We start from the raw sequence: 115343 nt of genomic DNA on the forward strand, positions 1-115343 counted from the left end.
GGCTCACCTTGACTAACATAACGTTTTTTTATCAATTCCAATGTTTTAGCCACCTTCTGTCAATTTTAATTTATGTATAAGAAAAGCCCGGCGCATACTCCGAGCTATCCTAGAAGACTAATCTAATCAACGATTACCAGTGGTTGAGAGAGGAACACATTACCTCCAATTATTTACCACTGGCTAAGCGGACAATGAGAATCGAACTCATATAACACTTAGGCTGCCGTTCTACCATTGAACTACATCCGCTTTAACAGGCTGAGAATACACCCATCAGCAGCAGTCTTTAACGACCTTATTCAGTTAGTCGCGTTTCCACCCGGTTCCCCGAGTAACTGCCATGGTCGGTGGACAAGGGTACCACCATTACAATCCATTCATTACTCAGCAACTTTCGATCCATCAAATGGGAGCTACCCACTCAACTGCACTACTTACTACTGAACTGGCTCGCCTTGTGAGCTTGTCAGCACTCCATTACCTATCTCAGGCTGGAGCATTAGACCACTTTCATGAATAGATGGCGAAGACTTTTACTTTTTTGATTTTATAATTAACGGTGTAATAGCCCGTTCCATATAGTAATGGAACTAATCTTTCTTGAAATCCAGTGCTTCGCCAGAAGTTCCGGTACCTTTTGAGTATCAAAATGCTTCACTGGACCGATAGGCTTTGGCTGTCACGCTACTAACCATACTTGAATCACATTAGGGACTAGCGATCATTTCCCCATACGATTCAAATTGGCAACCGCCCTTGTCTGACAAACTCGGACTAATCACCTTACTTGCTAAAATCATTCACTACACCAGCTAGCCGTTATGTCGCTACCCGCATTACGGTTTGAGCACTTGCCGCCGCCGTTTACTGGTTCGTTTCTGATTGAACGCCCTCACAGACGCTTTAATAGCTTGCATTGCATGAATTGCCATTACTGGCGGCTAATCGTCAAGTCAACTAACCTTTGGGCTACATCACTGTAGCTTAATGTGTCATGCCACTAAATTTTATGATGGGCTGTTGAAAAGTGCGCATGCTTCCATGCAAAACTTACCCATCAACACAGACAGCAGGAATCGAACCCACGTTAACGGCTTTGGAGGCCGCTCATCTACCATTGAATTATGTCTGTAAATATCGCCTAGTTTTCCGAGCTAAGCGATAGTAAAGCAATCAGGCTGGTAATTGTTGTTTCAAACTCTTAACGGCTTAAGTGTCTGCAATACCTGTTTGCTTTGAACTAGCAAAGGGTTATACCGCGTTGAGGTTAATGCCACTGCTAGTACGGAGTGAGCTGGACTTGAACCAGCAACTCAACTAGTGAGTAACGGTTTAGTAAACCGCTGCAGTACCAAATTATGCTTACCACTCCAACGTAGCCTGTTGGACTCGAACCAACGACAACCTGATTAACAGTCAGGCGCTCTACCAACTGAGCTAAGGCCACAGATTGATGAACGGGATACCGAGCGGGGTGGCTCATATCCATCAATCAACAATATAATAATAATCCCCATTTCCGAGCTTTTTCCGCACATACCTCGCACGTTTGTCGCAGATTTACCGCGAAAACCTCGCACACTTTTTTAACTCCACTCAATTTCAGGCGTTTTAACTGGTTTGTACTTGTGCACGATCAAATCTTCGACCGCATCCGGGTACACTTCAGCAAACATTAGCAGCGCTTGCCGGTGATACTTATCAAACGTCCGATCAGGTAGGTTATCCAGTAACCGTGCACATTTGACGTTGGTATAATGCTTGATATATTTGAATTCTAGTAACTTTGAATAGACCGCAGTCCCTTCATCCACTTCAATTGCAGCAATCACGTTGGTGACCAAACTCGCCATAAACTCCGCATTCACCTTATTAACGTGTTTCTCCTCAATATGATTGCCGTATGACGGACTTTTAGGCATGCCATCCATAGTTGGGCTTTGCAAGCTAAAACTCACCCTACGCGCTCTTAGCACCCATTTACGATAGTCACCTAGTACCCGCTTAGCGTTCTCAATCGTTCGATCTTCATCCACATTCTTAAATATGCTTTTCAAAGTCGCCACCCCTTATACTTGACTGTGCTATAATTTGATTGCTGAGCAAATCGTGGCACTGCCTTACGAGGTAGCGCTTTTTTTATTCTAGATAGTCGTCATAAATCGTAATACATATAACGTCATCTTCTAAACGTGGCTTGCTAATAATTACTTCCTCGTCTACAGCGCTCATTAAATCAGGCACTCTTGAAAAATCAAAGTTCGTAATAAATGTTCTTCTATGACACTTACCTTTTTCAACTTCTAGCTCGAATCCAGCTTTTTTAAGTGCCTTCCCATAACCAAGCGTCACATCACAAGAGCTCGCTGCATCAATTTGAATTTTCATCTTTCTACCCTTCTACCCCCTCATTCTGGCTTGTATGTCCGAAAACAAAAAACTAATTACCGCATTGGCTAACACTTCGGGGAAGCCTGATCCCATCCATGTCGAAACTTCATATACTCCGACCGCATCACTGTCCACACTCGCATGAATGTCATTGAACTGATCAACAATCACTACCCGATCTGACTCAACTTTAACTTTGCAGTCATAAACTGCTGCTAATTTTTTTAGAACACTGATACCCATTTACTTACCCTCCAATTTGTTAGCATCCTCTTTAAGACTTTTAGCTCTTTTTCTAAGCCAATTCGCTCGCTTGGCCTTGAAGTCTTTAATCTCTTTCTTGGTTGCCACACTCAAAATACCGTAGTCATGAACAATAAAATGTTCATCTTTGTAACTAGCCACGCCTATTTCGCCATCCGCTATGCTTACTCCTGAGTCCGTTACCTCATAAACTCCAATCACATCAGATCTCCCATATCGATCTTCAATGAACCAGTACTTATTTGCTGAAAATAGGTTTTTCTTGATCCGATAAACTGATTTTTCACTAGACAATTTATGATCACTTAGCTTAACTTCTAGCTCGTGCAAATAATCATCATTGCTGTCTAAGCGTTTTGTAACTAGCCGATAGTAAATCAACCCGCTTATTGTTCCAATAACTCCGCCAATTAAGGCGCCGCCCAATAATTGCCACATTACTTTTTCACCTCATCTTTTTTTATGAATCTCTAGTGCCATCTGAATACAACAGATCAAATAGAAAATCGCAATGGCAAATGAAATAAACATTCCAATTGCTGTTAACCAGCTAAAGGTCGTAGAAAACAAGCTCAATCCGCTCATAACCGATATGCCAGCACCAATGAATAGAAGCAACGCGGGAAAATACTCAATCAGCATGCTGGCTCAATCCTTTCAGGAATTTTAACTACGGAATACAACTTAAACTTGCCGTCAACTTTAAACCCATCTTCTTCTTTAACTTCAATATGAAGCCCCGCAAAACTTTTATCCCAACCATTATTGGAAACACTGAAAATTTCATAGAACTGATCTGCCAAAGTTTGATTAACCGCTATCGTGATCTTTTCATCCCTTAGCCTTTTCCAATTCGAACGATAGAAAGTGAACTCATAGGTCATTTGTCGTCCTCCACTTGGTAACCATCCAACCATGCGCGGGCAACCAATTCAAAATGTTTGCATACCCATTCGGAATCAATATCTTTTTTGCTTTGCACCGAAATTCGGAAAAATTCAAAAAGACTAAGATCATAGTTATGCGCTGTCTTGATATAATTTGCGACCATTTTAGGAATCACCGGCAACTCAGTATTATCTCGTTCAAAATCCGCGTTATTAATTGGTCCGTAGATTCCATCAGGCTTTGAAATAAACCAATCACCAATATGAAACTCAAACAATCCATTTTTAGTCACCCATGAATTACTGGACGGTTCTGGGACATTCTTTGGAACCGGGTGAGCATATTTTCTGATCATTTTTTGGCTACCATCAAACTGTTCTGCCTGAATTGTTGCCGTTTTACGATAAGTTTTAATCATGCTACGCCTCCTCACCTAGGATGTCATAGCCCCATTCAAAGTGCTGCATGGCCGTTTCTTTAGCCTCAGCTTCAATTTGGGCATCACTTGCATCGACATCAACCTCAATTACTTTATGCCCACCTTCACCAGCTAGTAACGGGTCCCACCAAACATCTACTTTGATTGTTTTCTTATCCATGCTGCACCTCCTATTCATTTTTAATTCGTTGGTTATGATCTTTTACCCAACTGCGGACTCTGAATTTTTTATATCCATGACTCCTGAAGTCTTCACGAATCGCTTGATACATTTTTCGTTTAGCATCAGGCAACAAACTGTGTAGGTAGGCTTTTTTAAACTGACGTTTCTTCATCGTGCCGCCCCCATATCTTATTTGACGTTTATAAATTCATCAGCACATTTTCTATCTCAGCTGACGTCTTATTTTCCATGCCATCAAGTTCTTTAAATCTGACTGCTCTGATATCAGTCCACGATTCAGGATCAATTTCATATCCACATACATCTGGCTGGTACGCTTTAGTTTTAGCGGCAGATACAGAGTTCGCAAACACAATCGCATTGCCTGCGTCCGGGAAATCGTAAATTGATAGCCTATATGCTTTCATGGCGTGCCTCCTATAAATCAGAAATTTTATTTGAGTTTTCGACCACATATTGGGCAAAATCCAATTTGAATACCGGTACCTTTGCCATCACAATTTATAATCATGTGAACCCCATATGCTATGCGAACCTCTAGCCCTTTCTTATCAAATATAGGAAACTTTTTAAGGCAATACTTGCATCCGGCTCTTTTATCTTTATACAGCATTGGCCCAAACCATTTATATGTGCTAAATGATCCCACAACAATTCCGGGGATAACACTTACTAGGAACAAAAGGTATATATATCCCACGGAGCCACCTCCTCGTATTATATAAAGTAGTACTTTCATTTATCTGCAGATTTATTGCAGGAATTCAGCAGATAACCTGCAGATACTTTTAGTTAGCTCCTACTTAATGTCATTTAGAATTCCTTGAAGATCCCGCTTAACATTAATGATTTGATCATGAATAACCTTAGCGCTGGCTTCTGGCTTATCCTTGGTAAATTCAGCTACATCGGCAATCTCTACAAGTAATAAATCTAATAACGTCCCCAAGTCATTAAGGTTATGGACGCTATCAAGGTCATAATTAGTATCGCCAAAAAAATTGATATGACCGATTAGTTCTAGTACTAGCTGTTCAACTGAATACTTTTTCATTTTGCTGCCTCCAGCAACTTAGTTAATTGTTCTTAAATCCTTGCCAATGTATACCGTTTCCATACCGTCATAGTCATCAATTTTGTAGTCATAGCCGTCTGGCACCTCAACGATCTCAAGTTCAGACACTCGGGTATTAGCAGCATCACCATCCGCCAGAATAGTCGCAATCAAATCCTTGTCAGTCCGGTTTTTATCAGGTTCCCACTTCCAGGGTTTAAATTTTTGTATATATCCATCCCAGTCGGTGGACATGTCTTTCAACACAAATTGATCAACTTGGGGGTCTTTTTGAAATAGTTCCAATTGATCAAATGTTTCTTCGGCGAGGCCGGTGTACTTTATAAACGTTTTAGTCATGTCCATATAATCCGCCCTTGAAAATAGCTTTGAAATATATGGGTAAACCTTGATACCTTTACGCTCAGCAACGTGGATCTGTGAAGCCATCGACAGCCGAAATCCGCCAAATTGCCTATTAATAGCTAGTTTCATTTTTAGTCCTCCCCGAAAAGTTCAAACGCTTGCCGCCGCAATTCATCGGTCGGCTCTTTGACTTCAATCATCACTAACTTCATCTCCTGGCACCTCTTCCAAAGCCTTGTCCCAAGAAATATTAAAGTCGCCATTACTTCGTAATCTATCAACTTCTGATTTCGTGAAAATGTCTTTAACCCCATATGAAGCCGCACTATAATTTTTGACACCATTTTCATCACAAAATATATACCCACTTCGCAGACGTACTAAGCGTTGACGATTCATCCCATTGCTAATAAAGACACGAAAATTTTTCTCGTCTTCACGCTCTTCGGCAGGCGTTTCGTGCAGCGCATAAAGCAACTTGATAGATTCGTAGGGAACTTCGTCTGCTTGATACGTTATCAAGACTTTTTCGGAGTCATCACTCATCCACATAGAATTACGACCGGACTGTCTCAGCACAACGCCATGACCATCACTCATATCGGCTTCAATAAAATCAATTGAGGTGTCCCAACCCCTTACTCGCTTATTCGCTTCACTAAGTTTCATTCCGCATCACCTTATCCATTTCATTAGCAATTCTTTGAGTGTCCTTAATCACAGCTTCACGACCTAGTGTTTCAATGTGGTTATCATCAAATCCGATTACATAAAAATATGGTTGACCATCAACTAATGCTTTGCCTTTGCCATTTAATCCTTTAATGCAGTGCTCATAATCAAAATTTCCTTGCATTTGGTCTTGCATTCTGGGTGAAATCATCACTTGACCACCTTGATACTCGACGTTAGGGAAAACGATTCCTGAATAGGTTGCGCCACACCAGAAATTGAACTGATCATAAAATTTATCAGAATAATCGTGTGGTGCATTATTTGGCACTTCAATATAGCCATTTGTAAATTCACCCATTCCTAATGACGATTCATCGACCGTAAAATAGCGGCGCCCTAATTTAGTTGTCTTGATTTCAAAATTCATTCCGCACCCTCCTCAACTAAGGTTGGATTGACCATAAGGCGATCAGTCGGCTGCCAACAACAATTGGCAAGATCATCTAACGTTTTATAGCAAATTCCAATATCTTCCCCATCTCTTAAATTGATTAGATGATATTCCTTTTCACACTCAAACTCTGTAGTCATGCTAACAACTAATCTAGCCCCATTGGCATCTGTAACGATCACGTTACCAACCTGATAGAGGTCATACTTTTCCTGACCTGTGTTATCTCTTAATTTGACCTTCATAACGCTTCTCCTTGATATCCTCATACCGGCCCATTCAGTGACGGCATGTTTCAGCCGTCACTCCAATCTTTAGTAACCACGTACGGTGCGCTGTGTAAGTTGCTACGACCTTGTTCCGTCTTACTGTGCTCCATCGCGTGTTGACGCATCCGCCGCTTTTTCTTACGCATCGTTGACTTCTTGGTATGTTTCCGCTGCTTAGTCATTCTGACCATCCATTTCTGGTTCAACATAGTGACGATCCTTGACATACTTAAGCAAGACACCTTGAACTTCTTTAGCAATTGGCTTAGATAAATGCGAGCTTAAAAACATGATTGCTTCAAAAGCGGCCTCGTTATGATCATCACCGGTGTCATCAATTTCCATACCCACAGACTCAACAAGCAGTTTAACTGCCTTGATTGGCTTGATATTCATTTCTGACAGTCCGTGTTCACCAATCAGAACTAGCGGCTCAATACTGTTGGCCTTTACGTCATCAACAAAGTTATCCAGCTTTTTATTTAACTTCTCATCATCGGTTAAGCCCTGATCAGCAATTTCCTTTAGTGCTGCTATTAAAATGTCGCTTAAACTTGGTTTACTCATAATTAGTCTCCTGCTTTCTAAATTAAATCGGTCCAACTGTAATTGACGTTACTTGTCACTAACGGTTCTTTTTTGCTCTTAGTCGTGCCTTGAAGCTTAACCTTGAAGTCATATTTGCGTATCACAACCGCTTCAACTGGTATTCCCTCATTCAGTGCAAACAGCTTGAATCGCAACCTAACGGCTCTATCAATGCCGTAATCGCCAAAACTATTTTTAACATCGTAAACATGCATGATATTGCCGTCCTTGTCATATACAATAAAATCTGGTGTATACGCAATGGCCGCAATCTTGGCCGGCCCAATAATAGTCTGGCGAGTGAGCTGATATCGTGGGTGCACATCATAGTCATACCCACAAGACTTTATAAAACGCTCGTAGAAGTCTGCTTCTTTACGACTGTCAAATACATAGCCATCCAAGTGAACCTTTGTCCCGCGTTTATTCATGGCCGTAGGAGAGCCACCGTTTCTAATCACTTTGTCTAACCCCCGTTGCCAACTCACGGCCTGTTGCCGTTAAGCTTAATGCCCGTGGCGTATTTTTCATTCGTTTAATGAATCCAGCTTCCTCTAGTTTTTCCAGACGTATAAAGACTGTGCCCTTTGAGGTCAAGCCAGTTTTTCGACCAATCTCTTCGATACTTGGTGCCCAACCAAAAGCCACCGTATATTGATAAATACAATTCAATATCTGTAGATCCGTCACTTTTCGCCTAATCATGAATCCGTTCCTTCTTTCTAATCCTATAGCCCAAAACGATTCCATTTGTATGAATAACCTGCTTGATCACTGTGACTGGTGCGCCTAAAAGTTGTGCCATGTCATTAGCCGTACAAGTCTGAATCTTACGACCACTCTTATCAATTCTTTCAGCTTCCCAAAGCTCGCGTTTTCGCAGATTATACGTCGAGCTTAAGCGCCTTGCCTGGCTGTAAGTTAACTCTGTCGCATCCGAAATCTGTTTTAACGTTTTATTGCCTGCTCGATAAGCGGCCTTAAACATTTTAATCATGTCTGTTTCAGTAGGCCCCTTGCTCAGGGTCGCGTAATACCCCTCATCATCATTAAATTTGGTTTGGTTACTAACGATTGCAACGGGATACTGCCATTCACCGTTCAACCTTTTTGCGTAAATTTCACGCGAAAGCTCGGCATGAGAGCCCTCAGCCAGAACAGGGTGCCCATGAACTGCTTTAATTGCAATCATCTTCACCCCTCCTGTGCGACCGGCTTATTAGCCAAAAACTTGTTAGCAAAGTATTCTTGGCCCTTACCAGTAATCAACGGCGTATAGCGTGTCTTAACGCCATGATTAGTTGTTACAACGGTTGCGCGAACCTCCATAATGCTTAACTCCATCGCGCGCTGTGTAGGCGAGTTGTAACGGTTGCCCAGTGCAATTAAGTAGCCATGAGTACGTAGCCACTCAAACAGACGGTTTTGGCCGATCTTAACGCCCCTTTGCCTTAAAATCTTAGCGAAGGTACCGACATTAACCGAAGTCTCTGAGCCAGCTACTGCATCACCCAATACAGCAGGTATCTGTAAACGCTCATTTTCAAGCTTTAATTGTTCGTTCTCCTTCATCAGGTACCCATAACCGCGCTTCACAACTTCAAGCGGACTGTTCCATTGATTTTCAACTGCTAAAAAATAGCTTCGGAAACGGCTACCAATCGCATTTCTAGGCATCATTGCTAACTGTTTTGCCATATCCACGGTGATTACATAGTCTTGTATTTCCTGCTTTTTTCCTTCCGGGTGCCTTGAGTTATAGGGGGTACTCTTGGTACTCCCTATAAAATCAACGCCTTCTTCAAACAACGGAAAATTATTAGTCACCCATTTGCTGAATCGTTGTGAAATCTGAAGGCCCTTATAAAGCTCTCTGGCAGAAACCACTTGTTGATCACCTTTTACCGAAATTTTAATTAGCTCATCCATATCTACGCCTCATTTCTTGTCGTGTCTAGATTAGCAACGCGTTCAGCTAACACTTGCCGTTCTGCATCGGTTAACTGTTTTCCTGTGAGACACTTAGAGTCCGCCTGTGACTCGTCATTTTTTGCCCACTTCGGCACAATTTCTTTTCGACCAGAATTCTGTCTATAACCAGGCTTATTACGGTTGGCAGCCCGTTGCTCATGCTCTGCTGCGGCTTTCTTTGCCTGATCTAGCGAACTAATTTTTCTCTTTTTCCAGCCGCCAATAACTGCTCGCATGTAGTTCAATGCCCCCCTGGACTGCACATCATGCTCACCGGCAATCTGAATTGCAAAGTCAATCACCTCTGGCTTAAAATCTGTTAGCCACTCATCAATTTCAGGAATAGCAACTGCATTTGGAAATCCCCAAAGGGCTTGCCATTTTTCGAACACGTTTTCGCGTGTCACCCCGTCATCATATAAGTCAGTATCAGTTAGGTCAGGGTCAGTAATAGTAAGATCTTTATGTCCTACTGGTTGACCTCCACCTTGCCCAACTGGTTGGCCTACTTCATCTAAACCGGTTGGGCTACTTTTATCATTCGTAGTTGGGTTACTGGTTGGGTAACCGGTTGTCCTACTATAAAGATTCGTAATTTTATATTCAGGCGGCTTCACATTTTTCTTGCCTTTAACGTACTTTATTAATCCAAGTTGAACTAGTGAGTTACGTGCTTTATCGAGGCCAGGTTCGGATAGTCCTGTCAGACTAAGCAGAGCCGAATTTTTCATGCGAAACTGAACGTCCAACTTACCTTCATCGTTCGCGTAGTCTAGTAACTCGCGATACAGATTATTTTGGCCGTTAGAGACACTCGCTTCATACATTTTAAAATTGCGGTACGCCCGTCTTTGTTTGAAGTAATCCAAATCCTCACCTCCTAAGCAATAAGATCATCCGCGCTAATCACATTATCAAGGCACTTAGTTGAGCGGCAGTAATCGCAATGCTCGCAACGTGTGGGCTTATCTTCACCAGTGATAACTCGCTGAATGTGTTCTTGCGCTTCTAATACTTGATTCATAGCGTTTGTAAGCCGATACTCTGGCAAGTCGATAACTTGTTTATCTGGTTCAGCTTGTTTGCTAACGGCCACGATATATGGCTTACAATTAATACCGAATTGCTGTTTAATTAATTCTTGGTAAACTGCCATTTGAAGCTGGTAGTTGTACTCATATACAAATGATTTATCATACTTGTGTGTTTCGGCATTGTAATAGCCTTTGTAAATATCGGCAGTCGTCTTTAAATCGGCAAAGTAGCCACGTTCTAAATTCAAACAATCAATTTTGCCTTTCCACAAATAGCCGCCGATCTTGCCAGTAACGATGACTTCTTTGTCACCTTGATAAAATTTTTTGAACATATCGTCGTTATCTAAAGTGTCAATCATGTTTTCAGCAACTTTAAATGCTTTTTTTAATCGTCCTTTAGTAGTGCCTCTACTTGAAATAGCTTCCGGATGTTCGCTTACAAACCTTTCATGTGCTGCTTCACTTTCAAAGAAACTATGCAGCCAATTGCCAACCACTAAAGCGGTAGGATCGTTTTCAGGCTTCCAAGACTGTTTTAATTCGGCTATTGCCTCTGCTTCACACGCTAAAAACTTTTTAAACCATGTCGGTGACATGTATTGCCAATCGGTCTTAATGTCGTAATAATTACTCGGCGTCAACGTCATCAAGGTTCGTGAATAGTTCTGTTTGTCCATCTGCCCCAGCGTCTTCATCATTTAGCGTAGCCTCCTCGTTGTTTGGCTCAATTGGAGCCTCATCCGTAATATCTGGCTCTGCTGCTACTTGGCCCTGCTGCTCGCCAACATCGGCCATCAAAGACCGCTTAGGCGGCGTCACATCTTTAGGATCGTCTTCATACTCGTCATTAGTTGTGTTATTAACGGCTTGCACAAATAAATCATTATCAGAACTGGAATTAATGAAGAACTTAGCTGCACGATTAATAATGGTGCGTTTAGCCATTTCTTCCGGAAATTCATTTTGTACATTCTTAGTTTTTGCATGGCTCCAGCTCATGTCTATATCTTTCTTTGTCATAACCGTATAAGTGCGGTTGCCATCGTTATCTTCAACCCAAGCGAACGCCCCAATGATTGGCTTGTCTAGGTTTTCAAAACTAGGTTCAAACTTTTTAACGACTAACATGCCGTCAACACCACCAATTTCAAATACGTCATCTTTATGAACAATTTGAGCCTGAATGTCTTTCACGTTTGATAGACGCTTCACCACTGAAATAGAACCAAAATAAGAACGTTGCATAACCAATTGAGTACCGTAAGGAATGAAATAACATTGATTTTTAGCCGGTGACAATCCTTGGATAGCCATATTCATCAATGCTTTAATTACAGAACCTTGGTCGCATCTTTCCAACAATGGTTTTCCCTTGGACGTATCACTAAGAATTAAGTAAGCACTATTTAACGCATTCCCTACCGAATAATCAGGAGGCAATGATAGGCCCTCATTTTGCTTCATATCCATAATGTTTTCGTTAACGGTCGTAACTAATTGATTACTCATGGTCTACATCCCCTCCTACTGCAAGCTTGATATCATTCAAATCAAACGAAAATGACTCATTTAATTGGTCAATTTCGTTTTGCGTTACTTGAAAACGTCTGGGGCTCTCAAAAAGAAGGCATTTCATAATATTTCCATCAGCGCCAATAAAAACGTTCGGAAACGACTTTTTCAACGCCAGATAGTATTTCTTTTCTTCATGTCGTTCATCAATTGGAGTGACCGCGTATTCGGCTGCAAGCATGTAAGCTTGGTGACTAAATGGTAATGAATTTGTTAACTCACTAATAAAGATAAATTGGTCAACTTCGCTAACTTTAAGAACTGGTTTGTGTTTGTACCGTACCATTGCTAGACTTTCAACGAAGTCAGTCACTTCGTAATGCTTGCTTAGTGATTCAATCGCTGATTTAAATTCGTTAAATTTCATAAGATATCCGCCTCTTTACCTTCTGCTTTGATTGTTTGCGCAACTATTGGCTTCCATTCTTTGAACTCGTCAAGGACGGCTTCTAGCTTCATACGCTCGTTATTTGATAAGTTGGTTGAATTGAGCCTCGTTTCTAACTCGTTCACCAAGTCAATATACTCAGCGTAGTTGCTAACCTCTGATTTAATTCTTAATTCGTGCATTAGCGTTCCTCCCCAACCGATTGCTCGGTAAACCAGGCGTCAAACTTCACTAGCTCGGCGTTGTAGTCGTCTCTGAGCACGTCATAAGGATTACCGTACTCATCAGCCTGGTAGCCATGGGAACTCAGCCAGCCACTTACAATATCGGGATCATTGGGTATGAAGTCATCGTCACCGTAGTAGCCGGTTAGCTTCCAATATCTAACGTTAGCAACAACCGGTTCACCCTCAATATCAACCATGCCTCCGTTTAAGGGCTCGTCAGGGCCTGCCATTAGCATTGAATCTTCTGCTGCGTTTAATCGGTCTAGCTGGTCAATAAAACTCATGTTGCCGCCTCCTATTCATTTTTAGACGTTGCAATAAGTTTGGTTTGGGCATAAAATAGATACATAAATATTTTTGTAATACATCCAATTGTGTCGTGCGGGTACTACCAATACCTGTGCGACTTTTTTCATACCCATAAACCGCGTTACTTGTTGGCTTCTTCATAAATGTTTTTGGCCTCCTTAGCGATTGCAACGTTCATATCGTGTTTGCTAACCTTGTCGTAACGTTTGTTGCCTAATGTGAATGTGTATGTTTGGTTCATGATATTTCCTCCTAAGCTGTATGCTTACTTTTTAAGTTCTTCATGTAAATCCGCTTAATGCCTTCTGCAAAGGCTGGAATTTTGAACGCTTGATCACTCAATGCGTCAAGGTGATTCATAAATTCCTCATCAGTATGAATGGACCCATCTAAGAACTGGTGATCAACTACTGTGATATGACCCTGTTTCCGTTTTGCCATTTCAATCACTCCTAAACGATTTGATATTTGTGACGTTTTAAGTAAGCCTCACGCTGTAAACAACGTGCCTGAATATCTGCGGTGTCCCAGCCAAGATAGTCACCAATAACGATTTCTAGCATCAATCCGTACTTGATCAGATCAAACATCTGGTTAAAGGCTTCTTCTGGATCATGTAAATCTTTAACCACGCTAACTGGGCTGCCAAACTCATCAAGTGAATCAGTAATTGCTTTGATAGCTTGCTGAGCTTCCTCAATCACCCTGTTATCCATGCTGCTAGCGTTTAAGAAGATATACTTGCTATCAACCGTTGACGGTATCAAACCGCCTGACACTTGATGAAGGATATCAATTAGCAGATACCCGCTTTGTTTCGGTAAAGCCTCAAGCAGCGGCTCAATTTGTTCAAACTGCAGCTTGGCTTTACCGGTTCGCAGTTTTGAAATTAATGGCTGCGAATAATCCATTTTCTTTGCCAACGTGACCGTTGACATTTTGTTTGCCCACATGGCCGTTGGTAATGTTTTGTTGACCATCGCTGTCCGACTCATGATTAAATTGACTGTCATAAACTTTCCCTCTAAACATTTAAAATAACGTGCTCTCTTACACGGTCCTGCATTGAATTGACTACCGTATGAAACTCAGTTCGTAATGATTGATCATCCATGGCCTCGTAAAAGGCTCGCGGTGCATCAGGATTGACTTTCATCAACGAGTCAACCAGCGTCTTACGTGATATACCTGTCATGCTTCTCGCTCCTTTCGTTCCTCCTTATGAGATAATTAGGTAAAGGAGGTGATATGATTGATTCTTTTGGCAGCCAGTACAAATGAATATTGGCTTAATGAAGTAGACTGGAAACTTATTGGGGTCTATGTTGTACCGGTACTGAGTGCCATTGCTAGTTACGTTTTAGGACGACTTTCCAATTCTATCGGTCAAAAACAGAAAGTTAGAGCCGAAAGATATGAGAAAGTCTATTTACCCATAATTCAAATTTTATTAGAACGAAAATACTGGCAGATTCCACCACACAAGGCTCATAGAACAATTGTTACCGATTTTTATCCTATTCTTTCGAAAAATCTTGGGCTTCTTGGTAAAAAATCAGCGTTAAACTTTTCTAATTTTGTAATGCCACTCTTTACCCACAAGATTGACCTTGGCATTAAAGAAGATGAAATGCATCCGAATCCGATTGAAGGGAAATCCAACAGAATTTATCAGATTCCAGAAGAACACCTGAAAGAATACGACAAAACATTTAATGAACTGGTATTATCCCTACTCCGAGAAGGTAGCCGATTATCAAGAAAGCTAAAATATCCAAACATATCAAAAACCATTTTAAGAATGTATTCTGAACAAGAGCATGAATGAATAAACCAGTAAATCCAAATGCCAAGCTAACTAATTGAACCTCTAGAACATTCATTTATTCACCCACATCTTATATTTGCTTTTTTCTAGGCTAATCAAGTATTGACTGATCGCTAACATTTGACCGGATACTTCAGCTAATTCACCTTCGCCACAATCTTTTGAATACTCGCTAAGTAACTGCAATTGCTTAGCGAGTATTTTTTTAATTTTCTTTTCACTCATCCTCTCGCCTCCTTTCATCCTCCTTATGCGATAATCAGGTAAGGAGGTGATTAATATGAAAATTAGTTCTAAAGATTTAAATGGCTCAATTTCAAAATCAGTATCAGATTCCCTGGAAGGCATTGATATTGACGCTGAATTAGAAACATTTAAAAAGTTTTATTGGGAAACAAAGCATACTCATTTGACTTGGGAAAGAGAGATCATTACTGAAATTCTTAACAAGGCTCAACAAGAATCCGTTAAGGCATCACTTACAGCAACTGTTTCTCTTTTAAAAGATTTAGGTTTAATTGATGTTGAGGATTAATCATCAATCCAACCTTTCAAACCAGTAAAAACTTCTGAGCTACCGAGGACTATATTTTCCTTGATGGCTTTTTTTTCAAAAGTTTCATCAATGAATTGCTTAAGCGTGTTCCAATCAGATTTGTTTAATCCATCTAAACTATCAGCAATCAAATGCAACTTTCCTGCTTCCATCCTCTCGCCTCCTTTCATAGTTGATAGCGTTCCATAACCTGCCCAGATAATTTCTAATCAATCTATCCATTCATATGAGATAATTATCGTAAGGAGGTGATTAATTATCATTACTATACTTACGCTTATCTTTGCTGGAATTTCTGCCATAGGTGTAGTCATTCAATTGATAATGGCAATAATCGATAATATCGGGCATATTCAAATTCAAGAATTTCAAGCAAGAAAATCAGTTCAAAACATCGGTCAGTTGAACTTCTATCTTAAAAATGTTGGTAACAAAACTGTTCTACTTACTGATATTTGCTTCCTGTGTAATGGTCAGAAAACACATTTGAAACCAAGGCGCGTTTACAATCAGTTCTTAAATCCCACTAGATTTGATGCAGGTGGTTCTCTCTTGCTAGGATATGAATTTGAGCCTGACTTGAACATTACCGAAATTCTTATCACTTCAACAAGTTCGATAAACGGTTTGAAACGACAAGCATCATTTCCGATAACTCTTAACTTTAATAATTAGTAATACGATATTTCCTAATGCTGAAATTCCCATCAGCACACACAATGCTAAATCCATTTATCATTTCCTCGTTAATATAGATTAAGTGTTAATTTGTAGGATTCTGTGATGGCTGCAACCATTACAGAATTTTCTTTTCCGAATAAATGATTTGCTTGGTCGATTCTTTGCCTAACTCCTCTCCGCCCATCAATCACTTCTTTCATAGCATCCACCGATCCATAACCGCGCTCCGTGTGATAATTAAGTTGTTGGGAATTACGAAACTAGTTTACGTCTTGAATTCGTTTCGATTTTCTCAACGTTTTTGAGAAAAAATTTTTGAAATCAATCTCTATTCCTAATGCTTCTGAAATAATTGGAATTTCTGTTGACTTAAAATTAATCTCACCATTCTCACGTTTGTTATAGCTTGATCTGCCTTCTAGCCCTAGCAGATCAGCCATCTGTTTTTGAGTAAGTCCCTTTTGTATCCGTCTTGACTTAACCAATTTTAAATTAATTTCGTAGTCCATTGCATCACCTTCTTTGTTTCGTTTATCTCAACTTTCATAATTCATTATACGTTTCTAAAATCGAAACGTCAATACTTTTGTTTCTATTTTTTCAACTTTTGGTATCTTTTTTAGCAACACTGCTAGAATATAGTTGTAAAAACAGAAACGATAGGAGGAACAGCATGGCTGATAGTAAACTTGCTAATAAGATTATTAATCTACGTGAACGTAAAGACATGAAGCAATCAGAACTGGCACGTCGCCTAGGTTTGGACAAATCATCAATGAGCAAAATTGAAAACGGCACGCGTAAAGTTTCAAGCGACGAGCTAAACAAGCTCGCTGATATATTCGAAGTGACTGCAGATTATCTATTAGGCAGAAAAGTTGATTTAGGTGACGTTCCGGTCGCCGCCCATATTGATGGCGAATTTGATGGCTTGACCGAAGAAGAACGCCAAGAAATTATGGACTACATTGAGTTCAAGAAAGCTCAATATAAAAAGCGTCACGAAAAGGACTGAGGCTGATTGGATAAATTGGAAAGTCTGATGTCGCAATATCCAAACATTACGTTTGATTTTGAACCAATGCCCATGAAACTTGGCGGGCTTACAGTAGATAAAGAGATTACTATTAATAGTAATAAGACCAAAACTGAGCAGTTTCAGTGGCTCTTAGAAGAACTTGGCCACGTTGAAACATCGGTTGGGGATATTAGCGACTACAACGAGATTACAAGTATGCGGCAAGAACATGCTGCACGAAAATGGGGATTTACACACTACCTATCCGAGAAAGATTTAAAGGATATCGTTAAGGAGCATCCCGAAAATGATTATGAGGTTGCTGAGGACTTGGGGTTACAGATTCCGTACCTACATGAAATTGGATTTACATACGGATTTAATTTTAAGCACGCAACCGACTAACTTAATTTTTTTACCTTGGAGGGTTTTAAATGGAGATTAAGAAGCCTAACAATATGGCAATGATAATGTTAGATATTATCGCTGTTGTATTAATGCTTTTATACTTTGTACCAGCATTATCATATAGAGCGTTCTATATTATTTTAAGTGTAGCAGCCACACTTTTTGCCTATCACAATAGTAAGAACTCAATCAGTTTGATCATAATGATTATTGGAATTCTATTCCTTGTCTATGTACTTTTTACTGGCAGCTACTATTTGTTGTATGCCTGGTAGGTATTAATTGATCAGTAAGATTGGAGAATAAAGATTATGAAATATTGTCAACAGTGTGGTAACAAATTGAATTCTGGTTCTATATTTTGCGATAAATGTGGTACTCAAGTAGCAGATATCGAAAAGGTAGCCACAATGTTTTGCACAAATTGTGGTACTAAAATACCTGCAACTTCAAATTATTGCACAAATTGCGGGTTCAGTACTAATAACTCAAACAATAGCAATCCAGCACCGGCCTTGAAGGACATTGCCTACAATGAATCTAAAGATCCAGATCCAATTACATCTTTTGCTTTAATTTTCCGCGACACATTCAAGGTCTCAAAAAGATTGGGACGAGCTGATTACTGGTGGGCCCGCTTAACTACTCTCGTAATAGGATCGTCACTAAGCATTTGTTGGATTGCTTTGCTTAGTCAATTTAGTGGCTATGATTTACCAAGCAGTAACATTAGATGGCTCGCTTTCCTACTTATTGGCCTAAGCATTCTTTTCGCCGTTTGGGGATTGATTGCCTTAATAACTGCGGGCATTCGAAGACTACATGATTTAGGATATTCTGGCGCGTTAATGCTACTCATCCTATTACCAACCTTGGGCGATTTAATCATACTAATCTTATGCATGTTACCGTCCAAACAAAACGGCAACCGCTACATTAATTAACTTATTAAAATGGGGTATTTTTACTAATTGGAGGGATTTTTGAAATGAAAAAAGTAGTTACGGGGATTATTACAGGATTGGCGTTAATAACGTTGGCTGGGTGTGGCACCAGTAGTAGTACTAAATCTGAATCTGACAACTCTAGTCAAGCTGTGGCAAGTTCAAAAAAGGCAGCCATTGATAACGCCGAGGCCGCAGTCATTAGTTTGTTTAATGACCAAGAGCAAGACCATATCGCAAAAAATCTTAGTTTATCTAAAGTCGCTAAAGTCAAAGCAATTGTTGATAGTTTACCTTCTGGCAAAGCTAAAAATGAGATGTTAAAGAGTATAAAAAATGCAAAATCGCAAGTAATTGCTGCTGCTGAATTTTCTGAAGACAATAAAAAGTCTAATGCATCTGAGTCTAAGCGAGAAGCCAGTAAAGAGAAAGAAGCATCAATTTCCCAATCGCAGTCATTTGCTTCGCACAAAAGTTCAGTAGCCGCCTCAAAGTCTAAAAGCAAGGCTAAAAAGTCATCAACCGCCACTACTTCTGTAAAATCTCGTTACAAGAAGATTTCTCTTGAGGATTTTGCCACTAATCCTGAAAAATACGAAGGAAAAGACATCGAAACGAGTGGGCACGTCACCTACGTTCAGAAAAAGCCTGACGATCCAGACGTTTATTACGTTGCAATCCTTCCAAAAGATAACTATTCATCATCTGGTTACTCTTTTGGATCAGTAACTGAGGTTAACATTGATACCATGCAAGAAACACCTATTCATGTAGGCGATAACATTACTGTTCGTGGTAGCGGATTGACTGGTGGAGTCCAGTTTAGAGGAAAAACATTGCGTGCAGATATCGTTGTAGATGATGTCACGATCAATTAGGTGACTTTCCATCGGAGGCAAACTAATGAAATTCGGTTATCGTACACTAAGTCTTCAAAAAAATCGGTAATCGCTACATCGACTGACTTACTAAAACGGGTATTTTTATAATTTGGAGGAATGACATATTGTTCAAAGAAAAAATATCAAATATATTTATATGTGATGTGAATGAAAAACCTGTAACCACCATCAGCCTTACAAATACGAGTAGTACACGGATTGCTATACGCTTCTCTTTTTTAAACGTTCTACTCGGGAAACCATATACAATTAGTATTGCAATCTTGGATTCTAACAATGATGTTCTATTTACGAATACAGGGCCATTCGTGCACAGTGATTCAAATAATGACCACCCGGATGGCATGATAAACATGCATAATTATTTCACGCCTCTAGTTGAAGATTTAAAAAATGATACTTACTGCCTAAAAGTTTCCTTGATGACTGACAATTATGTTTCTTTAAGCCAAAGCACAACATATTTTTCTGTAAAGCTGGTTACCACTGATGAAAAATAACTCGAATGAAAAAGTCATCAGTATGTCGCCTTCAAATGAACAATATCTTCCCCCTGACAATAAACATGATTTGCCCAATCAATACCATACAACCTATAATGGAAACAAAAATGGTGGAGGTGGCAACATGAATAAAGATTATGTTACTCATGAAGAGTTAAACCATGCTGTAGACAGATTATCAGATAAGATGGATCTCATTGATTCTCATATTGATACTAAATTTGAAAAAGTTAATACCAAGTTTGAAGAAGTCAATACAAAATTTGAAGAAGTTAACACCAAGTTTGAAACAGTTAATGCCAAACTAGCCATGCAGGAAACTTCAATGCACAAATGGATCATCACTGTAGTTAGCGTAGCAGTTGCAGTAATTGGTATATTAATTAAATTTCTTTAAGATAACGGCCCTCTAACGGGCTTTTATTTAAAGCCTAAAAAGAACATACGTTTGTAATTTTAATAATAATTGGAGGAATTAAGCATGACAGAAAATAAGAAATTTACCTGGGACCCAATCAAGATGGCTGAACCGACAGAATTTATGGACTACGAGCAACTCATGGAACGCTTAAAAAAAGATCTGGGTATCAAGGATAAAAGCTTCTGGGTATTCGATATGCAGGTTCCTCATAACGAAGCCGAATATCAAGAAAGCTTAAGAGTCGTGCGTATGATACGAGGTATGGCTACTAAGGCCGTAGATAAACGAAAGGATGATTCAATTGACTAGAAGCGTTGGCATTTATGTACGTGTCTCAACTGAAAATCAGGTTGATGACGGTTACTCAGTCGGTGAGCAAACCGACAAGTTGAAAAAATATTGTGAAATCAAGGACTGGAGCGTCTATAACGTTTATACGGATGGTGGCTGGTCGGGTTCAAACATCAAACGCCCCGGCATGGAAATGCTGGTTAAGGACGTTAAAGCTCATCAAATAGACACCGTTCTGGTGTACAAATTAGACCGCCTATCGCGTTCTCAAAAGGACACCTTATATCTGATCGAAGACGTATTTAACGCGAATGACGTGGCCTTTATAAGCCTCAACGAGAACTTTGACACCTCCACTGCATTCGGTAAAGCCATGATCGGGATTCTTTCTGTGTTTGCTCAATTGGAACGTGAACAGATCACTGAACGCATGCGTATGGGACGTATTGGACGCGCTAAGGCCGGTTACTTTAAGGGTGGCCCTCATTCGCCCTTCGGATATGACTACGTTGATGGCGAGCTAAGGATCAACTTAGTACAGGCTGAAATCGTAAAACAGATTTTCACCGAGTATGATAACGGGCTGTCACTAAACAAGTTAACGCGCAAACTAAACGCTGAGGGACACATTGGCAAAGATATAAACTGGTCTTACCGAACTGTTCGTCAGGTGCTGGATAATGATGACTACATCGGCAAAGTTCACTATTTAGGTGTTTCCTACGAGGGTAACCATCAAGCCATCATTTCAACTGAGCTTTATGAGCACGTCCAAAAAGAATTAAAGCGGCGGCAAACAGCGGCTTACAGCAAATTTAACAATCCGCGGCCATTTGTTGCCAAGTATATGCTTAGCGGACTGCTCCGCTGCGGACGCTGTGGATCAAGCATGAGCGGCCAAGCCAACTCAACACAGAAACAGATCGCGGCAGCAAAGGTCAAACATCAAGCTAGCTACTACATCCGCTATTACTGTGTATCAAGTCGTCCATCAAAGCTGCACGGGGCCATATCCACACGGCGCAAAGACACTTGCGATTTACCAACGTATTCTGCAATCGAGCTAGAAACCAAGGTACTAGCCAAAATTGAGGACATGTCAAAGCACCCCGAAAAGGTTGCCCGGCTATTTCAACGCAAATCAGTCCAGATTAATACCGAGCCTCTAAAGAAACGACTAGTCGACATTGAAAATCAGATTGAGCGTTTTATGGACTTGTATGGATCTGGAACAATCTCAATTGATAAGATCAATGCGCGGATCGTCAAACTCAATGACGAAAAAGAAGCATTGCAAAATAAATTAGACCAGGCTGCTGACAAAGGACCCGAAGTAGCCGCTGCCAAAATGAATGAAGCCTTAGCCAGTGCCTCGGAGATTATTGCAAGTGACGATTACACGGAGCAAACAAGACTTGTGCGGTCACTCATCGATAAAGTCATTCTTAACGGTAACCGGATGACCATCAAATGGAATTTAGATTGGTAGTATTTTGCCGATATTAGGAGAGTACGATTTCTATTAACGTGAAGCCTTTTCGTGGTGCCGAAGTTTTTCGTAAAACACGTTTTAATTTCATCATTTGATAATCTCCCCCATTGATTGATACATCGGTAATAAAATACTCAAATAAGTCCCTACAATAACCACGGCGATCACCATAAACATCAGTGGCTGAATCCAACTAATTAATCGGTTCAAATCACGAACTAAGCGGTTATATTGTAAGGTTGCAAAATAAATCAATTCTTTCCCCAATTGATTGGTTGGACTCTGCTTGCCAACTAAGACCGCCAACTCATTTGGTAGCAAACGATCTGTTCGAATAATGTCTGGAAGTGCTTGGCCCTTCAGCAATGCTTGTTCAACAAACGTACTTTGTTGTTGAATCAACGATTGGCTTTGAAAATGCTGACTGACTTCACAAATCGCTTGTAATCCTAAGCCACCGGATAACAGCATCCCCGCATTTAAGGTTAAATAATAACCACAATACAATCGGACTAGCGAACCCACAATCGGCCACCGGGTTAACTGTCGGTACCGGTCACGCACAGGAAGCCGTTTTAGCTGACCACCAATCAGTAGGACCCCTAATCCTAAAATCGTGGCTAAGCTGCCTAAGATAAGCTGCCAGGAGATTGATTGTGCGGGAGCTGTGGTTGCTTGATCAAAATTTGGCAGAATTGTGGTTTTCACCACCACTAATGTCCCAACTAACAAAGCCAATAACACCAATGGATACTGCAATAATCGGCGAATTTGTTGCTGTTGCGTTGCCTTGGTTCGCATTAGTTGCCCCGCCTGGATTAGCGTTGCAGTTAACTCACCATGCGCCTCAGCAATCAACAACTGATAATACAAATCCACGGCCACAAAAGGCTGTAAGGCTGTGGCCAGCCCATCTCCAGCGGCTAACTTGGTAATGACAGGCTTCAATAGTCGAAATTGTCGACCTTGCACATCAACGACAAAGCGCATCGCCGCTTGCAGCGAAAAACCGTTATTAATCAAATCAGCCAATGTTTCAAACAAAAATGCCTGCTGCTTAATCGTTAATTGCCCTTTTCTAGCCAAGCGTTGCGGCCACTTGCGGACTAATCCGCCCGATGTTTTGCTGTTCTTCAATCAAGGCCCTCCATTCTGACGTCATGAGTTGTGCTGGCTGCGTCATTAAGGTCGTTGGATCAGTCACAATATCGAATAAGGTGGCCTGACGCCCATCTGTTAGTGGCACTAACCGTTGATAACTCACAGCAGCTAAGGCCTGTTGCAAGGTCTGTTGATCAACCCCTAATTGTTGCAATCGCGGGCTCACCCCATAAACCCCACGCGCATGGATAGTACTCAATACCAGATGCCCACTAAGTGCCGCTTGGATGGCAATTTTAGCGGTCTCAGCATCACGAATTTCTCCGATAATAAAGATTTCCGGGTGATGCCGTAACCCCACTTTTAATAAATCCGCATAAGCCATTTGAGCCGATGGATTCACTTGTAACTGTAAAAAATCAGGTTCAAAAATTTCAACCGGATCTTCAATAGTCATCACCACTTTTTGTCCACCAAACGGCCGTACCAAATCGTACATGGTTGTCGTCTTCCCTGATCCCATCGGGCCTGAAAATAAAACCAACCCGCTATGCTGTAAAACTTGCACGAGTTGTTGACGCTGTGTTGGTACTAGGTATTGCAAGTTAGTCTTATCGTTTTGATACAAGAGCCGTAAAACCAATGATTCACGTCCCAAAAAGTCCCCCACCGTTGAAATCCGTAAATTCAAATCGACGCCTTGCACTGTCATGACCATTGCGCCTAATTGCGGCCGTCGATGGTCGCTAATGGCCATGTTACTCCGATATTTAATATGATTAATCAATTGTTGGCCAACCACGGTCGTGACAGTAGCCAGTGTTGTCATTTTTCCGGCACTTTGACTCATGATTTGATATGATGTTTCAGCCGGTAACCAATAAATATCACTAGCCTGCTGATCCATCGCAGTTTGAACCAACTCAGTTAACTGTTGTGAAATTGCCATAGGTGCCCCCCTTTCACTCAGCAACTCCGCAGCTGCAGTTATTTTGAACGAAAAAAAACACCATCTTTAATCATTAAATTAAAGATAGTGCTCACAAATTTTCAATTATTTTACGTCTAAGCGCGTTCTGCTGCTTGAATCTCAGCCTTAGTTGGAATCGATGGTTGGGCACCCAATTGTTGCACAGCTAATGAAGAGGCCCGGTTAGCCAAACGAACCGCTTCAGCTAAATTACTAAAATCAGTCTTCAAAACGGAACTCAATGCCCCGATGAAGGTATCACCAGCCGCAGTCGTATCAACGGCATGTACTTTGTAAGCTGGCACAAAACCATGGTCTTGATCACGCATCCAAAAAGCACCTTTGCTTCCGACAGTGATGATAATCGTTTGAATGCCCTGTGCCTGCAATTTTTCCGCAGCTTTGATCATCGAATGTTCATCGGTAATATGAATCCCAGTCAATGTCTCGGTTTCAGTTTCGTTAGGCACAATCAAATCCGTCAAAGCTAACAAGTCAACCGGCACCGCACTGGTTGCGGGAGCCGGATTCAAGATCGTTCGGCGCTTTGCCGCATGCGCCAGTTCAAACCCTTGAATGGTAGCCGCAATCGGCGTTTCAAACTGCGCAATTAAAAAGTCACTCGCTTCAATAGCTGGTTGCGCAGCTTTAACATCGTCGGTTGTCACTTGTTGATTCGTCCCACCATCAATAAGAATCCGATTCTCACTACTACTATCTAATAGAATGAATGCCGAACCCGTCGCAGCCTCATCACTATGGATGACGTATTGATCATCAACCCCACTATCAGTGAGTTGTTTGACCATAAAGTCGCCTTCTTGGTCTTGACCAACTTTGCCGATAAACGTCGTCTGAGCCCCCGCACGTGCTGCCGCAATCGCTTGATTAGCGCCTTTGCCACCACCAGCAATACTTTTACCAGCTAGCGGTAAAGTTTCGCCTGGTTTGGGGAACCGTTTAAATCGCAAGATCGTATCAACATTTAAACTTCCTAATACGGTTACTTTATTCATTCGTCATCTGTCCTTTCGCGTCTTTGCTGCCCTAATTTTAGCAAACCCCCGCGCCAGACACCAGCTAGAACCCAATTTATTAGCAATAATTAACCTAGAATATAAAAAAACGGTTATTACCATCAAGGCAATAACCGTTTAAGTTGACTGAATTAGTCTGGAAAGTTAGCCGTATCATAAACTTCAGATACATCATCGTTATCTTCAAGTTCATCAATCATGTGTTGTAACTTTTCAGCTTTGTCAGCTGGAACATCAGTTAAGTTTTCAGGGATCATGGTTAATTCAGCGGTTGCCAAAGTATAACCAGCTGCTTGTAAAGCATCCCGAACTTGAGCCAATTGCTTAGGATCAGTATAGATTTCGAAAGCTTCGTCACTAGATTGTAAATCATCGCCACCAGCATCCAAAACATCCATTAACATCGTATCTTCATCCGTGTCTAAATCTTCACGAGAAATAACGATGTAACCTTTCCGATCAAACATGTAACTAACCGCACCAGTAGCGGCTAAGGCACCACCATGATGAGTGAAAGCTGAACGAACTGCTGCAGCAGTCCGGTTCTTGTTGTCAGTTAATGCGTGAACCAGAACAGCGATACCACCAGGGCCGTAGCCTTCGTAAGTAACTTCTTCGTAGTTTTCCGCACCGGAGCCACTACCTTTATCAACCGCCCGTTTAATATTATCTTTAGGCATGTTGGCAGCTCTAGCCTTATCCATGATCAAACGCAATCCAGCGTTAGAATCTGGATCAGGACCCCCGGCTTTTACAGCCATATAAAGTTCGCGAGAGATCTTTTGGAAAATCTTCCCACGTTTAGCATCTTGAGCGTTTTTACGCCCTTGAATGTTATGCCATTTACTATGTCCTGACATTGTGACTCCTTCTTTCTTAATTTATTCGATTTATGATTAAACATACGTAAGGTATCATATCAAATAAAACGGTTTAATTCAAGGTCTAGACCCGATTTGACCGAAGCACAAGTAGCCTTTTGAAAATTTCATATAATGGCGTTTTCTATTCTTTAATGTCACTTAGTCTATTCATTGTTTTTCATATAGTTGCATGGCTCTAACTTCTATTTAAGCATATCCTTTAAAAAGAAATCGGTCTTAACTAAGCTGGCCTTACTAGTTATTTTCAATCCTTTTAAACTAGTCGGTTTCGCTGTACTTATTTGACCAAACGAATGAAATTTATGTCCATTTAGATGAATCTCACCACTATAAGTTCCCCGATAAAGATGTGGAATCTCATACGTATGCTTACCGGTCCGTTAGATAGTTAGCGTGCCATAATCCTTATAATAATTATCTTTAATCTGACGACCATCTAGCCTCATAGTTAGCTCATTACCACTGACTCGCTGACTCATAATTCGATAACTTATTGAAGAGGTACTTCGACCTGCTATCGTAAACATTTGAATCTTTTTATTGCCACGCAGTCGTAGCACAATCCCCCCACTAACATTTTTCGCCATATATTTATTTTTATGGTTCAAAATTTTTTACTAATCTTATACGTCTTAGCACTGGCCGTTGTCGGTGTTGCAGTCATCACTAGTGGTGCCACCGTGACAGCCATTAACGTCATAGCCCCTAATTTTGTTAGTAATTTCATGTCATACTCCTCCATTATTTCTAAAAGTCATTTATCCATATCCCAAACAATCTTGTTTGTCTCACATAGCATCTAATAGGCCAATGGTACAAAATACGTTGTAATTTCATCTTCCCCTTTAGATTTTATTAAAACCGCCATTACACCACTTGTCTAAGCACTCCTATTATAGCAATCGTCAATAAAAAAGCCGTAGCGTTAGTCATCGCCACGAGCTTACTGTCATTATTTCTTGCTCCACCACATTTACCAACTATCCTTTAACCGTTCGTCAGCTTGCATTTCTAAAATTTAACTGCAAACTACAAAAAACGACCGTTAATTGGAGCTAACGGTTGGTAAAAAAAATAACTCGTCTTAAAACCTAATCTAGCGGTTTTTAAACGAGTTATGAGGATTATAAATTAGCTATGTATTGGTACTACAAAAAACGGTCGTTTATTAGACAAGTGGCCTAACTTAGTCCACTAATTATATTATCATAATTAATTAACGATTAGTCAAGGTTAACTTACGCTGACTGAGATGATTTCGCTTAGCGACATTATAGACGGTCGATACTGATACACCGCACACTTTGGCGATATCGTTCACGGGGTAGTCTAAGATGCAATATAACTTACAAATCTTTTGTTCGACATCTGTAGATAATCTTGGTCGCCCCAGCGTTTGCCCGTGCTGTCTTAACTCAGCAAGCGCATCACGGGTCCGTTGTCGAATCGTATTCAGTTCATATTCACTGAATGTCGCTAGAATCTGATACTGTAAGATCCCCGTGGGCGTTGACATATCGAGCTGTTCCCGTAGCGAGACAACTTGCACTTGATGTTGGGTCAAATCATCGATCGTGGTGATCATCTTCACCGTTCGACGTGATAATCGGTCTAGTTTGTAAACCATAAACTTAACCTGCCACCCAGCCGCCGCTTTACGCTTCGCTAATTTTACGGCATGATTGAATTCCGGCCGTTCATCATCACTACCAGATAGCTGATCCGAAAAAATCAATTGGCAATGTTGAGACTCTAACGCACGGATTTGTAACTCCAACCCCAATTCTTGTCGATTTTCGGCCGTTGAAACCCGTGCATAACCTATGCTTAATTGTTGCATTTCTTCACTCCTTATCAGTGAAACCTTCATAGTTGACCACAATTAATTGTGAGTTTTACAAAATTTAATAGTACCCAACTATTCTGACAATTGCATAAAAAAACACCTTCCAGTTTTGGGAGATGCGTCTGTCCTCAAAGATCTTTATTCTTTACCGATAGTCCGCGCACCACTCATCTAATACTAACTGGTAGTCTCAAATACTTAAGCTAGTTGTACCATCCTTTAAATGCCAATAGATATCACATCTCGATTGGCATTACTTCATTTTAATTTTTAAATTAGTTGATATGCATAAATCATTTGAATTAGTTTATTATTCGATGATCATTGTAGCAAAATTAGCTGCTAAATAACATATTTGCTTAGACAAAAAAATCTCGTTGATCGTAACTTATCAACGAGATCAAAATGACAATTAAGTTTTTTACTGACACTAATCACTAAGGCTTCAAATAACTAAACCCTTGTGTTTCCAATTCAACGATTCTTACCACCCCAGCGGGCACAACTTTAGCACCGGCAACTAGATCAGTTGTTGCGATTTGATGACTACGCAAGGCATTTTGACACGCATCAACTTCCACCATCGGATTAGCCTGCAAAAAAGCCGTCCATTTGTCGCCAGTTAACGTGGTCACCGCAGGACCATTGACCACCATCACGATTTCACTAGTCGGCATCGCTGCTAGCAAGTTATGCACGTTGCCTTGAGCCATCGTCACTTTATCGACATCATCGACATGAACCACCACTTTAGCCATTGACTGTGCCTCGACTTTCAATCAGTTTCGTTTCCAAGTTACGTAAATAATGATAGCTCGACAACATATTGGCACAAGTCGCATCGGTTTCATCCGGCACTTCATAAATCATGCTGGCAGTCGGGTTCAATTCACCCAACACTCGTTGCCAGTCAATTAATCCAGTTCCTAATGGCAAACTATCGTGTTGTTGCCCCAATGAATCCACTAAATGGTAATGTTTAATCAATGGTTTTAGCCGTTTCAACGCTAACATCGTTAATTCCATATCACCATGCAACCCAATAAAAACGTGACTAATATCGCAAACTAATGGCAATTGATGATGAATAATCTGTTCATCTAATTGCGGATCGCCATACATAAAACTGGGCGTAATCCCATTTTCAATCATCACATGACCGTTACCTTGACGAACAAGCGTATCTAAGCGTGCAAAGACCGTTTCACGGGCGGCGGTAATTGACTCATATTCTTTAATCAACGTAGCACTATCGCTCCCATAGCCCCCGTGAATCAGGACTCGGATATTTAAATCAGTGGCTAAGTCTAACAAGTCACTCGTTGATTTTTGCAAAAAGTTATAGGCGACCGTTTCGCGTTGTGGATCTAATAACTGATCCAAATGAATCCCTTGATAACTCATTGGATGATGCACCACAATATCAGTCGTCACATTTTTAGCGACAAACGTAATGGCCGTTTTCAAATTTTTAAACGCGTCTGGTTCAAAATCAGCCGCACTCGTGAAAAATTCAAAGGTTTTTGGCCGATATTGCAGCCGATTCATTAGTTGTTTTGGTGTTTGGGCCGCTTTTAGCCCTAACTGAACAAATCCTGGTCGTTTTGGTAATACAAGCATCTGTTAATCATCCTTTCAACGCATTCTGGGCGGGATATTACTATTTTTATTGTCGAAACGTGCTCACTAGCAAACCGGCTTGCCTCACTCTCTACAAAAAAAGCCCAGAACCAAAGTTCTAGACCTAGTATAACGCTATTTAGATTTTTACTGTTACCCATTACTAAACAGTTTGATTAACATTAATAATCAACTTTCCAGCACTATGGCTAGCTTCGCTATAACGATGCGCCGCCTGAACACCAGCCGTGGTAAATGGAAAGACTTGGTCAATAATGATATGCAAGTGTCCTTGAACCGCTAAGTTAGCTAAAATCGCTAATTGTTTCCCATTCGTTTGCAACCACCAGCTAGACACCTCTGGGCCTTGTTGCTGCTGAGCCTCTGTAGGCTGACCATCAATAGTGACCAAACGGCCAGTTGGCTTCAAAATTGCCAAGCCATCATCGATTGCATTGATGGTATCAAAGACGGCATCATAATCATGCAACACTTCTTTAATATCGGTCGTATGATAATCGATTACCTGATCAGCTCCGATTTCAGTTAACAGCTCACGATGATTTTCACTCGCGGTCGTGGCTACTTCGGCACCAAAGTATTTTGCCAATTGAATGGCATTCAATCCAACACCACCCGCACCAGCTTGAATCAACACTTTTTCGCCGGCTTTTACTTGTAACCGATCGTGGATCACTTGATAAGCTGTCAGTCCGGCTAACGGTAATGCCGCAGCTTGCTCAAAAGACAATTCAGCTGGTTTCAGTGCTAGTTTGTCCGCCTTAACCGCCGCATATTGTGCATAGGTCCCTCGACGACCATCAGTATAAATATCTGGCCGGGCAAAGACCTCATCGCCAACTTTGAAATCACGGACATCTTTCCCCGCTTCAACAATCGTCCCAGCAACGTCCCAACCTAATACGACTGGGAACTGCCAATCATACATGCCTTTTAATAGGCCTTGCCGGGCCTTCCAATCAATTGGATTGATACTCGTTGCGCGAACAGCCACCAACACCTCATCACTGGCAATTTCAGGACGGTCGATGTCTTGCATTTGAAGTTCTTCCGGACCACCATATTGATTAATCACAACTGCTTGCATTTAAATAACCTCCAGAAAAAAAATAGATGAGAACAGCTTAGCATTTCTAATCAACCTGACGCAATTAATTAGCTTCCAACTTAAAATCAAAGGACTAAAAAAGACTCCGGAAACCCGGAGTCTTAGGTTATTTAACTTATTCGGCAGATTTAGTCGAAGCACGGCGAACGATCCCATATGGTAAGGTCACAGTCTTTTCGTCTAATTCTTTATCGTTCATTAACTTAGTTAACATCCGCATCGCTACGGCACCAATATCATACAATGGTTGTGTGATCGAGGTGATCGCTGGCCGCGTAATTTGAGTAATGATCGTATCATTACTGGTAATCACTTCTAAGTCATCTGGCACACTAACGCCGGATTCCATGCTGGCATTGATAATTCCAGCAGCCATTTCATCATCACCAACGAAAACAGCGGTCGCACCACTATCAGCGATAACCGGTTGTAACTTCGTCCCAGCATCATATGAGTAACCAGCTTCATAAACCAAGCTATCATCATATGGTAACTTCGCTTTGCTTAAAGCCCGTTTGTAACCCGCCAAGCGGTATTCCGCATTGATTGATTGTGACAAGGGTCCTAAGGCCAAAGCAATCTTAGTGTGGCCACGCTTGATTAATGCTGTAATCGTTTCTTCAACCGCTGCAGTATAATCGATGTTAACACTTGGCGTATCGCCTTCTGGATCAACCGTCCCAGCTAATACAACTGGTGCCTTGGCCCGTTTAAATTCAGCCCGTAATTGATCATCGATGTGATTACCCATGAAGATGACCCCATCAACTTGCTTAGCCATCAACGTGTTTAACACGTTAACTTCTTGTTCGCCAGCATCATCTGAGTTCGTCAAAATGATGTTGTATTTGTACATCATTGCAATATCATCAATCCCACGTGCTAACGCCGCAAAGTAAATATTGGTCACATCGGGAATAATCACCCCAACCGTCGTTGAGCGCTTACTTGCTAAGCCTCGCGCAACGGCATTTGGCCGATAATCTAAGCGTTCGATAACTGCCAAGACCTTCTTACGAGTTGCTGGCTTGACATTGGGATTCCCATTAACGACCCGTGAAACTGTGGCCATTGAAACCGCCGCTTCGCGTGCCACATCATAAATCGTTACTGTTTGTTTTTCCATATAAAATAGCCCTTTCTTACTTGGTATCATTTGTTTTCATTCGTTTTCATGCAACATCAACCAATATAGCAAAATAACGGATGAGTTGCAACTAATGACGGACGTTGAAATCGCTTTCATGAAAATAATACCTTAATTTTTTCAAAAAAACAACTTTTTACACAGCATATTCTGATTTTTTTCAGTAACGAAACACACGAGCATTTCCAACCTAACAGCGCTATACTAAAAGATATAGCTAAATATCTTTTAAGGAGTGTTCTGTAATGGATTACACCAAACTGCAACAAGTCCGTCAATGGACCGTCGATAACCACGTTGATGTCACCTATGTCAGCGACTTTCACACGATTTCTTATCTAACTGGGTTCGGGAGTGACCCGATCGAACGCACTCTAGCCCTCTTTGTATTCGCTGAAGACGAACCATTCTTGTTCGCCCCAGCCCTCGAAGTCGAAGCCATCAAAGGTACTGGCTGGCCATATCGCGTTTACGGTTACTTGGATCATGAAGATCCTTACGCCTTAATCGCGCAACACATTCAAGAACAACTCACTGATCCAAAAGTTTGGGCCTTAGAACAAGGCAATTTAACGTTGGACCGTTTCAATGCGATCAAGACGCAATTTCCTGCCGCCCACTTTGACAAGAACTTATCACCCATGATTCAACAACTGCGTCTCGTTAAAACACCCGACGAATTAGAAAAATTACACGTTGCTGGTAAATGGGCCGACTTTGCCTTTGAAAAAGGCTTTGCCGCCGTTAAAGCTGGTCGGACTGAACAACAAGTTGCTGCTGAACTCCAATATGCCTTAATGCAAAAAGGCGTCATGGAAATGAGTTTTGGTACGTTGATTCAAGCTGGCGCCCACGCTGCTGAACCTCATGGTGCCACCAACCAAACTCAAATCAAGCCAAACGAATTAGTCTTGTTTGATTTAGGAGTGATGTGGGAAGGCTATGCTTCTGATGCCTCACGGACCATTGCTTACGGTCAACCAACCGACAAACAAAAGGAAATCTATGATGTTTGTTTGGAAGCCCAATTGACCGCTCAAGCTGGCGTTAAACCTGGCATGGCCGCTGAGGACGTGGATAAACTTGCCCGCGATGTCATCACCAAAGCTGGTTACGGCGAATACTTTATTCACCGTTTAGGTCATGGCCTCGGTCAAACTGACCATGAATTCCCATCAATTATGGAAGGCAACCACATGCCATTAGTTGAAGGCATGTGCTTCTCCATTGAACCTGGGATTTACATTCCAGGCGTTGCCGGTGTCCGGATTGAAGACTGTGGGGTTGTCACTAAAGATGGCTTTGATCCATTTACCCATACACCAAAAGACTTAAAGATTTTAGACATTTAAATCCGATATTAAAGGCACGTCAGGCCATCAATTATTGATGATCTGGCGTGCCTTTTTGTGTGATTAATAAACGATTTGTTGAACACGCTTGGTAATCTGTTTAACCTTACCAAAACCGGTGTAACCACTGATGCCACCAAAGTTGGCGGGTTGTGGTTGCCAGGTCAAAACGGCTAATAAATAGCGTTGCCCATTTGGTAGCGTCACAATCCCCGCATCATGATGATAGAGTCGATTATAATCGCTCAAAAAACCAACTTTATCTTGAACGGTCGTTCCGGCTTTAGCTTGTTTAACCCCGGCTGGCATCCCGGTCCGATAAACTTGTTGACCCATCAAGCTTAAAATATGTGCGCGGTCTTTTTTATTCGTAAATGCGCCCTTGCCTAGTTCCAAGTCGCGTAACACTTTAACCAAACTATTGGCTGTTGTCACTGAATCATGAGTTGCACTAAATGGTGCGCCATAATAGCCTTGTGTCCCCAACCAATGATTAATCTTAGCTCGACCGTATTTGTGCAAGACACTAACTGGATAGTCATTAGCACTGATCACAATCATCCGCCGCATCCCAGCCGTATTCGCTTTCGTCCAACTGAATTGATGTTGTTGCTTGAGGTGCATCAAATAGGCCGCAATATATAACTTGTAAGTACTGGCCGACACAACCACTTGATGACCACGGGCATTAGTTGCTAGCTTGCCTTGCGTATAAACTTTGGCGTCCTTGGCTTTAGCTGCTTGACTACCCACTTTAGGCGTCAAATTATAGAATGAAACCATACATGACCCATCTTTGGTCACGCCATCAAGATACGTTTGTAGGCGTTGCTTAATTTTCGCTTGTTGTTTAGTCGCATCATAATAAGTCCCCGCTTTTAAGCCGTTATGCCAAACCCAGCCTTTCGTCCCATTCTTACTGGATACGTGCACGTATAAATACTTCACGCCGTGCCGATAATAATAGCGTTGCTGCGTCACTCGATACGTCTGCTTGGCACTTAGTTTTTGGCCTTTAACTAACTGCATCGCCGCCCGAGTGCCTTGTAGCTGATACACCTTACCTGTTCGCGCTTTGATATAATTTTTGGCCGGCCGTTTCACTGGCGCATCCGTTTGATAGTTCCGACCAGGGGTTAGATCAGTCTGTGCAATCCAGCCTTGCACCCCATCCTGGGCATTTTTCACTTGAACATAGCGGGTAGCCACGCCCTTAGCGGTTGTCACTACCGTTTGTCCAGTCACTAGCCACGTTGTTTTCGCGTACGTCTTAAGGGCCTTTTGGGGTGTCACCGTCACCTGATTGAGATCACCAGATAATTCAACTAAGTCACCCGTTTTTCCCGAATAACATGGCTGAGCCGCCTGTGTTACCGTTGCCGTCCGCGTTGTGGTCGTCGCAGCGTGTACCGGTAGACTTAAGCCCCAACTAGCTAAACCGATCAAACTCCCTAATACAACTTTACTTGTCACTTGCATCAAAAAAGACCCCTTTTCATTAAAAACTCCTCCAAATTAATCACTTACGCGGTTAATCATGCTTTTAAGTTTAATAAAGTCAATCTAAAAAGTAAACGGTTACTTTTTAAACGATAAGATTTTCCAACTAAAAAAGCGGCCCGGTTAAAGGTCGCTTCTCATAATTAAACTTATGGCAAATCATTCCCGGCAGCAAAGTAAACATCATACCATTCCTGGCGTGTTAATGTCACATCAGTTCCCGCAATACTTTCATTTAAATGTTCTGGATTCATTGAGCCTAAGATCACTTGCATCTTCGCCGGATGCCGTAAAATCCAAGCAGTCGCAATCGCATTTTTAGTCACGTGATAGCGATCAGCCAATTCTTGTAATTTGGCATTTAACTCTGGGAACTTCGGATTATCAATAAAGGTTCCTTCGAATAATCCGTATTGATATGGTGACCAAGCTTGGATCGTCATGTCGTGTAACCGTGAATATTCAATGATCTCACCATCATGATTAATGCTGGCCGCATCTTGCATATTGGTATGCAAACCAAACTGGATCGGTCCGGTGTGCATTACACCAAATTGTAATTGATTAATGATTAACTTTTGATTCAAGTCTGCTTGCAACATCTCAACTTGCATCGGGTTAAAGTTAGACACCCCAAAGTGGCGAACTTTACCGGTAGCTTGCAAAGTATCAAATGCCGCGGCAACTTCATCAGTTTCCATCAACGCATCTGGACGATGTAATAAGAAAGCATCCAAATAATCTAGTTGCATCCGTTGTAAAATGCCATCGACAGCCTCAATCAAATGCTGTTTAGAAAAGTCATAGCGTTGACCAAAAACTAACTCACCACTACTCTTTTCTGGATCTAAGACGATCCCACCTTTAGATTGGATGAAAAAGTCAGCCCGATTCAAGCTAGATTGTTTCAACGCCTGACCAAAGACTCGTTCAGAATCACCATTACCGTAGATATCAGCTGAATCAATGTAGTTAATCCCATCTTGATGAACTGTTTCAAGCACATTGGTCGCTTGATCAACATCTAAGCGGACCATTCGCATAATGCCCAAAGCTACAGCTGAAACATCTTGCTGGGTAGAACCTAATCTAATTGTTTTCATTATTTAAACTCCTTTAACATCTAATTACCGATCAACGATTTAAAGAATAGTCCTTAGAGCCAACTCTAAGTCAAGCGTTCTAACAAAACTTTTTTATAATTGCTGTGTTTCTTCATATTCACGAACTTGTCTTAATAAGTCACTCGCCGTCCGTTTTGGAATATAATCACAATCAACTTGCGCTTCACTACCGAGTTCACAAGCTCGACGGTAAGAATCAATCTTATGATTAACCTTACGCAAATTAAGTAAAGATTGATGAACCTGATCTAAAACGGCTTCCCGTTGTTTTTCAAACATCGTTAATCGTTCAGGCAAAGTCTCATCACCGCCATCACACCAATGAACAAATTGGCGAATATCTTCTAACGGCATCCCCGTTTGTTTAAGGCATCGGATTAGGCCTAATGACTCTAGCCCGTCATCATCAAAAACACGTTGACCACGATCATCGCGTTTGACAAAGGGCGTTAATCCCGCTTTATCGTAGTAACGTAGCGTATAACTTGAAATGCCAGTCTTCTTGGCTACAGCGCCAATGGAATATAACATGTGTGTACCTCCAGTCATTTTTGGCTAAATAAAAAGCCATGTTAAGAACCCATGACTTTCACATTTAATTCGTTTAAATCGATTTTATTCTGGTTGATCAGTAGCGCTGTCAGCCGCACTCGTCGCTTCACTGTCAGCAGAATCAACGGCTGAATCAGTTTCCGAGGTTGCTTCCGCATCAGCACTTGTCGCCGCTGATTCATCGCCAAAAGCAGTCGCACTATCAATAACGATATCATCGTTAGCGTCTTCATCAGCATCAGCTTCAACTTGTGCTAATTCAGAACGTAAACTATCGGTTGCTTCGTCTAAACTAGAACTGAAGCTAGCGCCACCTTCATTTTTAGCAGCTTGATATTGGTCAGCAAAGTCAGCGACTTTGTCTTTAGCCAAGTCAAATTGCTTACTTGCTTCTTCTTTGAAATCAGCAGCGGCATCATTAGCGTAGAACGCATAATCGATGGCCCGATCTTTAAAGTCAGCCAAGCCTTGTTGCGCTTTGGCCTTTAATTCAGCTTTCTTATCTTCATCCATCTTCATAGCAACCCGTGCAATCGCGGCGCCACCAACGGCTAAACCAAATAGAAATGCTTTTTTCGACATATGCTAGTCCTCCTCGTTATTCTTGTTCCGACGATTCCGATAAACGTCAAATGCGGCCTTACCAACTTTAGAAGCACTCGTAAACCGACTCTTCTTTTCGTTGCCCTTACCGACTTTAGCGGTTAATTCCCGCGTTGCCGCATTCAAATCAGAAACACTTTGCCCTAAATCACCCATCGCTTGAAAGGCTGGGTCAATTGAAGCGACCTTACCATTGACATCCTTCAATAATTCATTGGCATTGGCCATAATCTTTTCAGTTTCATGTGATAAAGCATCGACATCATTCGTGATGGAACTTAAGCTCTTATTGACTTCCCCCATCGTTTTAGTGATCCGAACTAAGAAAATACTAATAAAGACCACTAATAATAACAACGCAATGGCGGCAATAATCCCCGCAAGATGTGCAATCATGTTAAATTCCTCCTTCAACAGCTGGTAACATTAAAATAAGCATAGCATTGTCTAAAAAATACTGCAACGAAAAAAGTGCTTACATCGCATGAGATTACGGTTAGTCCCGTTTGGCTATTGGTTCTCACGACTTATTCTGATAAACTAGTATTCAGCAATTTAAAACGAGGGTGACACGATGTCTTTTCCAATACTATTGGGGGTTACCACCCCGACGAAACAAGTTTCCATTTGGATGAAACTTGCCGCTAAAATCGATTGGCAACAAATACTCATTAATTTTGGCGGTAAGATTTTAGAAATTATCTTTTTTTGCGTCTTATTCTGGATCATTGATCGTTTAGGCAAACGGCTCTTGCATCATATCTTTGTCACTAATGCCAATACCAGTCTAACCGCCTCTAATCGGGTTTCAACAATCTTTACGTTGGCCCTCAATATCTTTCATTATACAGTGATGTTTTTCGGTATTTATGCCGTCTTATCTGTCCTTGGCGTGCCAGTCGGAACCTTAATTGCCAGTGCCGGAATCTTCAGTGTGGCGTTAGGTTTAGGGGCTCAAGGCTTTGTAAGCGACATTGTCACTGGCTTCTTCATCTTACTAGAAGATCAAATTGATGTTGGCGACTATGTCACGATTGATACCGTTGAGGGGACTGTTTCCGCAATTGGCTTACGCACCACCCAAGTCACTAGCCCAGACGGATCATTAAACTTTATTCCTAATCGTAAGATCATGGTCATTAGCAATAAGTCTCGTAACGATATGCGTGTTTTAATCGATTTAGTGATTACCACCAGTACCCCAATCGATCAGTTGACAACGGCGGTCAAACAAGCCAATCGGACGTTAATTCCACAATATCCGGATATTATTGGTGATCCAGATATTCAAGGGGTGACCACCCAACCAGACGGCACACTCGTCTTTCGGGTACAATTCTACGTCAAAAATGGCATGCAGGCCACCATTCAACGTGACTTCTTAGCCGCTTACCTAACCGCAGCTAAACAAGCCGGCATCACCTTACCATCACCAACACTAAATTTCCATAGTCCTAAATAACTAAAAGTTACTTTTTAGCCATAAGCATCGATATGACAAGTATTCATTGATCAAAAGTAGACTTACTTGTCACCTACCGTTCGCCCATATTGAGCCGGAACGCTGTGGGCGGACCGGTTCAGCCAGTGATGGCGCCGGCCGTGCAAACATCATTAGTCTGGACGGTTTTGCCGGACTTTACGATGTGGACGACTTTTAAGACTAACGGATTTGGCCAGGCTCAAAAGCGAGGTGGAAGCCCGCACTTTGGCTGGAGCCGGTTCCACAGCCGGCAGAATTACTGGCTGACGTAGGTGGCTAATTTAACCCTTAAATACGAAAAAGATGACCGCTATTTGCTATTACAGCAAGTAGCGGTCATCTTTTAGTGATGCGTTATTTTTGTAATTCATTTCGATGCGTCAAAAAGCCATTCATGGCATTAACACCAGCCATAATTGCACTGGTATCAGGCACCATGTGTTCTGAATGTAAGGAATAAGGGCTATCCACCCCTAACCAAAACATCGTCCCAGGAATTTGTTGAATCAAATAACCGAAATCTTCACCCGTCATTGCTGGCTGAGTTTCGATGAAGTTTACATCGTCTTTAGCCTGCATATAATCAATGAAGTCGGCGGTAATTGCGTCATTATTTTCAACGGGATAATAGCCGCCTTGATGCAAGGTTAAATCAATATTGCAATCATAGGCCAACGCAATCCCTTCAGTAATAGTCCGTACCCGCCGTTGGATATGCGCGTTCATCTCTTGGGTCAATGCCCGGATCGTCCCATCAATTTGGGCTTCACCCGCAATGACATTACCAATCGTGCCGGCCGTAAAATGACCTAAAGTGACCACACCACTTTGAATCGGATCAACATTACGCGACACAATCGTTTGTAATTGTTGGACCAACGCTGAACCAGCGACAACCATATCATTGGCATTGTGTGGAAAAGCCGCATGACCACTCTTCCCCGTCAAATGCGCATGAATTTCACACGTTCCGGCAAACAACGTCCCTAACCGACAGCCAATGGCGCCAGCCGGTAAGTCCGGATTATCATGAAAGGCAAAAATTTCATCAGGCATCCAATCATCCAGTGCCCCACTCTCATAGAGCCGTTTCCCACCAGACGCATTTTCTTCAGCCGGTTGAAAAAGGAAAATCATATCCGTTTCCGGTTGATTTTCAGCAAAGTAACTGAGAATGCCTAACGCCACTGTCATATGAATATCATGACCACATGCATGCATTTTACCCGGATGCTTAGAAGCAAATGGTAAGTCGGTCGCCTCAGTGACTGGTAAGCCATCAATATCGGTCCGATAACCGATCCGATAATCATGTTTGTGCCCACTGACTTTAACCAAAAGCGCCGTTGGCACAGCTGCCACTTTTTTGACAGTCAAAAAGTCTTGTGGCATTTGACTAATCAGTTGTAGCAAATAGGCTTGGGTTTCATGTTCTTCTAATCCCAATTCAGGAATCTGATGAAGATGTTGATAGATTGGAATCAGCTCTGCTTGTTGTAACGCCATTGATGATTCCTCCCGTCCTAAAGTTGACGCAAGGCGGACATTAATTCAGTCTTGTCTTTCGTCTTGTCATCGATATCTTTGAGTTTCCGAGCAGGGGTCCCACCGACAACAGTATAAGGCGCCACATCATCTAAGACAACCGCACCGGCACCTACAACGGCACCTTTACCAACGTGCACGCCTTCAACAACGACTGCATTGGCACCAACTAACACATCGTCATCAATCCGGACAGGATCAGCCGAAGGTGGTTCTACCACACCAGCTAACACGGCACCGGCACCAATATGACAGTTGTTTCCAACTAACGCCCGGCCACCTAAAACGGCACCCATATCAATCATTGTGCCACTACCAATTTCGGCACCAATATTAATCACGGCACCCATCATGATGACTGCATTGTCACCAATCAAGACTTGGTCACGAATCGTTGCGCCTGGTTCAATCCGTGCATTGTATTGTTTTAAGTCAGTCATTGGCACTGCTGAATTACGAGCGCCATTTTCTAATTCAGTATCTTCAATCTTATCGGCATTTGCCTTTAAGAATGGTTCAACATCATTCCAATCGCCAAATAAAACGCCGGCGTTACCGCTGAAGAACGTTTTAATGCCAGCTGGAACGTCTAATTGGTCAAGTTGACCTTTCACGTAAACTTTCACTGGGGTTTTTTTCTTTGCATTCCCAATGTAATTAATAATTGATTGTGCATCTAATTTTGCCATTAAGACAGCCTCCATATAAGTTATTTAGCTATTGAGCTATTGGAAAAATCCTTCTCAATCATATCATATTGTCTCCCAATTTCGTGCGTTAGGAAGTTAAAACTCTTCATAAACTCGCGCCGCGTAATGATCCCCTCAAACATATTAGCTGAATCGACGACCGGTACAAACGGATTATCCACCATTAAGTGAAGTGTCTCCTCAACATCCCCCACTGATTGCACCGTTCTAATATCAGTATCCATAACCTCACTCACCCGACATTGCATTAAAATATCGGTGTTTAGTTGGTCAAAGCCCAACATTTTTTCGGTAATCAGTGGTAATGAGACTAACCCTTCAAAATGACCGGCGTGATCCAGCACCGGAATCCGCGAATACTTAATCTTCGTCAAAACTAAAAAGGCATGGTACAAGTTATTATCAGTTTGAACGTTGGCCACAATGTCAGCTGGAATTAAATAATGGTCGGCATTGCGCAGCAACATCTCTTCAACTGGTTTAATTAGCATCGTCCAAAATTCCTCCTTGCGTATCACTCATATTAACCATTCTACCTGAAAGCGGTCTCGATGCGTGTTTTAATACTCAAAATGAAATTTTAGCGTGGGTACTGGTTGTTGTTGGCGATCATAATACTGAACATCAATTGCGGTATCGTTCGTTTCAACGATCGCATATGTCCCGCCGATTCGAGCAAACTCTCCCCGTGGATAACTAATACTCCCGGGGTTTAAGCATAGGATGCCATCATGTCGTTCCACACCTAATTGATGCGTATGCCCAAAGAAAGCCAGCTGGGCGTGATGTTGTTGCGCATTAGCTAATAAATGGTCTAATGAAAAGTTAACCCCGACCAAATGTCCATGAGTCATATAAACCGTCGTATCAGCCACGGTTTGGACGACTTCTTCTGGTAGCTGACTGTCAAAGTCCATATTGCCTTGAACAACCGCCATTTGTTTAAAAACGTCATCATCGACCGTTAATTCAGAATCACCACAGTGAAAGAAAGCATCGACTTTGCCTTGATACGCCGCTAAAAGATCACCTAAAATTTGCCGATCACCATGACTGTCACTGACAACTAAACATTTCATTAAGCTTCCCACCATTCTTCAAATTTTGGCATCAATTGACGTAACGCCGCGCCACGATGGCTAATTGAATTCTTCTGGGCATCCGTTAATTGTGCAAGTGACTTTTGAAACTGGTCTGACCAAAATAGCGGATCATAGCCAAAGCCGTTGTCCCCACGTGGGGCAATTAAAATTCGTCCTTTAAGTTCACCATCAACGACTAACTTTTGACCAGTTGGTTTTAACGCCACCAACGTGGTATGAAAAGTGGCCGTTCGCTTAGCTTCTGGGACACCACCTAAATTCGCTAATAACTTAGCGTTATTGGCCGCGTCATTGTGGTCACCAGCATACCGAGCCGACAAAACACCAGGGTCGCCATGTAAGGCATCCACCATTAAGCCAGAATCATCCGCAATGGCGGGTAAGCCCGTGGCATCGACCACGGCCTGCGCCTTAGTTAACGCATTTTCTTCAAAAGTAATCCCATTTTCGACAATTTCTGGAATCTCAGGGAAATCAGCTAACGTTTTAATCGTTAAGCCGTATGGGTGTAACATTTCGGCAAATTCCCGCGCTTTGCCGGGATTATTGGTCGCAATAATTAAAGTTTGTGGTTCAGTCATTACTTTCACCGCCTAAATCAATATGAGTTGCTTGAAAATCAGGTTGATCGAGCCAATCACGCGCAATGGTCGCAAATGCGGTGGCCGATCCAGTTGTTTGAAAACGATCAGGATAGTACTTGGTGGCACTCGTGTTGGCAATATCTAAATAATCTAACATAAAGGAAACCCCGTTCACCGTCTCAGCGCCTGAGTCAATCAAGGTGACATCGGGACCGACTACATTTTGAATCAATGGTCGTAGTAATGGATAATGTGTACAGCCTAAGACCAAGGTATCAATACCGGTTCCCTTCAATGGCCGTAATGATTCTGCGACCACCCGTTTGGCTACGGTTGAACGATACTCGTTTGACTCCACTAATGGCACAAACTTGGGACAAGCTAGCGAAAATACTTTGGCATCGGGATCTTTAGTCATAATCGCCTCGCGATAGGCATTGCTTTTAATCGTGCCTTCCGTCGCAATCACGCCAATCCGATGATTCTTTGAGGCTTTAATCGCCGCCCGCGACCCCGGTGAAATCACACCAATGACTGGAATAGCCAGTTTTCGCCGCAAATCCGGTAATGCCGCCGCCGTAGCCGTATTACAAGCAATGACTAACATCTTAATGTCTTGTCGAAGCAAGTAATTCGCCATCTGCCAACTAAACGTCTTAACTTGTTCACTAGGACGCGGACCATAAGGAAGTCGCGCCTGATCACCAATAAAGGTCACCGTTTCACGTGGCAGTTGCTTGATGGCTTGTTTAACCACCGTTAAGCCGCCAACGCCAGAATCCATAAAACCAATTGCATGTTCATCTGCCATTATTTTACGCTCCGTTCACTTAATTCTGAACCTTAATTATCGCCTTTTTTGAAACTGATTTCAAGCGACGGCTTACTGCCAATATTTCGTTAAATTTTAATTTAAATTGGAAAAAGTTCCGCCCCGACGCTGAAACAAGGTATAATAATGAGTATTAAGCGGCAAAAAACGCTGCGATTTTACATCGGAAAGGATCTATCATGACGAACGCCTTTTATTCTCAATTTGCAGCTAACTCAGTCAAGACTTCCGTTTTAAGCGTTGAAATCTTGCGGGACGCTTTGCTCCCACGCCTCCTCGGTGATGACAGTAGTGGGATTCTTTACTGGGCTGGTAAAGATCTCGCCCGCCAATTCCCGATCGCTAGTAATGACGACCTTTGTACCTTCGTTGAACAAGCTGGCTGGGGCCATCTTGTTGTGACTAGCGAAACAAACAACTTACTCACTTATGAGCTCACCGGCGAACCAGTCGCTCGTCGTAACGCGGCTGTTAAGGAACCTGACTACATGCTAGAAACTGGTTTCTTAGCTGAACAAGCTGCTCAACGGTTTAACTGCGTCAGTGAAGCCAAAATCACGGCCAGCAAACGACTCAAGATTCAAATTGCAGTCACGGTTGATCATAATCAAGCTTTGACGAACCATGACCCCGCGACACCCATTGAGGTCGTGCGGCCTCAAGTTACGGATGATACTGAACAAACCGACTAAAAAAACGACCCCCAAATGGAGGTCGTTTTTTTGAATTAATCAGCTAAATATTGATCTAGCGTCTTTTTAATTTGTTCTTTGGAATGGTAACCAACCAAAGTATCAACCACTTCACCGTCTTTTTTAACTAATAAAGTTGGGATACTCATGATGCCGAAGCTGCTAGCCGTTTCTGGGTTAGCATCCACGTCCATCTTGTTAAAGGTGACTTGGCTACCCATTTCACTGTCTAATTGTTCAACGACTGGTGATTGCATCCGACAAGGACCACACCAAGTTGCCCAAAAATCAGTCAAAGTGACCCCTTTAGCAGTATCGCTTTCAAACGTCTTATCTGTAGTTGCTACGACCATTTCGATCGGCCTCCTCATATTTTGACTATTTACTAATAGTAAGTATATCAGTTTCACTTTAAAGCACAACTTTTTCGCTCGCCTACAATTTAATCTATTTAAATTGGACTTCAGTTGCCCCGTTACCACCATGATTAGGCGCTGCAAAATGGAAGGACTTGACTTGGCGATTACCTTGCAAATATTCGGTAATCCCTTGCCGCAATGCCCCCGTCCCTTTCCCATGCACAATCGTCACGGATGGATAACCGGCTAAGAGGGCTGCATCGATATAGCGATCAACTTGCATCATCGCATCTTCATACCGCACACCTCGTAAATCCAGATTAGGCGAGACGTGGCTGGCATTGGCACTTTGAACCGTTGCTCGTGCGCGCTTTGGTTCCGCTTCGGCTTGAGTGCGTTCCATATCGGCTTCATTGATTTTCATCTTCAAAATACCGAGTTGAACTTCCCAAGCGTGGTTACCCATTTTCTGAACCAAGACACCACGTTGCCCATAAGATTTGACCAACACATCGTCACCTTTGTGGAAGTCTTGCTTAGCTTTGGCACGCCGCAATACCCGATTCTTTTTGAGTTTAGGCTGTTGTTCTAAGGCGTTTAACGCCCCTTTAGCATCGATCAACTCATTTTCCTTGATGTTGGCCCCAGTAGCTAATTGCTTCTTACGTAAGTCACTAATAATGGCATCAGCTTGCGTCTTGCTCTTTTCAACAATGGCATTAGCTTCAACCTTAGCCTCTTCCATTAATTGATCTTTTTGTTGTTGGTAAGCGTTGAATTCACTCTTCAATTGCTTATGCAATTTTTCAGAGTCTTCAACTTCAGCCTTCAGTTGAATTTGGGCATCTTCAACTTGCTTGCGTTTAGTCACTAAGTCCGCGATCATCGCATTCAAATCTTGACTATCCGTATCCGTTAACGACCGCGCTTGATCGACAATGGCTTGAGGAATACCTAACCGTTGTGCAATATCTAGCGCATTACTTCGTCCAGGAATCCCCACTAATAAGCGATACGTTGGTTTTAACGTGGCTTCATCAAATTCCATGCTAGCGTTGATCGTTTCAGGACGATTAAACCCATAAGCCTTCAATTCAGGATAGTGGGTCGTCGCCACGACTTGGGTGCCATGCCCACCAATCGCATCCAAGATGGCAATCGCTAATGCGGCCCCTTCTTGCGGATCGGTCCCGGCACCTAATTCATCGACTAAGACTAAACTATGGTCATCGATTTGCTTCAAGAAACTTTCAATGTTTTCCATATGTGACGAGAACGTACTTAAGTTTTGTTCAATTGATTGTTCATCACCAATATCGGCAAAAATCTCATGATAAATCGCAATCCGACTCCCCATGTCAACTGGAATAAATAAGCCAGATTGACCCATTAATTGAAGAAGTCCAAGGGTTTTTAATGTGATGGTTTTCCCACCAGTATTAGGCCCAGTAATGACAATCGCTTGATAGTCTGTCCCTAACGCAATATCGTTAGCAACGACTTTCTTTTGATCGATTAATGGATGCCGCGCTTGTCGCAATAAGACTTCATTAGTCGTTGACACCGCTGGTTCATTGGCATGCATTGCCCGCGCGTAACGGGCTTTAGCGTTGATAAAATCAAAATGACCTAAGATCGCCGCATTTTCTAGGATCTCATCTTGATAAGGCGCAATCAAATTAGATAATTCTTCTAAAATGCGTTGTTCTTCTTGTTTTTCAGCCACTTGATTTTGACGCAAACGGTCATTTAGTGCCATTACTGCTTGAGGTTCGATGAATAACGTTTGCCCACTAGCACTTTGGTCATGGACAATCCCACCAAAACGACCACGATTCTCGGCTTTTACCGGAATGACATACCGATCATTACGAATGGTAATAATCGGATCACTCAAATACTTAGCTTCTTTACCATGAGTATAACGTTCCATCCGTGACCGAATTTCGCCCTCAGTTTTACTGATATGGCTGCGAATACTTGCTAATTCTGGTGACGCATTATCCGTGATATGCCCGTCACCTTCAATAGCAGTCGCTAAGCGTTTAGTGACTTCTGGTAACGTCACTAACGTTTGAACTTCATCAAATAAATGACGGATATCATTTTCTGGCGCATCGGCTAAAAGTTCTTCAAAGAAGCGGGTAATTGCCCGTGTCGTCTTTAAGACCCGACCGACTTGGCCGAGTTCACTTCCATTCAAGGTCGCGCCGATCGCTAAACGCTTCATGTGTGGCGTAATATCCGCTAATCGGGCGACTGGAATACCACCCTTTAGGCGGTACACCTCAACGCCGTCGTTGGTTTCGTCCAACGCATATTGAACTTCTGCCAGCGTCGTCATTGGCTGCAAGGCACTTAATTCTTTTTGACCAGCCGCTGACACCAAATATGGTGCCAATTGCTGTTTAACTTGTTGATATTCTAATGTTGCTAATACTTTGGGATTCAAGACTAACCCTCCCCGATTGACTGAAACTGTGTGAGCAAAAAAAATGACGCTTAAGCTTCAGCATCATTAGCTTGCATTTTTAACAGTTCCGCTTGTTTATCTACCTGATCTGAAATCGCGTTAAAGGCCAATAAAATGGCGATTTGTTCACTCGTTAAGTCTGGTGATAATTTTTTTAACGTTGCAATTTGTTCATTCATCATGTTCGTCACCGTTTGCATGTGACGATCGGAGGCACTTCCGATAATCGTATAATCGTGCCCGTCAATTTCCGCTTTAAAGCGGCGTTTGCTGGCTGCCATGGTCCGTTCAGCTCCTTTTCAATAACAGTTAATATTTTAGCATGTTGGCAGGGTTTATGCGACTTTTGGGGACTAAATTAGGAGTTAATGCCAAAACAGAAGGTGAAATTTATCAGTTATCAGATAAGTTTCACCTTCCATTTATTTCGCTAATTCCCCATTTGTTGCTTGGGCTAACTGGTTCACCAAAGCAATTCCATGGCTTTCATCGACATTATTATTTGTATAGATTGACATTAAATAGCCTTTTTTAGACGTTTTTTCAACGACTCGACCAACACTGTTAACCGCCCAATGTCCATTATCATCCGCATCCAGCCAGCCATTCTTCAACTGATAACTAGCTGCGCCTTTAGAAACACCCCACGCCTGATCAGACGCCACGTGTCCCATTAAGCCTTGCATATAAGTCTGCGACGCTTTCGACAAGTAATGATTAGGCGTAAAAATAACCTTTAACAGTTTTAACTGATCCACCGCTGTGGTCGTCGTTAAGCCCCAATAAATAGGCGCAGCATGACTATGCGACATCCCTAAGTTCTGATACAAACTCGTTAACGCGGCACTACCACCTAACCGATGAAACAACAAAAAGTCAGCTGCGTCATTATCACTTTGCTCAATCATTTGAGTGGCTTCTGCCTGATCATTGCTCGTCAAGCTTAATGCGCCTTGATCGCGTTGGTGCAAGAGTTGTACCAAAATACCCACTTTAACCGTGCTAGCTGCCACATACGTGGTTTGTGCCGTCCGGTTGGTATATTGATACGTTTGCTTGGTTTTAGGATCATAAACCGCTATCGCAACTTTAGCCTTCGTTCCAGCTGTCGTTGTTGCCCAAGTTTTTGCCAGTCGCGTTTTTAGTGGGACGACTTTGGGCTTGACCACTTTTTTGACGGCTTTAGTCGATGACGCTGTTTTAATCACTTTGGCCTTATTGGTTTGACTGGCATGACTCAACGTACTTTGCCATAACCAACCACCAGCAATCCCAATGATTAAGACAATACTTAATCCGACAACCCAGCCTTTGAGTCGTCGCTGTCTATTAAAATGCACGAACTACACCTCTGACACCCGTTCCCCCAATTGAATCGCGTGATTCGTTACTAAGGCGCTTCTTTTTTAATAACTCCGCATTAAGCTTATCATAAATATTAAATAATTTGTTAACTTTAATTACTAAACTAGAAGTTTCAAGTTAATTATAGTGGCAGAATTCATATCAGTATTGGCTCAAGTTAGGATAAATTAGCCACCTACACCAGCCAGTGATTCTGCTGGCTGACTCCGGTTATACTGTTCATCAATTTGGTGATCACCAGTATAACCGAGAGTGAGTCCACATTGAGCCCAGCCGTGGGGGCTCTAAGCGATTTATCGCTTAGAGCCTGGCGCTTTTGAAACACGTGTTTAGTGGTTCAAAACGACGGTTCAGACCGCTTTTTGGCTGAACCGGATCTTCCCACAGCGTTCCGGCTCAATGTGGGCGAACGGTAGGCGGCAAGTTCATCTATTTTCAATCGTTGAATACTTGCCGTATCAACGATTATTGCTAAAAAGTAGCTTTCAACTTTTAATTACTAAAATTAAGGCACAAAAAAAGTGGCGCTAATCATTACTGATTAACACCACTTCTAGGGATTAAGTTTATTGCATGCCGCCATCATCGGCTAAGAATGTGTTTAAAACTTGTTCAACCATATCCCATTCGTCATCGGATTCGATTAACTTCAATTCACCGTTATCGCCATCTTCTGGATCAAAGATGTAGGCTTGAATGTCCACTTCTTCATCAGCTGGAGCATCGGCTGGATAAATTAAAATATATGAGTGACCGAAATCTTCTGAGTCGAACGTGAATAAAATGTTAAATAACGTTTCATTACCTTCGTCATCAACTAAGGTGATCACTTCTTGGTCTTTATTACTTTTGTTTTGGCTCATGCTAGTTCCTCGCTATCCTTGTGTGAGTTTTCCGTGGCGATCCAAGTAGTTTTGCAAGATTAAACTTGCCGCTAGCTTATCAATCACTTTTTTGCGTTTCTTTCGGGACGTATTCGCTTCTTCAATCAACATCCGTTCGGCTTCAACGGTCGTCAGACGTTCATCTTCAAAGTCAATGGGTAAGCCGAAACGTTCTTTCAAAAGCTCGCCATAATGTTGTGAGGCTTCGGCGCGTGGTCCCAAAGAATTATTCATATTCTTTGGTAAACCAAGGACAAAACCGCCAGCATCAAGTTCTTTAACTAACTCTGCCACCCGTTCAATCCCAAACTCGCCTTCATCTTCATTAATTCGAATAATTTCGACTGCTTGTGCCGTCCAGCCAAAGGCATCGCTAATCGCAATCCCAACTGTTCTGGACCCAACATCTAACCCCATTAACTTCATGCATTAACATCCTTATCTGCCTTCAAGTATGACTTGACCAGCTCTTCGATAATTTCATCACGTTGGTGCTTACGAATTAAATTCCGAGCATCCTTTAAACGCGGGATATAAGCCGGGTCCCCTGATAGTAAGTAACCCACAATCTGGTTAATCGGATTATATCCTTTTTCTTGTAGCGCTTCGTAGACCGTTGTCAACGTGTCATGAACATCTTTAACGTTGTCATTATCGAAGTCAAAATACATGGTTTTGTCTAATGTACTCATATAAAGCACCTCCCGCTAGTTTCCGCTTCTAATCTATTTTACTAAATGCTTATATGAAGTACAATCAATCGACTTTGATGTAACACATTCGTAATAAAACCTATTGTTCGTTTAACCAGTCATGAGCGGCAGTTAATGCATCCGGTAACCCAGCTGGGTTCTTCCCACCAGCTTGAGCCAAGTTAGGACGGCCGCCACCGCCACCACCAACTTTAGGGGCAATGGCTTTGATTAAGTCCCCAGCTTTAAGACCGGCTTTGACCTTATCATCACTGACCGCAACTAATAAATTAACTTTTTCGCCAACGACCGCGCCTAAGACTAAGACGTCTGACGCTTGCTTGTTCTTCCAAGTATCGGCTAATTGTCGTAATTGATCCATCCCGGCAACTTGTACAGCTTGGGCGATTAAACTCGTGCCATTCACTTCATCAACTTGTTCAAAGACTGAACCGGCTTGTTGCTTAGCTAATTTATTTTCTAAGTTAGCGGCTTTTTGTTGGGCGGCCTTTAAGTCAGCTTGCAATTGGCTAACTCGATCAGCAGTATCCGCTAATTTTGGTGCCTTAACTTGTGCGGCGATGGTCTTTAACCAGTTTTCTTCATTGGATAAGAGTTCGAAGGCTTCTTTTGACGTTACGGCTTCAATCCGACGAACACCAGCACCAACCCCAGCTTCAGAAACAATCTTGAATAAACCAAGTTCGCTACTGTTCTTCACGTGGGTCCCACCATCAAATTCAATGGAGTAATCGCCAATCGAAACGACCCGCACGATCTTGCCATATTTTTGGGTGAAGACCGCGATGGCCCCCATCTTGTGACCCGTTTCTTGGTCCGTTTGAATGGCGCTAACGGGTAGGGCTGCCCAGATCTTGTCATTAACAATCTGTTCAACCTTGGCTAACTCTTCATCACTGACTTGACCGAAGTGGTTAAAGTCAAAACGCAAGTAGCCTGGTTCCACTAACGAACCGGCTTGTTGCGTATGTGGTCCTAAAACATCGCGCAAAGCTTGGTCAAGCAAATGCGTTGCCGTATGGTTCTTTTCAACCTTAGCATGGAAGGCCAAATCTACGTTTAGCGTATACGTGGCATCCTTGTGCATTGGTTTTAAGACTTCCACCGTATGCAGATGTTGTTTATTAGGGGCATTTTGGACATCAGTCACCTTGGCAACCGTTTGACCATCGGCATCTAAAATCACCCCACGGTCGGCCACTTGACCACCCATTTCCGCGTAAAATGGTGTCTTACTAAAGATCATTTCCGCGGTACCACTCGTCACTTCATCAACCAGCTTTTCGTCGACAATAATGTCTTTCAAATCGCCATGAACGTCAGTTAATTCGTCATAACCGACATATTCACTAGGCGTCTTAATATCAATTAAGAGACTGCGTTGAACGCCCATTGATTTGTCACTGCTCCGCGCATTACGGGCCCGATCACGTTGCGCTTTCATTTCAACTTCAAAGCCAGCCTCATCAACTTTCAAACCTTCATCGCCTGCGTATTCAGTGGTTAATTCCAATGGGAAACCGTACGTATCATAAAGCTTGAACGCATCGACCCCTGGTAACGTGTCTTGCTTAGCGGCTTTGGTATCCGCAATTAATTGGTTCAATAAATTCAAACCATCATTTAAGGTTTCATTGAAGCGACTTTCTTCAGAGCTGACAATCTTTTCGATATAATCTGCATTCTTCAAAACGTCTGGGTAATGTGATTGCATGATTTCCCCAACGATTGGCACTAATTGGTCTAAGAATGCTTCAGTTAGGCCTAATTTTTGACCATGTAAAATGGCCCGCCGAATCAAACGACGAATGACATAGCCACGGCCTTCATTAGATGGCAAAGCACCGTCACTGATGGCAAATGTAATCGCGCGGGCATGGTCTGCAATCACTTTAAAGGAAACATCATCTTGGGCATTGTCCCCATAATGTTTACCAGCACTCAAGGCTTCCGTCTTGCGAATAATTGGCAAAAACAAGTCGGTTTCAAAGTTAGTTGGCGCATTTTGGAAAATGGAAACTACCCGTTCAAGTCCCATCCCCGTATCAATGTTTTTCCGTGGTAATGGTTCGTAAGTGCCCTCGGCAGTATGGTTGAATTGCGAGAACACAATGTTCCAGACTTCTAAATAACGTTCATTTTCGCCACCAGGATAATTTTCAGGATCATCATCAGCTAAGTTATTGAAGGCCTCGCCACGATCATAGAAAATTTCAGAATCCGGACCAGAAGGGCCTTGACCGATATCCCAGAAGTTATCTTCCACTTTAACAATATGACTTGGCTTAACGCCAGTTTCTTCCCAGAACTTGGCTGCATCAGTATCCTTAGGATAAACCGTCATATAGAGCTTTTCAGGATCCCAACCGAACCATTTTGGTGACGTTAAGAGTTCCCATGCCCAGCTGACAGCTTCTTTTTTGAAGTAATCCCCAACAGAGAAGTTTCCTAGCATTTCAAATAAGGTATGATGACGCGCCGTCCGACCGACATTTTCAATATCGTTGGTCCGGATACTCTTTTGTGAGCTAGTCATCCGAGGATTGTCTGGAACCACAGACCCATCAAAATATTTCTTCATGGTCGCTACCCCAGAGTTGATCCACAACAAGGTTGGATCATCATTGGGGACTAATGACGCACTGGGCACAATCGTATGACCTTTTTCATGGAAAAAGTCTAAATACATTTGCCGAATCTCACTACTGCTTAATTTCTTCATTAACTTGGCACCCTTTCTCACGATTCCTATTTTTAGGCAAAAAAACACCGTTGCTAGTAAAGACGCTGTTAACGCGGTACCACTTTACTTGCAACGATGTGTTCGTTTACCTCTTGAGCTCATTAACGCTGAGACACGGACTGGTTAGCCAGTCATTGGTTATTCGGTAGCATTCAATCGACACCGCACTTTTTCCAGCAACCAAAGCGTTTCTAAACAGATATGTCGACTTGAATATATCCTTACTCTGCAAAGTATAGAAAACTTAGACCTAGTTGTCAACCAACCGACTAGGATTTCCGATCTTTCCGAGCCTTTCGAGCTGAAGCCCGCTGTTCGATCCGACGCTCCATCCGAGCTTTATCCGCAATTTTGGTTCGAATACGGCGTTTGTAACCTGGTTTGACCTTTTTCTTAGCCTTTTTCACATAGCTAATCAATGATGGATCGATCTTATCTTGGCGATGTCCCCGATTAACACGGCGGTTACGATCATAAGAATCGACAATCTCACCATCTCGAATGGCCTTAGGTTTAAACTTAATGCCCATCGCTTCAACCGCGCTGACTTTGTCTTCTTCACCAGGACTGTAAAGGGTAATCGCCGTTCCGGCCATTCCATTCCGGCCAGTCCGGCCAACTCGATGAACAAAGAATTCCAAATCAGTTGGGATATCGTCATTAATGACGTGTGAAACCCCTTCGATATCAATCCCACGAGCAGCCAAATCCGTAGCGACTACAAATTGGTATTTCAAGTCCTGAACGTCACGCATCACCCGTTTCCGTTCGCGTGGTTTAATATCACCGTGAATCATCGCTACTGTTAACCCTTGCTGCTTCAAATAACGAGTAATTTCTTGCACCCGTTCCTTGGTATTCGCAAAAATCAAAACCAAGTAAGGTTCACCAATCGTGAGTAAGCGATAAATAATACTATTCTTGTCGTGACTCTTGGTTGAGATCAACCAGTTATCGATCGTTGGACTAATGACCGATGCCACTGGAATAGCTTCCATTACTGGATTATTCATGTACTTTTTCAAGAACGGTGTTAGTTTTTGTGGCATCGTTGCCGAGAAGACCAACATTTGTAGCTCGGCCGGCATCCGCCCAGCAATTTGGTCAACCACATTCAAGAATCCTAAATCCAAAGTCATGTCTGCTTCATCAACGACTAATTGAGTCGCGGTATGCACATCTAACGCTTGCGACCGAATTAGATCTAAAATCCGACCAGGCGTCCCAATGATCAATTGTGGTTGATGGCGATTCAACTTATTAATTTGGTCTTGCTTATCAGTCCCACCAACATATAACCCAATGTGAATTGGTTTAGGACTATGTTGAACCAATTGCTTAGCCGCTTTTTGAATCTGATAAGCCAATTCCCGACTCGGTGTCGTAATCACAACTTGAACCCGGCGTTCGTCAGCATTTAGCTGATTAATCAATGGCAACAAGAAGGTGTGGGTTTTCCCACTCCCAGTTGCAGATTGTCCAATGACGCTACGTCCAGCCATAATCACAGGGATCAATTTTTCTTGCACAGCGGTTGGTGTCTGGAAATTAATTTCTTTTAAGGCATCCATTAAAAATGGTTTTAATTTAAATTCTTCAAAACTTGCGGTCATTTTAAACCTCTTTCTGATCAGCCTGATCAACTTGATCGAGCTCACGCACGACCGCTTCAATTTCGGCTTGATCCTTTGCTTTAGCGCCACTGGCTAAGGGGTGACCACCACCGCCATGTAACTTGGCGACTTCATTGATTGCCGGTCCCTTTGACCGTAACCGAATCCGATAGTCGCCTTCCTTTTGTTGGACAAAAATGGCCCATGATTTAACCGTGTCAATCCGACCAGGGAGTGGCACGACGCCGGCCGTACTAGCATCCCCAATTTCAAACGAATCCATAATTTCATTCGTCAAAATGACATAAGCAGCCCCTGATTCAAGCTGAGTTAAATGCTCGTAGACATAGGCAGATAACCGCGCTACCGGTAGCGTAATGGTATCTTCAATCCGATTAACTTCTGGGGCATTTGCGCCAGCTTCCATCAACGCAGCGGCGACCCGTAACGTACTTGGATGAGTTGCATCGTATAAGAAACGTCCCGTATCGCCAACGATCCCCGCATAAAGTAACCGCGCCGCATTAGCCGTTAGTGTCAGCGCTGCTTCATTAGCAGCATAAAATTGATACACTAACTCGCTTGTACTTGACGCATCCACATCAACCCATTGAGGATCGCCGAACGCATCATCATTTGGATGATGATCGATCTTAACGAGTTGCTTGCCAGTATTGTAGTATTCGCCATCCACGCGTGGTTGGTTAGCGGTGTCTAAGACGAGTACTAAGGCGTCTTCATAGTCCGCTTCAGTGACGGTATCCATTTGGCCTAACCAGTCAAAGCCATGGTACTGTTTACCAGGTGCTAAAACTTTTTTGTCAGGAAAACTGGTCTTAATAATCTCAGCCATTCCAAGTTGACTCCCAATCGCATCGGGATCAGGACGTTGGTGTCGATGAATAATAATCGTTTTTGCTTGTTTAATTAAGTTGAAAATTTCTGTTTGGACGGTCATAAATAGTCCTTCCTATTTGTTCAAAATTTGCTGATGGCTTTAAAACTGCCATAGTACTCTAGTATACCGAACAATACGGCTTACGCCAAATTAATTCGCCGCTAAGTCTTCATTCGGGTATAACGGTAACGTGAGGTTCTCAAAAGCCAGTGGTGCTAATCCCGTCATCGTGATCCCCAACAAGCGAATCCCCGAATCAAAGTGTTGATCAACCACATCCTCAAATAACTCCTCCGCATATTGTTCAAACAGTCCGGCGTCATTTGGCAAAAATTCTGTCAGCGTCCGGCGCTTGGTGATCGTCACAAAATCCCCATAGCGTAGTTTCAACACCAGCGTTTTACCATGACGTTGATGATCTTGCATCGTTTCACTCACCATTTGTGCCAGTTGTTTTAAATGCGCCTGGACGTCTTCACGCGTCTGGAGAAATGGGCCAAAAGTGCGTTCTTTCCCAATCGACTTTCGTTCTCGTAAATACTCAACGGGCCGATCGTCACTCCCTCGCACCCGGCGGTATAAAATATAGCCCAACTTACCAAAATGTTTAATCAAGTCTAATTCCGTTTGGTCATATAAATCTTGCCCCGTTAAAATACCTAGATCATGCATTTTTGGAACAGTCTTCTTACCGACACCGCGAAATTTTTCAATCGGTTCTCGTAGTAAGAAAGCTTCCGCATCTTGTGGCAACACAATTGTGACACCGGCTGGCTTGCGATAATCCGAGGCCAATTTGGCAATGAATTTATTATATGAAATACCCGTTGAACACGTTAAGTGAGTCTTTTGCCAGATTTCTTGTTGAAGTTGATGGGCAAGTTGAACAGCACTATGCATCTTGGGTTTATTCTCCGTAATATCTAAATAGGCTTCATCAAACGCAATCGGTTCAATCTTATCCGTATACTCATGAAAAATCTCGTGAATTTGGGCCGAAACTTGTCGATATAACGGAAAGTCGGGCGTTTTAAAAACGGCTTTCGGGCACAATTCTAACGCTTTTTGAGCCGGCATCGCCGAATGCACCCCATATTGACGGGCAACATAATTGGCAGTGGTCACGACACCGCGACCCCCAGTTTGGCGTGGATCATGAGCGATCACTAAAGGTTGCGTCCGATACGCTGGATGCTCACGTTCTTCAATCGATGCATAAAACGCGTCCATATCTACATGAATAATTTTACGTCCGGTCTCGACATTAATCGGTATTGCACTCGTCGTTTTCGTCATCACTCACACCATCCTTTCCGTTGCATTAGGTAATTCAATTATACACGAACGTGCGTTCAGACACCAAAATTAACCCTAAAAAAATAAGCCAACATTCAATGAATGTCAGCTTACTTCAAAGTTCATTATTTAGCGGCAGAATCTGCTTCGCTATCGGCACTCGTTGCTTCACTTTCAGCAACTGGCGCTTCACTAGCAGCTTCAGATTCAGCAGCGGCACCACTAGCTGGGGCCACAGCAGCACCACCATCAGCAGGCGTTACTTTAGCTAAAGCTGATAAATCGAAAACTAAGAAAATCCCATCACAATCAAGCGTAACGGTCTTTTCAGCTTCGTTAACTTCATCGACAACCCCATGTAAGCGGCCAATCGTGGTAACTTTGTCGCCACGTTTAACTTTGCTTAACATACTTTGATGTTGTTGTTGTTGTTTCCGTTGTGGCCGAATCATAAAGAAGTACAAGAACGCGAACATCACAACGATGAACACGATTGACATAGTTGAGCCACCAAAAGCAGATGCTCCAAGTAATAAATTCATTTAAAAATCGCTCCTAATCTTTGTTTGACTATCTTTAACTTTAACAAATTACACCTAAGATTACTAGTATCCCTAGAAGTTTTTGGCGTTTTTCTTGTTAAACCCGTACATTTCAAAGAAGTTTTCGCGGAATTCTAACAAGTTGTCATCCATGATAGCTTGCCGAACTTGCTTCATCAAGTGAAGTAAGAAGTACAAGTTATGATAACTCGTTAACCGTAAACCGAACGTTTCGTCCGCTTTGATCAAATGCCGGATATAGGCCCGCGAGAAGTTACGACACGTGTAGCAGTCGCAATTATCATCCAAAGGTCCAAAGTCATGCGCATACTTCGCGTTCTTCACGACCAACCGACCATGTGAGGTCATACAAGTCCCATTACGGGCAATTCGCGTTGGCAAGACACAGTCAAACATGTCGACTCCTCGCATGGCGCCATCGATCAAGGCATCCGCAGATCCCACGCCCATTAAGTAACGGGGTTTATTTTCTGGTAATAATGGCGTGGTAAAGTCGAGCACATGATTCATTTCCGCTTTGGATTCACCAACGGATAATCCACCAATCGAGTAGCCTGGGAAATCCATGCTGACCAAGTCTCTGGCGCTTTGTTCCCGCAAATCTTTAAAGCCCGCACCTTGAACAATCCCAAACAACCCTTGATAATCAGGATGTTGATGCGCTTTTAACCCCCGTTCAGCCCAACGACTCGTCCGGGCAACGGATTTTTGTACGTAATCGTATGTTTCAAAGAATGGTGGACATTCGTCTAAACTCATCATAATATCGGGCCCTAAGTCGTTTTCAACTCGGATCGCAATTTCGGGTGACAAGAACCGCTTAGCCCCACTCAAATGATCTTTAAAGTGGACCCCTTCTTCAGTAATGTCACGGTTTTTGGCGAGCGAGAACACTTGGAAACCACCAGAATCGGTTAAGATCCCTTTCTTCCAATTCATGAATTGGTGTAAGCCACCTGCTTCTTTGACGATCTGTTCGCCAGGCCGTAGCCATAAGTGATACGTATTCGATAAAATAATATTCGCACCCATTGATTCTAATTCTTCAGGCGCTAACGATTTCACACTAGCTAACGTCCCAACGGGCATAAACATTGGGGTTGGAAAAGTGCCGTGAGGGGTAATGATTTCCCCCAGCCGTGCACCAGTGTGTTTTTCTTTTTTAATTAAACGGTATTTGATTGCCGGTTCCATATAATTCCTCCGTGTTGACCTCTGTTTGCTTTGAATATGATAGCACGAAACACGCCGAGTCGCTATCAAACAAAAAGACCAGGCAATAATCACCTGATCTTCAACTCAATTGTACTTAGTGAATGAACATTGCATCGCCAAAACTGAAGAACCGATACTTTTCATCAATGGCATGTTGGTAAGCGTTCAAGATCATGTCCCGACCCGTAAAGGCTGCCACTAACATCACTAACGTTGATTTTGGTAAATGGAAGTTAGTGATAAAGGCATTGACGACTTTCCAGTCATAGCCAGGTTTGATGAAAATATCCGTCCAACCAGAGTCAGGTTTGATTTCGCCATCAAACTTCGAGCCAATCGTTTCAAGTGTCCGAATCGACGTCGTCCCAGTCGCGATAATCCGACCACCATTAGCCCGAACTTCATTTAACGTCTTCGCTGCATCGGCATCTAAACGATAAAATTCACTGTGCATTTTATGATCTTCGATATTATCTTCTTCAACTGGACGGAATGTCCCAAGTCCAACGTGTAACGTTAAATAAACGAGCTTAACCCCTTTATCCTGCACCTTTTGTAATAAATCTTTGGTCCAATGCAAGCCAGCCGTTGGTGCCGCTGCGGAACCATTTTCTTTGGCGTAAACCGTTTGGTAACGATCAGGATCATCTAACTTAGCCTTGATGTATGGTGGCAATGGCGTTTCGCCTAAGCTTTCCAAGATTTCCATGAAGATACCATCGTAATGAAATTCGATCATTCGAATCCCATCTTCTTTTTCACCAGTAACCGTGGCCGTTAACTTCCCATCACCAAATGAAATAACCGTCCCAACTTTGGCTCGTTTAGCTGGCTTCATCAAGGTTTCCCATTCGTCACCTTCAGTATTGTGTAATAACAAGACTTCGGCATGACCACCAGTTTCAGGTTTTACCCCGTATAACCGTGCCGGCATAACCCGTGAATTATTCATAACCACCGCGTCACCAGGATTTAATTGGTCAATAATGTCATAGAAATGCTTATCTTGCATTTCCCCCGTTTCTCGATTTAAATCCAGTAACCGGGACGTATCACGTTCCTTAATCGGCGTTTGCGCGATTAATTCATGTGGCAAATCATAGTCAAAATCTTCAAGTGTTAAGCTCATTGCTCGTAACCTCTTATCTTCATTTAATTTTGGGGCGGATAGGGTAATCCTAAATGTTGATAGCCCTTAGCGGTGACCACCCGTCCCCGTTGTGTTCGTTTCAAATAACCAATTTGGAGCAAATACGGTTCAACCATTTCAGCAATAGTATCCGTCTCTTCGCCAATATTGGCTGCTAACGTTGACAGGCCAACTGGACCGCCATCGTAAAAATCTAACATCGTCCGTAATAACTTATTATCGGTTTCATCCAAGCCATCATTATCAACCCGTAGATAAGTTAATGACCGATCAACAATCGGTTCATCAATCGCCGCCTGCTCAGCGACTTCGGCAAAATCGCGAATCCGTTTAAACAACCGATTGGCAATTCGCGGCGTCCCACGTGACCGACGTGCAATTTCATGAGCACCTGATGGTTTAATCGAGGTTTGAAAAATGTCCGCTGTCCGTTCAACAATATCTTCCAAATCTGCGACTTCATAATAGGCCATGTGTTCGACAATCCCGAAACGATCCCGTAACGGCGCCGATAACATCCCGGCTCTGGTCGTGGCTCCAATGAGTGTAAACGGTGGTAATGGAAAATGGACCGGATGAGCAGTTGGCCCTTGCCCCACCACAATATCGACATAGAAATCTTCCATCGCCGAATATAGCATTTCTTCAACGATTTTTGGTAGACGATGAATCTCATCAATAAATAAGATATCACCTGGCTCCAGTTCATTCAAGAGTGCAACGAGATCACCTGGCTTTTCAATCGCTGGACCACTCGTTGTTCTAATCTGAACATGCATTTCATTGGCAATCACCATCGCTAAAGTCGTTTTCCCTAACCCCGGTGGCCCATAGAGTAACACATGATCGAGTGATTCTTCACGTTTACGCGCCGCTTCAATATAAACGCCAAGCTCATGTTTAACGCGCGTTTGACCGATATACTGGGCGAGCGTTTGTGGCCGCAGCGATTTTTCTAATGAGGCTTCCGCCGCATCGACATTGTCACCCGATAATAATTGATCGTCGTCCATCGAATCCCTCCTCTACTTCGTCAATAACCGCAACCCTTCACTTAATAGGGCATTGGTATTGGCATGTTGTACTTGTTGATAAGCTTCCAATTTTTTCGTAATTCGTTTGACTTCACGTGGCGAATAGCCTAATGCCGTTAACGCCGCTAATGCATCGGCTAACGCTCCATCAACAGCGGGAGTCTCAACATCCAGTGACGTTTGACCCGTCATAGACACATTGAGATCATTAAGTTTGCCCTTTAAATCTAACACAATTTGTTGAGCAGTCTTTTTGCCGACCCCTGGGAAACTGGTTAAATAAGTGGCATTTTCTTGATTGATCGCTTGGATTAAGCCTGAGTGATCATTATTGGCTAAGATCGCTAATGCCGACTTAGGACCAATTCCCGACACATTTAATAACTTTTCAAATAACGCCTTTTCATCAGCATCGTAAAAACCAAAGAGTGACATCCCGTTTTCACTAACCGCTTGATGGATATACATTTTAACGGGATCGTTGCCGACCTCATAACGATACGGATTGGCCGTTAACACTTTGTACCCAATCCCCGCAACTTCGATGACCACAAAGCTGGGGGTAACATCAGTGATTTGGCCTAAAAAATATTCATACACGGGCATTAAACTCCTTTAATCAAAACGTATGTTTGCTTGCTAAATTGTACCATAAATCGCCCGTAACTTAACACTACCGACTTGATAATTTAACATGATCGCAGAAAACTTGCTGCTAAATGTCAAAACATGCTATGCTCATAGCCAAAGGAAGTGTCCTCATGCAAGTAGAACCTTTTATCGCCACACTACCCACAACTAGTGGCTTACAAAAAATTCAAACTGGCGATCTTAATTGGACCGCTGAAGATACTGAAAAACAAACAACACCTGGTTATTACTGGCACGAATTGACGTTAAATGGGCAACACCAATGGCGCCTAGTTGCTGCTTGGGCAACGACCCCGGCCACGGTGACCACAATTACCCCGGCACCACTTAATACGGTTCTATATACCCGGCAACCAGTCATTGAAATGCTGATTGATGATTGGGTGGGTCATTTTGATCGAGAGCTCGAAGTGACTACGCCAGATAACATCACACATCGACTCTGGCAAGTGACAGATTTGGACGTTCAAGCAGATATCACCGATGTTATGACCAATGTTACCCCACGTCAAACTTGGCTCACAACGGCACCGACACCATTAATCAGTCTAGTCACCGATACCGAATGGACCAAATTCACGGAACCATTAGCAACTCCAGCTCATTTAATTGACCGCGCTGATTAACAGCTTTAAATAGTATCAGCTTGATTAGCCACCTACGTCAGCCATTGATTCTGCCGGCTGTGGGACCGGCTCCAGCCAAAGTTCGGGCTTCCACCTCGCTTTTAAGCCTAGCCCAAACCACTAGTCTTAAAAGTCGTCCACAGCGTAAGCCCGGAAGATCACCGGACTAACGCTGTTTTCACGGCCGGCGCCATCACTGGCTGACTCCGGTTAGTTCACGGATACTAATTAAGTTTTTGATCACTCATATAACCGAGAGTGAGCTCACATTGTGCTCAGCCGTGGGCCTTCTTAGCGATTTATCGTTTAGAACTCGGCGCTTTTAAAACAGTTGAGCTACTTTCGATCAATAATTCTTGCTAAGAACAGCCTTCAATGTAATAGCACTAAAAAAACGACCTTGAGACGTCATCTCAAAGTCGCTTTTTGATTACAGCCGGTGACGCCAATAACGCCAACCTAAATAACCACCCAATAGAACCACACTTAATCCAGTAATCAACGCCCCAACCAAAAGGCCGGGTGTCCGATAAACCAGCTTGATATGATGACGGCCAGCCGTTAGCTTGGCTCCCACAAAACCAGTGTTTACCACTTGGGTCGCTACATTTTGACCATCAACTTGTAAATGCCAACCGGTCGAATACGGAATCGAGGTCGTTAAGACTTGAGCCTGCGTCTGATTAGTCGTCCCCGTCACTTGATTATTAGTGACTTTCAAATGCTGCAAGCCTTGTTGTTGCAGTTGCCTAGTTTGTCGATCATACGTCTGACCGAAGCGTACCGCTACCAACTTCGCGGTTTTAAAATGAATACCTTGAATATCAGCTAAGTTCAAATCAATCGTTTTCCGCAGACGATCACTATAGCCAAGATTGAAAACCGCCGTTTTCCGTGGTTCATAATCCGACATATTGGTCGTCCCTAGTTGATTAAAATCAACTGAACGATCAACCGTTTTTGCCGTTAACGTATATCCACTCGCGCTCAAACTATCCTTCAAGCCATCACGCCAACGGTTTAGCTGATCTACCTTTGTATTTGGCCGACCACTAAAAATACTGTTATTGCCACCAATCGTTAGTTGTTGACTGATTGATGAGCGATCATAGGTAATGCCAGTCAATGATAAGTAAAGCTCCGTGTGTCGATAATTCTCTGGATGCTTTATCGTGAGCTGCAATGGCATTGGTTGTCCCTGCACGTCACTCGTTAACGTCGTAAGCCCATTTTTGTTCGCTTGATTGGTCTGGCTAACCAGTTGTTGGTTTTGCTTAATCAACTGTTTAAGCGCCGTGGTTGGCTGTTGTAGTCCGGTAGCTGGTGCTAATGTTTGCCGCTCAGTTGCAGTTAGCTCAGTCGTCTTAGCCGGCAGACTTAGATCACCATTAGACGTTCCACTGGCATGTTGTACCCGATAAATCATGACTTTATCCAAACTATCTAGCACCGACGTATTGTCCACTTGGGCCGAATAAGCGACTGACTCACTAGTCTTAGTCGGTGTAGCTGTTTTGACACCGGCCATGGTGGTGGTCGTCACAGCACCTTGTAACATTGCCTGTTCACGATCAACCGGTGACAACTTTTGGTACGCCGCGGTAGTTAATTGTTGTGCTTGCGTATACACCAACGGTAAGGCATGCGTTGAGCGTAATAATACCGTACCCGTGTGATTACTCAAGCCATAAACATATTTATCGGGATAAACCTTAACTTGCCCCCCTGCCGTTTTAACCGGCGTGTATCCCGCTGGCAACGACTGCTTCTTCAACTCATCCGCACGGGCAAACATGTAGGTCACACCCAACAAATTATTCAAAGTTGTTCGCGAATTTAGCGTCCCTAATGGCGCATTCATGGCGTAGTCTAAGTTACCTACCGATTGGCTCAATTGACCAACCGCACCACTTTGTACCGAATAGTATGAAGCGACACTATGGGTATTTAAGAGCATCGGAATATCATTACCAGCGGATCGTTGGGTATAATAATCCGGCGTATAATTGGTTCGATAAAACCCCGTTTTAGGTAACCCCTTTTGGGCGTCATCAAAGTAATGCTTTGCCCAGGTTAATGCCGTGCCCCGGCGCAATTGTTCCGCACTGCCAGCTGTGGTATTAATACTCAACCAACCAAGGCCGTTGGTAATTAAGTTAAGCATCACTAATCCCAATAAAAGACTGACGAATTGTCGGCGGGTTAAGTTTAATTGTGCTTGCAAGATGACAAAAATCACCACTGCTAAAATCACTAAGTAAGTGGCAATATCGTGCTTGCGAATATTCATGTAAAAGCCGTTGACCACCCAGATTAGTGCAATAAGTCCCAGACTAAGTCCAGCCAACCATTTTAAATCGGTCGTCGTTAGCTTGGTTAACTGATCGACAAAAATCATCGTCGCATAGGCAAAAACCAACGTTGCCAACAGTAACCAGCGATTGGATGGTGACGATAAAACATTAAAAGTCGCCGCAAAACCTGGCACCAAGATGCCTACCATCATGACAATAATCACTAAGTTTAAATAAAAATACGTTTTAAAATGACGCAACGTGTAGATTAAGCCTAAAAAGCTCACACCGCTCAATCCCAACGTCACCCAATACTGAACACCACCGCCATTAGTCAACAAGCGATTAGGCAGATTAACGTAATAATTAATTGGATACGTCCAGAGGCCATTAGCAAAATCAAAACTCGTTCGTGTCGCATGTAACATCGTTAACAGTGTTGGCACCAATAGCACCACTGATAAGCCCACTCCGCCACTCACAGCTAACACTAACCGTGTCAGCAAAGCGCGTAAGTTAACGTGTAATTGTTGATCGGCCTTTAAATGCCAATAACGCACCACCAAATAAATCAAACTGCCTAGCGCTAATAAATAAGCAAAATAGAAGTTGCTCATAATCACAATCGCAGTAACTAACGCTAATTGCCACCAACTTTGCCCACGTAAGACACGTTCGATCGTCCAACACAATAATGGGAACCAGATCATCGGTAACAAGAAGAATGGATGGTGCATCCCCACGTAGAACGTGTATGCTGTAAAGGTATAAGTGAGCGTTCCGATTAAGCGACTGAGTCGACTAAAGTTAAATTGCCGACTAAACCCTAAGAAGGCTAAGCCAACTGTATAGAGCCGTAATAAAATGAGAAATTGATACCCAAATTCCAGCTTACTCGTTGGCATCAGGGCCACTAAGTAATTAAATGGATCGCCCACCACATAGTACGTAAAAGTCGTGAGCTGATCGGCACCTAAGCCCAGATTCCATGACCAACTAAATAGCCCTTGCTGACTAGGATGCTGTAAAATCTTTTGAAATTCGACCAAGATCGGAAAATGTTGGGCAATCCCATCCACTTCCCAAATCAGTGTCCGACCGGCTAGAAAGAGACTGCCAAAAGTTAACGCAACAATCACCAGAAAGCCACCTGTATAAATAACCCATAATGGTAATTTTCTTAATTTAGTCACCTGAACCCCCCCAATTTTATGATGGCTACCCATCACCCCGATAATTGCTAAAAAGTCATGTTGTTATTCTATCATGAAATCGCGACCAGCTACCCATACAACGATAATCTTCACCACTTGCTAACCTAATCTTTACACAAAACCAAAAAAGCTAACTAATCAGGACACCCGATTAGTTAGCTCATCAACTTTATCGATTCAGACAGCTGTTAATTATGCGTTTGTGATTCATGACTATCTTGAATTCGTTTAAACATTCGTTCCATATCAGTGTTCGTAAAATGCACCGTTACTGGTCGCCCGTGCGGACAGTTAAATGGATTCTCACAACCTGGTAATTTTTTGAGTAAAGCACGCGCCTGCTGATCATCCAAATGATGATTGGCTTTAATCGCCCGTTTACACGACATCATGATCGCCGTTTTCTCACGGAACTGGGCCACCGTCAAATGATCATCGGCCAATAACCAATCGACCATTTCCTTGATGGTGTCTTCTTCTTGCCCCGCTTTAAACCAGGTTGGATGTGCATGCACAATGAAGCTATTACCGCCAAACGGTTCTAAATGCAGACCCAATTGCGCTAACAACGGCAATTGTTCTTTAATCTTCAACATATCACTCGTCGGATAATCTAAAATAATCGGCACTAGCAAGTTTTGCTGATCATCACTAACTTCGCCAATGGCTTGACGATAGTATTCATAATTAATCCGTTCCTGAGCCGCGTGTTGGTCCAAGATATACATGCCATCATCGGCTTCTGCCAATAAGTAAGTCCCATGCATTTGACCTAAATAACGTAACGTTGGGAACCGTTCGCTCGCTTCAGGCGTCGCGGTCTCCTTGGTCGCTGGCTCAAAACCAGCAACGGGTTCAGGCCTTTCATCACCAAACGGCAAGGACGGCGTTTCATGTTGATAGCGTTGATCAAAATCGGTCATCTGCCCTGAAGTTAATTCAGCCTTTTGGGCAATCATGATCGGTTCCGTTGGCGCACTCGACGGCGTTTGGGCCGCTAGTGTCGGGGCCGGCGCCATCGAAGTTGGCTGCAATTTAGGCGCCGGTGTGATCGTTGCCGATTCAACCGATTGCGGTTTAACCGCTGCTGGTTGTGAGACTGGCTGATATTGTGAAGACACCGCATTTAGGTCAATCGCCAGTTGATCCGTATTCAATCGTTCCCGTCGATGACTCCCCAAATTGGTTAGTGCCGAAGGAATTAAGTTAACATTGGCTAATCGATCCGTAATGGTTGTTGCGATTAATTTAGCCAATTCAGGCTCTTTACTCAAACGAACCTCTTGTTTAGTCGGATGGACATTAACATCCACTAGCAGTGGGTCCATGGTTAACGCAATCACGGCAATCGGGTAGCGCCCGACCATTAACTTGGAGCCATAACCTTTAATCACTGCTTTGGTTAACTGCTGATTTTTAATGAAACGACCATTAATCAATAACGAGATGTATTGACGACTAGCTCGCGTTAGTTCTGGCAATGCCACATAACCGGTCACCTGATAATCGGCATCGTGGCCATCAATCGCCACCATTTTACGCGCATTTTGAACACCATAGATACCGGCAATGACTTGTTGTAAATCACCACGCCCCGCCGTTCGTAACACTTCTTTTTGATTATGCACCAACCGAAAAGCTACTTGTGGGTAGCTTAACGCCAACCGATTGACAATATCTAAAATATTCGCCAATTCGGTTTGTTGAGATTTTAGATATTTTAGCCGCGCCGGCGTGTTAAAGAACAAGTCAGTTACGGTAATATCGGTCCCCGGCCGTAATGGCGCTGGTGACTGTTTTAATAACTTGCCACCACGATAATGAATCGTGGTCCCACTCGTTCCGGTACTGGTATGCATCACCACATCAGCGACTGATGCGATACTCGGCAACGCTTCACCACGGAACCCCAACGACCGTACTTTAAACAGATCCGTTCGTGACGTAATTTTACTAGTCGCATGGCGTTTAAAGGCGGTTAACACGTCATCATCATCGATGCCATCACCATCATCGATAACCCGGATCGATTTCACGCCGGCTTCGGCTACCATCACATCAATCTGAGTGGCATGCGCATCTAAAGCATTTTCAACTAACTCTTTCACGACTGAGGCTGGTCGCTCGATCACTTCACCAGCTGCGATTTGATCCGCTAACACGGATGATAATTCATGGATTTTTGCCATTGCCATCAGCCTTTCTTACAAACTTACTTCTCTAACTTTTGTTGCCATTTGTACAATTGATTCATGACATCCATCGGCGTCATCGCCATCAAGTTCAACGTTTTCAATTGTTGCAACACTTTTTCACCTTTTGGATCAGTCACCGTTGGTTCAGTAAATAACGATAATTGTTCCTCTGCATGAGCCACTTCTGGCACTGGTTCAACTTGAGGTGCCGGCGCCGCGGCTACCGTTTCAGTGACCATCGGCGTTGCCGATTCAGCTGGTTCAGACGCAGACGTTGTTACCGTACTACCTTGTTGTTCCAAGTCCGTTAAAATATGATTGGCTCGGTCTAGCAACGCATCTGGCATGCCCGCTAATTTGGCAACGTGCACCCCATAAGACTTGTCAGCCGCACCAGGTTCAACTTTGTGTAAAAAGACCAGCTCGCCATTCTGTTCGGTGGCGCCAACATGAACGTTATGCAAGCCTGGCAATTCTTGATCAAGGGCCGTTAATTCATGATAATGCGTTGAGAACAACGTTTTCGCATGAATATGATTGTGCACAAACTCAATAATGGCTTGGGCTAACGCCATCCCGTCATAAGTCGCCGTCCCGCGGCCAATCTCATCAAATAAAATCAGACTGTTCGCTGTTGCTGACTTAATCGCATTGTTGGCTTCTTGCATTTCGACCATAAACGTACTTTGACCAGAAATTAGGTCATCAGTCGCGCCAATTCGGGTAAAGATTTGGTCAAAGATCGGCAACTTAGCCGCTTTCGCTGGTACGAAACAACCAATCTGAGCCATAATAACCGTCAAAGCTAATTGACGCATATACGTACTCTTACCAGACATGTTAGGCCCTGTAATCAGCATCACGGTGTCGTCTGGTCCCATCGTCACATCATTAGGCACATAGCTTTGGTTACCCATCACTTTTTCAACTACCGGATGCCGACCATCAGTTAAGGCCAAATCGTGTGATTTCGTCAAAGTTGGTCGCACAAAATGGTAGTCTTCACTGACCACGGCGAAACTTTGTAAGACATCAATCGCTGCGACCGCTTTGGCTAGGATTTGGAGCCGCTTGATGGCGCCTTTAACCGCTTCACGAACTTTGGTAAACAACGTATATTCTAGTTGTGTAGAATGACTTTCAGCCTCTAGAATCAAACTTTCATGTTCTTTTAACTCTGGGGTACTGAATCGTTCAGCGTTGGTCAACGTCTGTTTCCGTTCATAACGATCTTCAGGCAGTTGGACCAAGTTAGCCTTAGTCACTTCAATATAGTAACCAAAGACCCGGTTAAACCCAATCTTCAACGTCTTAATACCGGTTTCTTCACGTTCACGAGCTTCTAAAGCCGCAATCCACTTTTTACCGTTATTCATGGCATCTCGATATTTATCAAGTTGGTCATCATAACCGTCTTTGATAACGCCACCATCAGTCACTGAAAGTGGGGCTTCGTCAACAATCGCCCGATCGATCAAATCAGCAACATCTTCAACGGGGTCTAAATGGCTCACTTCATCACTAAAAACGCTAGCATCAAGTTCTGACAAAATATAACGTAATTTAGGAATTTGCCGTAAGGAAGTTTTTAATTGAATCAAATCACGACCATTGACGCTCCCAAAAGCAACGCGTCCGGCTAACCGTTCCAAATCATAAACTTTGACTAATTCTTCTTGTAAATTACTACGTTCAAAATAGTGATCTAACAAAACGGCCACTTTATTTTGACGTGTTTCAATATCGGCTTTAACAATCAATGGCCGTTCTAGCCACTGTTTGAGCAAACGCCCACCCATGGCCGTCTTGGTTTCATCGAGCAACCACAATAAAGTTCCTTGTTTTTTACCCGTTCGAATTGAACGCGTTAATTCCAAATTGTATTTCGAGTTGTGATCTAACTTCAAAAAGTACGATGGTTCATAAGCCACCGCTTTTTGTAAATGGGCTAAACTACGCTTTTGTGTGACGTTGATATACATCAACAAATGTTCAACCACTTGCTTCTCAAGTTCGACAGTCAAGTCTTGCGTCAAGTAGTTCAATTCAGATTGCGCTTCAACCTTATTTTGTTCAGAGACCAAGATCCCTAACGCTTTAATTTGCTCACGCAACGCATCGTCAACACTAGCATCCACCACGATTTCCTTAGTTTGTAAACTTGTGACTTCGTTAATCAACGTTTCGTTAGTGGTCAACAAACTCGTTTTAAGTTCACCGGTTGATAAATCAGCGTAGGCAAAACCAAATTGACCATCTGCTTGAACTAAAGCCGTTAAATAGTTATTTGATTTAGCTTGATCCGCACCACGTTCTAACGTTGTCCCAGGGGTAACTAACTGGATGACTTCCCGTTTAACCATCCCTTTGGCCAATTTAGGGTCTTCCATTTGTTCACAAATCGCGACTTTATAGCCTTTATCCACTAAAATATCAATATAGTTTTGCACCGCACGATGCGGAACCCCACACATTGGAATCGGATTAGTCGCCGAATGATTCCGGGTGGTTAAGGTCAATTCTAGTAATTGGGCCCCTTTAATGGCATCGTCAAAAAACATTTCATAGAAATCTCCGAGACGGTAAAACAAAAAAGCATCGGGATATTGATCTTTAATGGCAAAATATTGCCGCATCATGGGCGTATCACTTGTCTTTTGTGGCACTATTTTTTCCTCTTTTCATCGCTTAGTCGTCAAAATAAGGGTGGTCTGGATTAATCAAAATCCGTTGAATTTTCTTGGCATGGCCAGTTTTGCCATCAAGATCAATCACACAGCCTGATAAGACTGCGGGACTATCTTCTTGCACATTAAACCGGGTCGGCATTTGTTCCAAGAATCGTTGAATGACATTTTCGCGAGTCATCCCCAAAATGCCATTATACGGACCAGTAAAGCCAACGTCACTTAAAAAGGCCGTCCCACCAGGTAAGACACGATTATCACTCGTTTGAACATGCGTATGGGTGCCAATTACGGCACTTACTTGGCCATCAAGATACCAAGCCATCGCTTCTTTTTCACTAGTCGTTTCAGCGTGCAGATCAATGAAAATATTTGGGGTTGTTTCTCGTAATTCTTCCACTAGTGGCTGGACCGTCAAGAACGGATTAGCCAAGTTTTGTCCCATAAAGACATTGCCTTGTAAGTTAATCACTGCCAATTTTTCCGTATTCACATTCACAATCGTATAACCAACACCCGGCGTGGTTTCAGTCGGAAAATTCAAGGGACGCACTAATTTTTTAGCCCCACCAATAAAATCAAAGATTTCGTTGTTATCCCATGTATGATTTCCCATCGTAATGACATCCGCACCAGCCGTTAAAAAGGCTTTATAGACAGACTCATTAAGCCCACGACCTCGTGTGGCATTTTCACCATTGACAATCGTGACTTGTGGCTTGTAACGCCGTTTCAACTTAGGTAAGTAGGTCGCGATCGCTTCTTGACCCACATTACCCATGACATCACCTACAAATAAAATTCGCATAATTACTCCCTTGTTTGACTGTTATAATCATCATTTTAGCATTAATTGCCATAAAATTGGCGGTTCCACCACGCTTTTTAACGATGAATCAACTCATTTCATCGCAAAAAAATAAGTCTAAGACGCAAGCGTCTCAAACTTATTCTTGGTTTATTTAGCGTAGTCTACAGCTCGAACTTCCCGAATGACCGTCACTTTAATATGACCAGGATATTCGAGTTCATTTTCAATTTGCTTCTTGATATCGTGCGCCAAGACCGTTGCTTGTAAATCAGAAACGTCCTTAGGCTTGACGATTACTCGAATTTCACGACCAGCTTGGATCGCATAACTCTTCTTAACACCATCTTCAGCGTTCGCAATCGTTTCGAGTTTTTCAAGTCGATGAATGTAGTTTTCTAATGATTCGCTCCGGGCACCAGGCCGGGCAGCTGAAATCGCATCACATGTGGCCACTAAGACCGCGATGATTGATTTAGCTTCCACATCACCGTGATGTGAAGCAATCGTATTGATGACTACTGGATTTTCTTTGTACTTCGTTGTTAATTCCACGCCAATTTCAACGTGGGAACCTTCGATCTCATGATCGACGGCCTTACCAATATCGTGTAATAATCCTGCGCGTTTCGCAACAGTAACATCTTCACCAAGTTCAGCGGCCAAGACACCCGCTAACTTCGCAACTTCAATCGAATGGCTTAGTACGTTTTGACCATAACTGGTCCGATAGTTCAACCGACCGACAAGTTTAATTAAATCAGGATGCATCCCATGCAATCCTAAATCAAAGACCGCTTGTTCACCGGTTTCACGAATCTTTTCGTCCATTTCTTTCCGGGCCTTTTCGACCATTTCTTCAATTCGTGCCGGATGAATCCGACCATCTTGAATAAGTTTTTCCAACGCAATCTTAGCGATCTCACGTCGGATCGGATCGAAACCACTCAAAACAACCGCTTCAGGGGTATCATCAATAATTAAATCAATCCCCGTCAACGTTTCTAACGTCCGAATATTTCGGCCTTCACGACCAATAATTCGACCTTTCATGTCATCGTTTGGTAACGAAACGACAGAAACTGTGGTTTCAGAGACCATATCGGCGGCACTTTGTTGAATGGCTTGGACAATTAAGTTTTTAGCTTCCTTCTCGGATTGAGCCTTAACTTCATCCGTACTTTCTTTAATCATGACCGCACGCTCATGCGTTAATTGATTCCGCGTTTGCGTTAGGATCTGATCGCGCGCTTGTTCTTGGGACAAGGCGGCGACTTTTTCTAATTCAGCCTGTCGTTGCGTGATTAGTGAAGCTGCACTTTGTTGCTGCTGTTCAACCCGTTTTTGCTCATTAGCAATTTTGTCTTCTTTTTTGCTAAGGGCATCTTCGCGTTTCTCAAAAGTATTTTCCTTATGATCCAAAGTTTCTTCGCGTTGTAACAATCGGTCTTCTTGCTTTTGCACTTCATTCCGACGTTGTTTTAACTCGTTTTCAACCTCAGTTCGGTAACGATGACTCTCTTCTTTTGATTCAAGAATCTTTTCTTTCTTGTGAGTCTCCGCTTGCTTCTTTGCTGAAGCAATAATACCTTCAGCTGTATGTTGAGCCACATCCAATTGTTTTTCATGGACGTTCTTTCGAATCATATAGCCCAACACATAGCCGACAACAATTGCGATGACTGCGAGGATTATACCGAAAACATTCATGTTTCCACCTCCGCATCACCAAAATCCAGTTAACTTAAAATCAACTATCAATTTTCAGATGTTATATTTTGATTACTTACACACTTGTTATTCTAATGTTTGAAACTACTAGTGTCAACTTAAAGTCCTATGTGAAACAGCGCGAAACTGGCTTCAACCAAGGCTCAGCCTGCATATTTATGTAAAAAAATACCCGTAGCACAACGGCTACAGGTATTCATATCAAACTTATTTATCGTCAGTTGTGGCATCATCTAAAGGCAATTCACTTGGATCAGCTTCGGTTGCAGCTTCCTCAGCCTCGTCACCCTTAGCATCCATCCCATAAGCATCCCGCACTTTTTGACGAACTTCCGCCATCACATCAGGATGTTCAGCCAAGTATTTCTTCGCATTTTCACGGCCTTGACCAATTCGATCATCACCGTATGAATACCAAGAACCACTCTTCTTCACGATATCTTTATCAGCAGCCATATCGACAATTTCACCCGTTTGTGAAATACCATGACCGTACATGATATCAACTTCAGCTCGTTTGAATGGTGGCGCTACCTTATTCTTGACCACTTTGATTCGAACACGGTTCCCGATAATATCGGTCCCATCTTTAATCTGTTCAGCTCGACGAACTTCCAAACGGATCGTCGCATAGAATTTCAAGGCCCGACCACCAGGAGTCGTTTCAGGATTACCGAACATAACCCCAACTTTTTCACGAATTTGGTTAATGAATAACGCAATCGTCTTGGTCTTATTCAAAGTTCCTGAAAGTTTCCGAAGCGCTTGTGACATTAACCGTGCTTGTAAACCAACATGGGCATCACCCATTTCGCCTTCAATTTCAGCTCGTGGTACTAACGCTGCCACAGAATCGACAACTAGAATATCAACCGCACCACTGGAAACCAAGGCATCAGCAATTTCCAACCCTTGTTCACCAGTATCTGGTTGTGATAACAATAGATCATCAATGTTAACGCCTAAGTGTTCAGCGTAAACAGGATCTAACGCATTTTCCGCATCGATATAAGCGGCAGTCCCGCCTTGCTTTTGAACTTCCGCAACGGCATGTAAAGCCACCGTCGTTTTACCGGAACTTTCAGGCCCATAGATTTCCACAATCCGGCCGCGCGGATAACCGCCAACACCGAGCGCATCGTCCAAGGCTAAAGACCCACTAGAGATTGTTGAAATTGCGGTATTTGCCGCATCCCCCATCCGCATAATGGAGCCTTTACCAAAGTTCTTTTCAATTTTTTTAAGGGCAGCATCGAGTGCTGCTTGCCGTGCATCAGCCAAATTATTTCCTCCTTTGGTTCTCGCTCTTAACTCTTAATATCATAGCTGTTCAGTCACCGAATTGCAAGCAAAAAGCGAACAAAAGTTCGGTTTATTTTTCAAGCAGCTTGTCCAGCACTAATTGCCGTCGTAACAAGTCTAATCCGGCCAAGACACTCCGTTCCCGAATTCGTTGCCGATCTCCAGCAAAGTGATACAACCGGGCAATCGGTGCTTTATCTCGATAGGCCAGCCCGATCCAAACGGTTCCAGCCGGTTGACCTTCGAGTGGATCTGGCCCAGCTGAACCAGTAAAACTCAGCGCAACATCCGTCTGTAACTGCTGTTGGGCACCGCTTGCCATCGCCTTAGCTGTCGCTTCAGACACCACCCCATCGTGATCAATTACCGCTTGCGGCACATTAACCAGCTGATGTTTAACCGCATTGGCATATGTCACAAAACCGCCGGGAAAAATGGCCGAAACGCCAGGAACACTGCCAATCGTGCTTTGAAACATGCCAGCCGTTAAACTTTCAGCAGCTGTTATACTGAGTCGACAGTCAATTAAACGCTGCACCACAACTTGCGCTAATGAGTTGTCGTCACCGTAACCATATAAATAGTCCCCGGCTGCCACTTTGATCTGCGTTTCAGTGGCATCTATTAGCTGCTTAGCCGCAGTTTGGGTATCTGCTTGAGCACTTAGTCGCAAGGTCACTTCATTGGCCTTAGCGTACGGCGCAATTGTCACTGCAGCTTGAGTCGCAATTAACGGTTGCAGTCGTGTGGCCAGTTCAGACTCGCTGATGCCAAAGAACCGCAACACCCGTGAATAGATCTGAGCCTGGTGACCATATACCGCTTGTAACTTTGGTTTAGCTTCCGTATCAAACATCATCGTCAACTCGCGCGGTGGTCCTGGCAACAATAAGAAATCGGCCGAATCTGGCGATTGGTAAAAGGCCCCGACCGCTAGACCATTATGATTCACTAACGGCGTTGCACCAGCTGGATACAAGGCTTGCAAGCGATTATTAGCAGTCATCACTTGTTGACTTTGATCGAAAAATGCCGTTATCTTTTGCATCGCAGTCGGCTCCTCAATCAGCGAGACATTCAAATACTGCGCGACTGTTTGCTTAGTTAAATCATCTTTTGTCGGCCCTAATCCCCCTGATAAAATCACGAGATCATTACGTTGCGCCGCAATTTCAATCGCCGCTGTCAATCGTTTGGGATTATCGCCCACGACCGTTTGATAATAGCTATCAATTCCCAATTCGGCTAAACCTTGTGCAATGTACGTACTATTCGTATTGGTTATTTGGCCGAGCAAAATTTCGGTGCCGACCGCAATAATTTCTGCTTGCATTCTTGACTGACCTTCCTCTTTATAACGTGTGTTCGTTACGTTAAGTATATACGAAATTGATTTATGACCGCACTAAAAAAGTTCTGCTTTTCAGCAGAACTTTTGGTAGATACTTATTTAAATCCATCTGAGAAGACATCGCGATTTTGCACGAAGTAATCAATCCCCGAGTAAATGACGAAGAAGAGACAGATGTAGAGCATGATACTGGCAAACGGCACATTCAGCGCCGCAAAACCAACGTTGTTCAGTAACAACAAAATGATGGCAATCATTTGTGTGGTTGTTTTAATCTTACCAGGCATAGCTGCTGCCATGACTTGACCGTTATTTTCGACAATCAAAAGTCGTAACCCAGTAACTGCTAATTCCCGGCACATGATAATCGCTACAACCCAGTCGGGTGCAGCATTCAACCGCACTAAGATGATTAAGGCCGTCATCACCAACATTTTATCTGCTAACGGGTCAGCAAACTTACCAAAATTAGTCACCAAATGTTGATGCCGTGCAATCTTGCCATCAGCTAAATCGGTTAGTGACGCCACCGCAAAAATGATGGTTGCCAATACTTGTGTCATCGGAATTGTCGTTCCTAGCCAAACGACTTGGCCCCAGTCTAAAGGTAAGACCATAATCAGAATAAAAACGGGAATTAAGATAATCCGAAACACGGTTAATTTATTGGGTAAATTCAAGGCTCAAACTCCTTTACAGCGCTTATTTAATGGTTAACGTAATCGTCCGTACTTGTGTGGTACTATTGTCGGGATTGAAATTAAACGTCTTACCATTAATTTTTGCTGAAGTTGCCGCTGCATTCCCAAATTGGAATTTAACGGTGGTGGCATTACTTGGTAACGTTACGGTGTGTGACCCACCAGCTGTTAACGTCCCTTGCCAAGTTGTTGAACCATTGGTTGTGACAGAAGTCCAAGCAGCTTTAGACGCCTTTAAAACGATCTTGTTTTTCTTGGCGCCATTAGTCAACGTATAAGCTGTGGTACTGCTACCAACTGCTTTAATCGTTTGCTTGCTACTGCTCTTCTTAGTCGCAGCCTTCTTTGAACTAGCCTTAGCAGCACTACTGCTACTTGCAGCTTTCTTTGAGCTAGCTTTGCTACTAGTCTTAGAACTCGATACTTGAGTCGATGAACTGCTAGAACTAGCGGCCGTGCTTGAGCTAGAATGGGTCCGCACAGCCATAAACCAGATAAACAATAAAATTAAAACGACAATCGCCGTAATAATAATCGTTGGTAAATAGTTCCGTACTCGATTCGTCGGACTAGTTGGCTGTTCACGTGTGGCCGTCCGTGTTGGTTGGACGTCATCCACGTTTTGCACATTCACTTCGGCATGAGTTGCAGGCAATTCATCGCGGTATTCTTGCAACAAGTCATTCCCATTCAAATCAACCGTATCAGCATATTGCTTGATAAAGGCCCGAACATAAAAATCACCCGGTAACTTATCAAATTGCTCATCTTCAATCGCAATTAAATATCGTTTTTGAATCTTGGTGATTTGTTGCAAATCATCAATTGTTAACCCTTTAGCGGTCCGCGCGGCTTTTAACCGCGCCCCAATACTGCTTTTTTCTTCATTTTCACTCATTGACTTTTTCTCCACCCTAAGTCTATTTTCAAAAATCTTTCGTTTCATAGTATAGCACAGCCGTTGTCTCGTCGAAACTAATCACGCGAAATTTCAGACTTCCTTAACCCTTGGTTACCGGCTGAATCTGATACTCACTAATGGCTTGTGATGTCAGTAATTCACGCGCAATCGCTTGGATATCAGCCAACGTTAAACTGGCAATGATTGCGGGTTCATCAAACAACGTCCTGTTGCCAAATAGCTGCTGATCATAACGATTAGCCACCGCTTCAAGCGAATTCGCCATAAAGACAACTCGGCCAATCATTTCTTTTTTAATCATCGCTAGTAAGTTTTCTTGACCATCGACGGCCTGGGTCCAATTCTCTAAACCGGCAATAATCGCGGCATCAAATTGAGCTGGCTCATTAGTTTCACCACTAAAGGTCAAGAAATTAAACCCATTTTGCAGTTCAAAATCATAACCAAATGTATCATCGATGACGCCTTGATCATAGAGCTTTAGATAATTTTGAGAGGTATCGCCAAACAATAATTCTAATAAGACGTTAACCCCTGCTCGATATTTCAAGGCCGATAAGCCAACTTCAACGGGAGCTAGGCCCTTCACCCCAACAACGGTTTTAGCACGATTAACCGGCATATTAATCATCCGATACGGAATAATATCGTGGCCGTCAGTAATCGTGGCTGGCAGTTTACGTTCGATTGGTTGGAAAGCGTCAAAGTGCTTCTTAGCTTGATTATTATTGATCCATTCCAGAACTTCATCAGGATCTAATTTACCAACCACAAATAACGTCATGTTCTCTGGATGATAGAAAGTCCGATAAGCGGCATATAAATCATCGGCCGTAATCTTAGCAATTGATTCGGTCGTCCCAGCAATATCATATTGCAACGGGTGGTTTGGATACAGATTGCCAATCATCCCAAAATACAAGCGCCAACTGGGATCATCATTGTACATTTCGATTTCTTGCCCAATAATCCCTTTTTCTTTTTCAACGGTCTGCTTACTAAAGTAAGGATCTTGAACAAAATCAAGTAGGGTCTCCAAATTTTCACGCAAGTTACGGGTCGCTGAAAATAAGTAACTCGTCCGTGTAAAGCTGGTAAAGGCATTCGCATTCGCCCCATATTGACCAAAGGTTTGAAATGCATCATGATCGGCTTTTTCAAACATTTTATGTTCCAAAAAGTGCGCGATACCATCTGGGAAACGACGTAATTCCGTTTCGCCAGCCGGAACGAAGGTGTTATCAATCGAGCCATAATTGGTCGTTAGCACCGCATAAGTCTTATGATAACCCGCTTTTGGTAACATCGTCACCGTTAAACCGTTAGTCAACTTGGTTTGATAACTGGTTTCATTAAATTGTTCATATTGCTTAACGTCCATTACTGCCCACCTCCATTCAAAAAGAAGCCGTTATTTAAAGTCACTAATTGGGCGACAGCTTGAACTTGTTCACGAGTAACGGCCTGAATTTGTTGTAGCCAGTCGTCATCCGTAATGGTGCGCTTGGTTAAATCGTCGATCAACGCTTGAATCGCAAACGTTCGTTGACTATCTAGACTTGATTCAAAATCATTAATTAACCCTAGTTTAATTTGGGCCATTAAGTCATCAGTAAAGTCACCATGCTTAATCGCCGTCAGTTGCTCGTCAATAATGGCTAATACTTGATCGTGCTTATGACCATCGATCCCGGCTTGAACTTTCATCACGCCACGGAACGTGTCCAGTGAACTGCTAGCATAATAGGCTAAACTAGCCTTTTCCCGCACATTCATGAATAACTTCGACAACGGTGATCCACCAAAAAGCTCATTAAACACTAAAGCCGCATAGTAATGTTCACCGCGATAAAAGACTGGCAAATCATACCCCAAGTTTAACTTAGCTTGACTCAAGTCTTGCCGTTCTTGGATTTCAACGTAGCGACCTAGATTTTGATGTTTAAAAAACGGCGCTAACTGATCCGTTGGACGATCCGTAAAACCGACTGCTTGCCAACGAGCCGTCACATCGTCAACATCTACATCCCCCACCACGATAATATCAATCTGATCACGGGCCAATACCCGTTGATAGTAGGCATACAAGTCACGGGCATTGATCGATGCTAAATCGGTCGTCACCCCGTAACTTGGAATCTGTTGAGCTGGCATACCGTCAAACAACGCTTCGTTAAGCTTTTGCGCCGCATAGTATTGTTTATCATCAGTAACTGATTCAATCGATGCTTTTAAGTTAATCACTTGACGATCAAACGTTGCTTGGTCAAACTGGCTATCTTTGACCAGTGGCCGATAAATAATATTTTGTAAAAATTGAATGGCACTGGCCGTTAAGGCGTCGTCAGTGTCTAAATAACGTTCATTTGGGACTGTAATGGCTAATTGGAGGCTATGTGTCGGTCCCTTGCGACTCACACCAGCACCAAATGCCGCGCCATACATATTCGCTAACGCATGTGCTAAGGCCCGTTGGTCAGGATAGTCGGCCGAACTGGTCTCTAATAAATTGGTAATCAACGCCCGTTTTGTGATTTCATCACGTCGCAGTGGCGCTCTAAAATTAACGATAATTTGGTTGGTTTTAAATTGATGACTAGTTACCGTCGTCAACTGAACCCCTTTTGCTAATTGAACTTGCAAATTCAGTCCTCCTTGATTGTATGTATAAATAATAAGCGAAAGGCTATGTTGACGCAACTTTGTCAGTCGCAATTATTTTCAAAAAAGTTGTCATTTGCAGTGTAACTGGTAAAAGTACTAAAAAATGAGAAGTTTATGAGGTCAGTTTAACATTGCAAACTCGCGGTTTGTCTGCTATTCTTTTCATTATTGATAAAATTTAGGAGCGATTTAATGTGAAAGTAATTAAATTTGGTGGCAGTTCGCTTGCCAGTAGTACTCAACTGCAAAAAGTCCTGTCGATCGTCCAAGCTGACGACCAGCGAAAATATGTGATTGTTTCCGCACCAGGTAAACGGTTCGCCGGCGACACGAAAGTCACCGATTTATTAATTCAATATGCGCGCCAAACGATTCATCATCAAAACACGACTGCAGTGGTGGAAACGTTGATTGATCGTTACGCCGAAATTGGTCATGGCTTCAATGTACCTGAGGCTCAATTAACACCAATCTTTGACATTATTCGCGACTTGCCACACCAAGACTATGCGGATAATACTTATTTAATGGCTACTTTCAAGGCTCATGGTGAACGGCTCAACGCCCAACTCGTGGCCGCAGTCTTTGCGCAAGCCGGCTTAAATGCACGCTACTTAGATCCTAAAGACGCTGGCATGGTCGTGACCGATGTCCCCGATGATGCTCAGATCATTGACAGCAGTTATGACCAACTGGCAAAATGGGCCAATAGTGATCAGATTTTAGTTATTCCTGGCTTTTTCGCCTACAATCGTAATGGCCAAATTTGTACATTTTCACGTGGTGGCTCTGACATCACCGGTGCCATTATCGCGCGTGGTGTTCACGCTGATCGCTACGAAAACTTTACCGATGTTGATGCTATTTACGCAGTTAATCCCTCATTGGTCGCTCAACCAGCTGCCATTGCTGAAATGACTTTTAGGGAAATGCGTGAACTTTCATACGCCGGCTTTTCCGTTTTCCATGATGAAGCCTTAATCCCAGCAATTCAAGGTAATATCACAGTCAATGTGAAAAATACGAACCATCCCGAGGCCCCAGGAACGTTGATCAAATCAACTCGTACTGCCAGCACGCAATACCCAGTCACGGGGATTGCCAGTTCATCGAGTTTCTGTTCCTTATACTTGCGTAAATACTTGCTTAATAAAGAAGTTGGCTTTGGGCGTAAAATTCTCACAATTTTAGAGGATCATCACGTGAGTTACGAACACATGCCATCCGGGATTGATGATTTAACGATCATCTTTGATGAACATCAATTAACCCCAGAACTCGAAAAGACACTCACTGAAGAGATTTCAGACGCGGTTCATCCTGATGAACTTTATTTCACTCATGATTATTCCATTTTAATGATTGTTGGTGAAAGCATGCGTAATCGGGTAGGTATCATGTCTCGGGCTGCCACGGCTTTAGCCAATAGTAACATTAAGCTAATCATGGTCAACCAAGGTGCTTCCGAAATTTCTATTATGTTCGGGGTTCATGACCACGATGCTGACCAAGCCGTCATTGCTTTATATAACGAATTTTTTAAATAATCTAATCGCATCGGCCATTACGGTCGGTGTTTTTTTGTATTGCTAAGGGTTAAAAGATAATGATGATGGTCCCTTACCAGTATTCAGGCTAATGAGCCACCTACGTCAGCCAGTGATTCTGCCGGCTGTGGGGACCGATTTCAGCCAAAATGCGGGCTTCAATCTCGCTTGAAAGCCAAGCAAAAAACACTAGTCTTTCAAGACGTCCACGTCGTAAGTCCGGCAAAAACACCCGGACAACGACGTTTTCACGGCCGGCGCCATCACTGCCTGACTCCGGTTGTTAATTAAGCTTGTGATCACCACTAAACCGAGAGCGAGCACACATCTTTGGCTGAACCGGCCCGCCCACAGCGTTCCGGCTCAATGCGGGCGAACGGTAGGTGGCAAGTAAGTCTCTTTTCAATCAACAAAAAACGACCACCATCCGGCAGTCGTCATTTACTAGTTTAGTTTTCAACCTTTTGATTACCAAACCACTTCTTATTAATTTTAGCTAACGTTCCGTTGGCCTTCAATGTTTTCAAACCAGCGTTGATTTTAGCCTTCATTGTCTTATCACCTTTGCGCATCCCAACCGCGAAATCTTCCGATTTAAAGGTGCCTTGGGTTTCTTGGTAATCGGCCGAGTTGGCTTCGTGCTTAATATAATAACTCGCATAAACACTATCAATCAATAGCCCTTTAATCCGCCCCGCATTCAAGTCTAAGAAAGCATTCGTAAAGGTATCGTATTGAATTGGCGTCTTTTTAGCAATCTTATTTTTCAATAGTTTCGGATTGTTCTCCAAGGATTCGTAACCTGACGAACCTGATTGAACCCCTAATGTCTTACCAGTCATATCATTAAATGACGTGATGTGGTTCTTCTTTAACGAAACTAACACTTGTTTATTCTTCAAGTAAGTATCACTGAATGCCACTACTTTTTCCCGCTGTGGATTCTTGGTATACCCGTTCCAAATTAAATCAATGGTCCCATTACGTAATTCCGTGGCGTTCATTGACCAATCAATGGTTTGAAAACTCACTTTAATGCCATAAAGTTTAAAAACAGCCCGTGCTAAGTCAACATCATAACCAACTAGTTTCCCAGATTTTTCTCGAAAACCCATTGGGACAAAGCTGTCATCTAAGCCGACAACGACGGTACCACGCTTCTTGATTTTCGCCCAAGTATCTTGCGTATTCGCCCGTGTGGTGACACTTTCACAACCAGATAAGCTCCCAGCCATACCAATCAGTAAGATGAATAGCAGGCCGAGGGTCATGATTTTTTTCTTCATTCTGCCACCCCCTACTTCGATTGATTCGGTTCAACCCGTAACATGTCGTCTGCAATATTTTCCGCAAAGGTAAGATCATGGCTAACCACGATCTGTGTCATCCCATCCGCTTTTAATCCTAAGATTAGCTTTTCAACTTCTTGCCGTAAGTTAGGATCAAGTGCTGACGTTGGTTCGTCATAACACAAAACGTTGGGTTTCATAGCTAATGCTCGCGCAATAGCAACCCGTTGTTGTTGTCCACCAGAAAGTTGATATGGATATTGATCGCCATGATCACCCAAATCTAACCGTTCCAACAATTTTTGGGCATTAGCTTGCGCATCCGCTTCACTTTCCTTTAAAACCATCGTTGGTGCCAAAGTAATGTTCTGCAAGACTGTTAAATGTGGAAATAATTGGAAATTTTGGAAAACCACGCCAATGACACTTTCATTGGTCCGATTGGTATATGGATCAAAAGGTTGGCCATCAATAAGGAATTCCCCTTCATCCACTTTTTCCAAACCGGTAATGCAGCGGAGCAAGGTGGTCTTCCCAGCACCGGAAGGGCCGACAATACTCAAAACTTCACCATCTTTAACGGTTAAATCTAATTGGTCGATGATCGTCCGATCACCAAACCGTTTTGTAATATTTTTAAGTGTTAACATGCGACTACCTCCCTATTTCCAGTAACTATAGTGTTTTTCGACCCGACCAAGTACAAAAGTCGTGACCGCCGTCAAGACTAAGTAGATCACCCCGACTAACAACAATGGAATTAACGTGACATCACGTGCGGTGGCCACGTTACCTGCACGAAGCAAGTCGCCCAATCCAATCACGTAAACCAACGATGAATCCTTAATCAAGTTAATGACTTCATTCCCAACCGATGGCAACACGATCTTGACCACTTGTGGGATCACAATCTTGCGAATCGTTTGTGCATAGCTTAGACGTAACACTCGGGCACTTTCATATTGGCCATTATCAATTGATTGTAAGCCCCCACGGAAGATTTCGGCAAAGTAAGCGGCGTAATTTAAGATAAACGCGAACAATGCTGCTTCATAACGTGGGAAGACAATGCCAATCAATGGAAACCCATAAAAGACAACGATCAATTGAAGTAACAATGGGGTTCCTCGCATTAACCAAACGTAAAAGTTAATTAGCCATTGTAGCGGTTTGATATTGGAGATTAGCCCTAAACTCAAAATCAACCCTAATGGCAATGACCCGACCAACGTCCATAAAAAGACTTGCAGCGTCAAACCGGCGCCAGATAACAATGATGGCAAAATTTCTAAAATATAATGCATGTGTATTCCCTCCTAATTCACTAAAACAGTCACAAAAAAAGTCCCCTTGAGCCTTAAGCTCAAGAGGACGATTGGACGCGGTACCACCTCAGTTCGTAGTCACTTCACAGTCACTACCTCAGGGAGTTTAGTGATAATAAAAAAAATCGCCCCTAGGCCTACAGCCTAAGAGGACGATTTTTATCGCGGTTCCACCTCATCTTCATCAATTGCTCACGCAATTGAACTCAGCGAGTTTATCACTAAACTCCGCCGCTAACGAGGCCAACCGAAATGACTTACTTCATTCAGTCATTCAACTCACAGATGTGGTTCGTCATTTAAACGTGATCGACTTTTCACCGCCGTCGACTCTCTGCTCACCGTCTAACCAACTACTCTTCTGTTCTCTGTTTTTTAATGTTGTTCTCATACTAACGAAAACTTTGCTAGCCGTCAAGCCCTAATCACTTATTTTCGATGAAAAATTCCAGCAATCCGTGACCAGACACCTGGCTTTTGGGTCTCTAAGTTCATCAATGGCACGGTTTCGCCTTCAATTCGACGAGCAATATTTCGATAACCCTGTGCCGCTGGATTTTTAGGATCAAGCACGATTGGTTCACCATTATTCGATGTCCGAATGACCGCATCATCATCAAACACAATCCCTAAAAGATCAATTGATAAATGGTGGGTAATTTCGTCAATATCCATGGTTTCACCATCTTGCATCATCCGTTGTCGAATCCGGTTGATCACCAACCGTGGCGCTTCAGCTAGTGGATATTGTTCCAATAACCCAACGACACGATCGGCATCACGAATCGCTGAAATTTCTGGCGTTGACACAATAATGGCCGCATCTGCACCGGCAATCGCGTTCATAAACCCGCGTTCAATCCCCGCTGGACAATCTAACAAAACATAGTCAAAGTCCGGTTTGAGTTCTTCTACCAAGGCTTTGACTTGATCAGGATTGAGATCATCCTTATCCGCATTTTGAGCCGCTGGCAACAAATATAACAGATCATCAAAGCGCTTGTCTTTGACTAATGCCTGACGTAATTGCGCCCGATTTTTGACCACATCCACGATGTCATACAAAATTCGGTTATCTAAACCTAAAATCACATCCAAGTTTCGCAAGCCGATATCTAAATCGACTAAACAAACTTTTTTGCCCATTAAGGCTAGTGCTGTCCCGAGATTGGCAGTCGTCGTTGTTTTACCGACGCCCCCCTTACCAGAGGTCACAACAATTGCTTTTCCCATCAAATATGTCCTCCATTCTGAATGAATAATTTAGGTCGTACGCGTTTTAACTGATTCAACGGTTGATAATCCAAGGTTTGAATGTCATTGATATACACCACGTTGGTATCATCAACGATTTTAGCTGGATCAACTAACTCAAGCAGTTCACCAACCCGCACTTTTGGAACAGTTGCGAGCGGGCTCACAATCACGGCCTCATTATGATCAGGATAACCGGCTTCCAAAGCACCGGCGACTTCCCCCATCACAAAGATATTCCCACTTGCTTGCAAAACGCCGCCTTCATGAATTTTACCAAAGAACAGCACATCACCAGTAATTGTCACAACTTGTCCATTACGAATAATTTGATTGACCAAATGAACCGTTTCCCGGTCAATCATCGCTAACGCATCAGACGTTAACACCACATCGGACGTTAACTTATGAATACTAAAGGACGGATAACGATTGATCAGCTTGGTCACTGCTTGCGTCTGATCGGCCGTTAACAACCGACCTTCGGTACTCATATCAAAAGAGATTTGTTTGTCAGTCGTATTGTCAACTTGCAACCGGTCTAATAAGGTCTTCAAATCAACCATAATCTCATCAAACCCGGCAGCCTGCCGAAAGATTAATTCATAGCCATCATTACTGGCTTTTAAAACCACACTTTGTTGCATGTTGTGAATTCCTTTCTACCGACTAACTAACTTTTAGATACAACTGCCGTACTGGATAATACAAAATGACAAACAAGGCTAAGTTGACCGCAATGGTTGGGCCTAATGTATAGACCGCAAAGTCGGCTAAGTTACTCGTAATTACTTTACCAATTAAATACCAAATATAAACGAAAGCTTCGACAATCGTTAAGTTGATAATATAGACCATCAGCATGGTCAGAAAGTTTAAGTCTAACCAAGGCTTAATCTGACGACTGATATAAACAACCAGTGGTAAGGCGACTAGATAGACCCCAAAAACACCGGTATAATACCAATCAAAAATTAACCCAGCAAAGGCTGCCCATAAACCTACCGGCAGCTCCCCTCGATCATCCAAGAAGATTGCAAAGACAATCCATAATAGGACTAAATGCAACACACTGGAATAGGGATACTTAAACAAATGGCCCGCAAAAGCGTTAGATAACGAACCATCCAAAAAGAGGGCTAAGAACAACCCAATTGGGAAGATAATTTTCAAACGTGAATATCGCAAGTCCATACCTCCCTTACTTCACGGCAACCGTGACCACCGTTAAATCACTCAAGTCGGCAGCTGGGGTAATGCGGACTTCCGAAGCCAACCCATAATCATCTTGTTTAACGCTGGCAACTGTCCCAACGTACAAGCCCTTAGGCGTCACACCACCCAAACCACTGGTGACAACTTTGTCACCCTTTTCGATCTTGGTCTTTGAAGTGACTGAACCCATTTCAATCAAGTTGGTACTCTTATCATAACCCGTCACAATCCCATTGACCGTACTACCAGATTTATTGGTAACTTGAATGGCGAATTTATCCGCTGACGAACTGGTATTTGAAATCAATTCAACTTTTGAATTAGTTTGATTGACTTCAACCACTCGACCAATCAGACCTGATTGTGACATGACTGGCATATTCTTCTTAATCCCAGCAGTAGCCCCTTTAGAAATCACCAATTGGTTCATCCATGAAGATGGCGTCCGCGTCAAGACATTAGCCGTTACAGCTGTGTAGTCTGACAAGGATTTATTTAATTTTAATTCTTTACGTAACTGCTTATTTTCCGCCGTCGCGGTTTGTGCATTGACTTTAACTTGTGCTAATTGGTCAACTTGTTTCTTTAACTTTTGGTTTTCTTGGTAAGTATTTAATAAATCAGATACCGAATTAGAAGCACCTTGGAGTCCATTGACCGGCCAAGCAACGACGCGATCAACGGCCCCCACTACATCGTTCCCGAATTGCTGGATCAATGGTGGTGTTGACTTCTTATTACGGATAGCGACAGAAACGCTCATCAAGCCGAGACTGACAATTAACACAATAATCACGATTACCAGTTTACGGTTGGAAAAAAACTTTTGCATGTTGAACCCCCGGTCGAAAATTCAATTTGTTAACAATAAATAAGCGGGAAGTCATCTTCCCGCCCACTTGTTATCGCTTTTTCATAACATCGATGCTCTTAAGTGATTCACCAGTCCCAACGGCCACACAATCAAGTGGTTCGTTAGCAATGAATACTGGCACTTTAGTCGCATCAGCAATGACTTCGGAAAGATTCTTCAAAAGGGCGCCACCACCGGTCAAAACAATCCCGTGGTCAATCACATCAGAAGCGATTTCTGGGGATGTTTCTTCGAGGGTTTCCTTAATAGCCGAAATAATTTCTGAGACGATTTCTTGAATCGCTTCAGCAACATCAACCGCTGAAATTTCAACCGTTTTTGGTAACCCAGATAATAAGTCCCGGCCCCGAATCGTTGAACTTTCAATATCTTTAGCTGCTTCTAATGAAGCAGAGCCGACATCAATTTTTAATTGTTCCGCAGTCCGTTCACCAATTAACAGGTTAAACTTCTGACGGACGTGATAAATGATTGAATCATCAATCTTATCACCAGCCATACGGATCGAACGACTAGACACAATTCCACCTAAGGAAATTGTGGCAACGTCAGTCGTCCCACCACCAATATCAACCACCATGCTACCGGTTGGATCCATAACTGGCAAACCAGCACCGATCGCAGCAGCAAATGGTTCTTCAATGACATAAGCATCACGTGCACCAGCAACTCGAGTTGCATCGATAACGGCCCGCTTTTCAACTTCAGTTACACCACTTGGTACGCAAACCATGACATATGGTTTACCATTTGAGCGGCCTAACGTCTTTTGAATAAAGTATTTCATCATCGCAACGGTTGTATCGTAGTCTGCAATGACCCCATCTTTCATTGGTCGAATCGCAACAATACTTGCTGGCGTTCTCCCGATCATATCCCGTGCTTCTGAACCAACAGATACGATCTCACCAGTCTTCGTGTTCTTCGCAACCACGGATGGTTCTCGTAGTACGATTCCCTTGCCGTCAACGTACACAATCGTGTTGGCAGTACCGAGATCGATCCCGATATTCTTTGTCCCAAATCCGAACACTACATTCATCCCTTCATCATTTACAAATTTATATTATTTTATTAGTCATAATAGTAAGTATTATAGCATAATAGCCCAGCATAAAAAACTTGCCTGAAACCTAGCATACCGTAATCTATTAAAAAATACAGTCCCATTATTGAACTTAGATAAAATTTAACAAAAAACGCGATTAGGCGAATAATATTCGTCCTAACCCCGTTATTTTACCACATTCTTTTCTCAATCCGTATTACAATTTAACAACCCTTTTTCTGCAAAGCTAAAGTAATCGTTTTCACCAATAATCAAGCTATCCAAAACCGGTATGCCTAATAATTCACCACTTGAAACTAACCGATCGGTAAACTGGCGATCAGCTATTGATGGCGTCGCATCACCACTAGGATGATTGTGGGCCACAACAATCCGAGCTGTCGTGGTTTGTAATGCTACTTGAAATAGTTCTCGTGGATGAACTGGACACGTATTGAGCGTCCCCTGAAACACAATTTGCCGACGAACAATCTGATTTTTAGTATCTAAACATAACAATAATAATTGTTCTTGTACTTGTTGCGCAAAATCGTGTTGCAAGGCACTTCCCAAACTTTGACTACCAAAAACTTGCCCTAAAACGACCCGGGGTTGGCGCTGCAGTAACTGCCCACATTGCAATGCGGTTAGTAAGCCTTGCCACAAAGGATCTGTGACTGGTTGTTGTGACCAAGTTGCCACTTGATCAATCGGATAACGTCCCATAAATTGTTGCGTCGCGATAGCCGCCGGTTTGGGCGCCAATTGTGTCAAAAAATACGTCCCAATCAACTGTTTAATCTGTGCGGTCCAATCAGGATAAGTTACGATTGCAGTACTATTCATCAGTGTCACCTTCACTTTCGTTAGGCAACTCCGTAAAACTAGTCCTGAATTGTTTTAAAATACGCCCTGACCGCCGAAATAAAGTACAACGAACCAGTTAACAAGACCACATCTTCACTCGACATCTGTTGTGTGACATGAACAAAGGCCGTTTGCCAATCGTCAAACTGAGGTGCCGATTGACCAGCTGGCAATTCTGCTTCTAAGGTTGTGGGCGTTGTTACAGCCCGTTTTCCTGGTCCAGCAAACTGCGTTAAGACTAATTGTACATTAGGCAATGCCGCTAGTGTTTGGATCATTTGGGCGTGCTGCTTATCAGCTAAAACTGCCAAAATCACATAGACCGTTTGTTGTCCAAATCGCGCTTTCAACGTTGCCGCCAATTCCGTCATGGCAGGCTCATTATGGGCGCCGTCAATTAAAATCAGCGGGTCAGCATTCACAACTTCTAATCGTCCTGGCCAATTGGTTTGAGCTAGTGCTTGCCGAATATCCCGTGCATTGACCGGGGTTTGTTGTAAGCGGTGATAGGTCAAGTAAGCTTGCAACGCCACTGCCGCATTATCCACTTGATAATCACCTAATAATGGCGTCGTTAACCCTTTGAAATGCGCATCAGCACTATCGAAGTCGAACCGTTCACCCCACCCTTGTGGCGCTAATAATCGCGTCGTAAAGTCTACGCCTAATGTCTGCAACGGTGCCTGCTTTTTTTCAGCAGTTGTCTCCATGACGGCCTGGGCTTCTGCAGGTAATTTTCCTACCACGACCGGCACTTCTGATTTAATAATCCCAGCTTTTTGCGTGGCAATTGCTGTCAAAGTATCGCCTAATATCTGCATGTGATCATAACCGATCGTTGTAATCGCACTTACTTGTGGTGTCCAAACATTGGTCGAATCATATAGCCCACCCAAGCCGACCTCAATCACCGCCACATCAATGGGCTGTTCAGCAAAATAGACAAACATCATCGCTGTGATAATTTCAAACTCAGTGGGACCACCAGTTGGCAACTCGGCATCTAACGCTGCAACTACTGGTTCAATCTTTTGAACTAGCTGAACTAGCGCCGTATCACTGATTGGTTCTCCATCGACACTAATTCGCTCATTGAATCGAACAATAAATGGTGACGTAAAAGTGCCCACCGTTAGCCCATCAGCCATCAGTAAGTCACGTAAATTTGCAACCGTTGACCCTTTACCATTCGTCCCTGCGACATGAATGCCGGGTACTTTTAACTGAGGATCACCTAAACGTTGTAAAAAGGTCTGCATCCGCGACAACGTTGGGATCTTTTTAAATTGCGTCCGGCCGTGAATAAATGCTAATGCCGCATCATAATCTTGAATCACACGATCTCCTCCTCTGCCTAGCAAAAACGAGCTTGGGACCAAAAGCCCAAACTCGTCTTATACAGGTTAAAAATTAAGCTTGCGCCTTAATATCAACTAACCGTTGTTTCGTAGCTGCTAATTTGGCTTCGTTATCCGCTAATTTTTCTTTTTCACTGGCAACCACATCTTCAGGGGCGTTGGCAACAAAGCGTTCATTACCTAGCTTCTTGGTGGCACGAGTGACTTCACTTTCAAACTTCTGTTGTTCTTTTTCAAGCTTTTTGATTTCATCGTTTAAGTCCACTAATTCCGCTAACGGAATGTAGACTTCGGCATCACTGATCACTTGCGTCATTGAGAGTTTTGGTGCCGTGACATCAGCGCCAATTGACAATGTCTTAGGATGAGCGAAACGTTGAATGTAATCTTCATTAGTCTTGAAGACATCTTGTAACCGTTGACTGTCCGTCTTAATTAAGACATCGACCGTTGATGACATCTTCGCGTTAGCTTCCGCCCGAATACTCCGAACGGCCGTAATCAATTCGATTAAGGATGCCATATTAGCTTCAGCATCTTGATCGTCAAATTCTGGATGATCTACTGGATAAGCGGCGTTAACCAATGACTTGCCTTCATGTGGCATTGACAACCAAATCTTTTCAGTAACGAATGGCATGATTGGGTGTAATAACCGCAACGTTTGATCCAAAACATAGGCCAAAACATTTTGCGTATTGGTTTTAGCTTGCGCATCGTCACCAGTTAAGACTTCCTTACTCATTTCAATGTACCAATCACAGAAATCATTCCAAATAAAGTTATACAAGGCCCGGCCTGCTTCACCAAAGTCAAATTTGTCGAAGAGAACTGTTACTTGTTTAACCGTATCGTTCAAGCGACTTAAGATCCATTTGTCAGCTAGGGTCCAATCAGCTTGCACTGGCAAGGTTGGTTGTGCCAAATCACCCAAGTTCATGATGACGTAACGACTGGCATTCCAAATCTTGTTAATAAAGTTCCAAGCCGCGTCCATCTTCGTATAACTAAAACGAACATCTTGCCCCGCCGTTGACCCATTTGATAAGAACCAACGTAAGGAATCGGCCCCATACTTCTTGATAACGTCCATGGGATCAATCCCGTTACCTAAGGATTTACTCATCTTCCGACCTTGTTCATCTCGGATTAACCCATGTAACAAGACATGATCAAATGGTCGTTTACCCGTGAATTCAAGGCTTTGGAACATCATCCGTGATACCCAGAAGAAGATAATGTCATAACCCGTCACTAACGTATTGGTTGGGAAATACCGTTTGAAATCTTCAGCATTTTCATCAGGCCAACCTAACGTTGAAAATGGCCATAAAGCACTAGAGAACCAAGTATCTAACACATCAGGATCTTGTTCCCAGTTTTCGATATCCTTTGGTGGTTCAACATCAACATAGGTTTCGCCCGTCTTTTTGTTGTACCAAGCTGGAATTTGGTGTCCCCACCAAAGTTGGCGTGAAATAACCCAGTCATGCACATTTTCCATCCATTGGTTAAAGGTGTCTTCAAAACGATCTGGCACAAAGTCAACTTTACCATCGGTTTGTTGATTCTTTAAGGCTTGTTCAGCAAGTGGTTTCATCTTCACGAACCATTGTGTCGACAAGCGGGCTTCAACTTGAACTCCAGTCCGTTCTGAATGGCCAACGCTATGGACGATTGGGTCGATCTTGAGCATTAAGTCTTGATCTTCCAAATCTTTAACCATCGCTTTACGCGCTTCAAATCGGTCTAAGCCTTCATATTTTCCGGCATTGGCATTCATTGACGCATCATCGTTCATCGTATTGATCCGTTTTAAATCATGACGATTCCCGACTTTAAAGTCATTAGGGTCATGGGCTGGCGTAATCTTAACCATCCCAGTCCCAAATTCAGGATCAACATAAGCATCGGCGATAATTGGAATCTTGCGATCGGCTAATGGTAAGATCACTTCTTTACCGACTAATTCCTTATAACGATCATCACTAGGGTTAACCGCAACGGCCGTATCACCCATCATCGTTTCTGGACGAGTTGTCGCGATTTCAATATAATGTTGACCATTAAACGTAAAGTCTGGGTCAGCAAATGGGTATTTGACGTGGTAGAACGCGCCTTGGTCATCTTTATGAATCACTTCAATATCAGATAACGCCGTCCGAGCTTGGGGATCCCAATTAATGATATATTCCCCACGATAGATTAAGCCTTTTTTGTATAAGTTAACAAAGACTTTTTTAACCGCGTCAGATAAGCCATCATCCATCGTAAAACGTTCACGTGAATAGTCTAATGACAACCCAAGTTTAGCCCATTGCTGTTTGATGATTGACGCATATTCGTCTTTCCAATCCCAAACTTGTTGAATGAACTTTTCACGGCCTAAATCGTAACGAGAAATGCCTTGCTCACGTAACTTGGCTTCAACCTTAGCTTGTGTGGCAATCCCGGCATGGTCCATCCCAGGAACCCAAAGCGTGTCGAATCCTTGCATCCGTTTTTGGCGAATGATGATATCTTGTAATGTCGTATCCCAGGCATGACCTAAATGCAACTTTCCAGTAACATTTGGTGGTGGAAGCACAATGGAATAAGGTTTAGCTTTTTTGTCGCCCGAAGGCTTGAATAAATCGTCGTCCAACCAAGCTTGGTACCGACCGGCTTCAACGGCGGTTGGATCGTATTTAGTTGGCATATCAGTGGTTAATTCTTCTGACATGGAGACACGTCCTTTCTGTTTTTGGGACCAAAAAAGTCCACTCATCCTAACAAACTTAGGACGAATGGACTTCGCGGTACCACCTAATTTTAAAGTATCCAAACGATACTTTACACTTAAACGTTGTTGTTAACGAACGGGGGTGCCGTCCGGTTGTCCCTACTATCAGTTCAGGGCAACAGCTCGCAAGCTACTTTCATTTAACGTTGAACGAAAACTTACAGTCCCGTTTTCTTTCTGAAGATCAACCGTTAAACTACTCTCTTGCTCATTGCTTGAATAAGCCTATTGTAATGAATTTTTAATCGAACGTCAATCACTATTCGAATTGTTTTAGTGCATCCAAGGCAGCGACATAATTTGGTTCATGAGTCATTTCTGGCACAATTTCGTGATAAACAACTTTACCGTCTGCATCAACCACATAAATAGCCCGCGCTAACGTGCCATTGTTTGGCAGATACAAATTCGTGGCATAACCAAAGGATAATTCTTCATCAGAAACCACCGTTAAATTCTTGACGCCTTCTTTAGCACACCAGCCAGCTTGTTCCGCAGTTGAATTGTTGGAAACGGCAATGAACCGAATGCCAGGATAACGATCAGCTTGTTGATTAAACTTGCGCGTTTGAATTGAGCAGACCCGCGTATCAATATCGGGCATCACACTAATTAAAGTTGGCTTACCTAATAAGTCTTTAGTTTTTAACTTTTCGTTATGCGTCGTAAACACTTTAAATTTTGGTAATTGATCGCCATCTGTGAGTGGTTCGCCAACTAAATCTAAAGCTTGATCATGAAATAATACTTGCACCTTCAACACCCCTTTAAAAGATTAACGTCTCTGCTGGATCGCTAGTTCAATCTAGTATGTGTTAAATTTACCGCAAAGTTGCTCAGGCCGCAAATGATAGGATTAACTTTTTTAATCGCCTTCACTGTCTTCATCCTCCCACCAAGGATACCCCGTCGCTTTAAACCAATAACCATGTTGAATTAATCCCGATTCAATACCGCTAGCCTCGAATCCGTCAAATAATTCGCCAGAGGCCGTCATCACTTCCGGTGACTCAGTTGTCATCGTGTATCGACTGTTCCGATTCGTTAAGGCATGTGGCTGTCGATCAAAAAATAAATGTGTTGCCATCGCCGTTACTGGATTACTGTAACCGGCCAAGTAGACTCGCATTGTAGCTATCGGGCTAAATCGAACTATCCCACTAGCTAGCACTAATCCGACTAAAAGACCAGTTAACCACCGCCATGCCCTTTTTAAACTTGCATCCGGTAACCACCGTGCCATGATCACTTGAGTTTGTACCCAACACATCAATAAAGCAATTGGGACAACCAGCATCATAAAACTTGGATTTTCTTTTTGATAACCACGTAGCCACTCTGTTACACCTACTAAAATACCAGCTAATAGTAGCCACCATTGACGCCGTTTTAGTCCCCAAAAGCCCTCAATAATCATGAGAACCCATGGCGCTGCTAATCCAAACAACGCAAGATTCCATGTCGTGTCATCGTTACTCACTTCAACCAAAATTGAGCCATGATATAATCCCCAACTACAGCCAAGCCAAATTAATAAAACAATCAGTAGAACACCTAATTGCCGCCACATTACTTGTCTTTTTGTCATCATTTTCCCCTGCTTACCTATTCTCTTTTATTAATTGCAACTGTTAAACCACCCACCACGGAAACTCAGTCACGTAAAACCAAAGTCCACGTTGATGCAACGTTAACTCAATACCTTTCGCCCCTTGTGTCTCTAAAACTAACAACGTGATCACTTTTGGTGATTTCGTATCCACGTCATAGTTACGGGTTCGTTTAGTCAACACCTGTGGTTGGTGATCAAAGGTTAATTTCGTGGCCATCGCTGTGATTGGATCACTATAGCCGGCCAAATAACCGCGCACCGTGGCCGTTGGACTAAGCCGTGTGAATCCACTGATTAATCCCAAAACAATGATCACTCCGATAAACCAACAACGTAGTGTCGTCAATTTTGCGGTTGGCATTCGATGTGCAATGATTGCTTGCGTTTGAACCCAGCACATGAGTAACCCCAACGGTACGATCAACATGACAATTGCTTGATTTGTTCGCTGATAGCTACGTAACCAATAGACAACACCAACTAAGATACCAGCTGTTAACATCCAACCTTGACGCCGTTTCACCCCTAAAAATAGTTCTCCCAGCATGAGCAACCATGGCGATATTAACCCCAACGTGCCAATATCTTCTTGCCAAGCTGTTTCACCGCCTGCAAACCAAATCGTGCTATGATACACACACCAAGTCCACCCCAACCAAATCAATAACACCACCAACAATACGCTTAATTGTGCCTGTATTACTTTCCGCTTCGTCATCGTTAACCCTCTTAATTAATAATATTATATTTATAATACCATTTAATTAATTGAGGACTGTTTAAGAATTTGTTAGGAACCTTTATAGATAGAAAATTATTTTTTAGTCATAATCGCTGATATGGCAAGCATTCACCGATCAAAAATGGTCATGCTTGTCACCTACCGTTCGCTTATCTTGAGCCTGAACGCTATGAGGCACGGTTACGATAGCGATTGTTAGACTATTTAATGACCACCATACAACCGGAGTCAGTGATGACGCCGGCCGTGAAAACATCGTTAGTCCGGATGATTTTGACGGACTCTACGATGTGGACGACTTTTGAGACTAGCGGTTGGGGCTAGGCTCAAAAGCGAGGTGGAAGCCCGCATTTTGGCTGGAATCGGTCCCCACAGCTGGCAGAATCACTGACTGGCGGAGGTGACCAATTTAGCATAGTTCAAGCCGGTATCAGTATAGTGTCTATCGCCATAATTACCTTTCAACCCTTAGTTAGAAACCTAAAAAAGGACTTGAGCAATAAGCCCAAGTCCTTAGTTGGTTCGATATTATCTTGCTGAAACGTGTGTCAAACGGTTTGCCCCACTCTGATTAAAGCAATTCCGCAAACACATCGGCTTGCGCGTTCATATAATCTTCACCAGGTTTGATTTCGCTAATCTTAATCCCGTCTAAAGCCCGTTGCATTAAGCCTTCAACATCGATCCGTTCTTCATAAGACCGTGACCGATCCAATTTTGGATGAGTTTTAGGTGCTGGTGGCGCAAAGATCGTACAGCAGTCTTCAAATGGCATGATCGACAAGTTATACGTGTCGATGTTTTCAGCAATCTTAATGATTTCCGTCTTATCCATTGAAATAACTGGCCGTAAAACCGGTAGTGTAGTGACATCATTAATGGCAATCATACTATCCATCGTTTGTGATGCCACTTGCCCTAATGATTCCCCATTAAAAATGGCTTTACCATGCCGATCACGAGTGACCGCATCCATTAAGCGCATCATTAAACGACGTTGGACCGTCATCAAATAACCTTCTGGTACCTTTTCTTTGATCTCTTCTTGAATTTCAGTAAATGGAATTTGGATAAACTTCACACTACCAGAATAACTAGCCAAAGTTGAGGCCAATTGTTTGGCTTTCGCTAAAGCTTGTTCACTCGTGTATGGCGGACTGAAAAAGTGAACCATTTCCATGTCAACGCCACGCTTCATGCCAAGATAACCAGCCACTGGTGAATCGATCCCACCAGATAACATTAGCATCCCTTTACCGGCAGTCCCTACAGGTAACCCACCGGCACCTTGAATGGTTTCAGAAGACAAGAAGATCCCGTTCATCCGAACTTCAACCCGAATGATCACATCTGGCTGTTTCATTTGAACTTTAATGCCATCAACGTTTTCTAGGATTTTCCCACCCAGCATATCGTTGATTTCATTCGTATCATATTCAAAATGATGGTCTGAACGCCGCGTATTAACTTTAAACGTCATCCCAGGTTTGAATTGGGCTTTCATCATTTCAATGGCCGTGGCATAAACCTCGTCCATATCTTGAGCCACTCGAATACTAGGTGAGAAGTTTTGAATTCCAAAGACCAACTTTAGACGTTCAATAACGTCTGTAGCCGGTTCATCATTTAAACTAATGTGCATCCGATCACGATCAGCATGCACTTTTAAAGTTGGAAAGTCGTGCAACGCTTTGCGCACGTTACGACCCAAACTATCAATAAAGTTCCGTCGGTTTTTACCTTTGGTTGAGAGCTCACCGTAACGCACCATAATTTCAGTGTATTGCATTAAGTTATAGTCCTTTCAGTTAGGCATCCGCGTTAATCTTTGAGAATCTTTGATACAACCGATCAAAGACGTCATTGAATTCATCGGCTTCTGCCATGGTGTTATTTTCATCTAAACTAATCCGCACTGCGCTAGTTGCCACAGCTTCAGGCGTATGCATCGCCATTAACGTGCTTGACGCTAAATGCTTCTTCGACGAGCAAGCACTGGTCGTTGAAATAAAGATGCCTTGATCTTCGAACGCATGCACAATGGTTTCACCACGTACGCCATTAATGGTAAAGCACAAAATATGTGGTGCAAAGCCATCGGTTGGCCGACTAAAGATTTCAACCTTATCAAAATCCTTGATATGGTCATAAATCCGTTGCTTAATGGCCCGTTCTTGTGCCACTTTTTGATCTTCGTCCGTCAACAGTAACCGCAACGCTTTGGCCATGCCGGCAATTGCGGGCAAGTTTTCAGTGCCTGAGCGCCAATTATTTTCTTGACCACCACCGGCCATCAACGGCGCAATTTTACGGCCAGTCCGCGCATAAATAAAACCCACACCTCGAGTCGCATGGAACTTATGCCCTGAAAAAGTCACGAAGTCCACCCGATCATTCATGATCATATTTTGAATGCCTTTACCAATTCCTTGGACAGCATCAATATGAAAATGGATCTTAGGATATTGTTTCAACACATCGGCCACCGCTTGCAACGGTTGAATCGTGCCAATTTCGTTATTCACAGCCATCACTGATACTAAAATCGTGTCCGGGCGAATTGCCGCCTTCAAATCGGCAATCGAAATCCGACCTTCTTGATCAACTGGTAAATAGGTCACGTCAAAGCCTAATTCTTTCAATTGTTCCATTGAGTTATGAATCGCTGGATGTTCAACGGCCGTGGTAATCAAATGCTTACCAAACGTCCGCTTTTCCATGGCGGTTCCTTTTAAAACCCAGTTATCACCTTCTGTACCACCCGAGGTAAAGAAGATTTCACGTGCTTTAACTCCCAGTAAATCCGCAATCTGTTGTCGCGATTGTTCCAACAAGTGATAAGCGGATTCCCCAAAGTTATGCAAACTAGACGGGTTACCCCAAACTTGTTGGGACACCTTTGTATATGTCTCTAATACTGACGGTGCGGCTTGTGTCGTCGCACTATTATCAAAATAAATCATCTGTGAGCCTTCACTTTCCAAAAAGACCGCGGGCACGCCCGGATCTTCGAGCAGAATTCTTTGCAATTATACCAAATAATAGGCATGAAACAAGTATTTTTGTTTTCAGCCTAACTAAAAAGCCACCGTTTCCGGTGACTTTTTTACCAAACAACCTAGTCTTCAGTGGTTGCTTTCGAACTATAATAACTATCTTCAATTCGTTTGTAAGAACCAGGATCAACTTTATCAACGGCAGCACCAATCAATTCAAGACTCTTCGTATAATCAAATTCTTCATTGAATAATCGTTGCGCTTCAACACTGGCCGCTTGAACGTCTTCATGACTGTTCTTGTAGCGGTTGGCATATTGCAACACTTGTTCCGCTAACACGGCCGCATCAGTCAAATCAGTCGTCTTTTCTTCCAAGGTCGCCATATCCGCCTGAATCACAATGAGTTGCTTGGTGATATCATCCATATTAATGACTAACTTGTTGATATCATGGTCCAACTTTTCGATTTCTTTGCTAACCACCATGAAGTAATCCAAATATGAGGCTGGTAAACCTGGCAAATTCATATTTTCAACTTGACGTTTAATCGCATGAATTTCAAAATCAAATCGTTGTAGCGTGTCATGCGCCTTCGATTCCTCTTCAGCCAACCCGGCCACGCCTTCATTAATTGCGACTTGTTCTTCTTCAATGCCTTTTAACTGTTTGTTTTGCTCTTCATAATGAGCCGCAATCGTACTATAAACGGCTTGCTTGCTCGTTAATGCAGTCATATCAGCTTGATAAACCGATTGAATATTTTTCAGTTGTTCGTTTAACTCACGCGTTCGTTCAATCTCGTGATTGTTCAAGGTATAGCTTTGCGCCAAACGATCTAGTTCAACTTGCAGTCGATGATTTTGATTCATGGCGTGCGTCAAGAATTTGCTGATTTCGCTTTGTTGTTCATCCACAACGGCTTTAGCATCAATTTCAACTTGCATGACATCATATAAATGGTCAATCCGTTTTTCAATCGCATGATTACCGGTTTGGGCTTCTTCAACCTTTAACTCACCAAGCAACGCAGTGTTATCCGCAATCGCTTGTTTCAACGCCTGTAGTTCAGGTTCAATGGTCGCAACTTCAAAGTGAAAATGTTGCGCCACTAATTGATCATAACCCGTTTTGAGTTCGCCCAATTGGTCTGGGAACCCACTGACCAAATCTTTGTAAATTGGTGGAATCTGATCAATATCAGTTTCTAAGGCACTCGTATCATGGTGTAATTGATCGAGCACCCGTTCCGCAGCATCATGATCACCCGACTTGGCCAATTGCGAGAAGTTATCAAAATCGCTCTCTAAATTGGCTAATCGATCTTCCAATTGATCAATGCTAGGTCCAAACGAAAAGTTTTGTGATAGTAAGACTTTCCGTAAATCTTGATACTTCTTTTCTAAACTCGCTACAGCTTGGCGATGCGCTTGATCGGCCTGATCCAGATCATCTAGACCTGACTGAATCGTCGTCAACTTAGTTTTCAACTCAGCCAAGGTTCCACTGATTTTGGTCAACGCTTGCTTCGCATCGACAACTCGTACACTACGCGCCTGTTGTTGCACTTGTTTAAGCCGTTCAATGATCGCTGGTAGCTGATCATTTTCAACTGATTTGGCCTCAGCCTGCAGATCTTCAAACTTCGCTAATGACCCACCCGTTAGCCCTAGACGCTGAATTTTTTCAAAATCCAAGGCTTGCGTTTGCGTAACCAACTGCTGCTGTTGATCCGTTAATTGTCGAACCTGTTTATCTATGTACTTTTGAAAGCCCACAATGGCCGCATAAATGACGATGGCGACCACCACAATGCCAATTGCTACTTGCATACGAATACCCCTTACTCTAGTTGCTAATTTTTAATGGCTTGGTTGTGCCCTCGCCTTGCCGAGTCGCAGCCTTGCTTTTTCCTTAAATTCCACTTAAAATCGATACAATAAAATTATAGCATAGTCGCAATTATCAATCAGTACGAATTTATTAACTTTCTAGGAGGATTTTCGCATGTCAGAAACCCAAACTTCACTTATGAACCAACAACTGGACGCGCTACTTTATCAAGAAACCAATTTGGTCGCCAATTTAGCTAATGCAAGCGCTTTAATCAATGATACTTACACCGACTTAAATTGGGCTGGTTTTTACTTATATAATGACACTACTGATGAACTTGATCTGGGTCCCTTCCAAGGCAAGGTTGCTTGCATGCACATTAAACCAGGTGCTGGTGTTGTCGGCACAGCTTTCAAAGATCAACAAGTTCAGCGCGTCGCCAACGTTCATGAATTTCCAGGTCACATTGCTTGTGATAGTGCTAGCAACTCTGAGATCGTCGTACCGTTGACCAAAGGCGATCGCCAAATTGGGGTATTAGACATCGACTCACCGTCCCTTGATCGCTTCACGGCAGAAAATGAACAAGAATTAACTGAATTCGCCAAGATTCTGATGCAACACATTGACTAACCACCGGTAAACATGCTATGCTACTCTTTGTGTAAAATATGCAGCAGTGAACGGGTAAGCTCGTCAACAGATTGGTGCCACTCAGTGGTCAGTTAGTAACCTGCGGCTGCAATGGTGAAACCTGCAGTCTAATCTGAACGAATATTGCGTTCACATCGGCCTATTTTACTCCAACTAAAATTATTGGAGGAACCAATTTATGTCACGTTATACAGGTCCAAGTTGGAAAATTTCCCGTCGTTTGGGAATGTCCCTTTCAGGTACTGGTAAAGAATTAGCTCGTCGCCCTTACGCTCCTGGTGATCATGGCCAAGGCCGTCGCGGTAAGCTTTCAGAATACGGTACACAATTACGCGAAAAGCAAAAGTTACGGATGATGTACGGTTTAACTGAACGTCAATTCTCTAACTTATTCCTTAAAGCAGGTAAGATCCGCGAAGGTAAGCATGGTGTTAACTTCATGATCTTACTCGAACGTCGTTTAGACAACATGGTTTACCGTTTAGGTTTGGCTACGACTCGTCGCCAAGCTCGTCAATTAGTAAACCATGGTCACATCACTGTTGATGGCAAACGTGTTGATATTCCTTCATACGAAGTTAAAGTCGGCCAAGTTATCTCAGTTCGTGACAAGTCTAAGAAGTTAGTTGTCATCACTGGCGCCGTTGAAGCTGTTGTTTCACGCCCTAACTTCGTTTCTTTCGATGCTGAAAAGCTTGAAGGTTCATTAACTCGTTTACCAGAACGTGAAGAACTTGAAGCAGATATTGACGAATCATTAATCGTTGAATACTACAACAAACTTTAATTTCCGGTTTACAAAAAAAGTCATCGCAAATGCGATGGCTTTTTTATTATCCCTATTTTTCTCGAGTGGCGGCCATAATCGGGGTATAAATTGGTAATAGTCCGTTAACCGTCGCCAAAATAAAAGCCGTTAACGCCGCTTCATCATCAAATAACGGGCTATCAACTGGCACAGATCGCCCAGCGACTAATTCACTATGTTTGGTTTGGCCAAATTTATGAATCGCAGCGACAATATTTTCAGGGGTCGCCATATTAGTCGTTGCCACGCCATGATTATTGCTAATCACATAGTCAGCTGGTAATTGTTGATACCAAGTGAGTAATTGATCAGGCGTTACTTGCGCTTGGACCGCCGCTTTACTCTCATCTAGGATATCTACATAAATGAATAACCGATCGGGCCAAAAGCCCAGTTCAAAATGCGGCAAGGCTTTGTAGCGCCGTTTATCTTCACTAAAGGCCACCCAAGTATCAACTGGTGGATTTTTAAACCGTCGTAAATGCTTGGCAACATGCGCGTAAAATGGTTGGCCAGTCACCGCCAATTGTTCAATCACCGTTGGCGCAATGGCCTCAAACTTTGGATCAATGATGGTTTTAATTAAGTGCATCCGTCCGGCTAATGTTGGATCGTCAAAAATTTCAAAGTCACTTTTGGTAAACATTGGACTCACTTCCTTATCAAAATTAGCATACCGTAAACACTCCAACTTTTAAAGCCCAGTATCATACCGGCTAATCATCGCCTTTCAGACTAGAACATGCTACAATTAAATGATTAGCTGAGAAAGGATGTTTGATATGGCTGATACAGAAAACCAAGCAGGCGAGCGATTACAAAGCGCCATGTACGGGACGCCGCAATTGCATCCCGATGAACAACACAAATATTTAGGCACATTTCGGGAACGTGTCGAAGTAGCGGTCACCGTTTATCAAATCAAACGACAACATTACGTTGACCAACTCAATCAGGCCTTTGCCGCCCACCCTGACTACCGACTACTCATCAATGGCAACCTCGATGAAGATATCTTAGGCCCCTATTTGGCTGCTGTCGCCAAGGCCAATGTCCCATTCACATTAAAGACCGACAGCGTTTATCATACTGGCGATGATAACTACGCGTTAGTCTTCGCCGCCGATACCGCGATTAACGAGGATGTCATCGATATTGAAAAACGATATCCAACGACCACCCCAACTGATGATAAACCGGCCAGTACCGGTTTCCTCAACAAACTAAAAAAATTATTCTAAATACTCAAAAACGCTCAGGATTTCAAAATTCCTGGGCGTTTTATTTTGCTAACTAAAGGTTGAAGAATAATTACGGCCATAATTACCAGTCTGAGTGATGCTAAATTGGTCACCTGCGTCAGCCAGCGATTCTGCCGGCTGTGGGGACCGGTTCCAGCCACAAAACGGGCTTCCACCTCGCTTTTAAGCCTAGCCAAAACCGCTAGTCTCAAAAGTCGTCCACATCGTAAAGTCCGGTGCCATCACTGGCTGGCTCCGGTTGTATCGCAGAGACTAATCAATCTAGTTAATCACTAATATAACCGAGAGTGAGCTCACATTGAGCCCAGCTGTGGGAAGCTCTTAGCGATTTATCGCTTTTTGAAACGCGGGTTTGGTGGTTCAAAACGACGGCTCAGACCGCTTTTTGGCTGAGCCGGTCCCATCCACAGCGTTCCGGCTCAAGGTGGGCGAACGGTAGGTGGCACGGACGTCTAGTTTTGATCGATAAATACCTAGCATATCAACGCTTATTGCTAAAAAGTATCTTTCAATGGAAAGTCACTAATCCAGTTAGTCTTTTGGAAATAACGTTGCTAATAACGTTGTCGCAACTGGTTGTGCATCGCCAAACATTGGAAATAGATGTGGGTAGAGATATGGCGTCGCGTGAATACCTAAATAAACAGCCATTTCAGGATGTTCAGGTGTTAATTCAGCATACAAATTCGGAATCATCACATCAACCCCGGCAACTTGTAAATTCAATTCAGCGACTAATTTTTCAACAGCTTGTACATATGATGGATGCATATCATCGGTGGCATCTAAGACATCCGCCCCATTACCAAAGGTTGCATCTTCTCGCAATAAGATTTGGGTCCCTCGACTGACCACAGTATCGAGATCTAGCTGATATGACGCTAAACGATAACGTTCAATCGTGCCTAGGGTCAATTGCGATTGTGGATACTTGAAGGCTGGCCCCCGTAAAGCGCGTGCGTTCTTGCGATCTAGTAACGTTTGCACGGTTGAGCGACCATCACCTACAATATTAGCCGGAATACGTTCAACAATCGCTTGAACCTGTCCACCAATAACCAAGAAACGATAACTGGCACCCACAATTAGTTCTTCGGCCATAACCGACTTGGTTTGTTCGAACAACTGACGAACCACTTGCTCAAATAGTTGACGCTCAGGCATTATCCGAAAAGCAACCACCGCATGCGTCTGATCGGTTGCCTTCAGGACAATCCCACCCCCCTGAACATACCGATCATAATCGTCAATTAGCTGATTAGCAGATCGATAAGTCTGTGACGCTGGTACCATGACACCGTGTTCTGCCATAACCTGCTTAGCAGCAACTTTATGGCTGAGCACCGTTGTCAGCGCTTGTGGGTTCAAATCGGTTCCACTACCGTTAACCACTAACTGAGCCTGATCTTGGCGAGTCAAACGCAAAATGTTAGCTGTGGCATCGACGACATCAACTTGAATGCCACGAGTGAGCGCTGGCGCAATCAACAATTGACTAGATAAATCTAGCTGATCGAATCCGGGCAATGTAAATGGCTGTTCGTTAGCTGCGGCCTGGTATTGCTTAGCTTGTTGGCAGCTCCAAGCTAAAGTATTTGCTTGTTGCGCAACAATCGCACTCGGTGTTTGCTTAGGATCGGTCACCCGTTGTTTCAAGTTCGCTAGCAACTGACGATCATGATCAGGTAACCCTTGTTCGGTCACGAAATCAGCTAAGGCCGTCAATACTTGTAATGCCGGTTGTGCTTGAGCACTGGCCGTTGTTGGATTTTCAGTCGTCACTTGCGTCATTAATGCGGTTGCCTGCTTACCAACTTGAGTGACCATGGCAGTTGGCAACCCTGGCATCATCGCAAAATAGCTCGCTAACAAACGAATAAAGGCCACCGCTTGTTGATCAACACCGGTCATCGTCGTTGGATCTAAATCTAAACCACGATATTCTAAATAATAGACTCCTTGTCGAGCTAACTTTTCTAAACTGCCCATACTTCTAAAACGCACTGGACCGTCAAAATCGCTCACACTCAACAAGTCACCTTTACGCACCGCCGCTTGGATATTGGCCACATACCGATCAATCGAACTATAATCACCCGTAACCGCATTTAATCGACCAGCGGGGGTATGAACACTCGTCCGCTGCGGTTTGGTCTTCGTATCGGTCACTGCTAAAGTTGGCGTTGCACCAAATAAATACTGGATTAACCAGTCCATTCGTACAAGTCCTTGGGCCACTTTCAAATACACGGCATTACGGAAGTCAACATAGCTACTGTACTGTTGATGGAATGTTTCGGTATATAGCCGCGTAAAAACTTGTTCATTGAAGCTCAGATTAACATGGGTCCCAGTTGTCATTAAAGCCGTCATATCATATTTTTCCGCCTGCTGTTGACGGCGTTTAAAGCCAACTTCATCGGCTTCTGCCAATGGAATCGTGGACAACTCAGCTGGTAATACTGGCGTACTCGACAACGGCCACAAAAACTCATCAGCCGCTAATTCTCGACGAACTGCCATATTCAATCCGGTTAAATAAGCCATTAATTTTGATAAATCAGCCATGGCCGGGGTCATAAATTTCAATTGCGTTTGGGCAAACCCTGCATGTAATTGCCGATTATGTCGTTGATTGCCGAAAGCCTTTGGGTAAGGCTGAGTGGATAAATGTCCCTGACCATCAACTCGTTGCATCGTCACTTCCAATCCCAGATTGGATTGACTGACCAATGGGACTAAGTGGTACTGTTTAATTGCTTGACCAACTGCATCTAATGCCATAAACGTTAACCTCATTTTTCTTAGTTTTAATTAATTGCGACTATCGCGACGTTAAACCGATTACTCGGTTATGTTCCTTCTAAATGCTATAATAGTTGGGACTAGTTTTGCAAGGAGGAATCGAAAAACATGCAACAGCCATTAGCTTATCGCATGCGGCCCCAAACGATTGAAGACGTCGTTGGCCAACAACATTTGGTCGGCCCCGGCAAAATCATCGCCCGCATGGTCACGGCCAAACGCCTATCCTCAATGATTTTATATGGCCCACCAGGTACCGGGAAGACCAGCATCGCCAGTGCCATTGCTGGATCGACCAAGTATGCCTTTCGGATGTTAAATGCTGCCACGGATAGCAAAAAGCAACTACAAATTGTTGCTGAAGAAGCCAAAATGAGTGGCACCGTGATTCTACTGCTTGATGAAATTCATCGACTCGATAAAACCAAACAAGACTTTTTACTGCCCCACTTAGAAAATGGTCGTATCATCCTAATTGGTGCGACGACTGAAAATCCTTACATCAGTATTAATCCCGCCATTCGAAGTCGAACACAAATTTTTGAAGTTCATCCACTGCAACCAGCTGATATCAAAACGGCGATCGAACGCGCATTATCTGATGAAAAGAACGGTTTAGGCCAATATGATATCACGTTAGAACCAGCTGCCATGAGTCATCTCTGCAACGCCACTAATGGAGATTTACGTAGCGCACTAAATGGCCTAGAATTAGCCGTCTTATCAACAGTTAAACCTAACGAAACCGCCGTCACTATCACCCAACCAATCATCGAAGAATGCTTGCAACGCAAAGCACTATCGGCGGATAAAGATGGTGATGCCCATTATGATGTCATTTCAGCGTTCCAAAAATCCATTCGTGGCTCTGATGCCAACGCCGCGCTCCATTATTTAGCTCGGTTACTTGAAGCTGGTGACTTAAAGAGTATCATGCGACGACTAATGGTCATTGCTTATGAAGACGTCGGTTTAGCGAATCCCCCGGCATGTGCCCATACGGTGACTGCTGTGCAAGCAGCCGACCAGTTAGGTTTACCCGAAGCACGTATTCCATTAGCCAATGCCGTCATTGAACTGGCTTTATCACCGAAATCTAATTCAGCCATGGGCGCCATTGATGCGGCAATCGATCAAGTTCGTACTGGTCATTTCGGTGATATTCCTGCTGATTTAAAAGATGCCCATTATGCTGATGCCGCTAAATTAGGCCACGGGGTCGGCTACGATTATCCTCATGATCATCCAGGCGACTGGGTGGCCCAACAGTATCTCCCTGATCGCATAAAAAATGCCACTTATTATCAACCAAAAACTAATGGCCGCTTTGAAGCAGCATTAGGTGAACAGTACGAAAAACTACTCAAAGCCAATGCGAAGAATCGCTAGATTAACGACCCTTGCAGAATGATTGCAACTTCGAATCGATTATGCTAGACTAATAGTCGAAATTACTAAGGTGTGCGCATTGCTCTAACAAAAGCGTTGCCGAACAATTAATACTACTTTGGGATTACCTACAGGTTGCTATCGAACATGCCTTATCATTTGGTAGTTTTGTAGCTTCACAGCTGATCCCACCTGCCTTGAAGCGGGTCAACACTGAAGGGCGATTAACGGCACCACTAGTTTTTCCGGAAGCTTGCTTCCGCGAGTCAGGACTTGTTCCTGACTCTTTTTTTATTGATAACTTACACCAACCGGAGGCCTCGACCCTTGATTACTTTATTACTGATTATCTATACCGCGATTGCAGCGTTACTCGGCTATTATCTAGTTAGCCATCAAGCCAAGCCATTTTTAACGTTTGATCCAACAAAAACCCCAGCGGTCAAAAATATCGCGCGCTATGGCGGCAGCTTGATGCTACTCGTTGCCATCGCCAGTTGCGTCAGTATTTTTTATCAAAACACAGCTTTGATCGCCCTCACCTTAGCTAGTGGCTGTATTATTATGATGGGCGTTGGCTTATTTTTGATGAGTTTTATGACCATCTAAGAGAAAACGCTTTTTATTTTTCACGAAAACCTTTACAATATAAGTATAAAGTATTGAGGGGTGAGAGTGATGTTACAACAATATCAAAACATCTTAGTTCCCGTTGATGGTTCTTACGAAGCGGAATTAGCATTTAAAAAAGCGGTCGCCGTTGCAAAGCGGAATGGCCCACGAGCAGCAGTTCATATGGTTCACGTCGTTGATACCCGGGCCTTCCAAAACATTTCTAGTTTTGACACGACTATGGTTGAACAAGTAACCGACACAGCTCAAAAAACGTTAGACAAATATGTCGCTGAAGCCAAAGCTGACGGTTTAAACAACGTCGACTATTCGATCGAATATGGGGCACCAAAGACCATTATCGCGCGTGATGTGCCTAAGGACTTAAACATTGATCTGATTATGATTGGCGCAACTGGTCTTAATGCCGTTGAACGATTATTAATTGGTTCTGTCACCGAATATGTCACTCGGATGGCCGTTTGTGATGTCTTAGTTGTGCGGACCGATTTGGCCAACCAACCAGCACCAAAGCCTAAGAAAAAATAAGCACCATTACTAATGACGTTACTAGTCGCTGACTAGTAGCGTTTTTTGATTACCAACTAAAGGTTGAAAGCTAGGTTTTAGCAATAATCGTTGATATGATAAGCACTCATCGATCAAAGGTAGTCATACTTGCCACCTACCGTTCACCCACATTGAGCCGGAACGCTGTGGGCGGACCGGTTCAGCCAAAAGGCGGTCTGAACCGTCGTTTTGAACCACTAAACCCGTGTTTCAAAAACGCCAGTCTCTAAGCGATAAATCGCTAAGAGCCTCCCACGGCTGGGCTCAATGTGAGCTCACTCTCGGTTATAATAGTGATCGCTAATTAACTAGCATCCGCATGATAACCGGAGTCAGCCATTGATGGCGCCAGCTGTGAAAACATCGTTAGTCCGGATGGTTTTCCCGGGCTTACGATGTGGACGACTTTTGAGACTAGCGGTTCTGGCTAGGCTTAAAAGCGAGATGGAAGCCCGCACTGTGGCTGGAATCGGTCCCACAGCCGGCAGAATCACTGACTGGCGTAGGTGGCTAATTTAGCATAGCTCAGACCAGTACTACTACCGTCACATTTAACTTTTAGTTACAAAAAAACGACCAGTTACGAACAACTGGCCGTTCACTAATTGACTTAAGCTTCACTAGCAACTTGCAACGGTGCAATATGGTAAGTAGCCATATCTTGAATGATCTGTTGCGTTAACTTAGTGTTGTGTGTAACCAAACTCAATGCATACGCCACATAATAATGATCATGCGCGGCTTGGACGTTGTTTAACACAACCTCGTTGGCCGCTTTTTGGGCATACAAACGATCTAACAAATACAACGATTGGCTATTTTGGGCCTTTTGTAAAGCCAAATCAATCAATTCTAGCGCTTCTTGCGGAAAGTTGATTTTGGCATACAACTGCGCCGCCGATGCATAGATTAGAATCTCATTTTGCAAATAATCATCGTCGCCTAACGTCACAGCTTGCGCATCCATGGCATGTAGCGTGGCGACGGCTTGCTTCACAAAAATCTCCGCTTTATCATATGACTGCTTGCGTTCATACGCCAGACCAGTACCCAAAGTGGCTAAAATCGCATACATGTCATGGCTAGACTTAACAAACTGGTTCAGCAACATACCGAAGTTAAAAATCGCTTCATCGGGATTATGCTTTAAAACCAGTTGCAAATATCCCTCATAATAATAATACTGCTTTTTATCTGTATTACTGCGTAATTGCTTTGGCCGAATTTTTTCAAACACCGCTGCTGCATCAGTCAGTTGCTCATGACGAATCAATTGATCAACTTTTTTAAAAGTCCGATATAATTGATCATCATTTTCAATAATGACTTCTGACAAACGAATTCCTAATCGATTGCAAATTTTCATCATAATTTTCATACTTGGAATTTTGTTTTTCTTTTCAATTAAACTAATTGTGGCTTGCGTGCAAATACCCTCAGCCAGCTCCTTTTGTGACATGCCCTTCCGTTTCCGGAATTGGCGGACCTTTTCTCCTAATATTCTCATCTTAAACCCCTCTTTTGTTAATTGCCTTAAACCTAACTCACGAATCATCCAAACTAACTCGACCCCACGTACAAGTTAGCCGGTGTTAACCCAATTGCCACAAAATTATCAATTGTCCACCAACAAATTGGCCAATACCAATTATGCATATTATTATATTAAGATAACACGTAATACGCAAGAAATAAGATTAATTCTTATTTAATATTAAGTTAGCATGTTTAATCATCGCCGTCACTCATAAATTATCATCACGCACGATTAGTTAAGTGAGCTAATTTAAGCGATGTTCACTAACCTTAAAAGCGGTTTCTAACCGATTATCTCAAGCGTTATTGCCAGTCAAGTGATCACACATCTAGCCTATTGAGTCATCATAATGACGGACCCACAACTCTCATGATTTTCTTAACCGATTGATAACAAACTAATCACCCAATTCAAAAGTTGGGGCGTATAAATCAAACGCGGCGCTCGCAATACCCGGCGCATTCGACCAGGCTGATTGGTAATCAACCCATCAGCGCCGAGAACGCTCAGCCGTTGCATCGCCAATGAACGATCCACCGTCCATAGATAGACATGGCGGTGTTGCCGATGAGCCGCGGCTAATTGTTCACGAGTCACCGTTAAAGCTTGTAACGAATAGAAATCCGCGGCATTCGCTTTGAAATTCGTTAAATAAAACGGCGTGATATAGCCCACTTTCAACTCAGGTACCTGTTGTTTCAACCGGGCAACAACAACGTAATCCAGCGAATGCACTTGGTGATGATCGCGTTGTAGTCGGTTGGCATAGCGCGTCGCAAAGGTCGGCATTAACTGTGCGGCCTGACCTAGGGGTTTAATCTCCACAATTAAGGCTTGTTTCAAGCGATGGGCCGTCTTTAAATAGCCCGAAAACGTACTCAATTGACCATGTCGCCCATTTTCAGTTAATGGTAACCCCGCTAACTGGGATTTTTTAAACTTAGTGACCGTACCAGGGCGTTTGGCTAAATTCATCAAGGTAGGATCATGTATCACAATCCACTGATCATCAGCAGTCGGTTGAATGTCCATCTCAACAGCTGTCGGATGCGTGGCTCTATTCGTCCGTTTCAGCACGCTAGTCGTGTTTTGCACCCCATTGTGGCCATTGACACCACGATGTGCAATAACCGCTGGTGCGACAAAATTAGCCCCACTCAGCCACCACCCTGCTAAGATCAGCATTAAGCCGATATCACTCAGGACCACAAATAATCGTCGAGATAATCGCTTGGTCGTTGGACTCAACACCCCTGCAATTAGTGTCCAAAGAACAAGTTGTAACCCCACAAAAACACTCAGTGCCATTACTAGGCCGAAAGTTCGATTCAATGACTCACTAAGGCCAACCACGCCTAGTCCTAATAGTGCCAACCCAAGCCAACCTAATACCAGACTCAAGCTACGACCGACTGTCCGCAAGCCTAACCACCAAGATGTCCGCCAACCAGCTAACCACCAGGCTCGAATCGTCGTTGGCTGTCGAAATTGTTGGCGCCAACTTGGGAGCCACTTCCATGAAAATAACCACCAAACAAACCAGCCAACGCCAACCACCGGTAACCAGTGATAACGCGTCATGAATAACCAGTTTTGCCAGGAGGCCGGTAAAGCGACACTAGCTTGCAAACTCGCTAAATAGCCGCCCCAACCAAATGGCAACCAACTTAGTGCTAGCCCTAATTGACCTAACCACCGAACAATAAATTGGCGCCAACGCCATGGCTGTTCCAGCAAATGTCCCATTAACCATGGCAACCAACAACTTAATAGTATTATCCCAATTAAAGTTGACCAGCCCCCTAGCTGAACACCCATTATTTTAACCACGACTGCCAGGGTCAGTCCGCCACTCCAAGCCCAACGATGCGACCCAGTTAACTGATCAAATCCCCGTTTTAAAACATGCTGCATCCGTCGCATCAAAACTTCCCCCCTGACCATAAAAAAAGTGACTGAGAACTAAAAAGTCCCAGTCACCCTTGATGATGCCATTATTCGGCGTCTAAAGCCACGAAATCATAATGAATCGCTGATTGTCGTTTAAATTCATCAAAACCTAATTGGATCAATTGATCAATTAAATCTGAATAACCGATGCCGGAAACTTCCCATAACTTCGGATATAAACTAATGTTGGTAAACCCTGGCAACGTGTTGATTTCACCTAAGTAAGGTTCGCCATCTTCAGAAACTAAGAAATCTACTCGAGCCATACCCTTTAAGCCTAATGCTTTAAAAGCACCTAAAGACATGTCCTGAATCCGCTTCGTTAAATCAGCAGGCAATTCAACTGGTAATTCAAATGATACCCCACTCGCATCCACAAACTTATTATTGTAGTCGTAGAAGGTGTCACTCTTAGGCACATCAATCGCACCTAACTTAGAAGCCTTGGGATTTTCATTACCAAGAATTGAACATTCCACTTCACGCGGATTGTCAATAGATTCTTCCACCAAGATCTTGAAGTCGTACTTAAACGCATCTGCCAAACCATCCAAGTATTCTTGTTCTGTTTCAGCTTTATGAATCCCAACTGAAGAACCTTGGTTAGCTGGCTTGATGAACAAGTGATCACCCACATGTTCTTGTAAGTAAGCGTAAGTCATTTGATCCCGATTTTCAGGCGTCACAACCACGTACTTCGTGTTTTGAATATGATTGTGAGTCAAGATTTGTTTCGTAATGTCTTTATCAAAACTTGCAGCAGAAGCCAACACGCCACTACCGACGAATGGTTTCTTCAGTAACTTAAAAAGGCCTTGTAAGGTCCCATCTTCACCCAAGTTCCCATGCACGACTGGATAGAAAATATCAATATCCGTGGCCGTGGCCAAGTTCTTGATGGGTGCCAATGGATCACTTAGATCTAACTTTGGCATTTCGTCAGCAACGACTTGATCTTCCGGTTCTCCGGCAAAAATACGTTGGGTCGCGGCATTATCTAACACGATCCCGTCTTTCGTTAACAAGAATAAATCAACGTCATACTTCTCTTTATCCATGGCATCGTAAATATTATGCGCTGAACGCTTTGAAACATCATGTTCCGAAGAGTTACCGCCAAACAACAAGCCAACATGGATCTTTTTTTGTGTCTCCATCATTAAGTTCATCCTATCAAGATTTATTTCATACTACGGCTTCTCTAATTCTACAATATCTCGTCCCAATTGAAAATAGTTTTGCGCTTTTGTTAGCGTTATCACCCGTTAAAAGGCGCGGTTAACACAATTTTGCCTAACATTTGCCCGGTTTCAACGGTGCGATGAGCCGCAGTTAATGTGGCCGCATTGATGCCAGTCACCACTTGTTTCGTCGTGGCAACCAATACACCAGCATCTGCCAACGCCGCCACTCGAGCTAAAATCATTCCTTGTGTGGCCATCTCTGGGACTTGGTAGTTGGCTTTTGTAAACATGAACTCCCAAGCAAAGTTTAAACTTTTAGCCTTTAATAAAGCCATCGGTAATGGTTTCGCATTCGTCACCACCGCCACAATCGTGCTCAACGGCCGCATCAATGGCGCTATTTTTGGCAAGTATAAATCAGTTGAATGTAAGAGCACTGCACTATCGACCATCGCCACGCCTTGAGCTTGTAACTGGGCGGCTAAATCTTGATGATAATCTAATACCATATCAGCCCCTAATTGCTTCACCCAAGTGGTGGTTTCTGGTCGACCAGTCGTGGTAATTACCGTCAACCCAGCCCACTTGGCCAATTGAATCGCAATCGAGCCAACACCACCAGCACCATTCACGATTAACACGCTATGCCCACTATTAGCATCCTTTTCAGGGACCCAACCAAGCTTTTCAAATAAAGCTTCCCAAGCGGTCAAGGCGGTTAACGGCACTCCCGCAGCATCCGTGACCGACCAATTTTGGGGTGCCAACGCAACTAGTCGTTCATCGACCAGTTGATATTCAGCATCACTACCTGGCCGATCAACGGCTCCTGCGTAGTAGACGATATCATCAGTCATCACTGAGGTGACCGCTTCACCAACAGCCAATACTTTACCGACAGCATCAAAACCTAAAACTCGTGGCGTGGTTACCGCTGGTTGAGCTTGTCGTTGTTTAGTATCAATCGGATTAACAGAAACCGCTTGGACCGCCACTAATATATCACGGCCGGTCGGCTTAGGTACTTCAATGGTGACATCTTGAAATCCTGATTCAGCATCAATTGCTGCCCCTTGATAAATGCCAACTGCTTTTGCTTGCATCTGACTAGCTTCCTTTCAATTAACCTAAAAACTCTAATTCTTCATCCAAATAGTCACTCACATCCGTTGGAAAGTCCGTGTGAAGTGCCATAGCTTCTAACAGCCGATTCCGATTAAAGATCCGCGTCCAAGCGACTTCACTCTTGGGAGCTGGCTGCATAACCAATTGTTGATGCCAGCGCTTTAACGCCATTAACAAATAATCAGTATAAACATCATCTTTAGACGTAATCATCGCCAAGTATGACGAGAGTCGTTCTGGTTCCCCAAAGATTAACGGTTGATCTAATCGTTGGTAGCGTTCAATTAAGGTCGCTAACATCATTAATTTATCCGCACGAGTCAACCGCGCGTCTTCACCAAGCTCCTCCAACAAGTTGCCAATATGCGTATAGGCATGGGCCCAACCGTTAGTCCCAATGAAACCACGCGTATCGCGTTCTAACATGAGGTAAACGGTAAACTGTTGAACCAATTGTTCTAAGCGGGCCGTCGTCATAAACCGAAAACTTGCATGATCAGCATACAAAAGGATGGCCAAAATTAAAACCGTAAACGACCGCTGATAAATCGCATCGTTTTCTGGTTCATCAATATGCGCAAATAATTGTTGATCTTGAATGAGCGTATCAAAAATCAATCCCAGTTGGTCGTTACTCAACAATTGTTGTTGAAACGCTTCATTGATTAAATAATAACAGCCACTATCTCGAATGGCGGGATTCAATGAGCCAAGATGCGGCAACAACTGCATGAGTTGCTCATCGGTAATCTCCCGCAACGTGCCATCATCCAAGCCTTTATGTAGCTGGTTAATTAACGTCAGCACGTCACCATCAGGTACTGCAATCACGGTGGTTGCCGGAACGATTTCGATCTGATTAATTAAATAGCCAATCCGCTGTGGCAATGATTGGTACAAATCACCTGCGCGGATATGCTGTCGTAATTGCAGCACATTGGCCTTTAGTGTGGTTAATTTCTGTTTATCCATGCCAGTCTCCTATTGATCAATTTAATGTCTATTTTAGCATGCTTCACGTCAATTGCGGGTCCCAAACACACTAAAAATGGTTCACCCATGCTGTCTTGCGCACAAGTGAACCATTTGCCAATATCAGTCCCTTAATCAACGGGTAAGACATCGACATTTTCTTTAATGAATTTGGCTGAAGCTGCAAGTGACGCTTTTTCAGCTGTCGTTAAATCTAAACGAATTAAGGATTCAATCCCATTTTTACCGATAATCGCTGGCATACCGACATAGGTCCCTAATTCTGGATCAAAAGCGGAAACGGGACAAGCTAATTGGGCATCAGCACTAACTGCCTCAGCTAA

Annotated in this window: 127 protein-coding genes, 4 tRNA genes and 2 other annotated features (1 of these 133 running past the window's edge); of the genes, 22 read left to right on the forward strand and 109 right to left on the reverse strand. The window is 43.1% G+C overall.

Annotation, left to right across the window (positions count from 1 at the left end; all coding sequences use genetic code 11):
- Positions 1 to 186: 186 nt before the first annotated feature.
- The 33 genes from FFM84_RS16130 to FFM84_RS16150 form a co-directional block, all read right to left on the reverse strand.
- Positions 187 to 252, reverse strand: a tRNA-OTHER gene (locus FFM84_RS16130).
- Positions 253 to 1064: 812 nt separating this feature from the next.
- Positions 1065 to 1135, reverse strand: a tRNA-Trp gene (locus FFM84_RS11065).
- Between the two features lie 153 nt (positions 1136 to 1288).
- Positions 1289 to 1375, reverse strand: a tRNA-Ser gene (locus FFM84_RS16135).
- Positions 1376 to 1377: 2 nt separating this feature from the next.
- Positions 1378 to 1450: transfer RNA gene (locus FFM84_RS11070), tRNA-Asn, on the reverse strand.
- Between the two features lie 139 nt (positions 1451 to 1589).
- Positions 1590 to 2060, reverse strand: a complete 471-nt coding sequence (locus FFM84_RS11075) for an ArpU family phage packaging/lysis transcriptional regulator (RefSeq protein WP_130844104.1) — start codon at positions 2058 to 2060, stop codon at positions 1590 to 1592.
- Positions 2061 to 2142: 82 nt separating this feature from the next.
- Positions 2143 to 2391 carry a hypothetical protein gene (locus FFM84_RS11080; protein ID WP_130844103.1) on the reverse strand — a complete coding sequence of 83 codons (249 nt, stop codon included), beginning with the start codon at positions 2389 to 2391 and terminating at the stop codon, positions 2143 to 2145.
- A gap of 12 nt (positions 2392 to 2403) precedes the next feature.
- Positions 2404 to 2637, reverse strand: a complete 234-nt coding sequence (locus FFM84_RS11085; RefSeq protein ID WP_130844102.1) for a hypothetical protein — start codon at positions 2635 to 2637, stop codon at positions 2404 to 2406.
- Positions 2638 to 3096 carry a hypothetical protein gene (locus FFM84_RS11090; protein WP_130844101.1) on the reverse strand — a complete coding sequence of 153 codons (459 nt, stop codon included), beginning with the start codon at positions 3094 to 3096 and terminating at the stop codon, positions 2638 to 2640. It lies immediately after the preceding gene.
- Positions 3097 to 3293: 197 nt separating this feature from the next.
- Entirely contained in the window at positions 3294 to 3542 is a 249-nt protein-coding gene (locus FFM84_RS11095) for a hypothetical protein (protein ID WP_130844100.1), read from the reverse strand.
- The gene (locus FFM84_RS11100; protein WP_130844099.1) at positions 3539 to 3964 is read right to left on the reverse strand and encodes a DUF1642 domain-containing protein; all 426 of its coding nucleotides are present in this window, start codon (positions 3962 to 3964) and stop codon (positions 3539 to 3541) included. The genes FFM84_RS11095 and FFM84_RS11100 overlap by 4 nt, the downstream gene beginning before the upstream one ends.
- 1 nt (position 3965) lies before the next feature.
- Positions 3966 to 4145, reverse strand: coding sequence for a hypothetical protein (locus tag FFM84_RS11105; RefSeq protein WP_130844098.1), 180 nt, complete (start codon positions 4143 to 4145; stop codon positions 3966 to 3968).
- Positions 4146 to 4155: 10 nt separating this feature from the next.
- On the reverse strand, positions 4156 to 4320 hold the full coding sequence (locus FFM84_RS16140; RefSeq protein WP_165450279.1) for a hypothetical protein: 165 nt from the start codon (positions 4318 to 4320) through the stop codon (positions 4156 to 4158).
- 28 nt (positions 4321 to 4348) lie between these two features.
- Positions 4349 to 4576, reverse strand: a complete 228-nt coding sequence (locus tag FFM84_RS11110) for a hypothetical protein (RefSeq protein ID WP_130844097.1) — start codon at positions 4574 to 4576, stop codon at positions 4349 to 4351.
- Positions 4577 to 4968: 392 nt separating this feature from the next.
- On the reverse strand, positions 4969 to 5223 hold the full coding sequence (locus FFM84_RS11115) for a hypothetical protein (RefSeq protein ID WP_130845764.1): 255 nt from the start codon (positions 5221 to 5223) through the stop codon (positions 4969 to 4971).
- A gap of 18 nt (positions 5224 to 5241) precedes the next feature.
- Positions 5242 to 5718 (reverse strand): hypothetical protein, encoded by a 477-nt coding sequence (locus tag FFM84_RS11120; RefSeq protein ID WP_130845763.1) that lies wholly within the window; start codon positions 5716 to 5718, stop codon positions 5242 to 5244.
- 63 nt (positions 5719 to 5781) lie between these two features.
- Positions 5782 to 6258, reverse strand: coding sequence for a hypothetical protein (locus FFM84_RS11125; protein WP_130845762.1), 477 nt, complete (start codon positions 6256 to 6258; stop codon positions 5782 to 5784).
- Positions 6248 to 6691, reverse strand: a complete 444-nt coding sequence (locus FFM84_RS11130; protein WP_130845761.1) for a hypothetical protein — start codon at positions 6689 to 6691, stop codon at positions 6248 to 6250. The genes FFM84_RS11125 and FFM84_RS11130 overlap by 11 nt, the downstream gene beginning before the upstream one ends.
- Positions 6688 to 6960, reverse strand: coding sequence for a hypothetical protein (locus tag FFM84_RS11135; protein WP_130845760.1), 273 nt, complete (start codon positions 6958 to 6960; stop codon positions 6688 to 6690). The genes FFM84_RS11130 and FFM84_RS11135 overlap by 4 nt, the downstream gene beginning before the upstream one ends.
- Positions 6961 to 7010: 50 nt before the next feature.
- Entirely contained in the window at positions 7011 to 7166 is a 156-nt protein-coding gene (locus FFM84_RS16145; RefSeq protein ID WP_165450326.1) for a hypothetical protein, read from the reverse strand.
- Positions 7159 to 7551 (reverse strand): hypothetical protein, encoded by a 393-nt coding sequence (locus FFM84_RS11140; RefSeq protein ID WP_130845759.1) that lies wholly within the window; start codon positions 7549 to 7551, stop codon positions 7159 to 7161. The genes FFM84_RS16145 and FFM84_RS11140 overlap by 8 nt, the downstream gene beginning before the upstream one ends.
- A gap of 17 nt (positions 7552 to 7568) precedes the next feature.
- A complete protein-coding gene (locus tag FFM84_RS11145; protein ID WP_130845758.1) occupies positions 7569 to 8003 on the reverse strand; it encodes a DUF1064 domain-containing protein in 435 nt (144 codons plus the stop codon).
- Positions 8004 to 8025: 22 nt separating this feature from the next.
- The gene (locus tag FFM84_RS11150) at positions 8026 to 8277 is read right to left on the reverse strand and encodes a LexA family protein (RefSeq protein ID WP_165450325.1); all 252 of its coding nucleotides are present in this window, start codon (positions 8275 to 8277) and stop codon (positions 8026 to 8028) included.
- Positions 8270 to 8764: a hypothetical protein gene (locus FFM84_RS11155; protein ID WP_130845756.1), complete on the reverse strand. Its 495-nt coding sequence runs from the start codon at positions 8762 to 8764 to the stop codon at positions 8270 to 8272. Before FFM84_RS11155 ends, FFM84_RS11150 begins: the two co-directional genes overlap by 8 nt.
- Before the next feature lie 2 nt (positions 8765 to 8766).
- The gene (locus FFM84_RS11160) at positions 8767 to 9501 is read right to left on the reverse strand and encodes a phage antirepressor KilAC domain-containing protein (protein WP_130845755.1); all 735 of its coding nucleotides are present in this window, start codon (positions 9499 to 9501) and stop codon (positions 8767 to 8769) included.
- Positions 9502 to 9503: 2 nt separating this feature from the next.
- A complete protein-coding gene (locus FFM84_RS11165; RefSeq protein WP_165450324.1) occupies positions 9504 to 10412 on the reverse strand; it encodes a DnaD domain-containing protein in 909 nt (302 codons plus the stop codon).
- An 11-nt stretch (positions 10413 to 10423) separates the two neighbouring features.
- Positions 10424 to 11278 (reverse strand): PD-(D/E)XK nuclease-like domain-containing protein, encoded by an 855-nt coding sequence (locus FFM84_RS11170; RefSeq protein ID WP_308779293.1) that lies wholly within the window; start codon positions 11276 to 11278, stop codon positions 10424 to 10426.
- Entirely contained in the window at positions 11208 to 12089 is an 882-nt protein-coding gene (locus tag FFM84_RS11175; protein ID WP_130845754.1) for a recombinase RecT, read from the reverse strand. Before FFM84_RS11175 ends, FFM84_RS11170 begins: the two co-directional genes overlap by 71 nt.
- Positions 12082 to 12519 (reverse strand): hypothetical protein, encoded by a 438-nt coding sequence (locus tag FFM84_RS11180; RefSeq protein WP_130845753.1) that lies wholly within the window; start codon positions 12517 to 12519, stop codon positions 12082 to 12084. The genes FFM84_RS11175 and FFM84_RS11180 overlap by 8 nt, the downstream gene beginning before the upstream one ends.
- Positions 12516 to 12722, reverse strand: coding sequence for a hypothetical protein (locus FFM84_RS11185; protein WP_130845752.1), 207 nt, complete (start codon positions 12720 to 12722; stop codon positions 12516 to 12518). Before FFM84_RS11185 ends, FFM84_RS11180 begins: the two co-directional genes overlap by 4 nt.
- Positions 12722 to 13051: a hypothetical protein gene (locus FFM84_RS11190; RefSeq protein WP_130845751.1), complete on the reverse strand. Its 330-nt coding sequence runs from the start codon at positions 13049 to 13051 to the stop codon at positions 12722 to 12724. The genes FFM84_RS11185 and FFM84_RS11190 overlap by 1 nt, the downstream gene beginning before the upstream one ends.
- A 277-nt stretch (positions 13052 to 13328) precedes the next feature.
- The gene (locus tag FFM84_RS11195; RefSeq protein WP_130845750.1) at positions 13329 to 13517 is read right to left on the reverse strand and encodes a hypothetical protein; all 189 of its coding nucleotides are present in this window, start codon (positions 13515 to 13517) and stop codon (positions 13329 to 13331) included.
- 11 nt (positions 13518 to 13528) lie between these two features.
- On the reverse strand, positions 13529 to 14089 hold the full coding sequence (locus FFM84_RS11200; protein WP_130845749.1) for a hypothetical protein: 561 nt from the start codon (positions 14087 to 14089) through the stop codon (positions 13529 to 13531).
- 11 nt (positions 14090 to 14100) lie between these two features.
- Positions 14101 to 14271, reverse strand: coding sequence for a hypothetical protein (locus tag FFM84_RS16150; protein WP_165450323.1), 171 nt, complete (start codon positions 14269 to 14271; stop codon positions 14101 to 14103).
- Between the two features lie 57 nt (positions 14272 to 14328).
- Between FFM84_RS16150 and FFM84_RS11205 the strand changes: the two genes are divergently transcribed.
- The gene (locus FFM84_RS11205) at positions 14329 to 14904 is read left to right on the forward strand and encodes a hypothetical protein (RefSeq protein WP_130845748.1); all 576 of its coding nucleotides are present in this window, start codon (positions 14329 to 14331) and stop codon (positions 14902 to 14904) included.
- Positions 14905 to 14955: 51 nt separating this feature from the next.
- Here the strand turns inward: FFM84_RS11205 and FFM84_RS16155 are convergent, their stop codons facing one another.
- Positions 14956 to 15129 carry a hypothetical protein gene (locus FFM84_RS16155; RefSeq protein ID WP_165450322.1) on the reverse strand — a complete coding sequence of 58 codons (174 nt, stop codon included), beginning with the start codon at positions 15127 to 15129 and terminating at the stop codon, positions 14956 to 14958.
- A gap of 55 nt (positions 15130 to 15184) precedes the next feature.
- Between FFM84_RS16155 and FFM84_RS11210 the strand changes: the two genes are divergently transcribed.
- Positions 15185 to 15439, forward strand: a complete 255-nt coding sequence (locus FFM84_RS11210; protein WP_130845747.1) for a hypothetical protein — start codon at positions 15185 to 15187, stop codon at positions 15437 to 15439.
- Here FFM84_RS11210 and FFM84_RS16160 read toward each other — a convergent pair.
- Both FFM84_RS16160 and FFM84_RS11215 read right to left on the reverse strand, forming a co-directional pair.
- On the reverse strand, positions 15436 to 15612 hold the full coding sequence (locus FFM84_RS16160) for a hypothetical protein (protein ID WP_165450321.1): 177 nt from the start codon (positions 15610 to 15612) through the stop codon (positions 15436 to 15438). The two genes, FFM84_RS11210 and FFM84_RS16160, sit on opposite strands and share 4 nt — an antisense overlap.
- A 789-nt stretch (positions 15613 to 16401) precedes the next feature.
- Complete coding sequence (locus FFM84_RS11215; protein ID WP_130845745.1) at positions 16402 to 16650, reverse strand: helix-turn-helix transcriptional regulator; 249 nt, start codon at positions 16648 to 16650, stop codon at positions 16402 to 16404.
- Positions 16651 to 16814: 164 nt separating this feature from the next.
- On the opposite strand from FFM84_RS11215, the gene FFM84_RS11220 reads away from it, so the two are divergent.
- From FFM84_RS11220 to FFM84_RS11260, 9 genes are all read left to right on the forward strand, one after another.
- Positions 16815 to 17156 carry a helix-turn-helix domain-containing protein gene (locus FFM84_RS11220; protein WP_130845744.1) on the forward strand — a complete coding sequence of 114 codons (342 nt, stop codon included), beginning with the start codon at positions 16815 to 16817 and terminating at the stop codon, positions 17154 to 17156.
- Between the two features lie 6 nt (positions 17157 to 17162).
- A complete protein-coding gene (locus FFM84_RS11225) occupies positions 17163 to 17564 on the forward strand; it encodes an ImmA/IrrE family metallo-endopeptidase (protein WP_130845743.1) in 402 nt (133 codons plus the stop codon).
- A gap of 29 nt (positions 17565 to 17593) precedes the next feature.
- A complete protein-coding gene (locus FFM84_RS11230; protein WP_130845742.1) occupies positions 17594 to 17842 on the forward strand; it encodes a hypothetical protein in 249 nt (82 codons plus the stop codon).
- Positions 17843 to 17878: 36 nt separating this feature from the next.
- Positions 17879 to 18511 (forward strand): zinc-ribbon domain-containing protein, encoded by a 633-nt coding sequence (locus FFM84_RS11235; RefSeq protein WP_130845741.1) that lies wholly within the window; start codon positions 17879 to 17881, stop codon positions 18509 to 18511.
- A gap of 44 nt (positions 18512 to 18555) precedes the next feature.
- A complete protein-coding gene (locus FFM84_RS11240) occupies positions 18556 to 19389 on the forward strand; it encodes a toxin Cry1Ac domain D-VI-related protein (protein WP_130845740.1) in 834 nt (277 codons plus the stop codon).
- Positions 19390 to 19517: 128 nt separating this feature from the next.
- Positions 19518 to 19913, forward strand: coding sequence for a hypothetical protein (locus FFM84_RS11245; RefSeq protein ID WP_130845739.1), 396 nt, complete (start codon positions 19518 to 19520; stop codon positions 19911 to 19913).
- Positions 19914 to 20040: 127 nt separating this feature from the next.
- Positions 20041 to 20313, forward strand: coding sequence for a hypothetical protein (locus FFM84_RS11250; protein ID WP_130845738.1), 273 nt, complete (start codon positions 20041 to 20043; stop codon positions 20311 to 20313).
- A gap of 84 nt (positions 20314 to 20397) precedes the next feature.
- Positions 20398 to 20646, forward strand: a complete 249-nt coding sequence (locus FFM84_RS11255) for a hypothetical protein (RefSeq protein ID WP_130845737.1) — start codon at positions 20398 to 20400, stop codon at positions 20644 to 20646.
- A complete protein-coding gene (locus tag FFM84_RS11260; protein ID WP_165450320.1) occupies positions 20639 to 22117 on the forward strand; it encodes a recombinase family protein in 1479 nt (492 codons plus the stop codon). Before FFM84_RS11255 ends, FFM84_RS11260 begins: the two co-directional genes overlap by 8 nt.
- A 90-nt stretch (positions 22118 to 22207) precedes the next feature.
- On the opposite strand, the gene FFM84_RS11265 is transcribed toward FFM84_RS11260, so the two are convergent.
- The 10 genes from FFM84_RS11265 to ccpA all read right to left on the reverse strand — a co-directional run bounded on the left by FFM84_RS11265 (position 22208) and on the right by ccpA (position 31833).
- Positions 22208 to 23257: a type II secretion system F family protein gene (locus FFM84_RS11265; protein WP_130845735.1), complete on the reverse strand. Its 1050-nt coding sequence runs from the start codon at positions 23255 to 23257 to the stop codon at positions 22208 to 22210.
- Positions 23199 to 24170 carry a competence type IV pilus ATPase ComGA gene (gene comGA / locus FFM84_RS11270; protein ID WP_130845734.1) on the reverse strand — a complete coding sequence of 324 codons (972 nt, stop codon included), beginning with the start codon at positions 24168 to 24170 and terminating at the stop codon, positions 23199 to 23201. The genes FFM84_RS11265 and comGA overlap by 59 nt, the downstream gene beginning before the upstream one ends.
- Before the next feature lie 116 nt (positions 24171 to 24286).
- Positions 24287 to 25207: a ribokinase gene (rbsK, locus tag FFM84_RS11275; RefSeq protein WP_130845733.1), complete on the reverse strand. Its 921-nt coding sequence runs from the start codon at positions 25205 to 25207 to the stop codon at positions 24287 to 24289.
- 152 nt (positions 25208 to 25359) lie between these two features.
- Entirely contained in the window at positions 25360 to 26088 is a 729-nt protein-coding gene (locus FFM84_RS11280) for a YebC/PmpR family DNA-binding transcriptional regulator (RefSeq protein WP_130845732.1), read from the reverse strand.
- 628 nt (positions 26089 to 26716) lie between these two features.
- Positions 26717 to 26839 carry a hypothetical protein gene (locus FFM84_RS16415; RefSeq protein ID WP_263854342.1) on the reverse strand — a complete coding sequence of 41 codons (123 nt, stop codon included), beginning with the start codon at positions 26837 to 26839 and terminating at the stop codon, positions 26717 to 26719.
- Between the two features lie 489 nt (positions 26840 to 27328).
- Positions 27329 to 27952, reverse strand: a complete 624-nt coding sequence (locus FFM84_RS11285; RefSeq protein ID WP_225425315.1) for a recombinase family protein — start codon at positions 27950 to 27952, stop codon at positions 27329 to 27331.
- A gap of 443 nt (positions 27953 to 28395) precedes the next feature.
- Complete coding sequence (locus FFM84_RS11290) at positions 28396 to 28716, reverse strand: DsrE family protein (RefSeq protein ID WP_130845730.1); 321 nt, start codon at positions 28714 to 28716, stop codon at positions 28396 to 28398.
- The gene (locus tag FFM84_RS11295; RefSeq protein WP_130845729.1) at positions 28709 to 29578 is read right to left on the reverse strand and encodes a TIM barrel protein; all 870 of its coding nucleotides are present in this window, start codon (positions 29576 to 29578) and stop codon (positions 28709 to 28711) included. Before FFM84_RS11295 ends, FFM84_RS11290 begins: the two co-directional genes overlap by 8 nt.
- A gap of 163 nt (positions 29579 to 29741) precedes the next feature.
- The gene (locus FFM84_RS11300) at positions 29742 to 30686 is read right to left on the reverse strand and encodes an NADP-dependent oxidoreductase (protein WP_130845728.1); all 945 of its coding nucleotides are present in this window, start codon (positions 30684 to 30686) and stop codon (positions 29742 to 29744) included.
- Positions 30687 to 30822: 136 nt separating this feature from the next.
- The gene (gene ccpA, locus FFM84_RS11305) at positions 30823 to 31833 is read right to left on the reverse strand and encodes a catabolite control protein A (RefSeq protein WP_130845727.1); all 1011 of its coding nucleotides are present in this window, start codon (positions 31831 to 31833) and stop codon (positions 30823 to 30825) included.
- A gap of 266 nt (positions 31834 to 32099) precedes the next feature.
- Here ccpA and FFM84_RS11310 point away from each other — a divergent pair, with 266 nt between their 5' ends.
- A complete protein-coding gene (locus tag FFM84_RS11310) occupies positions 32100 to 33206 on the forward strand; it encodes a M24 family metallopeptidase (protein WP_130845726.1) in 1107 nt (368 codons plus the stop codon).
- Positions 33207 to 33269: 63 nt separating this feature from the next.
- Here FFM84_RS11310 and FFM84_RS11315 read toward each other — a convergent pair whose 3' ends face one another.
- From FFM84_RS11315 to FFM84_RS11335, 5 genes are all read right to left on the reverse strand, one after another.
- Positions 33270 to 34685: a serine hydrolase gene (locus tag FFM84_RS11315; protein ID WP_130845725.1), complete on the reverse strand. Its 1416-nt coding sequence runs from the start codon at positions 34683 to 34685 to the stop codon at positions 33270 to 33272.
- Positions 34686 to 34855: 170 nt separating this feature from the next.
- Positions 34856 to 35809 carry an aldo/keto reductase gene (locus tag FFM84_RS11320; RefSeq protein ID WP_130845724.1) on the reverse strand — a complete coding sequence of 318 codons (954 nt, stop codon included), beginning with the start codon at positions 35807 to 35809 and terminating at the stop codon, positions 34856 to 34858.
- A 93-nt stretch (positions 35810 to 35902) separates the two neighbouring features.
- Positions 35903 to 36361 carry a MerR family transcriptional regulator gene (locus FFM84_RS11325; protein WP_130845723.1) on the reverse strand — a complete coding sequence of 153 codons (459 nt, stop codon included), beginning with the start codon at positions 36359 to 36361 and terminating at the stop codon, positions 35903 to 35905.
- 84 nt (positions 36362 to 36445) lie between these two features.
- Complete coding sequence (locus tag FFM84_RS11330; protein WP_130845722.1) at positions 36446 to 36964, reverse strand: YtxH domain-containing protein; 519 nt, start codon at positions 36962 to 36964, stop codon at positions 36446 to 36448.
- A gap of 3 nt (positions 36965 to 36967) precedes the next feature.
- Positions 36968 to 37381: a DUF948 domain-containing protein gene (locus tag FFM84_RS11335; RefSeq protein ID WP_130845721.1), complete on the reverse strand. Its 414-nt coding sequence runs from the start codon at positions 37379 to 37381 to the stop codon at positions 36968 to 36970.
- A gap of 178 nt (positions 37382 to 37559) precedes the next feature.
- Between FFM84_RS11335 and FFM84_RS11340 the strand changes: the two genes are divergently transcribed.
- Positions 37560 to 38447, forward strand: coding sequence for a mechanosensitive ion channel family protein (locus FFM84_RS11340; RefSeq protein ID WP_130845720.1), 888 nt, complete (start codon positions 37560 to 37562; stop codon positions 38445 to 38447).
- A gap of 375 nt (positions 38448 to 38822) precedes the next feature.
- Here FFM84_RS11340 and FFM84_RS11345 read toward each other — a convergent pair whose 3' ends face one another.
- The 6 genes from FFM84_RS11345 to racE all read right to left on the reverse strand — a co-directional run bounded on the left by FFM84_RS11345 (position 38823) and on the right by racE (position 43221).
- Entirely contained in the window at positions 38823 to 39974 is a 1152-nt protein-coding gene (locus tag FFM84_RS11345) for an N-acetyldiaminopimelate deacetylase (protein WP_130845719.1), read from the reverse strand.
- A 17-nt stretch (positions 39975 to 39991) separates the two neighbouring features.
- Positions 39992 to 40702 carry a 2,3,4,5-tetrahydropyridine-2,6-dicarboxylate N-acetyltransferase gene (gene dapD / locus FFM84_RS11350; protein WP_130845718.1) on the reverse strand — a complete coding sequence of 237 codons (711 nt, stop codon included), beginning with the start codon at positions 40700 to 40702 and terminating at the stop codon, positions 39992 to 39994.
- 20 nt (positions 40703 to 40722) lie between these two features.
- A complete protein-coding gene (cbpB, locus tag FFM84_RS11355) occupies positions 40723 to 41214 on the reverse strand; it encodes a cyclic-di-AMP-binding protein CbpB (RefSeq protein WP_130845717.1) in 492 nt (163 codons plus the stop codon).
- Between the two features lie 69 nt (positions 41215 to 41283).
- Positions 41284 to 41802, reverse strand: coding sequence for a metallophosphoesterase (locus tag FFM84_RS11360; protein ID WP_130845716.1), 519 nt, complete (start codon positions 41800 to 41802; stop codon positions 41284 to 41286).
- Entirely contained in the window at positions 41802 to 42407 is a 606-nt protein-coding gene (locus FFM84_RS11365; protein ID WP_130845715.1) for an XTP/dITP diphosphatase, read from the reverse strand. Before FFM84_RS11365 ends, FFM84_RS11360 begins: the two co-directional genes overlap by 1 nt.
- Complete coding sequence (gene racE / locus FFM84_RS11370; protein ID WP_130845714.1) at positions 42400 to 43221, reverse strand: glutamate racemase; 822 nt, start codon at positions 43219 to 43221, stop codon at positions 42400 to 42402. Before racE ends, FFM84_RS11365 begins: the two co-directional genes overlap by 8 nt.
- A 200-nt stretch (positions 43222 to 43421) precedes the next feature.
- On the opposite strand from racE, the gene FFM84_RS11375 reads away from it, so the two are divergent.
- On the forward strand, positions 43422 to 43934 hold the full coding sequence (locus FFM84_RS11375) for a YslB family protein (protein WP_130845713.1): 513 nt from the start codon (positions 43422 to 43424) through the stop codon (positions 43932 to 43934).
- 35 nt (positions 43935 to 43969) lie between these two features.
- Here the strand turns inward: FFM84_RS11375 and trxA are convergent, their stop codons facing one another.
- The 16 genes from trxA to ruvA form a co-directional block, all read right to left on the reverse strand.
- On the reverse strand, positions 43970 to 44287 hold the full coding sequence (trxA, locus tag FFM84_RS11380) for a thioredoxin (protein WP_130845712.1): 318 nt from the start codon (positions 44285 to 44287) through the stop codon (positions 43970 to 43972).
- Between the two features lie 94 nt (positions 44288 to 44381).
- Positions 44382 to 46745: an endonuclease MutS2 gene (locus tag FFM84_RS11385; RefSeq protein WP_130845711.1), complete on the reverse strand. Its 2364-nt coding sequence runs from the start codon at positions 46743 to 46745 to the stop codon at positions 44382 to 44384.
- A gap of 50 nt (positions 46746 to 46795) precedes the next feature.
- Complete coding sequence (zapA, locus tag FFM84_RS11390) at positions 46796 to 47047, reverse strand: cell division protein ZapA (protein WP_130845710.1); 252 nt, start codon at positions 47045 to 47047, stop codon at positions 46796 to 46798.
- A 141-nt stretch (positions 47048 to 47188) separates the two neighbouring features.
- On the reverse strand, positions 47189 to 48106 hold the full coding sequence (locus FFM84_RS11395) for a serine hydrolase (protein ID WP_130845709.1): 918 nt from the start codon (positions 48104 to 48106) through the stop codon (positions 47189 to 47191).
- A 591-nt stretch (positions 48107 to 48697) separates the two neighbouring features.
- Complete coding sequence (locus FFM84_RS11400) at positions 48698 to 48994, reverse strand: DUF1292 domain-containing protein (RefSeq protein ID WP_130845708.1); 297 nt, start codon at positions 48992 to 48994, stop codon at positions 48698 to 48700.
- A 12-nt stretch (positions 48995 to 49006) separates the two neighbouring features.
- Entirely contained in the window at positions 49007 to 49441 is a 435-nt protein-coding gene (ruvX, locus tag FFM84_RS11405; RefSeq protein ID WP_130845707.1) for a Holliday junction resolvase RuvX, read from the reverse strand.
- Complete coding sequence (locus FFM84_RS11410) at positions 49438 to 49707, reverse strand: IreB family regulatory phosphoprotein (RefSeq protein ID WP_130845706.1); 270 nt, start codon at positions 49705 to 49707, stop codon at positions 49438 to 49440. The genes ruvX and FFM84_RS11410 overlap by 4 nt, the downstream gene beginning before the upstream one ends.
- Positions 49708 to 49807: 100 nt before the next feature.
- On the reverse strand, positions 49808 to 52450 hold the full coding sequence (gene alaS / locus FFM84_RS11415) for an alanine--tRNA ligase (protein WP_130845705.1): 2643 nt from the start codon (positions 52448 to 52450) through the stop codon (positions 49808 to 49810).
- Between the two features lie 290 nt (positions 52451 to 52740).
- Complete coding sequence (locus FFM84_RS11420) at positions 52741 to 54084, reverse strand: DEAD/DEAH box helicase (protein WP_130845704.1); 1344 nt, start codon at positions 54082 to 54084, stop codon at positions 52741 to 52743.
- Position 54085: 1 nt separating this feature from the next.
- On the reverse strand, positions 54086 to 55042 hold the full coding sequence (locus FFM84_RS11425; RefSeq protein WP_130845703.1) for a DHH family phosphoesterase: 957 nt from the start codon (positions 55040 to 55042) through the stop codon (positions 54086 to 54088).
- Positions 55043 to 55132: 90 nt separating this feature from the next.
- On the reverse strand, positions 55133 to 56278 hold the full coding sequence (gene dinB / locus FFM84_RS11430; RefSeq protein ID WP_130845702.1) for a DNA polymerase IV: 1146 nt from the start codon (positions 56276 to 56278) through the stop codon (positions 55133 to 55135).
- A 125-nt stretch (positions 56279 to 56403) separates the two neighbouring features.
- The gene (yajC, locus tag FFM84_RS11435) at positions 56404 to 56820 is read right to left on the reverse strand and encodes a preprotein translocase subunit YajC (protein ID WP_225424664.1); all 417 of its coding nucleotides are present in this window, start codon (positions 56818 to 56820) and stop codon (positions 56404 to 56406) included.
- A 72-nt stretch (positions 56821 to 56892) separates the two neighbouring features.
- Positions 56893 to 58035, reverse strand: a complete 1143-nt coding sequence (gene tgt, locus FFM84_RS11440; protein WP_130845701.1) for a tRNA guanosine(34) transglycosylase Tgt — start codon at positions 58033 to 58035, stop codon at positions 56893 to 56895.
- Positions 58036 to 58150: 115 nt separating this feature from the next.
- Positions 58151 to 59185: a tRNA preQ1(34) S-adenosylmethionine ribosyltransferase-isomerase QueA gene (gene queA / locus FFM84_RS11445; protein WP_130845700.1), complete on the reverse strand. Its 1035-nt coding sequence runs from the start codon at positions 59183 to 59185 to the stop codon at positions 58151 to 58153.
- A gap of 23 nt (positions 59186 to 59208) precedes the next feature.
- Positions 59209 to 60219, reverse strand: coding sequence for a Holliday junction branch migration DNA helicase RuvB (gene ruvB / locus FFM84_RS11450; protein WP_130845699.1), 1011 nt, complete (start codon positions 60217 to 60219; stop codon positions 59209 to 59211).
- Between the two features lie 12 nt (positions 60220 to 60231).
- Positions 60232 to 60840, reverse strand: coding sequence for a Holliday junction branch migration protein RuvA (ruvA, locus tag FFM84_RS11455; protein ID WP_130845698.1), 609 nt, complete (start codon positions 60838 to 60840; stop codon positions 60232 to 60234).
- 161 nt (positions 60841 to 61001) lie between these two features.
- Between ruvA and FFM84_RS11460 the strand changes: the two genes are divergently transcribed.
- Positions 61002 to 61517: a hypothetical protein gene (locus FFM84_RS11460; RefSeq protein WP_130845697.1), complete on the forward strand. Its 516-nt coding sequence runs from the start codon at positions 61002 to 61004 to the stop codon at positions 61515 to 61517.
- Between the two features lie 430 nt (positions 61518 to 61947).
- Here FFM84_RS11460 and FFM84_RS11465 read toward each other — a convergent pair whose 3' ends face one another.
- The 11 genes from FFM84_RS11465 to yfmF form a co-directional block, all read right to left on the reverse strand.
- Positions 61948 to 65004 (reverse strand): YfhO family protein, encoded by a 3057-nt coding sequence (locus tag FFM84_RS11465; protein ID WP_130845696.1) that lies wholly within the window; start codon positions 65002 to 65004, stop codon positions 61948 to 61950.
- A gap of 209 nt (positions 65005 to 65213) precedes the next feature.
- Positions 65214 to 67214 carry a DNA mismatch repair endonuclease MutL gene (gene mutL / locus FFM84_RS11470; RefSeq protein ID WP_130845695.1) on the reverse strand — a complete coding sequence of 667 codons (2001 nt, stop codon included), beginning with the start codon at positions 67212 to 67214 and terminating at the stop codon, positions 65214 to 65216.
- A gap of 23 nt (positions 67215 to 67237) precedes the next feature.
- Entirely contained in the window at positions 67238 to 69886 is a 2649-nt protein-coding gene (gene mutS / locus FFM84_RS11475) for a DNA mismatch repair protein MutS (RefSeq protein WP_130845694.1), read from the reverse strand.
- A gap of 22 nt (positions 69887 to 69908) precedes the next feature.
- The gene (locus FFM84_RS11480; RefSeq protein WP_130845693.1) at positions 69909 to 70715 is read right to left on the reverse strand and encodes a TIGR00282 family metallophosphoesterase; all 807 of its coding nucleotides are present in this window, start codon (positions 70713 to 70715) and stop codon (positions 69909 to 69911) included.
- Positions 70716 to 70865: 150 nt separating this feature from the next.
- Positions 70866 to 72425: a ribonuclease Y gene (gene rny / locus FFM84_RS11485; protein ID WP_130845692.1), complete on the reverse strand. Its 1560-nt coding sequence runs from the start codon at positions 72423 to 72425 to the stop codon at positions 70866 to 70868.
- Between the two features lie 228 nt (positions 72426 to 72653).
- Positions 72654 to 73727: a recombinase RecA gene (gene recA, locus FFM84_RS11490; RefSeq protein WP_130845691.1), complete on the reverse strand. Its 1074-nt coding sequence runs from the start codon at positions 73725 to 73727 to the stop codon at positions 72654 to 72656.
- Positions 73728 to 73818: 91 nt separating this feature from the next.
- The gene (locus FFM84_RS11495) at positions 73819 to 75081 is read right to left on the reverse strand and encodes a competence/damage-inducible protein A (protein WP_130845690.1); all 1263 of its coding nucleotides are present in this window, start codon (positions 75079 to 75081) and stop codon (positions 73819 to 73821) included.
- 113 nt (positions 75082 to 75194) lie between these two features.
- Positions 75195 to 75779: a CDP-diacylglycerol--glycerol-3-phosphate 3-phosphatidyltransferase gene (gene pgsA, locus FFM84_RS11500; protein ID WP_130845689.1), complete on the reverse strand. Its 585-nt coding sequence runs from the start codon at positions 75777 to 75779 to the stop codon at positions 75195 to 75197.
- 22 nt (positions 75780 to 75801) lie between these two features.
- Positions 75802 to 76698, reverse strand: coding sequence for a helix-turn-helix domain-containing protein (locus tag FFM84_RS11505; RefSeq protein WP_130845688.1), 897 nt, complete (start codon positions 76696 to 76698; stop codon positions 75802 to 75804).
- A 103-nt stretch (positions 76699 to 76801) separates the two neighbouring features.
- A complete protein-coding gene (gene yfmH / locus FFM84_RS11510; protein WP_130845687.1) occupies positions 76802 to 78103 on the reverse strand; it encodes an EF-P 5-aminopentanol modification-associated protein YfmH in 1302 nt (433 codons plus the stop codon).
- Positions 78103 to 79365, reverse strand: a complete 1263-nt coding sequence (gene yfmF / locus FFM84_RS11515; protein ID WP_130845686.1) for an EF-P 5-aminopentanol modification-associated protein YfmF — start codon at positions 79363 to 79365, stop codon at positions 78103 to 78105. The genes yfmH and yfmF overlap by 1 nt, the downstream gene beginning before the upstream one ends.
- 215 nt (positions 79366 to 79580) lie before the next feature.
- Here yfmF and FFM84_RS11520 point away from each other — a divergent pair, with 215 nt between their 5' ends.
- The gene (locus FFM84_RS11520) at positions 79581 to 80933 is read left to right on the forward strand and encodes an aspartate kinase (protein WP_130845685.1); all 1353 of its coding nucleotides are present in this window, start codon (positions 79581 to 79583) and stop codon (positions 80931 to 80933) included.
- Between the two features lie 449 nt (positions 80934 to 81382).
- Here the strand turns inward: FFM84_RS11520 and FFM84_RS11525 are convergent, their stop codons facing one another.
- The 17 genes from FFM84_RS11525 to ezrA form a co-directional block, all read right to left on the reverse strand.
- On the reverse strand, positions 81383 to 82219 hold the full coding sequence (locus tag FFM84_RS11525) for an amino acid ABC transporter substrate-binding protein (RefSeq protein WP_130845684.1): 837 nt from the start codon (positions 82217 to 82219) through the stop codon (positions 81383 to 81385).
- An 11-nt stretch (positions 82220 to 82230) separates the two neighbouring features.
- A complete protein-coding gene (locus tag FFM84_RS11530; RefSeq protein ID WP_130845683.1) occupies positions 82231 to 82872 on the reverse strand; it encodes an amino acid ABC transporter ATP-binding protein in 642 nt (213 codons plus the stop codon).
- Between the two features lie 12 nt (positions 82873 to 82884).
- The gene (locus FFM84_RS11535) at positions 82885 to 83526 is read right to left on the reverse strand and encodes an amino acid ABC transporter permease (RefSeq protein ID WP_130845682.1); all 642 of its coding nucleotides are present in this window, start codon (positions 83524 to 83526) and stop codon (positions 82885 to 82887) included.
- A gap of 166 nt (positions 83527 to 83692) precedes the next feature.
- Positions 83693 to 83925 (reverse strand) — a binding site (T-box leader).
- 51 nt (positions 83926 to 83976) lie between these two features.
- Positions 83977 to 84780: a septum site-determining protein MinD gene (minD, locus tag FFM84_RS11540; protein ID WP_130845681.1), complete on the reverse strand. Its 804-nt coding sequence runs from the start codon at positions 84778 to 84780 to the stop codon at positions 83977 to 83979.
- Positions 84780 to 85448 carry a septum site-determining protein MinC gene (locus FFM84_RS11545; RefSeq protein WP_130845680.1) on the reverse strand — a complete coding sequence of 223 codons (669 nt, stop codon included), beginning with the start codon at positions 85446 to 85448 and terminating at the stop codon, positions 84780 to 84782. The genes minD and FFM84_RS11545 overlap by 1 nt, the downstream gene beginning before the upstream one ends.
- A gap of 22 nt (positions 85449 to 85470) precedes the next feature.
- Positions 85471 to 85995: a rod shape-determining protein MreD gene (mreD, locus tag FFM84_RS11550; RefSeq protein ID WP_225424663.1), complete on the reverse strand. Its 525-nt coding sequence runs from the start codon at positions 85993 to 85995 to the stop codon at positions 85471 to 85473.
- Between the two features lie 7 nt (positions 85996 to 86002).
- Positions 86003 to 86848 carry a rod shape-determining protein MreC gene (gene mreC / locus FFM84_RS11555; protein ID WP_130845678.1) on the reverse strand — a complete coding sequence of 282 codons (846 nt, stop codon included), beginning with the start codon at positions 86846 to 86848 and terminating at the stop codon, positions 86003 to 86005.
- Between the two features lie 70 nt (positions 86849 to 86918).
- Positions 86919 to 87923: a rod shape-determining protein gene (locus FFM84_RS11560; RefSeq protein ID WP_130845781.1), complete on the reverse strand. Its 1005-nt coding sequence runs from the start codon at positions 87921 to 87923 to the stop codon at positions 86919 to 86921.
- A 222-nt stretch (positions 87924 to 88145) separates the two neighbouring features.
- Positions 88146 to 88784: a JAB domain-containing protein gene (locus tag FFM84_RS11565; protein ID WP_130845677.1), complete on the reverse strand. Its 639-nt coding sequence runs from the start codon at positions 88782 to 88784 to the stop codon at positions 88146 to 88148.
- A gap of 38 nt (positions 88785 to 88822) precedes the next feature.
- Positions 88823 to 90142, reverse strand: a complete 1320-nt coding sequence (locus FFM84_RS11570; RefSeq protein WP_130845676.1) for a bifunctional folylpolyglutamate synthase/dihydrofolate synthase — start codon at positions 90140 to 90142, stop codon at positions 88823 to 88825.
- A 73-nt stretch (positions 90143 to 90215) separates the two neighbouring features.
- The gene (locus FFM84_RS11575; RefSeq protein ID WP_130845675.1) at positions 90216 to 92885 is read right to left on the reverse strand and encodes a valine--tRNA ligase; all 2670 of its coding nucleotides are present in this window, start codon (positions 92883 to 92885) and stop codon (positions 90216 to 90218) included.
- A gap of 53 nt (positions 92886 to 92938) precedes the next feature.
- Positions 92939 to 93166 (reverse strand) — a binding site (T-box leader).
- 38 nt (positions 93167 to 93204) lie between these two features.
- A complete protein-coding gene (gene tpx / locus FFM84_RS11580) occupies positions 93205 to 93699 on the reverse strand; it encodes a thiol peroxidase (protein ID WP_130845674.1) in 495 nt (164 codons plus the stop codon).
- Positions 93700 to 93810: 111 nt separating this feature from the next.
- Positions 93811 to 94533, reverse strand: a complete 723-nt coding sequence (locus FFM84_RS11585) for a hypothetical protein (protein ID WP_130845673.1) — start codon at positions 94531 to 94533, stop codon at positions 93811 to 93813.
- Between the two features lie 43 nt (positions 94534 to 94576).
- Complete coding sequence (locus tag FFM84_RS11590; RefSeq protein ID WP_130845672.1) at positions 94577 to 95275, reverse strand: hypothetical protein; 699 nt, start codon at positions 95273 to 95275, stop codon at positions 94577 to 94579.
- Between the two features lie 595 nt (positions 95276 to 95870).
- Positions 95871 to 97088 carry a tRNA uracil 4-sulfurtransferase ThiI gene (gene thiI / locus FFM84_RS11595; protein WP_130845671.1) on the reverse strand — a complete coding sequence of 406 codons (1218 nt, stop codon included), beginning with the start codon at positions 97086 to 97088 and terminating at the stop codon, positions 95871 to 95873.
- Between the two features lie 19 nt (positions 97089 to 97107).
- Entirely contained in the window at positions 97108 to 98262 is a 1155-nt protein-coding gene (locus FFM84_RS11600; protein ID WP_130845670.1) for a cysteine desulfurase family protein, read from the reverse strand.
- Between the two features lie 155 nt (positions 98263 to 98417).
- Positions 98418 to 100127, reverse strand: a complete 1710-nt coding sequence (ezrA, locus tag FFM84_RS11605; protein ID WP_130845669.1) for a septation ring formation regulator EzrA — start codon at positions 100125 to 100127, stop codon at positions 98418 to 98420.
- A gap of 175 nt (positions 100128 to 100302) precedes the next feature.
- On the opposite strand from ezrA, the gene msrC reads away from it, so the two are divergent.
- A complete protein-coding gene (msrC, locus tag FFM84_RS11610; protein WP_130845668.1) occupies positions 100303 to 100764 on the forward strand; it encodes a free L-methionine (R)-S-oxide reductase MsrC in 462 nt (153 codons plus the stop codon).
- Between the two features lie 199 nt (positions 100765 to 100963).
- A complete protein-coding gene (gene rpsD / locus FFM84_RS11615; protein WP_130845667.1) occupies positions 100964 to 101572 on the forward strand; it encodes a 30S ribosomal protein S4 in 609 nt (202 codons plus the stop codon).
- 52 nt (positions 101573 to 101624) lie between these two features.
- Here the strand turns inward: rpsD and FFM84_RS11620 are convergent, their stop codons facing one another.
- Positions 101625 to 102239: a DUF1054 family protein gene (locus FFM84_RS11620; RefSeq protein WP_130845666.1), complete on the reverse strand. Its 615-nt coding sequence runs from the start codon at positions 102237 to 102239 to the stop codon at positions 101625 to 101627.
- A gap of 136 nt (positions 102240 to 102375) precedes the next feature.
- Between FFM84_RS11620 and FFM84_RS11625 the strand changes: the two genes are divergently transcribed.
- Positions 102376 to 102834: a YueI family protein gene (locus tag FFM84_RS11625; RefSeq protein WP_130845665.1), complete on the forward strand. Its 459-nt coding sequence runs from the start codon at positions 102376 to 102378 to the stop codon at positions 102832 to 102834.
- Positions 102835 to 103386: 552 nt separating this feature from the next.
- On the opposite strand, the gene gshAB is transcribed toward FFM84_RS11625, so the two are convergent.
- Positions 103387 to 105639 (reverse strand): bifunctional glutamate--cysteine ligase GshA/glutathione synthetase GshB, encoded by a 2253-nt coding sequence (gene gshAB / locus FFM84_RS11630; RefSeq protein ID WP_130845664.1) that lies wholly within the window; start codon positions 105637 to 105639, stop codon positions 103387 to 103389.
- A gap of 129 nt (positions 105640 to 105768) precedes the next feature.
- On the opposite strand from gshAB, the gene FFM84_RS11635 reads away from it, so the two are divergent.
- From FFM84_RS11635 to FFM84_RS11645, 3 genes are all read left to right on the forward strand, one after another.
- Entirely contained in the window at positions 105769 to 107049 is a 1281-nt protein-coding gene (locus FFM84_RS11635) for a replication-associated recombination protein A (protein WP_130845663.1), read from the forward strand.
- A 327-nt stretch (positions 107050 to 107376) separates the two neighbouring features.
- Positions 107377 to 107658 (forward strand): hypothetical protein, encoded by a 282-nt coding sequence (locus FFM84_RS11640; protein ID WP_130845662.1) that lies wholly within the window; start codon positions 107377 to 107379, stop codon positions 107656 to 107658.
- A 69-nt stretch (positions 107659 to 107727) separates the two neighbouring features.
- A complete protein-coding gene (locus tag FFM84_RS11645; RefSeq protein WP_130845661.1) occupies positions 107728 to 108210 on the forward strand; it encodes a universal stress protein in 483 nt (160 codons plus the stop codon).
- A 631-nt stretch (positions 108211 to 108841) separates the two neighbouring features.
- Here FFM84_RS11645 and FFM84_RS11650 read toward each other — a convergent pair.
- The 6 genes from FFM84_RS11650 to FFM84_RS11675 all read right to left on the reverse strand — a co-directional run.
- Positions 108842 to 109738, reverse strand: a complete 897-nt coding sequence (locus FFM84_RS11650) for a helix-turn-helix transcriptional regulator (RefSeq protein WP_130845660.1) — start codon at positions 109736 to 109738, stop codon at positions 108842 to 108844.
- A 408-nt stretch (positions 109739 to 110146) separates the two neighbouring features.
- Positions 110147 to 111691: a glycerophosphodiester phosphodiesterase gene (locus FFM84_RS11655; RefSeq protein ID WP_130845659.1), complete on the reverse strand. Its 1545-nt coding sequence runs from the start codon at positions 111689 to 111691 to the stop codon at positions 110147 to 110149.
- A gap of 71 nt (positions 111692 to 111762) precedes the next feature.
- Positions 111763 to 112875, reverse strand: coding sequence for a D-alanine--D-alanine ligase family protein (locus tag FFM84_RS11660; RefSeq protein WP_130845658.1), 1113 nt, complete (start codon positions 112873 to 112875; stop codon positions 111763 to 111765).
- Positions 112876 to 112976: 101 nt separating this feature from the next.
- Positions 112977 to 114005, reverse strand: a complete 1029-nt coding sequence (locus FFM84_RS11665; protein WP_130845657.1) for a zinc-binding alcohol dehydrogenase family protein — start codon at positions 114003 to 114005, stop codon at positions 112977 to 112979.
- A 19-nt stretch (positions 114006 to 114024) separates the two neighbouring features.
- Positions 114025 to 114999: a DUF2785 domain-containing protein gene (locus FFM84_RS11670; protein ID WP_130845656.1), complete on the reverse strand. Its 975-nt coding sequence runs from the start codon at positions 114997 to 114999 to the stop codon at positions 114025 to 114027.
- 131 nt (positions 115000 to 115130) lie between these two features.
- Positions 115131 to 115343 carry the 3' portion of an L-lactate dehydrogenase gene (locus FFM84_RS11675; protein WP_130845655.1) on the reverse strand. The gene runs 714 nt beyond the window's last position, so the window shows 213 of its 927 coding nt (coding positions 715-927); the start codon falls outside the window, past its right edge — the gene reads right to left on this strand; it ends in the stop codon at positions 115131 to 115133.

This window comes from Lactiplantibacillus mudanjiangensis (assembly GCF_005405385.1).
GTDB lineage: Bacteria > Bacillota > Bacilli > Lactobacillales > Lactobacillaceae > Lactiplantibacillus > Lactiplantibacillus mudanjiangensis.

What these genes read in the sequence shown, in the direction of transcription:
- FFM84_RS11140 (WP_130845759.1), bottom strand. Translation starts at nt 7,551, where the DNA reads ATGAGTAAACCAAGTTTAAGCGACATTTTAATAGCAGCACTAAAGGAA.
- FFM84_RS16145 (WP_165450326.1), bottom strand. Translation starts at nt 7,166, where the DNA reads ATGACTAAGCAGCGGAAACATACCAAGAAGTCAACGATGCGTAAGAAA.
- yfmH (WP_130845687.1), bottom strand. Translation starts at nt 78,103, where the DNA reads ATGGACGTTAAGCAATATGAACAATTTAATGAAACCAGTTATCAAACC.
- dapD (WP_130845718.1), bottom strand. Translation starts at nt 40,702, where the DNA reads ATGGCAAAATTAGATGCACAATCAATTATTAATTACATTGGGAATGCA.
- FFM84_RS11575 (WP_130845675.1), bottom strand. Translation starts at nt 92,885, where the DNA reads ATGTCAGAAGAATTAACCACTGATATGCCAACTAAATACGATCCAACC.
- rny (WP_130845692.1), bottom strand. Translation starts at nt 72,425, where the DNA reads ATGAATGTTTTCGGTATAATCCTCGCAGTCATCGCAATTGTTGTCGGC.
- FFM84_RS11585 (WP_130845673.1), bottom strand. Translation starts at nt 94,533, where the DNA reads ATGACAAAAAGACAAGTAATGTGGCGGCAATTAGGTGTTCTACTGATT.
- FFM84_RS11335 (WP_130845721.1), bottom strand. Translation starts at nt 37,381, where the DNA reads ATGATTGCACATCTTGCGGGGATTATTGCCGCCATTGCGTTGTTATTA.
- FFM84_RS11635 (WP_130845663.1), top strand. Translation starts at nt 105,769, where the DNA reads ATGCAACAGCCATTAGCTTATCGCATGCGGCCCCAAACGATTGAAGAC.
- FFM84_RS11100 (WP_130844099.1), bottom strand. Translation starts at nt 3,964, where the DNA reads ATGATTAAAACTTATCGTAAAACGGCAACAATTCAGGCAGAACAGTTT.
- FFM84_RS11340 (WP_130845720.1), top strand. Translation starts at nt 37,560, where the DNA reads ATGTCTTTTCCAATACTATTGGGGGTTACCACCCCGACGAAACAAGTT.
- FFM84_RS11095 (WP_130844100.1), bottom strand. Translation starts at nt 3,542, where the DNA reads ATGACCTATGAGTTCACTTTCTATCGTTCGAATTGGAAAAGGCTAAGG.
- FFM84_RS11460 (WP_130845697.1), top strand. Translation starts at nt 61,002, where the DNA reads ATGCAAGTAGAACCTTTTATCGCCACACTACCCACAACTAGTGGCTTA.
- FFM84_RS11525 (WP_130845684.1), bottom strand. Translation starts at nt 82,219, where the DNA reads ATGAAGAAAAAAATCATGACCCTCGGCCTGCTATTCATCTTACTGATT.
- rpsD (WP_130845667.1), top strand. Translation starts at nt 100,964, where the DNA reads ATGTCACGTTATACAGGTCCAAGTTGGAAAATTTCCCGTCGTTTGGGA.
- FFM84_RS11190 (WP_130845751.1), bottom strand. Translation starts at nt 13,051, where the DNA reads ATGAGTTTTATTGACCAGCTAGACCGATTAAACGCAGCAGAAGATTCA.
- FFM84_RS11375 (WP_130845713.1), top strand. Translation starts at nt 43,422, where the DNA reads ATGACGAACGCCTTTTATTCTCAATTTGCAGCTAACTCAGTCAAGACT.
- FFM84_RS11155 (WP_130845756.1), bottom strand. Translation starts at nt 8,764, where the DNA reads ATGATTGCAATTAAAGCAGTTCATGGGCACCCTGTTCTGGCTGAGGGC.
- FFM84_RS11215 (WP_130845745.1), bottom strand. Translation starts at nt 16,650, where the DNA reads ATGGACTACGAAATTAATTTAAAATTGGTTAAGTCAAGACGGATACAA.
- FFM84_RS11670 (WP_130845656.1), bottom strand. Translation starts at nt 114,999, where the DNA reads ATGGATAAACAGAAATTAACCACACTAAAGGCCAATGTGCTGCAATTA.
- FFM84_RS11495 (WP_130845690.1), bottom strand. Translation starts at nt 75,081, where the DNA reads ATGCAAGCAGAAATTATTGCGGTCGGCACCGAAATTTTGCTCGGCCAA.
- FFM84_RS11220 (WP_130845744.1), top strand. Translation starts at nt 16,815, where the DNA reads ATGGCTGATAGTAAACTTGCTAATAAGATTATTAATCTACGTGAACGT.
- FFM84_RS11200 (WP_130845749.1), bottom strand. Translation starts at nt 14,089, where the DNA reads ATGACAGTCAATTTAATCATGAGTCGGACAGCGATGGTCAACAAAACA.
- msrC (WP_130845668.1), top strand. Translation starts at nt 100,303, where the DNA reads ATGTCAGAAACCCAAACTTCACTTATGAACCAACAACTGGACGCGCTA.
- mreD (WP_225424663.1), bottom strand. Translation starts at nt 85,995, where the DNA reads ATGGACTTGCGATATTCACGTTTGAAAATTATCTTCCCAATTGGGTTG.
- FFM84_RS11625 (WP_130845665.1), top strand. Translation starts at nt 102,376, where the DNA reads ATGGCTGATACAGAAAACCAAGCAGGCGAGCGATTACAAAGCGCCATG.
- FFM84_RS11280 (WP_130845732.1), bottom strand. Translation starts at nt 26,088, where the DNA reads ATGTCAGGACATAGTAAATGGCATAACATTCAAGGGCGTAAAAACGCT.
- FFM84_RS11545 (WP_130845680.1), bottom strand. Translation starts at nt 85,448, where the DNA reads ATGCAACAAAGTGTGGTTTTAAAAGCCAGTAATGATGGCTATGAATTA.
- FFM84_RS11320 (WP_130845724.1), bottom strand. Translation starts at nt 35,809, where the DNA reads ATGAAAACAATTAGATTAGGTTCTACCCAGCAAGATGTTTCAGCTGTA.
- trxA (WP_130845712.1), bottom strand. Translation starts at nt 44,287, where the DNA reads ATGGTCGTAGCAACTACAGATAAGACGTTTGAAAGCGATACTGCTAAA.
- FFM84_RS11290 (WP_130845730.1), bottom strand. Translation starts at nt 28,716, where the DNA reads ATGGCTAAAGTGGTGGTTCATGTCGATGATGTCGATAAAGTGACGATG.
- mutL (WP_130845695.1), bottom strand. Translation starts at nt 67,214, where the DNA reads ATGGCAAAAATCCATGAATTATCATCCGTGTTAGCGGATCAAATCGCA.
- FFM84_RS11505 (WP_130845688.1), bottom strand. Translation starts at nt 76,698, where the DNA reads ATGAGTGAAAATGAAGAAAAAAGCAGTATTGGGGCGCGGTTAAAAGCC.
- FFM84_RS11315 (WP_130845725.1), bottom strand. Translation starts at nt 34,685, where the DNA reads ATGCAAGTGACAAGTAAAGTTGTATTAGGGAGTTTGATCGGTTTAGCT.
- FFM84_RS11090 (WP_130844101.1), bottom strand. Translation starts at nt 3,096, where the DNA reads ATGTGGCAATTATTGGGCGGCGCCTTAATTGGCGGAGTTATTGGAACA.
- FFM84_RS16415 (WP_263854342.1), bottom strand. Translation starts at nt 26,839, where the DNA reads ATGAAATTACTAACAAAATTAGGGGCTATGACGTTAATGGCTGTCACG.
- FFM84_RS11105 (WP_130844098.1), bottom strand. Translation starts at nt 4,145, where the DNA reads ATGGATAAGAAAACAATCAAAGTAGATGTTTGGTGGGACCCGTTACTA.
- cbpB (WP_130845717.1), bottom strand. Translation starts at nt 41,214, where the DNA reads ATGCTAATTAAACCAGTTGAAGAGATGTTGCTGCGCAATGCCGACCAT.
- FFM84_RS11655 (WP_130845659.1), bottom strand. Translation starts at nt 111,691, where the DNA reads ATGCGACGGATGCAGCATGTTTTAAAACGGGGATTTGATCAGTTAACT.
- FFM84_RS11360 (WP_130845716.1), bottom strand. Translation starts at nt 41,802, where the DNA reads ATGAAATGTTTAGTTGTCAGTGACAGTCATGGTGATCGGCAAATTTTA.
- ruvB (WP_130845699.1), bottom strand. Translation starts at nt 60,219, where the DNA reads ATGGACGACGATCAATTATTATCGGGTGACAATGTCGATGCGGCGGAA.
- ccpA (WP_130845727.1), bottom strand. Translation starts at nt 31,833, where the DNA reads ATGGAAAAACAAACAGTAACGATTTATGATGTGGCACGCGAAGCGGCG.
- FFM84_RS11425 (WP_130845703.1), bottom strand. Translation starts at nt 55,042, where the DNA reads ATGACCGTCCAAACAGAAATTTTCAACTTAATTAAACAAGCAAAAACG.
- tgt (WP_130845701.1), bottom strand. Translation starts at nt 58,035, where the DNA reads ATGGAACCGGCAATCAAATACCGTTTAATTAAAAAAGAAAAACACACT.
- FFM84_RS11080 (WP_130844103.1), bottom strand. Translation starts at nt 2,391, where the DNA reads ATGAAAATTCAAATTGATGCAGCGAGCTCTTGTGATGTGACGCTTGGT.
- dinB (WP_130845702.1), bottom strand. Translation starts at nt 56,278, where the DNA reads ATGACGAAAACGACGAGTGCAATACCGATTAATGTCGAGACCGGACGT.
- mreC (WP_130845678.1), bottom strand. Translation starts at nt 86,848, where the DNA reads ATGCAAAAGTTTTTTTCCAACCGTAAACTGGTAATCGTGATTATTGTG.
- FFM84_RS11535 (WP_130845682.1), bottom strand. Translation starts at nt 83,526, where the DNA reads ATGCATTATATTTTAGAAATTTTGCCATCATTGTTATCTGGCGCCGGT.
- FFM84_RS11365 (WP_130845715.1), bottom strand. Translation starts at nt 42,407, where the DNA reads ATGACTGAACCACAAACTTTAATTATTGCGACCAATAATCCCGGCAAA.
- FFM84_RS16150 (WP_165450323.1), bottom strand. Translation starts at nt 14,271, where the DNA reads ATGACAGGTATATCACGTAAGACGCTGGTTGACTCGTTGATGAAAGTC.
- FFM84_RS11240 (WP_130845740.1), top strand. Translation starts at nt 18,556, where the DNA reads ATGAAAAAAGTAGTTACGGGGATTATTACAGGATTGGCGTTAATAACG.
- FFM84_RS11110 (WP_130844097.1), bottom strand. Translation starts at nt 4,576, where the DNA reads ATGAAAGCATATAGGCTATCAATTTACGATTTCCCGGACGCAGGCAAT.
- thiI (WP_130845671.1), bottom strand. Translation starts at nt 97,088, where the DNA reads ATGCAATACACTGAAATTATGGTGCGTTACGGTGAGCTCTCAACCAAA.
- FFM84_RS11345 (WP_130845719.1), bottom strand. Translation starts at nt 39,974, where the DNA reads ATGGCGTTACAACAAGCAGAGCTGATTCCAATCTATCAACATCTTCAT.
- FFM84_RS16160 (WP_165450321.1), bottom strand. Translation starts at nt 15,612, where the DNA reads ATGGAAGCAGGAAAGTTGCATTTGATTGCTGATAGTTTAGATGGATTA.
- FFM84_RS11150 (WP_165450325.1), bottom strand. Translation starts at nt 8,277, where the DNA reads ATGATTAGGCGAAAAGTGACGGATCTACAGATATTGAATTGTATTTAT.
- FFM84_RS11660 (WP_130845658.1), bottom strand. Translation starts at nt 112,875, where the DNA reads ATGGAGACACAAAAAAAGATCCATGTTGGCTTGTTGTTTGGCGGTAAC.
- FFM84_RS11330 (WP_130845722.1), bottom strand. Translation starts at nt 36,964, where the DNA reads ATGTCGAAAAAAGCATTTCTATTTGGTTTAGCCGTTGGTGGCGCCGCG.
- FFM84_RS11235 (WP_130845741.1), top strand. Translation starts at nt 17,879, where the DNA reads ATGAAATATTGTCAACAGTGTGGTAACAAATTGAATTCTGGTTCTATA.
- FFM84_RS11325 (WP_130845723.1), bottom strand. Translation starts at nt 36,361, where the DNA reads ATGTTATATTCCATTGGCGCTGTAGCCAAGAAGACTGGCATTTCAAGT.
- FFM84_RS11530 (WP_130845683.1), bottom strand. Translation starts at nt 82,872, where the DNA reads ATGTTAACACTTAAAAATATTACAAAACGGTTTGGTGATCGGACGATC.
- FFM84_RS11565 (WP_130845677.1), bottom strand. Translation starts at nt 88,784, where the DNA reads ATGAATAGTACTGCAATCGTAACTTATCCTGATTGGACCGCACAGATT.
- FFM84_RS11255 (WP_130845737.1), top strand. Translation starts at nt 20,398, where the DNA reads ATGACAGAAAATAAGAAATTTACCTGGGACCCAATCAAGATGGCTGAA.
- FFM84_RS11195 (WP_130845750.1), bottom strand. Translation starts at nt 13,517, where the DNA reads ATGGCAAAACGGAAACAGGGTCATATCACAGTAGTTGATCACCAGTTC.
- yajC (WP_225424664.1), bottom strand. Translation starts at nt 56,820, where the DNA reads ATGAATTTATTACTTGGAGCATCTGCTTTTGGTGGCTCAACTATGTCA.
- gshAB (WP_130845664.1), bottom strand. Translation starts at nt 105,639, where the DNA reads ATGGCATTAGATGCAGTTGGTCAAGCAATTAAACAGTACCACTTAGTC.
- queA (WP_130845700.1), bottom strand. Translation starts at nt 59,185, where the DNA reads ATGAGCTTAACACTTGAAGATTTTGACTATGATTTGCCACATGAATTA.
- FFM84_RS11210 (WP_130845747.1), top strand. Translation starts at nt 15,185, where the DNA reads ATGAAAATTAGTTCTAAAGATTTAAATGGCTCAATTTCAAAATCAGTA.
- ruvX (WP_130845707.1), bottom strand. Translation starts at nt 49,441, where the DNA reads ATGAAGTTAATGGGGTTAGATGTTGGGTCCAGAACAGTTGGGATTGCG.
- FFM84_RS11250 (WP_130845738.1), top strand. Translation starts at nt 20,041, where the DNA reads ATGAATAAAGATTATGTTACTCATGAAGAGTTAAACCATGCTGTAGAC.
- FFM84_RS11085 (WP_130844102.1), bottom strand. Translation starts at nt 2,637, where the DNA reads ATGGGTATCAGTGTTCTAAAAAAATTAGCAGCAGTTTATGACTGCAAA.
- FFM84_RS11135 (WP_130845760.1), bottom strand. Translation starts at nt 6,960, where the DNA reads ATGAAGGTCAAATTAAGAGATAACACAGGTCAGGAAAAGTATGACCTC.
- FFM84_RS16155 (WP_165450322.1), bottom strand. Translation starts at nt 15,129, where the DNA reads ATGAGTGAAAAGAAAATTAAAAAAATACTCGCTAAGCAATTGCAGTTA.
- FFM84_RS11180 (WP_130845753.1), bottom strand. Translation starts at nt 12,519, where the DNA reads ATGAAATTTAACGAATTTAAATCAGCGATTGAATCACTAAGCAAGCAT.
- racE (WP_130845714.1), bottom strand. Translation starts at nt 43,221, where the DNA reads ATGGCAGATGAACATGCAATTGGTTTTATGGATTCTGGCGTTGGCGGC.
- FFM84_RS11130 (WP_130845761.1), bottom strand. Translation starts at nt 6,691, where the DNA reads ATGAATTTTGAAATCAAGACAACTAAATTAGGGCGCCGCTATTTTACG.
- FFM84_RS11600 (WP_130845670.1), bottom strand. Translation starts at nt 98,262, where the DNA reads ATGATTTATTTTGATAATAGTGCGACGACACAAGCCGCACCGTCAGTA.
- minD (WP_130845681.1), bottom strand. Translation starts at nt 84,780, where the DNA reads ATGGGAAAAGCAATTGTTGTGACCTCTGGTAAGGGGGGCGTCGGTAAA.
- FFM84_RS11400 (WP_130845708.1), bottom strand. Translation starts at nt 48,994, where the DNA reads ATGAGCCAAAACAAAAGTAATAAAGACCAAGAAGTGATCACCTTAGTT.
- FFM84_RS11170 (WP_308779293.1), bottom strand. Translation starts at nt 11,278, where the DNA reads ATGATGAAGACGCTGGGGCAGATGGACAAACAGAACTATTCACGAACC.
- zapA (WP_130845710.1), bottom strand. Translation starts at nt 47,047, where the DNA reads ATGGCAGCCAGCAAACGCCGCTTTAAAGCGGAAATTGACGGGCACGAT.
- FFM84_RS11120 (WP_130845763.1), bottom strand. Translation starts at nt 5,718, where the DNA reads ATGAAACTAGCTATTAATAGGCAATTTGGCGGATTTCGGCTGTCGATG.
- FFM84_RS11160 (WP_130845755.1), bottom strand. Translation starts at nt 9,501, where the DNA reads ATGGATGAGCTAATTAAAATTTCGGTAAAAGGTGATCAACAAGTGGTT.
- FFM84_RS11185 (WP_130845752.1), bottom strand. Translation starts at nt 12,722, where the DNA reads ATGCACGAATTAAGAATTAAATCAGAGGTTAGCAACTACGCTGAGTAT.
- FFM84_RS11300 (WP_130845728.1), bottom strand. Translation starts at nt 30,686, where the DNA reads ATGCAAGCAGTTGTGATTAATCAATATGGTGGTCCGGAAGAACTTCAA.
- FFM84_RS11645 (WP_130845661.1), top strand. Translation starts at nt 107,728, where the DNA reads ATGTTACAACAATATCAAAACATCTTAGTTCCCGTTGATGGTTCTTAC.
- FFM84_RS11620 (WP_130845666.1), bottom strand. Translation starts at nt 102,239, where the DNA reads ATGTTTACCAAAAGTGACTTTGAAATTTTTGACGATCCAACATTAGCC.
- FFM84_RS11145 (WP_130845758.1), bottom strand. Translation starts at nt 8,003, where the DNA reads ATGAATAAACGCGGGACAAAGGTTCACTTGGATGGCTATGTATTTGAC.
- FFM84_RS11650 (WP_130845660.1), bottom strand. Translation starts at nt 109,738, where the DNA reads ATGAGAATATTAGGAGAAAAGGTCCGCCAATTCCGGAAACGGAAGGGC.
- FFM84_RS11310 (WP_130845726.1), top strand. Translation starts at nt 32,100, where the DNA reads ATGGATTACACCAAACTGCAACAAGTCCGTCAATGGACCGTCGATAAC.
- FFM84_RS11285 (WP_225425315.1), bottom strand. Translation starts at nt 27,952, where the DNA reads ATGCAACAATTAAGCATAGGTTATGCACGGGTTTCAACGGCCGAAAAT.
- FFM84_RS11410 (WP_130845706.1), bottom strand. Translation starts at nt 49,707, where the DNA reads ATGAGTACATTAGACAAAACCATGTATTTTGACTTCGATAATGACAAC.
- FFM84_RS11295 (WP_130845729.1), bottom strand. Translation starts at nt 29,578, where the DNA reads ATGCTTGTATTACCAAAACGACCAGGATTTGTTCAGTTAGGGCTAAAA.
- FFM84_RS11590 (WP_130845672.1), bottom strand. Translation starts at nt 95,275, where the DNA reads ATGACGAAGCGGAAAGTAATACAGGCACAATTAAGCGTATTGTTGGTG.
- FFM84_RS16140 (WP_165450279.1), bottom strand. Translation starts at nt 4,320, where the DNA reads ATGAAGAAACGTCAGTTTAAAAAAGCCTACCTACACAGTTTGTTGCCT.
- comGA (WP_130845734.1), bottom strand. Translation starts at nt 24,170, where the DNA reads ATGGCAATTTCACAACAGTTAACTGAGTTGGTTCAAACTGCGATGGAT.
- FFM84_RS11230 (WP_130845742.1), top strand. Translation starts at nt 17,594, where the DNA reads ATGGAGATTAAGAAGCCTAACAATATGGCAATGATAATGTTAGATATT.
- alaS (WP_130845705.1), bottom strand. Translation starts at nt 52,450, where the DNA reads ATGAAGAAATTAAGCAGTAGTGAGATTCGGCAAATGTATTTAGACTTT.
- FFM84_RS11115 (WP_130845764.1), bottom strand. Translation starts at nt 5,223, where the DNA reads ATGAAAAAGTATTCAGTTGAACAGCTAGTACTAGAACTAATCGGTCAT.
- FFM84_RS11480 (WP_130845693.1), bottom strand. Translation starts at nt 70,715, where the DNA reads ATGCGAATTTTATTTGTAGGTGATGTCATGGGTAATGTGGGTCAAGAA.
- FFM84_RS11125 (WP_130845762.1), bottom strand. Translation starts at nt 6,258, where the DNA reads ATGAAACTTAGTGAAGCGAATAAGCGAGTAAGGGGTTGGGACACCTCA.
- FFM84_RS11420 (WP_130845704.1), bottom strand. Translation starts at nt 54,084, where the DNA reads ATGACCGCAAGTTTTGAAGAATTTAAATTAAAACCATTTTTAATGGAT.
- FFM84_RS11175 (WP_130845754.1), bottom strand. Translation starts at nt 12,089, where the DNA reads ATGAGTAATCAATTAGTTACGACCGTTAACGAAAACATTATGGATATG.
- rbsK (WP_130845733.1), bottom strand. Translation starts at nt 25,207, where the DNA reads ATGAATAAAGTAACCGTATTAGGAAGTTTAAATGTTGATACGATCTTG.
- FFM84_RS11665 (WP_130845657.1), bottom strand. Translation starts at nt 114,005, where the DNA reads ATGCAAGCAAAAGCAGTTGGCATTTATCAAGGGGCAGCAATTGATGCT.
- ezrA (WP_130845669.1), bottom strand. Translation starts at nt 100,127, where the DNA reads ATGCAAGTAGCAATTGGCATTGTGGTGGTCGCCATCGTCATTTATGCG.